The organism is Bacillus sp. KICET-1, from assembly GCF_027721405.1.
Lineage (GTDB): Bacteria > Bacillota > Bacilli > Bacillales > Bacillaceae > Bacillus > Bacillus velezensis.
Genome location: NZ_CP113515.1, coordinates 870,001 through 985,343, shown reverse-complemented (window position 1 = coordinate 985,343; position 115,343 = coordinate 870,001). Strand labels below are relative to the sequence as shown.

Annotated in this window: 116 protein-coding genes, 4 tRNA genes, 1 rRNA gene and 3 pseudogenes (1 of these 124 running past the window's edge); 37 read left to right on the top strand and 87 right to left on the bottom strand. The window is 44.1% G+C overall.

Annotated elements, in window-relative coordinates; genetic code table 11:
- Positions 1-890 precede the first annotated feature (890 nt).
- From OVA33_RS05080 to OVA33_RS05050, 7 genes are all read right to left on the bottom strand, one after another.
- Positions 891-1,067 (bottom strand): hypothetical protein, encoded by a 177-nt coding sequence (locus OVA33_RS05080; protein ID WP_017418515.1) that lies wholly within the window; start codon positions 1,065-1,067, stop codon positions 891-893.
- Positions 1,068-1,158: 91 nt separating this feature from the next.
- Positions 1,159-2,001, bottom strand: coding sequence for an HNH endonuclease (locus tag OVA33_RS05075; RefSeq protein WP_017418514.1), 843 nt, complete (start codon positions 1,999-2,001; stop codon positions 1,159-1,161).
- An 86-nt stretch (positions 2,002-2,087) separates the two neighbouring features.
- Positions 2,088-2,567, bottom strand: coding sequence for a 23S rRNA (pseudouridine(1915)-N(3))-methyltransferase RlmH (gene rlmH, locus OVA33_RS05070; protein WP_025650077.1), 480 nt, complete (start codon positions 2,565-2,567; stop codon positions 2,088-2,090).
- 80 nt (positions 2,568-2,647) lie between these two features.
- The gene (locus tag OVA33_RS05065; RefSeq protein ID WP_004393147.1) at positions 2,648-2,818 is read right to left on the bottom strand and encodes a CxxH/CxxC protein; all 171 of its coding nucleotides are present in this window, start codon (positions 2,816-2,818) and stop codon (positions 2,648-2,650) included.
- Positions 2,819-2,971: 153 nt separating this feature from the next.
- The gene (locus OVA33_RS05060) at positions 2,972-3,142 is read right to left on the bottom strand and encodes a hypothetical protein (protein WP_007407875.1); all 171 of its coding nucleotides are present in this window, start codon (positions 3,140-3,142) and stop codon (positions 2,972-2,974) included.
- A 289-nt stretch (positions 3,143-3,431) separates the two neighbouring features.
- Entirely contained in the window at positions 3,432-4,595 is a 1,164-nt protein-coding gene (locus tag OVA33_RS05055; RefSeq protein ID WP_128974157.1) for a hypothetical protein, read from the bottom strand.
- A 10-nt stretch (positions 4,596-4,605) separates the two neighbouring features.
- Positions 4,606-5,355, bottom strand: a complete 750-nt coding sequence (locus tag OVA33_RS05050; RefSeq protein WP_063636570.1) for a YiiX/YebB-like N1pC/P60 family cysteine hydrolase — start codon at positions 5,353-5,355, stop codon at positions 4,606-4,608.
- A 181-nt stretch (positions 5,356-5,536) separates the two neighbouring features.
- Between OVA33_RS05050 and OVA33_RS05045 the strand changes: the two genes are divergently transcribed.
- Positions 5,537-6,517, top strand: coding sequence for an aldo/keto reductase (locus tag OVA33_RS05045; protein WP_017418510.1), 981 nt, complete (start codon positions 5,537-5,539; stop codon positions 6,515-6,517).
- Positions 6,518-6,546: 29 nt separating this feature from the next.
- Here OVA33_RS05045 and OVA33_RS05040 read toward each other — a convergent pair whose 3' ends face one another.
- From OVA33_RS05040 to OVA33_RS05005, 8 genes are all read right to left on the bottom strand, one after another.
- Entirely contained in the window at positions 6,547-7,020 is a 474-nt protein-coding gene (locus OVA33_RS05040) for a GNAT family N-acetyltransferase (protein ID WP_063636571.1), read from the bottom strand.
- Between the two features lie 37 nt (positions 7,021-7,057).
- Positions 7,058-7,192: a hypothetical protein gene (locus tag OVA33_RS05035; RefSeq protein WP_017418508.1), complete on the bottom strand. Its 135-nt coding sequence runs from the start codon at positions 7,190-7,192 to the stop codon at positions 7,058-7,060.
- Positions 7,179-8,294, bottom strand: coding sequence for a response regulator aspartate phosphatase (locus OVA33_RS05030; protein WP_017418507.1), 1,116 nt, complete (start codon positions 8,292-8,294; stop codon positions 7,179-7,181). Before OVA33_RS05030 ends, OVA33_RS05035 begins: the two co-directional genes overlap by 14 nt.
- Before the next feature lie 131 nt (positions 8,295-8,425).
- Positions 8,426-9,316 carry an arginase gene (gene rocF, locus OVA33_RS05025; RefSeq protein ID WP_004393135.1) on the bottom strand — a complete coding sequence of 297 codons (891 nt, stop codon included), beginning with the start codon at positions 9,314-9,316 and terminating at the stop codon, positions 8,426-8,428.
- 73 nt (positions 9,317-9,389) lie between these two features.
- Positions 9,390-10,790, bottom strand: a complete 1,401-nt coding sequence (locus OVA33_RS05020) for an amino acid permease (RefSeq protein ID WP_025650080.1) — start codon at positions 10,788-10,790, stop codon at positions 9,390-9,392.
- A 223-nt stretch (positions 10,791-11,013) separates the two neighbouring features.
- Positions 11,014-12,219 (bottom strand): ornithine--oxo-acid transaminase, encoded by a 1,206-nt coding sequence (locus tag OVA33_RS05015; RefSeq protein WP_026092280.1) that lies wholly within the window; start codon positions 12,217-12,219, stop codon positions 11,014-11,016.
- A 229-nt stretch (positions 12,220-12,448) separates the two neighbouring features.
- Positions 12,449-13,084 carry an SdpI family protein gene (locus tag OVA33_RS05010; protein ID WP_025650082.1) on the bottom strand — a complete coding sequence of 212 codons (636 nt, stop codon included), beginning with the start codon at positions 13,082-13,084 and terminating at the stop codon, positions 12,449-12,451.
- Complete coding sequence (locus OVA33_RS05005) at positions 13,081-13,368, bottom strand: autorepressor SdpR family transcription factor (protein WP_015240946.1); 288 nt, start codon at positions 13,366-13,368, stop codon at positions 13,081-13,083. Before OVA33_RS05005 ends, OVA33_RS05010 begins: the two co-directional genes overlap by 4 nt.
- A 174-nt stretch (positions 13,369-13,542) precedes the next feature.
- Here OVA33_RS05005 and OVA33_RS05000 point away from each other — a divergent pair, with 174 nt between their 5' ends.
- Complete coding sequence (locus OVA33_RS05000; RefSeq protein WP_050556574.1) at positions 13,543-14,958, top strand: sigma-54 interaction domain-containing protein; 1,416 nt, start codon at positions 13,543-13,545, stop codon at positions 14,956-14,958.
- Between the two features lie 40 nt (positions 14,959-14,998).
- On the opposite strand, the gene OVA33_RS04995 is transcribed toward OVA33_RS05000, so the two are convergent.
- From OVA33_RS04995 to OVA33_RS04965, 7 genes are all read right to left on the bottom strand, one after another.
- Complete coding sequence (locus OVA33_RS04995) at positions 14,999-15,718, bottom strand: cupin-like domain-containing protein (protein ID WP_017418503.1); 720 nt, start codon at positions 15,716-15,718, stop codon at positions 14,999-15,001.
- 13 nt (positions 15,719-15,731) lie between these two features.
- Positions 15,732-17,357 (bottom strand): ABC-F family ATP-binding cassette domain-containing protein, encoded by a 1,626-nt coding sequence (locus OVA33_RS04990; RefSeq protein ID WP_128974158.1) that lies wholly within the window; start codon positions 17,355-17,357, stop codon positions 15,732-15,734.
- 27 nt (positions 17,358-17,384) lie between these two features.
- Positions 17,385-18,575 (bottom strand): MFS transporter, encoded by a 1,191-nt coding sequence (locus tag OVA33_RS04985; protein ID WP_012118887.1) that lies wholly within the window; start codon positions 18,573-18,575, stop codon positions 17,385-17,387.
- 18 nt (positions 18,576-18,593) lie between these two features.
- Positions 18,594-19,916: a periplasmic substrate-binding domain-containing protein gene (locus OVA33_RS04980; protein ID WP_017418502.1), complete on the bottom strand. Its 1,323-nt coding sequence runs from the start codon at positions 19,914-19,916 to the stop codon at positions 18,594-18,596.
- Positions 19,913-20,920 carry a ThiF family adenylyltransferase gene (locus tag OVA33_RS04975; protein WP_017418501.1) on the bottom strand — a complete coding sequence of 336 codons (1,008 nt, stop codon included), beginning with the start codon at positions 20,918-20,920 and terminating at the stop codon, positions 19,913-19,915. Before OVA33_RS04975 ends, OVA33_RS04980 begins: the two co-directional genes overlap by 4 nt.
- Positions 20,921-21,151: 231 nt before the next feature.
- Complete coding sequence (locus OVA33_RS04970) at positions 21,152-22,570, bottom strand: sensor histidine kinase (RefSeq protein ID WP_017418500.1); 1,419 nt, start codon at positions 22,568-22,570, stop codon at positions 21,152-21,154.
- On the bottom strand, positions 22,567-23,250 hold the full coding sequence (locus OVA33_RS04965; RefSeq protein ID WP_014419337.1) for a response regulator transcription factor: 684 nt from the start codon (positions 23,248-23,250) through the stop codon (positions 22,567-22,569). The genes OVA33_RS04970 and OVA33_RS04965 overlap by 4 nt, the downstream gene beginning before the upstream one ends.
- A 213-nt stretch (positions 23,251-23,463) precedes the next feature.
- Here OVA33_RS04965 and OVA33_RS04960 point away from each other — a divergent pair, with 213 nt between their 5' ends.
- Positions 23,464-24,375: a PepSY domain-containing protein gene (locus OVA33_RS04960; RefSeq protein WP_017418499.1), complete on the top strand. Its 912-nt coding sequence runs from the start codon at positions 23,464-23,466 to the stop codon at positions 24,373-24,375.
- Between the two features lie 387 nt (positions 24,376-24,762).
- Here OVA33_RS04960 and OVA33_RS04955 read toward each other — a convergent pair whose 3' ends face one another.
- The 13 genes from OVA33_RS04955 to dnaB form a co-directional block, all read right to left on the bottom strand.
- Positions 24,763-25,959, bottom strand: coding sequence for a S1C family serine protease (locus tag OVA33_RS04955; protein ID WP_014419339.1), 1,197 nt, complete (start codon positions 25,957-25,959; stop codon positions 24,763-24,765).
- Positions 25,960-26,045: 86 nt separating this feature from the next.
- Positions 26,046-26,840: an MBL fold metallo-hydrolase gene (locus OVA33_RS04950; RefSeq protein WP_007407895.1), complete on the bottom strand. Its 795-nt coding sequence runs from the start codon at positions 26,838-26,840 to the stop codon at positions 26,046-26,048.
- Between the two features lie 14 nt (positions 26,841-26,854).
- The gene (locus OVA33_RS04945; protein ID WP_017418497.1) at positions 26,855-27,694 is read right to left on the bottom strand and encodes a two-component system regulatory protein YycI; all 840 of its coding nucleotides are present in this window, start codon (positions 27,692-27,694) and stop codon (positions 26,855-26,857) included.
- The gene (gene yycH, locus OVA33_RS04940; protein ID WP_014419341.1) at positions 27,681-29,039 is read right to left on the bottom strand and encodes a two-component system activity regulator YycH; all 1,359 of its coding nucleotides are present in this window, start codon (positions 29,037-29,039) and stop codon (positions 27,681-27,683) included. Before yycH ends, OVA33_RS04945 begins: the two co-directional genes overlap by 14 nt.
- Complete coding sequence (walK, locus tag OVA33_RS04935) at positions 29,029-30,864, bottom strand: cell wall metabolism sensor histidine kinase WalK (protein WP_004393106.1); 1,836 nt, start codon at positions 30,862-30,864, stop codon at positions 29,029-29,031. The genes yycH and walK overlap by 11 nt, the downstream gene beginning before the upstream one ends.
- Positions 30,865-30,870: 6 nt before the next feature.
- Positions 30,871-31,578: a cell wall metabolism DNA-binding response regulator WalR gene (gene walR / locus OVA33_RS04930; RefSeq protein ID WP_004393104.1), complete on the bottom strand. Its 708-nt coding sequence runs from the start codon at positions 31,576-31,578 to the stop codon at positions 30,871-30,873.
- A gap of 335 nt (positions 31,579-31,913) precedes the next feature.
- Positions 31,914-31,986 (bottom strand) — tRNA-Phe (locus OVA33_RS04925).
- Between the two features lie 36 nt (positions 31,987-32,022).
- Positions 32,023-32,099: transfer RNA gene (locus OVA33_RS04920), tRNA-Asp, on the bottom strand.
- Between the two features lie 84 nt (positions 32,100-32,183).
- A tRNA-Glu gene (locus OVA33_RS04915) sits at positions 32,184-32,255 on the bottom strand.
- A gap of 8 nt (positions 32,256-32,263) precedes the next feature.
- Positions 32,264-32,339, bottom strand: a tRNA-Lys gene (locus OVA33_RS04910).
- A 201-nt stretch (positions 32,340-32,540) separates the two neighbouring features.
- Positions 32,541-33,833 carry an adenylosuccinate synthase gene (gene purA / locus OVA33_RS04905; RefSeq protein WP_004393102.1) on the bottom strand — a complete coding sequence of 431 codons (1,293 nt, stop codon included), beginning with the start codon at positions 33,831-33,833 and terminating at the stop codon, positions 32,541-32,543.
- 238 nt (positions 33,834-34,071) lie between these two features.
- Positions 34,072-34,485, bottom strand: coding sequence for a VOC family protein (locus OVA33_RS04900; RefSeq protein ID WP_017418495.1), 414 nt, complete (start codon positions 34,483-34,485; stop codon positions 34,072-34,074).
- A 117-nt stretch (positions 34,486-34,602) separates the two neighbouring features.
- The gene (gene dnaB / locus OVA33_RS04895) at positions 34,603-35,967 is read right to left on the bottom strand and encodes a replicative DNA helicase (RefSeq protein WP_004393100.1); all 1,365 of its coding nucleotides are present in this window, start codon (positions 35,965-35,967) and stop codon (positions 34,603-34,605) included.
- A gap of 169 nt (positions 35,968-36,136) precedes the next feature.
- On the opposite strand from dnaB, the gene OVA33_RS04890 reads away from it, so the two are divergent.
- On the top strand, positions 36,137-36,334 hold the full coding sequence (locus tag OVA33_RS04890) for a DUF2188 domain-containing protein (protein ID WP_007407900.1): 198 nt from the start codon (positions 36,137-36,139) through the stop codon (positions 36,332-36,334).
- A gap of 31 nt (positions 36,335-36,365) precedes the next feature.
- Here OVA33_RS04890 and OVA33_RS04885 read toward each other — a convergent pair whose 3' ends face one another.
- On the bottom strand, positions 36,366-36,575 hold the full coding sequence (locus tag OVA33_RS04885; protein ID WP_014306171.1) for a hypothetical protein: 210 nt from the start codon (positions 36,573-36,575) through the stop codon (positions 36,366-36,368).
- A gap of 118 nt (positions 36,576-36,693) precedes the next feature.
- On the opposite strand from OVA33_RS04885, the gene OVA33_RS04880 reads away from it, so the two are divergent.
- Positions 36,694-36,837, top strand: coding sequence for a YycC family protein (locus OVA33_RS04880; RefSeq protein WP_014306172.1), 144 nt, complete (start codon positions 36,694-36,696; stop codon positions 36,835-36,837).
- Between the two features lie 163 nt (positions 36,838-37,000).
- Positions 37,001-39,043 (top strand): ArnT family glycosyltransferase, encoded by a 2,043-nt coding sequence (locus tag OVA33_RS04875; RefSeq protein WP_025650088.1) that lies wholly within the window; start codon positions 37,001-37,003, stop codon positions 39,041-39,043.
- A 79-nt stretch (positions 39,044-39,122) separates the two neighbouring features.
- Here the strand turns inward: OVA33_RS04875 and OVA33_RS04870 are convergent, their stop codons facing one another.
- The 10 genes from OVA33_RS04870 to OVA33_RS04825 all read right to left on the bottom strand — a co-directional run bounded on the left by OVA33_RS04870 (position 39,123) and on the right by OVA33_RS04825 (position 49,229).
- On the bottom strand, positions 39,123-40,415 hold the full coding sequence (locus tag OVA33_RS04870; protein WP_104843012.1) for a glycosyltransferase family 4 protein: 1,293 nt from the start codon (positions 40,413-40,415) through the stop codon (positions 39,123-39,125).
- A gap of 22 nt (positions 40,416-40,437) precedes the next feature.
- Positions 40,438-41,493: a phosphotransferase gene (locus OVA33_RS04865; protein ID WP_025650090.1), complete on the bottom strand. Its 1,056-nt coding sequence runs from the start codon at positions 41,491-41,493 to the stop codon at positions 40,438-40,440.
- Positions 41,486-42,673 (bottom strand): carboxylate--amine ligase, encoded by a 1,188-nt coding sequence (locus OVA33_RS04860; RefSeq protein ID WP_128974160.1) that lies wholly within the window; start codon positions 42,671-42,673, stop codon positions 41,486-41,488. The genes OVA33_RS04865 and OVA33_RS04860 overlap by 8 nt, the downstream gene beginning before the upstream one ends.
- The gene (locus OVA33_RS04855) at positions 42,663-43,997 is read right to left on the bottom strand and encodes a glycosyltransferase family 4 protein (RefSeq protein WP_063636575.1); all 1,335 of its coding nucleotides are present in this window, start codon (positions 43,995-43,997) and stop codon (positions 42,663-42,665) included. The genes OVA33_RS04860 and OVA33_RS04855 overlap by 11 nt, the downstream gene beginning before the upstream one ends.
- Positions 43,994-44,650: a PIG-L deacetylase family protein gene (locus tag OVA33_RS04850; protein WP_017418490.1), complete on the bottom strand. Its 657-nt coding sequence runs from the start codon at positions 44,648-44,650 to the stop codon at positions 43,994-43,996. Before OVA33_RS04850 ends, OVA33_RS04855 begins: the two co-directional genes overlap by 4 nt.
- Positions 44,651-44,737: 87 nt before the next feature.
- Positions 44,738-45,436: a protein kinase family protein gene (locus OVA33_RS04845; protein ID WP_079891439.1), complete on the bottom strand. Its 699-nt coding sequence runs from the start codon at positions 45,434-45,436 to the stop codon at positions 44,738-44,740.
- A gap of 6 nt (positions 45,437-45,442) precedes the next feature.
- The gene (gene rplI / locus OVA33_RS04840; protein ID WP_004393063.1) at positions 45,443-45,892 is read right to left on the bottom strand and encodes a 50S ribosomal protein L9; all 450 of its coding nucleotides are present in this window, start codon (positions 45,890-45,892) and stop codon (positions 45,443-45,445) included.
- Positions 45,889-47,868: a DHH family phosphoesterase gene (locus OVA33_RS04835; protein ID WP_063636576.1), complete on the bottom strand. Its 1,980-nt coding sequence runs from the start codon at positions 47,866-47,868 to the stop codon at positions 45,889-45,891. Before OVA33_RS04835 ends, rplI begins: the two co-directional genes overlap by 4 nt.
- Before the next feature lie 30 nt (positions 47,869-47,898).
- Positions 47,899-48,834, bottom strand: a complete 936-nt coding sequence (locus OVA33_RS04830; protein WP_063636577.1) for a YybS family protein — start codon at positions 48,832-48,834, stop codon at positions 47,899-47,901.
- A 242-nt stretch (positions 48,835-49,076) separates the two neighbouring features.
- Complete coding sequence (locus tag OVA33_RS04825) at positions 49,077-49,229, bottom strand: hypothetical protein (RefSeq protein WP_004393059.1); 153 nt, start codon at positions 49,227-49,229, stop codon at positions 49,077-49,079.
- 133 nt (positions 49,230-49,362) lie between these two features.
- On the opposite strand from OVA33_RS04825, the gene OVA33_RS04820 reads away from it, so the two are divergent.
- Positions 49,363-49,848, top strand: coding sequence for a spore coat protein (locus OVA33_RS04820; protein WP_025650095.1), 486 nt, complete (start codon positions 49,363-49,365; stop codon positions 49,846-49,848).
- 36 nt (positions 49,849-49,884) lie between these two features.
- On the opposite strand, the gene OVA33_RS04815 is transcribed toward OVA33_RS04820, so the two are convergent.
- The gene (locus OVA33_RS04815; RefSeq protein ID WP_007615010.1) at positions 49,885-50,256 is read right to left on the bottom strand and encodes a winged helix-turn-helix transcriptional regulator; all 372 of its coding nucleotides are present in this window, start codon (positions 50,254-50,256) and stop codon (positions 49,885-49,887) included.
- A 206-nt stretch (positions 50,257-50,462) separates the two neighbouring features.
- On the opposite strand from OVA33_RS04815, the gene OVA33_RS04810 reads away from it, so the two are divergent.
- The 5 genes from OVA33_RS04810 (at position 50,463) to OVA33_RS04790 (ending at position 56,622) form a co-directional block, all read left to right on the top strand.
- Positions 50,463-51,392: a manganese-dependent inorganic pyrophosphatase gene (locus tag OVA33_RS04810; RefSeq protein WP_004393053.1), complete on the top strand. Its 930-nt coding sequence runs from the start codon at positions 50,463-50,465 to the stop codon at positions 51,390-51,392.
- A gap of 183 nt (positions 51,393-51,575) precedes the next feature.
- Complete coding sequence (locus OVA33_RS04805) at positions 51,576-52,493, top strand: EamA family transporter (protein WP_017418487.1); 918 nt, start codon at positions 51,576-51,578, stop codon at positions 52,491-52,493.
- 347 nt (positions 52,494-52,840) lie between these two features.
- The gene (locus OVA33_RS04800; protein ID WP_017418486.1) at positions 52,841-54,262 is read left to right on the top strand and encodes a glycoside hydrolase family 68 protein; all 1,422 of its coding nucleotides are present in this window, start codon (positions 52,841-52,843) and stop codon (positions 54,260-54,262) included.
- A gap of 73 nt (positions 54,263-54,335) precedes the next feature.
- Positions 54,336-55,880, top strand: coding sequence for a glycoside hydrolase family 32 protein (locus tag OVA33_RS04795; RefSeq protein ID WP_063636578.1), 1,545 nt, complete (start codon positions 54,336-54,338; stop codon positions 55,878-55,880).
- A 79-nt stretch (positions 55,881-55,959) separates the two neighbouring features.
- On the top strand, positions 55,960-56,622 hold the full coding sequence (locus OVA33_RS04790) for a GntR family transcriptional regulator (RefSeq protein WP_128974161.1): 663 nt from the start codon (positions 55,960-55,962) through the stop codon (positions 56,620-56,622).
- A gap of 77 nt (positions 56,623-56,699) precedes the next feature.
- Here OVA33_RS04790 and OVA33_RS04785 read toward each other — a convergent pair whose 3' ends face one another.
- From OVA33_RS04785 to OVA33_RS04750, 8 genes are all read right to left on the bottom strand, one after another.
- Complete coding sequence (locus OVA33_RS04785; protein ID WP_021494616.1) at positions 56,700-57,209, bottom strand: DinB family protein; 510 nt, start codon at positions 57,207-57,209, stop codon at positions 56,700-56,702.
- 50 nt (positions 57,210-57,259) lie between these two features.
- Complete coding sequence (locus tag OVA33_RS04780; RefSeq protein WP_128974162.1) at positions 57,260-58,477, bottom strand: MFS transporter; 1,218 nt, start codon at positions 58,475-58,477, stop codon at positions 57,260-57,262.
- A gap of 91 nt (positions 58,478-58,568) precedes the next feature.
- A complete protein-coding gene (locus tag OVA33_RS04775; protein ID WP_017418481.1) occupies positions 58,569-59,519 on the bottom strand; it encodes a DMT family transporter in 951 nt (316 codons plus the stop codon).
- A gap of 246 nt (positions 59,520-59,765) precedes the next feature.
- A complete protein-coding gene (locus OVA33_RS04770; RefSeq protein WP_017418480.1) occupies positions 59,766-60,134 on the bottom strand; it encodes a DUF1304 domain-containing protein in 369 nt (122 codons plus the stop codon).
- 30 nt (positions 60,135-60,164) lie between these two features.
- On the bottom strand, positions 60,165-60,803 hold the full coding sequence (locus tag OVA33_RS04765) for a nitroreductase family protein (protein WP_014419365.1): 639 nt from the start codon (positions 60,801-60,803) through the stop codon (positions 60,165-60,167).
- A gap of 13 nt (positions 60,804-60,816) precedes the next feature.
- A complete protein-coding gene (locus tag OVA33_RS04760) occupies positions 60,817-61,278 on the bottom strand; it encodes a MarR family winged helix-turn-helix transcriptional regulator (RefSeq protein WP_014722085.1) in 462 nt (153 codons plus the stop codon).
- Positions 61,279-61,389: 111 nt separating this feature from the next.
- Complete coding sequence (locus OVA33_RS04755; RefSeq protein WP_017418479.1) at positions 61,390-62,268, bottom strand: YitT family protein; 879 nt, start codon at positions 62,266-62,268, stop codon at positions 61,390-61,392.
- 167 nt (positions 62,269-62,435) lie between these two features.
- On the bottom strand, positions 62,436-62,888 hold the full coding sequence (locus tag OVA33_RS04750; protein ID WP_007615031.1) for a MarR family winged helix-turn-helix transcriptional regulator: 453 nt from the start codon (positions 62,886-62,888) through the stop codon (positions 62,436-62,438).
- Positions 62,889-63,009: 121 nt separating this feature from the next.
- Here OVA33_RS04750 and OVA33_RS04745 point away from each other — a divergent pair, with 121 nt between their 5' ends.
- Both OVA33_RS04745 and OVA33_RS04740 read left to right on the top strand, forming a co-directional pair.
- Positions 63,010-63,441, top strand: coding sequence for a GNAT family N-acetyltransferase (locus tag OVA33_RS04745; protein ID WP_025650102.1), 432 nt, complete (start codon positions 63,010-63,012; stop codon positions 63,439-63,441).
- Positions 63,442-63,776: 335 nt separating this feature from the next.
- A complete protein-coding gene (locus OVA33_RS04740; RefSeq protein WP_021494606.1) occupies positions 63,777-64,643 on the top strand; it encodes a DUF1259 domain-containing protein in 867 nt (288 codons plus the stop codon).
- Positions 64,644-64,889: 246 nt separating this feature from the next.
- Here the strand turns inward: OVA33_RS04740 and OVA33_RS04735 are convergent, their stop codons facing one another.
- From OVA33_RS04735 to OVA33_RS04725, 3 genes are read right to left on the bottom strand one after another with little or no spacing between them, the layout of a single operon-like run.
- Positions 64,890-65,537: an HAD family hydrolase gene (locus OVA33_RS04735; RefSeq protein WP_014419369.1), complete on the bottom strand. Its 648-nt coding sequence runs from the start codon at positions 65,535-65,537 to the stop codon at positions 64,890-64,892.
- A 2-nt stretch (positions 65,538-65,539) separates the two neighbouring features.
- The gene (locus OVA33_RS04730; protein ID WP_014419370.1) at positions 65,540-65,968 is read right to left on the bottom strand and encodes an NUDIX domain-containing protein; all 429 of its coding nucleotides are present in this window, start codon (positions 65,966-65,968) and stop codon (positions 65,540-65,542) included.
- Between the two features lie 14 nt (positions 65,969-65,982).
- Positions 65,983-66,435, bottom strand: a complete 453-nt coding sequence (locus tag OVA33_RS04725; RefSeq protein ID WP_014419371.1) for a hypothetical protein — start codon at positions 66,433-66,435, stop codon at positions 65,983-65,985.
- 304 nt (positions 66,436-66,739) lie between these two features.
- Between OVA33_RS04725 and OVA33_RS04720 the strand changes: the two genes are divergently transcribed.
- Complete coding sequence (locus OVA33_RS04720; RefSeq protein ID WP_025650103.1) at positions 66,740-67,285, top strand: hypothetical protein; 546 nt, start codon at positions 66,740-66,742, stop codon at positions 67,283-67,285.
- Between the two features lie 128 nt (positions 67,286-67,413).
- Here OVA33_RS04720 and OVA33_RS04715 read toward each other — a convergent pair whose 3' ends face one another.
- The 3 genes from OVA33_RS04715 to OVA33_RS04705 all read right to left on the bottom strand — a co-directional run bounded on the left by OVA33_RS04715 (position 67,414) and on the right by OVA33_RS04705 (position 69,724).
- Positions 67,414-67,872 carry a hypothetical protein gene (locus OVA33_RS04715; protein ID WP_014419373.1) on the bottom strand — a complete coding sequence of 153 codons (459 nt, stop codon included), beginning with the start codon at positions 67,870-67,872 and terminating at the stop codon, positions 67,414-67,416.
- Between the two features lie 62 nt (positions 67,873-67,934).
- Positions 67,935-68,720, bottom strand: a complete 786-nt coding sequence (locus OVA33_RS04710) for an SAR2788 family putative toxin (protein WP_014419374.1) — start codon at positions 68,718-68,720, stop codon at positions 67,935-67,937.
- 14 nt (positions 68,721-68,734) lie between these two features.
- Entirely contained in the window at positions 68,735-69,724 is a 990-nt protein-coding gene (locus tag OVA33_RS04705) for a S8 family peptidase (RefSeq protein ID WP_128974163.1), read from the bottom strand.
- A 395-nt stretch (positions 69,725-70,119) separates the two neighbouring features.
- Between OVA33_RS04705 and OVA33_RS04700 the strand changes: the two are divergent.
- Positions 70,120-70,261, top strand: a pseudogene (locus OVA33_RS04700) (DUF255 domain-containing protein); the annotation flags it as partial.
- A 42-nt stretch (positions 70,262-70,303) separates the two neighbouring features.
- Here OVA33_RS04700 and pdxR read toward each other — a convergent pair.
- The gene (pdxR, locus tag OVA33_RS04695) at positions 70,304-71,752 is read right to left on the bottom strand and encodes a MocR-like pyridoxine biosynthesis transcription factor PdxR (protein WP_014419376.1); all 1,449 of its coding nucleotides are present in this window, start codon (positions 71,750-71,752) and stop codon (positions 70,304-70,306) included.
- Positions 71,753-71,880: 128 nt separating this feature from the next.
- On the opposite strand from pdxR, the gene OVA33_RS04690 reads away from it, so the two are divergent.
- A complete protein-coding gene (locus OVA33_RS04690) occupies positions 71,881-72,762 on the top strand; it encodes a DMT family transporter (protein WP_025650105.1) in 882 nt (293 codons plus the stop codon).
- A gap of 114 nt (positions 72,763-72,876) precedes the next feature.
- Positions 72,877-73,464, top strand: a pseudogene (locus OVA33_RS04685) (HD domain-containing protein); the annotation flags it as partial.
- 4 nt (positions 73,465-73,468) lie between these two features.
- On the opposite strand, the pseudogene OVA33_RS04680 reads toward OVA33_RS04685, so the two are convergent.
- Positions 73,469-73,681 (bottom strand): annotated as a pseudogene (locus tag OVA33_RS04680) (PLP-dependent aminotransferase family protein); the annotation flags it as partial.
- Positions 73,682-74,088: 407 nt separating this feature from the next.
- Positions 74,089-74,922 (bottom strand): hypothetical protein, encoded by an 834-nt coding sequence (locus OVA33_RS04675; protein ID WP_025650107.1) that lies wholly within the window; start codon positions 74,920-74,922, stop codon positions 74,089-74,091.
- 144 nt (positions 74,923-75,066) lie between these two features.
- Between OVA33_RS04675 and OVA33_RS04670 the strand changes: the two genes are divergently transcribed.
- The 8 genes from OVA33_RS04670 (at position 75,067) to OVA33_RS04640 (ending at position 81,905) form a co-directional block, all read left to right on the top strand.
- Entirely contained in the window at positions 75,067-75,642 is a 576-nt protein-coding gene (locus OVA33_RS04670) for a hypothetical protein (protein WP_076983302.1), read from the top strand.
- Positions 75,643-75,652: 10 nt separating this feature from the next.
- Positions 75,653-76,090 (top strand): hypothetical protein, encoded by a 438-nt coding sequence (locus OVA33_RS04665; protein WP_025650109.1) that lies wholly within the window; start codon positions 75,653-75,655, stop codon positions 76,088-76,090.
- A 102-nt stretch (positions 76,091-76,192) separates the two neighbouring features.
- Positions 76,193-76,999 carry a hypothetical protein gene (locus OVA33_RS04660; RefSeq protein WP_025650110.1) on the top strand — a complete coding sequence of 269 codons (807 nt, stop codon included), beginning with the start codon at positions 76,193-76,195 and terminating at the stop codon, positions 76,997-76,999.
- A complete protein-coding gene (locus OVA33_RS04655; protein ID WP_025650111.1) occupies positions 76,986-77,798 on the top strand; it encodes a hypothetical protein in 813 nt (270 codons plus the stop codon). The genes OVA33_RS04660 and OVA33_RS04655 overlap by 14 nt, the downstream gene beginning before the upstream one ends.
- A 14-nt stretch (positions 77,799-77,812) precedes the next feature.
- On the top strand, positions 77,813-78,484 hold the full coding sequence (locus tag OVA33_RS04650; protein ID WP_025650112.1) for an ATP-binding cassette domain-containing protein: 672 nt from the start codon (positions 77,813-77,815) through the stop codon (positions 78,482-78,484).
- Positions 78,477-78,983, top strand: coding sequence for a hypothetical protein (locus tag OVA33_RS04645; protein ID WP_032865466.1), 507 nt, complete (start codon positions 78,477-78,479; stop codon positions 78,981-78,983). The genes OVA33_RS04650 and OVA33_RS04645 overlap by 8 nt, the downstream gene beginning before the upstream one ends.
- A gap of 480 nt (positions 78,984-79,463) precedes the next feature.
- The gene (locus tag OVA33_RS20660) at positions 79,464-79,667 is read left to right on the top strand and encodes a restriction endonuclease (protein ID WP_079891343.1); all 204 of its coding nucleotides are present in this window, start codon (positions 79,464-79,466) and stop codon (positions 79,665-79,667) included.
- A gap of 168 nt (positions 79,668-79,835) precedes the next feature.
- On the top strand, positions 79,836-81,905 hold the full coding sequence (locus tag OVA33_RS04640; protein WP_128974164.1) for a thioredoxin domain-containing protein: 2,070 nt from the start codon (positions 79,836-79,838) through the stop codon (positions 81,903-81,905).
- Here the strand turns inward: OVA33_RS04640 and OVA33_RS04635 are convergent.
- Positions 81,902-82,798, bottom strand: a complete 897-nt coding sequence (locus tag OVA33_RS04635) for a CPBP family intramembrane glutamic endopeptidase (protein ID WP_017418443.1) — start codon at positions 82,796-82,798, stop codon at positions 81,902-81,904. The two genes, OVA33_RS04640 and OVA33_RS04635, sit on opposite strands and share 4 nt — an antisense overlap.
- Positions 82,799-83,012: 214 nt before the next feature.
- On the opposite strand from OVA33_RS04635, the gene OVA33_RS04630 reads away from it, so the two are divergent.
- Positions 83,013-84,344, top strand: coding sequence for an MFS transporter (locus OVA33_RS04630; protein ID WP_014419380.1), 1,332 nt, complete (start codon positions 83,013-83,015; stop codon positions 84,342-84,344).
- Between the two features lie 33 nt (positions 84,345-84,377).
- Here the strand turns inward: OVA33_RS04630 and OVA33_RS04625 are convergent, their stop codons facing one another.
- The 12 genes from OVA33_RS04625 to OVA33_RS04570 all read right to left on the bottom strand — a co-directional run bounded on the left by OVA33_RS04625 (position 84,378) and on the right by OVA33_RS04570 (position 93,731).
- Positions 84,378-84,758 (bottom strand): VOC family protein, encoded by a 381-nt coding sequence (locus tag OVA33_RS04625; protein WP_017418442.1) that lies wholly within the window; start codon positions 84,756-84,758, stop codon positions 84,378-84,380.
- Positions 84,759-84,814: 56 nt separating this feature from the next.
- Positions 84,815-85,753: a LacI family DNA-binding transcriptional regulator gene (locus OVA33_RS04620; protein ID WP_025650114.1), complete on the bottom strand. Its 939-nt coding sequence runs from the start codon at positions 85,751-85,753 to the stop codon at positions 84,815-84,817.
- A gap of 62 nt (positions 85,754-85,815) precedes the next feature.
- Complete coding sequence (gene xth, locus OVA33_RS04615; protein ID WP_025650115.1) at positions 85,816-86,574, bottom strand: exodeoxyribonuclease III; 759 nt, start codon at positions 86,572-86,574, stop codon at positions 85,816-85,818.
- Positions 86,571-87,128 (bottom strand): methylated-DNA--[protein]-cysteine S-methyltransferase, encoded by a 558-nt coding sequence (locus OVA33_RS04610; protein ID WP_017418439.1) that lies wholly within the window; start codon positions 87,126-87,128, stop codon positions 86,571-86,573. The genes xth and OVA33_RS04610 overlap by 4 nt, the downstream gene beginning before the upstream one ends.
- Positions 87,125-87,706 carry a bifunctional transcriptional activator/DNA repair enzyme AdaA gene (locus OVA33_RS04605; RefSeq protein WP_017418438.1) on the bottom strand — a complete coding sequence of 194 codons (582 nt, stop codon included), beginning with the start codon at positions 87,704-87,706 and terminating at the stop codon, positions 87,125-87,127. Before OVA33_RS04605 ends, OVA33_RS04610 begins: the two co-directional genes overlap by 4 nt.
- Before the next feature lie 190 nt (positions 87,707-87,896).
- Positions 87,897-88,136 (bottom strand): 30S ribosomal protein S18, encoded by a 240-nt coding sequence (gene rpsR, locus OVA33_RS04600; RefSeq protein ID WP_004392983.1) that lies wholly within the window; start codon positions 88,134-88,136, stop codon positions 87,897-87,899.
- A 43-nt stretch (positions 88,137-88,179) separates the two neighbouring features.
- The gene (gene ssbA / locus OVA33_RS04595; RefSeq protein WP_004392979.1) at positions 88,180-88,698 is read right to left on the bottom strand and encodes a single-stranded DNA-binding protein SsbA; all 519 of its coding nucleotides are present in this window, start codon (positions 88,696-88,698) and stop codon (positions 88,180-88,182) included.
- Between the two features lie 39 nt (positions 88,699-88,737).
- The gene (gene rpsF, locus OVA33_RS04590; protein WP_004392977.1) at positions 88,738-89,025 is read right to left on the bottom strand and encodes a 30S ribosomal protein S6; all 288 of its coding nucleotides are present in this window, start codon (positions 89,023-89,025) and stop codon (positions 88,738-88,740) included.
- 111 nt (positions 89,026-89,136) lie between these two features.
- On the bottom strand, positions 89,137-90,237 hold the full coding sequence (gene ychF, locus OVA33_RS04585; protein ID WP_004392975.1) for a redox-regulated ATPase YchF: 1,101 nt from the start codon (positions 90,235-90,237) through the stop codon (positions 89,137-89,139).
- A gap of 126 nt (positions 90,238-90,363) precedes the next feature.
- A complete protein-coding gene (locus OVA33_RS04580; RefSeq protein ID WP_128974166.1) occupies positions 90,364-92,367 on the bottom strand; it encodes a molybdopterin-dependent oxidoreductase in 2,004 nt (667 codons plus the stop codon).
- A 46-nt stretch (positions 92,368-92,413) separates the two neighbouring features.
- Positions 92,414-92,620 (bottom strand): DUF951 domain-containing protein, encoded by a 207-nt coding sequence (locus OVA33_RS04575; RefSeq protein WP_004392973.1) that lies wholly within the window; start codon positions 92,618-92,620, stop codon positions 92,414-92,416.
- A gap of 85 nt (positions 92,621-92,705) precedes the next feature.
- On the bottom strand, positions 92,706-93,731 hold the full coding sequence (locus OVA33_RS04570) for a YkvI family membrane protein (protein ID WP_099721928.1): 1,026 nt from the start codon (positions 93,729-93,731) through the stop codon (positions 92,706-92,708).
- Between the two features lie 143 nt (positions 93,732-93,874).
- Here OVA33_RS04570 and OVA33_RS04565 point away from each other — a divergent pair, with 143 nt between their 5' ends.
- Together OVA33_RS04565 and yyaC are read left to right on the top strand one after the other, a co-directional pair.
- Positions 93,875-94,204, top strand: a complete 330-nt coding sequence (locus OVA33_RS04565) for a GNAT family N-acetyltransferase (RefSeq protein WP_223257575.1) — start codon at positions 93,875-93,877, stop codon at positions 94,202-94,204.
- 293 nt (positions 94,205-94,497) lie between these two features.
- Positions 94,498-95,112, top strand: a complete 615-nt coding sequence (gene yyaC / locus OVA33_RS04560) for a spore protease YyaC (RefSeq protein WP_004392969.1) — start codon at positions 94,498-94,500, stop codon at positions 95,110-95,112.
- Positions 95,113-95,141: 29 nt separating this feature from the next.
- Here yyaC and OVA33_RS04555 read toward each other — a convergent pair whose 3' ends face one another.
- The 10 genes from OVA33_RS04555 to rpmH all read right to left on the bottom strand — a co-directional run bounded on the left by OVA33_RS04555 (position 95,142) and on the right by rpmH (position 104,510).
- On the bottom strand, positions 95,142-95,993 hold the full coding sequence (locus OVA33_RS04555; RefSeq protein ID WP_004392966.1) for a ParB/RepB/Spo0J family partition protein: 852 nt from the start codon (positions 95,991-95,993) through the stop codon (positions 95,142-95,144).
- Positions 95,986-96,747 (bottom strand): sporulation initiation inhibitor protein Soj, encoded by a 762-nt coding sequence (gene soj / locus OVA33_RS04550; protein ID WP_007409899.1) that lies wholly within the window; start codon positions 96,745-96,747, stop codon positions 95,986-95,988. Before soj ends, OVA33_RS04555 begins: the two co-directional genes overlap by 8 nt.
- Positions 96,748-97,045: 298 nt before the next feature.
- Positions 97,046-97,897, bottom strand: a complete 852-nt coding sequence (gene noc / locus OVA33_RS04545; protein ID WP_007615083.1) for a nucleoid occlusion protein — start codon at positions 97,895-97,897, stop codon at positions 97,046-97,048.
- Positions 97,898-98,018: 121 nt separating this feature from the next.
- Positions 98,019-98,738, bottom strand: coding sequence for a 16S rRNA (guanine(527)-N(7))-methyltransferase RsmG (gene rsmG, locus OVA33_RS04540; protein ID WP_071182105.1), 720 nt, complete (start codon positions 98,736-98,738; stop codon positions 98,019-98,021).
- Positions 98,739-98,751: 13 nt separating this feature from the next.
- Positions 98,752-100,638: a tRNA uridine-5-carboxymethylaminomethyl(34) synthesis enzyme MnmG gene (mnmG, locus tag OVA33_RS04535; protein ID WP_029973051.1), complete on the bottom strand. Its 1,887-nt coding sequence runs from the start codon at positions 100,636-100,638 to the stop codon at positions 98,752-98,754.
- A 16-nt stretch (positions 100,639-100,654) separates the two neighbouring features.
- Entirely contained in the window at positions 100,655-102,034 is a 1,380-nt protein-coding gene (gene mnmE, locus OVA33_RS04530) for a tRNA uridine-5-carboxymethylaminomethyl(34) synthesis GTPase MnmE (RefSeq protein WP_004392954.1), read from the bottom strand.
- Between the two features lie 289 nt (positions 102,035-102,323).
- Positions 102,324-102,965, bottom strand: coding sequence for an RNA-binding cell elongation regulator Jag/EloR (gene jag, locus OVA33_RS04525; protein WP_017418434.1), 642 nt, complete (start codon positions 102,963-102,965; stop codon positions 102,324-102,326).
- Positions 102,962-103,711: a YidC family membrane integrase SpoIIIJ gene (spoIIIJ, locus tag OVA33_RS04520; protein WP_007409906.1), complete on the bottom strand. Its 750-nt coding sequence runs from the start codon at positions 103,709-103,711 to the stop codon at positions 102,962-102,964. The genes jag and spoIIIJ overlap by 4 nt, the downstream gene beginning before the upstream one ends.
- A 160-nt stretch (positions 103,712-103,871) precedes the next feature.
- Entirely contained in the window at positions 103,872-104,222 is a 351-nt protein-coding gene (gene rnpA, locus OVA33_RS04515) for a ribonuclease P protein component (protein ID WP_004392944.1), read from the bottom strand.
- Between the two features lie 153 nt (positions 104,223-104,375).
- Positions 104,376-104,510 (bottom strand): 50S ribosomal protein L34, encoded by a 135-nt coding sequence (gene rpmH / locus OVA33_RS04510; protein ID WP_003178075.1) that lies wholly within the window; start codon positions 104,508-104,510, stop codon positions 104,376-104,378.
- Positions 104,511-105,131: 621 nt separating this feature from the next.
- On the opposite strand from rpmH, the gene dnaA reads away from it, so the two are divergent.
- The 8 genes from dnaA to OVA33_RS04470 all read left to right on the top strand — a co-directional run.
- Positions 105,132-106,472 (top strand): chromosomal replication initiator protein DnaA, encoded by a 1,341-nt coding sequence (gene dnaA, locus OVA33_RS04505; RefSeq protein ID WP_004392913.1) that lies wholly within the window; start codon positions 105,132-105,134, stop codon positions 106,470-106,472.
- 183 nt (positions 106,473-106,655) lie between these two features.
- Complete coding sequence (dnaN, locus tag OVA33_RS04500; RefSeq protein ID WP_007409909.1) at positions 106,656-107,792, top strand: DNA polymerase III subunit beta; 1,137 nt, start codon at positions 106,656-106,658, stop codon at positions 107,790-107,792.
- A 134-nt stretch (positions 107,793-107,926) separates the two neighbouring features.
- Positions 107,927-108,142: a ribosome maturation protein RlbA gene (rlbA, locus tag OVA33_RS04495; RefSeq protein ID WP_004392910.1), complete on the top strand. Its 216-nt coding sequence runs from the start codon at positions 107,927-107,929 to the stop codon at positions 108,140-108,142.
- Between the two features lie 15 nt (positions 108,143-108,157).
- Entirely contained in the window at positions 108,158-109,270 is a 1,113-nt protein-coding gene (gene recF / locus OVA33_RS04490) for a DNA replication/repair protein RecF (protein WP_053285270.1), read from the top strand.
- A gap of 17 nt (positions 109,271-109,287) precedes the next feature.
- Positions 109,288-109,533 (top strand): extracellular matrix regulator RemB, encoded by a 246-nt coding sequence (gene remB / locus OVA33_RS04485; RefSeq protein ID WP_004392908.1) that lies wholly within the window; start codon positions 109,288-109,290, stop codon positions 109,531-109,533.
- Between the two features lie 56 nt (positions 109,534-109,589).
- Positions 109,590-111,506, top strand: coding sequence for a DNA topoisomerase (ATP-hydrolyzing) subunit B (gene gyrB / locus OVA33_RS04480; RefSeq protein WP_014720600.1), 1,917 nt, complete (start codon positions 109,590-109,592; stop codon positions 111,504-111,506).
- Positions 111,507-111,721: 215 nt separating this feature from the next.
- Positions 111,722-114,181, top strand: coding sequence for a DNA gyrase subunit A (gene gyrA / locus OVA33_RS04475; protein ID WP_025650119.1), 2,460 nt, complete (start codon positions 111,722-111,724; stop codon positions 114,179-114,181).
- 297 nt (positions 114,182-114,478) lie between these two features.
- Positions 114,479-115,343: ribosomal RNA gene (locus OVA33_RS04470) — 16S ribosomal RNA — on the top strand; it runs 685 nt beyond the window's last position.

Sequence of the window (115,343 nt, the reverse complement as noted above, 5' to 3'; positions counted from 1 at the left end):
CAATTTTATATAAAATCTAGTGCCTTATTTATGTGAACATCTGTCGTTTTAATTTTAAGATATTTTGCTACTGCTCTAATTCTAGAATCTTGTTAGATATATGTAAATACATAACAAATTAATTATCTTCAAAGAGATAAAGAAAGTCTACCACTCCCCTCACTGTAAATGATTTAACATTTATTATAATAGGGCTCTGCATTTTCATCGACACCTTCTGCGGCCCATACCATTACCTACAAGGCAAATTATAATAACTTTAACAAATAATTTTCTTGCGGCACTCGGGATCTCCCCTTTAGGTAATGAATCGCTGATAGATTTCGCATGTGGATACTCATTGTAAAAATTATTCCATTCGAAATGAACTGTCCTATTAATTTACAGTCGTCCTCAGGTATTGTGTTGATTCTGACATTCTCAAGCAAGGTTTTTATTTGTATGACAGAATGATCTGGTTTAGCTGTAATTGCATATTTCAAACAATGTTCTATAAGTGCTAACATCTCAATGCCTGTAATTTCGTTATCATTAGGGTGAGCAGAACTAGCATGATTCCGCAAATAATTGACATGCTCAAGCCTCTTGAAAGTAACATCATTGATTAATCCGATTCTTCTACAAATCTCAAGTAAATCGTGTCTGATATAGCCTCTAAATCTTCCTCTAGGTGTAAATGCTTATACCGTGATGAGAGAGCTTCCGCGCTATGTTAAAAAAATGTTGTAAATCAAACTTTGAAACAAGATATCTTACTGCTTTAATCGTTTCATCCCATAAAAAGTTTAAAGCGCCATCAAATAACCCAATCGTTACAGCGGACAGTAACTACTTAGATAAGTAAAATGCCTTCACATGCTCGTCGTAAGGTAAAACTTCTAACGTACTTTCTAGTGAGAATATGACTTTTCTTCTTTCTTCAATTGGTGAAAGAACATATTTTCAGTAGGCAGTCCCATCCTTACAAGCATATTAGCTAAGGGTTGGTTTAATGTAGCAATGGAATTATCAATTTTAGCAGGTGAATAATCAGCAGGAATAATTTCAAAAGCACTGCTCTTCTCCATAATATACCCCTATGTAAAATATTCCACAAAGAAATTTCACCTAATAACTAAGAATTAGAAAATGCAGAAATAGTTCAGATTAAACTTAATCTTAATTTAATCTACCTACTTCATAAACATTAGCATTTCCAGGGACGTCCTGAAATATAAAACCGAATTTTTGTTGCGACCATATCAAGAAATGTCCATTATTCTGCCCACATTCAGGACAATGAATTGTTGAACTATTATGCGTATCTTTATTCCATGTACAAATAATAAAGTGTAAACCACATTCGAAACATTTTACTTTCTTTTGGGTGTAGGTAGCAGTAGTTTGAATCAAATTACTAATTAGTTGTTTACCTTCCTCAGTTATTTCAATTAAACTTCCAGTCGTATTTATTAGACCATTTGCAAGTAACTCTATAACAAAATCAGGATACTGTGCTTTCCCATTAAATTTTTTAAATATATATTGTCCACCAATATCTATAAGAATCGAATCCTCTGTTGTTTTACTAAAAGTTGCTGGTTCTCCTTCACATAGAATGGTAGACAATAATTCTATTGCTTCAGTACTTAAAGCCTCATCTCCAACCTCTCTGTTAAGTTTATTTGTTTCAGCTAATATAGACGATATTAATTCAATTTCTTTTTTATCTATTGAACCACTTTTAGGGAGCTGACCTACTCTAACCAATTCATAAACATCATCCCTAATTTTTTTAAGTTCTTTCTCAGAAAAATTTTGTGTCATTTTTGTTTTTGTATGTATACTCGCATGACACTCTATACAGACAGGTATCAAATTATCAAAATCATCTGATCCTCCATCAGCCTTTTCACGTATATGGTGAACCTGAACATGTAATGGTTTAAATACTCTGCAGACACAACAAGTTCTAGCACTCTTAGCTAAGACTTCTGAGCATACTTCTAAAGTTAATGCCATATTTAGTCACTCCTAGTGTTTTATATTTAAAAAATAATCATTAAATTTGTTTATTTCGACAGATAATTCGATTTTCCCGTTTACCATCACTTATGATAAGGCTCCCCACGATTAATCCGAAACGCCCGATAAACCTGCTCCACTAAAATCAGCCGCATGAGCTGATGAGGAAACGTCATCTTTGAAAATGACAGTTTGTCGTCTGCCCGTTTCATGACGGCGTCGCTTAGGCCGAGTGAGCCGCCGATGACGAAGGTGATTTTGCTTTTTCCATAAGTCGCCAGCTTATCTATTGTATCGGCCAGTTCTTCGGATGTTTTCATTTTTCCTTCGATGGCGAGGGCGATGACGTGGGTGTCCGGGCTGATTTTGGCCAGGATGCGTTCGCCTTCTTTGTCTTTGACGATTTTCATGTCTTGGTCGCTCAGGTTTTCCGGGGCTTTTTCGTCCGGGAGTTCGATGATGTCGATTTTTGCGTAGGCTGAAAGTCGTTTTTTGTATTCTTCAATGCCTTGCTTGAGGTATTTTTCTTTTAGTTTTCCAATTGTCACGATATTGATATTCACAGGTCATCCCCACTTTAGAAACAAGTTATTCATATATATTGTCCACAATTGTGGATATCTTTTCTGTATTTTGTGTAGGATCATTCGTTCCCTACTAGATATGTTGCAGTGTCCCCACATAATTCACAGGCTGTGGATAAACTGTTAGTATGTTCGATTTTTCTGATTTCGGGCGGAAGCTCATGATCATCTATGTACATGTCCAGCACGGTTTCGATATGTTCTTCACAAGAATAATAAGCGGTTTTCATTGTTACGTCCTCCGGTTTTCTTTTGCACGCGGCAATTGTTCTCTTTTCAATATAACCTATTTATACACATGTTAGTAGTGCTTCGGGCTGAGTTTTATCCACAATTCGGCAAATCACGCGCAAAAAGAGCCGGTGTTTTCAGCATCCGGCTCTTTACGTGTTTTCTCTTTTTTCTAAGCGAAGGACGAACAGAATTCCTAATAGACACGCCAGCAGTGTAGAGCAAACATCAATCCAGTCCGGCTTTCCGCCGTTTAAAAAAGAGTTGGTTATTACGGAAACCAGGAGAATGGTTACGGTCACCGCGGCAAGCTTTTTCTTCATCGGCTCCCTCCTAAATTCCTCTATCTCTATGTTCGGTCGGCTTTTCTCTTGTTATATAGCCTTATCATAAGGGTCACAACGATATATACAATCATAATCAATGCCCCGTTGCTCATATCAGGGTATCCAATCAACATATTCATTATGACAAAAACAATGGTTATACAAATGACGGACAACAATAAGAAGATACTGAATGATTTCAAATGAACACCTTCTTTCTTGCAGTAACATTTCATTATAAAAAGCTTACCAAAAGCGGCAAGCTCTTCCGATATGTTTATACTCTTCAAAACCCACCCATCACCTGCACATCATACAGCTTGAGATGGCTTTTCGGCGTGATGATGTTTTTTAAGTTTGGGATGGTCAGGCCGTTCAGTTTTTTGCCCGTTTTCAGGTCGAAGGACTCGATTTTGGCGGGCTGTTTGTAGCTGTACGTGAACAGATACAGCTTTCCGTTTTGATGCGTCAGTTCTTTGAAGTCGGCTTTCATTCGTGATGCGGGGAGCTTGAAGGCTTTTTTGCTTTTTCCGGTCTCAGAGTTGATACGGTACACGTTTCCGAAGCCGTCAACGAAATAGAAGCTGCGCCGCTCCATGAAAAAGCTTTTTTTGAAGCTGAACGGCATGGAGTCATAGATCGTCTGTTCGTCATTATTATAAGCGGCGATGTCATACGTTTTGATGGCGCCGCTGTTTTTCATGACTTTCACCATTTGATAGATGTGATCTGCTTTTTCCCCTCTGGTGACAAAGCAGACGGCGCTGTCGTCCGCTGCGAGCTGGGATTCGACAGACGTGCCTTCTTTGTACGTCCATGTCGCGATTGATTTTGTATGGAGCTTTTCTTTATCGGCCTGAATGTCTTGGACGTGATAGCCTTTTTCGTCATCTGTCGGCGTGAGTGCGAAAAGATGATCTTTAAAAAAGCCTGAAGCGCGGATGTAATGCGGGATGACGTCTTGCTTCCAGCTGCCGTCAATCTGGCGGTACAGCTCTGAGCGATAGCTGCCGCCGCTCTTGTCGTAGCCCGAATTATACAGCGTGTAAAAGCCTTTCGCCCGTTCGATATATCCCGCGCTGTCTCCCGTATGCTGGTACGCTCTTTTATACGTGTGAAGGCCGCCCTGAACGGTGTAGATTCCTTTTTTGTCCTCCAGCAGCACGCTTTCGTCATGCACTTTGGCCGATCCGAGCTCAAGCCCCTTCATTTGATAAGAAGAAAGCCGCCCTTTTTCATCGGCGAAGAGGGCGTAGCTTTTTCCGCCGCCGAACGTGTCTTGGTCAGCCGCAGTGGAGAAATACAGCAGCGCCTCTTTATCTTTCAGAAAATCAGGGTCATTTAATGTGTCTCTCGCAACCTCCGCAGGATCTTCCGTGGGGAAATAGAAGAAGCATAAGACCGCTGCGGCGGCGATGATCACTAAGGGTATCGAGATGATTTTTTTCACGTTGTTCTCCTTAGTGAATGGTCAGGATCGTGGTTGTGTAGGACGAGCTTGTGATGTCGCGCGGGTATACGCCTAAGCCGCCGTTAGAGTCGATATCAATCCCCGCTTTTAAAAGGAATGCCGACCACAGCAGTTTTGAGCAGTTTTTGGCGCCTTCATGGCCCGTATTTCTGTTATTGACGAAGTTGAAGGAGTACTCATCACCCACTCTTGATACGGCCCAGTCAGCGGCGGCTTGTTTTTGGGCATCAGTGACTTTCACGGTCTGAACGATTGAATTGTCTTCGACTTCTCTGCCGTTATACGCAATCTGGCGGACGCCGTCTCCCGGCACGGATTCAACAATTTTATCAGCGGATGAATACATGCCGACATGCCCGTGATTGTAATAAGCCGTGTATGAGTTCGTGTAATAAATATTGCCTTTTGTGCTTTTCGGAAGTTTTTTGGTTCCTGACGATCCGCCCATTGCAGAGATTCCTTCTTTGGAAGTGATTACATTTCCTTGCACCTTGTCTGCCGTGATTTCTTGATGAAACTGCTTGAGAATTGCTTCTGTTGAAACGTGCTTCTGTTTGGCAAGCTCTTTGGCGGATTGGAGAACGTCTTGAGGAGTCGTGCCCTGCTGAAGGTCTGCGATTTCTTTTGCGTAGCGGGCTGTTTCTGTTTCTTTCGCTTTTACATTCAAACCGGAGAATGACAGAACCATGGTGAATGACAGGGCAAACGGGAGGACGGCTTTGAACAGCTTTTTACACATTGACTTCGCCTCTTTTCTTTAAGGTTAATTTTTCCACGTTTTCATTATATGACGAAATTGCGATAAAAAAATATACAACTTACAGATTTTTAAAAATTTTATAACAATATGTAAATCATATACATAAATCATTTTCAAATATCAGGAAATCCGGTTATCATACAAGAAAGGGGGAGGACATATGAAGGACAGAACAATCGGTTCGATGCGGGTTTCCGCAATGGGATTAGGGTGCATGGGCATGTCGGAATACTATGGCAGCCAGAGTGAGGAAGAGTCGATTTCCACACTGCATCATGCCGTTCATCTCGGCGTGAATTTGTTTGATACGGCTGATCAATATGGATTGGGTGCGAATGAAGAACTTGTCGGCAGAGCGCTTGCCCCATTCAGAAAGGAGCTGTGCCTCGCGACGAAATTCGGTTATGTCCGAAGCGAAAAGGGTGAGTTTATCGAAATTAACGGACGGCCCGATTATGTGAAAAAAGCGTGTGACGCCAGTCTGAAACGCCTTGGGACGGATTATATCGACCTTTATTATCTGCACCGGGTTGATCCGCGGGTGCCGATTGAAGAAACTGTCGGCGCCATGAAGGAGCTGATTGACGAAGGAAAAGTGAGGTATATCGGATTGTCAGAGGCTTCCGCAGAAACGATCAGGCGCGCCGTCCGCATTCACCCGATTGCCGCGCTTCAATCGGAATATTCTTTATGGAGCAGGGAAGCGGAGGAGCATGTGCTGCCCGCCTGCCGTGAGCTCGGCATCTCATTTGTGCCTTACAGTCCGCTCGGCAGAGGTTTTCTTTCCGGAAAGATGACGTCGACCGATCAGCTGGATGCCGATGATTACAGAAGAAGAACGCCGAGATTCCAGGGAGACAATTTGGCGGTGAATATAGGGCTAGTCCAAAAACTTACCGCCATTGCCCGGGAAATGAATATCACCGCGCCTCAGCTTGCGCTCGCATGGGTTCTCGCAAACGGCGATGACCTCATTCCGATTCCGGGTACAAAAAAGAAACACTACTTGGAAGAGAACCTCGCCGCTCTCGACATTGTGCTTCCGGAGGATGTGAAGGCGCGGTTGGATGAGATGTTTCCGATCGGAACGGCGGCCGGCGAGCGTTATCCGGAACAAATGATGACATTGTTAGATGAATAACAAAAGAGGCCCATCGTGCGGGCCTCTTTTCATGACAGCTTTTTGCTCATGATGACATCCGTCTCCAGAAATCCCGTCTTCTCATACAGCTTCCGCGCCGTTTCGTTATGAGCGAACACATGGAGAGAAATCTTGCGGACACCCAGGTCTTTGGCTTTGTCCTCCAGCCTTGCGAGCGTCTCTTTTGCATAGCCTTTGCCGCGGAAAGGCGGATGAAGGCCGAAATCATAAATAAATGCGTCCTGCTGCGGGTTGTCCGGATCGGCGTGCAGCCACAGCCAGCCGGCATTTTCCTTTCCGTCCAATGTCAGCGTCCATAAATAGTGATCGGCCGTCTCCAAGCCGTCAGGAAGCAGGTCTTCAAACGCCAGTTCCGCTAATTCCGGCGCTTCGTCAGGCAGCCACGTTCCCGCTTTTACCTTTTCTTCAGCGTAATGCTTGGTTGAATGAGCGAGATAGGACTGAAATTCTTGTCCTGTCATCGGCTGCAGCGTGATAGCCATTGAATCACTCCTTACACGAAAGCGGTATCATGCAGTATTATCCGAAGGCTCCGTTTTCCGCCGGTTTTATGATTTGTTCGACTTGTGCCGTTGAACCAGTTTGCGCAAATAATCCAATCGAAATGAGACTTGCCAAGGCTGCTGAGAGTACAATGAATTTACATGTTTTCATTACGAATCCCCTCCGTTAATCTCAAAATTTGGTCATTGGCATCAATTGATTCCTGAAAATACTTCGCCGCCGGTTTGTATTTCTCCTGTTTTTTAAAATGCGCCGCGGCCTGATACGACAAATCGGAAACGTCACTCCACAGCTCTTTCCTTCTTAACTCGGCGAAAGCTGATTCAAGCGCTTCTTCATTGCGGTCAATAAAGACATGCTGTAAAATGCGCAGCTTTTGGGTGTATACAGGCTCGTTTTTTTCTTCAGCAGCATTCAGCGCTTTATGCAGCCAAAACCGGCCCTCATCCGTCTTTTCCTGCTTCAATAACACTCTGGCCAGCATGTACAGACTCCGCACCGAATACGCTGATCGCAAATGCTCCTTTTGATCAAGAGCCGTTTCAAACTCGACCCGCGCCTCTTCCAGTTTTTCCTGTCTTTCATAGCAAATGCCTGCGTTAAAGTGGGCGAGCGCTTCAATATGCGGATCGCCCGCTTTGGCGGCTTGATGAACCGCCGTCTGCAGGAGCTCTTCGGCTTTCTGATAGTGGAACAAGTCCATTCTGTTACAGCCGATCACCATTAAACACTGTGCTTCTCTGACCGCGTACATTTCATTGGCTTTGTAGATCTCCAACGCTTTTTCCGCGTGGTTCATCGCAAAGTAGTTTTGGCGGATTTCATAGTAGGCAATCGCCACTTGATAATTAAACTCGGCTCTTTCAATCTCATTCGGTATGTGCCGGAGCCTGCTTTCAGCAATCCGGTAAAAATTAATGGCGTTCATAAACCGTTTACGGTAAAACTCGTGCATTCCGGAAAAGAAATAATAATAGTATTGAATCATCTGGTCTGTTTTTTCTTTATCGGCGTTCAGCTGGATCGTTTTTAAAATGTCGTCTGTTTTCTCATACTCTTCCATCAAAAGCTTATAGCGGGAATCAATTAAATTAAAATAAAGGAGCACTGTTTGATTTTGTGTCATATTTTGCAGATCCGTAAGCAGTTGTTCTCTTAACGCCTCAGCCGATTCAGTGTTGTGCTTTTTGATTTCCTCATACCAGTCACTGATTTTTTTCGCAACTGTTTCGTGGGCCATCACTTCAGCCATCTGTCAAGACACCTCCCTTTCCCATTTTGTGTAATAAATATATCATATTTACAGGTCCAAAAAGAGGGTGGAAGCCCGCTAGTTTCCTCGTGGCAACAAAAAAAACCTCCGCAGGTGCGGAGGCGCATATTTTATAATAGTTTTTTTCCTAACAAAGATTCTACCAGCTCGACCGCTGTTTTGCCGGTTTTGTTTTTGTGATCGAGGATCGGGTTGACTTCGACAAATTCAGCTGAAGTGATGATGTCGGCATCATACAGCATTTCCATTGCCAAGTGGCTTTCACGGTAGCTGATGCCGCCGACGACAGGCGTGCCTACGCCGGGTGCGTCGCTCGGATCAAGGCCGTCTAGATCAAGGCTGAGGTGAACGCCGTCACAGTCTGACAGGTAGTCAATGGTTTCTTCAATGACCTTTGTCATGCCGAGGCGGTCAATCTCATGCATCGTATAGACTTTCATGCCTGTTTCCTTAATGTATTCACGCTCGCCTTCATCAAGCGATCTCGCGCCGATGATGACGACGTTCTCCGGCTTGATTTTCGGGGCATACCCGCCCAAATTCACCAACGTGTCGTGCCCGACGCCGAGGCTGACGGCCAGCGGCATTCCGTGAATATTGCCTGACGGCGATGTTTCCAGGGTGTTTAAGTCGCCGTGCGCGTCGTACCAGATGACGCCGAGCTGTTTATAGTGCTTTGCCGTTCCTGTCAGCGTTCCGATCGCGATGCTGTGATCGCCGCCCAAGACGAGAGGGAACCGCTCATTCTCAATGACGCTGTCCACCTTTTGGGCGAGCTGCTCGTTCCCCGAGAGCACAGAGTTCAAATTTTTCAGATCTTCATCATTTTTGAGTTTTTCACGATTGACGGGGATGTCGCCTAAGTCTTCCACCGCATACCCCATGTCAGATAACCGTTCAATGAGATGCGCGTAGCGGATGGCGCTCGGGCCCATATCCACTCCGCGTCGTGCTTGTCCTAAATCCATCGGCATTCCAATAACTGAGATATTCTTGTTCATCCGTTTTTCCACCTCAACATGTTGTATGTTGTCCTGTGCGGGTTTCTCAAAGATGACTTGGACACGAAAAGATTTAAAGCTCTATCTGTTTTTCTGACTGCTTATGCTTTTTTACATACAGATGATAGACGATAACGCACACCGCCATGAACGGGATGCCGCAATAAAGGGCGAGCCGCTGTTCTGAATCAAATGCGAGACTGATCAGAACGACCGTATTTAACGTCAGCCCGATAATAGGCAGCACCGGGTACAGCGGTGCTTTAAACTTCAGGTCTTCCACTTTGCCGCCTTCGCGGATGTATTTCCGTCTGAACATCAGCTGTGACAGGGAAATCGTGATCCAGCCGACCTGCGCGCTTAGTCCGGCTAATGATAAGAGAAACATATAAACGGTTTCCGGCGCTGCCACTTTAGACAGCAGGGACAGGCAGGCGACGGCCAGCGTCACGATCAAAGCGTTCATCGGCACGCCGCGTTTAGTTGTTTTGCCGAGCGATTTAAAGGCTTGTCCTTCGTTCGCCATGGCATATAAGATACGCGTCGATGCAAACAGGCCTGAGTTGGCCACTGAGAGCAGCGCAATTAAGATAACAAAGTTCATAATATCGGCCGCATATGGAATACCGATTTGTTCAAACACCACGACAAACGGGCTTTCGACCACTCCCGCCTGCTTCCACGGAATCATGCCGGCAATGACGATGATGGAGAGAACGAAAAAGACAAGCGTTCTCCATACCGTCTGCCGGATAGAGCGCGGAATCGTTTTCTCGGGATTTTCACTTTCTCCCGCGGCAACCCCGATCAGCTCCGTTCCCTGGAACGCGAAGTTTACGGTAATCATCGTAATAAGCATAGCCTTAATGCCGTTCGGAAACAATCCATCCTCATAAAAATGAGAGAAGAAAGGAGCCTGCTCGCCGTGTTTCATGTCAATCAGGCCGAACATGGCGGCGCCGCCCAAAATAATAAACAGCAGAATGACTACAATTTTAATGCCGGAAAACCAAAATTCCGACTCAGCGAACGCTTTTGTGGTAATGGCGTTCAAAAGAAACATCAGTCCGACAAACACGAGGCACCACACCCATACGGGAACATGCGGAAACCAGCGGAGCATCAATTGTCCCGCAGATAAAAACTCAATGGCGCATGTCACCGCCCAGCCGAGCCAGTACAGCCAGCCGAATGCGAAACCGAAAGCGGGGCTGATGAATTTGGTTGCGTACGTCTGAAACGACCCTGATACGGGAAGGGCAACCGCAAGCTCGCCTAAGCAGAGCATGGTCAAAAACATAATAAAGCCGCCGACCAGATAAGACAGAACCGCGCCCAGCGGTCCCGCCTGGTTAATTGTAAATCCGGTACTCAGGAAAAACCCGGTGCCGATCACTCCGCCCAAAGAAATCATAAACAAATGGCGTGATTTCATTGTGCGCTGAAGCTGATTCTCTTTTTGATTTGTATTCACTATTCTGCACCCCTTCAGCAACTTGTATTGGAACCAAGCCGGTGCTTTGAAACCGATTTGCTGTCCAAAGAGCCTCTATTTGTATATGAATGTTATATGAAATTCATTTTCGTACATAAAGATACATTATACTAAAATACTGTCGCCGCGCAAATAGAGTGTGCTGAATTTTTTATTTGTAAATTCCATACAAGCCGAGGGAAAGCATTGCCGCATCAAGGTTTTACGCGTTTTGAAGCACGTTTGTGATCTTTTGGACCGCCCAGTCCAAGTCTTCCTTGGAAATCATTAACGGCGGTGCAAAACGGATCACGGTATCATGTGTTTCTTTGCATAAAAGCCCTTCGCCTTTCAGCTTTTCACAGTACGGACGGGCCGCTTCTGTCAGTTCAACACCGATAAACAGGCCGCGTCCGCGCACGTCTTTTATGATCGGGTTATCAATTTTCTCTAGCTCTTCTTTAAAATACCGGCCAAGCTGAAGGGAACGCTCTGCCAGCCCTTCTTCCTCAAGGACTTCAAGAGATGCGAGCGATACCGCGCAAGCGAGCGGGTTTCCGCCGAATGTCGAGCCGTGGGAACCCGGGTTAAACACGCCGAGAATGTCACGGTTCGCCGCAATGCACGAAATCGGGAAGACGCCCCCGCCGAGCGCTTTGCCTAAGATGAACATATCCGGTACGATATTTTCCCAGTCAACCGCGAATGTTTTCCCTGTGCGGCCGAGTCCCGTCTGAATTTCATCAGCGATCAGAAGTACATTTTCTTCCTTACAAATGGCTGCCGCTTCTTGTAAAAATCCTTCCGGCGGAATGACGATGCCCGCTTCTCCCTGAATCGGTTCGAATAAGAAAGCGGCTGTGTTCGGCGTGATCGCCCGGCGCAGCGCTTCCGCGTCTCCGTATGGAATTAATTTTATACCCGGAAGCATAGGTCCGAAACCGCGTTTATACTCATCTTCTGAAGAAAGGGATACCGCAAGCATCGTTCTGCCGTGGAAGTTGCCGATACACGCAATGATTTCCGCCTGGTTATCCGCTACTCCTTTGACCCCATATGCCCAGCGTCTCGCCGCTTTGACAGCGGATTCAACGGCTTCCGCCCCCGTATTCATCGGCAGAATCATATCTTTTCCGGTCAGCTTGGCTGTTTTCTCATAAAACGGACCGAGCTGATCATTATGGAACGCGCGTGACGTCAGAGTGATTTTATCCGCCTGATCCTTCAGCGCCTGAATGATCTTCGGATGTCTGTGCCCCTGGTTCACCGCAGAATAAGCACTCAGCATATCCATATATTGATTACCTTCAGGGTCTTTTACCCAAACACCCTGCGCCTCGGAAATAACAATCGGCAGAGGATGATAGTTGTTCGCGCCGTAATGTGAAGTTTGGCTGATAATTTCTTGAGATTTTGTGAAAGCTGACATAATCTGATTCCCCCTTGTTTTGTAATCATTCAACATTAGATCTTGCTTTCCCTTTTTATAAAGCAAGTTCCGTGCCAATCCGAAAAAACGGGATGTTTCGCCAACATTCTTTCTTTTCCCGCAAAATTTTCCGGCAGTTTGCGTGCAAACTTCAGCCAAGCGCAAAATTTTTTTGCGTTTCCCGCTGACAAAATAGGAGCAATCCAATTAGATTGCTCCTACTCAACAGTTATTTATTCAATTGTCTCTGATATACAATGTAAGAATATAGTAAAGATAATATGATACAGCCGATTGCCGCAATGAAAATGACTGACACTCTATACACCGGCGGCAAAAAAGCTGCAAGCATCATGAGTATGCCCGCTGAGACAAAAATTTTCGAACTAACCCTGTGTGTATCCTTCCAAACTCTTTCACTGCTCAGCGTCCAAGGCGTTCTTATCCCTAAAAAGTAATTAGGCTTAACTTTCTGAATAAAGTTTCCAAACACCATGAAAATGACTCCCACTATAAAGTTTCCTAAATAAGATATAGGGAGATCATATCCCAGGCCGGTCAAGATGGTCATCAGATTAATGACAAACAGAACCGCAAACAATGTATTAAATATAGCCATATATGGCCGGATAAATGTTTTGTAGTTATTTTTAGGATCAATCTTAGGGATGATAACCATTAAAATATATACAATAATCATGATGCCAATAAGCATCATCATCGCATCAGCTTTCGTTTGGTAATCATTTGCACTTCCGTTTAATCCCCAGTGTGTCGCCAAATTGTCCGGTAAAGATGAATATGTGAAAGCCCATGTGAAAACAGTTAAAACTATGATTCCTGCTGAAAAGAAATATTTTTTCATGATTCCCCGCCTTTCTTATTATCATGTTCTGAATCAGTCAGAGAAAAGAACCAGCCTATAAGATCCTGTAATACAGTGGTATTTAATGAATACATAATAAATTGGCCTTTCCTCTCATCGTGAACCAAATCAGTATTTTTCAATATGGTAAGGTGATGAGAAATACTGGGTTTTGACATGTCGAAGTGTTCCGCAATTTCACCAGCTGTCATGTCTTGTTTCTTTAATAAGTCCAAAATTCTTCTCCTTGTAGGATCGGCCAGTGCTTTAAAAGCTTTATTCAAAAACTTTCCCCCTCTCATACGTACATGATTTAGATATTTAAGTATATATCTAAATATCAACCATTTTCCTAAAAAAGTCAATGGTTTTATTAACTAAATTTCCATTTATTTTTAAATATCGTTCAAGCGCAAAATTTTTTTGCGTTTCCTGTTCGATTTATTTTAAAATAATGAATGTTAAGACGATTGAGAGGGGGAATTGACCTGCACACAACCAGCGAATTTTACACACTCGTGTTACAAAGCATTCTGGAAGAGATTGATGTCGGGCTGCATGTGGTGGACGAGAAGGGCAGCACCGTCATTTACAATAAGAAAATGATGCAGATTGAAGATATGGATGAACGGGACGTCCTGCATAAAAACCTGACTGATGTATTTATGTTTTCCAATCAGCAGGACAGCACGCTCGTTCAGGCCCTTCAAGAAGGCAAAACGATTAAAAACGTGAAGCAAAGCTATTTTAATAACAAAGGCCAGGAAATCACGACGATCAACCACACCTTCCCGATTGTGCAAAACGGCGAAATCAAGGGCGCCGTAGAAATCGCCAAGGACGTCACCAAGCTCGAACGGCTGATCAGGGAGAACATGCACAGGAAAGAACAGAACAGCTACACGTTTGACAGTATTCTCGGCAACAGCCCGGTTATTCGGGAAGTCATCGAAAACGCGAAACGGGCAACCCGTACGTCATCATCGGTGCTTTTGGCCGGCGAGACGGGAACGGGCAAGGAACTGTTCGCCCAAAGCATTCACAACGGCAGCCAGCGCTCAGGCGCCCCGTTCATCTCACAAAACTGCGCCGCCCTGCCGGACAGTCTGGTCGAAAGTATTTTATTCGGCACGAAAAAAGGCGCCTTTACCGGAGCCATCGACCAGCCCGGCTTATTTGAGCAGGCGCAGGGAGGCACCCTGCTCCTTGATGAGATCAACTCTCTCAATCTCAGCCTGCAGGCAAAACTGCTCCGCGCCCTTCAGGAAAAGAAAATCAGGCGCATCGGATCAGCTCAGGACAAACCGATTGACGTCCGCATCATCGCCACGATGAATGAAGACCCGATCACCGCCATTTCAGAAGAGCGGCTGCGCAAAGATTTATACTACCGCTTAAGCGTTGTCACGCTGATCATTCCCCCGCTCCGGGAGCGCAAGGAGGATATTCTGCCTCTGGCCGAAGTGTTTATCCAGAAAAACAACCACCTGTTCCAAATGCATGTCGATTCGATCAGTGACGATGTGCAGCGATTCTTCCTGGAATATGACTGGCCGGGCAACATTCGCGAGCTTGAACATATGATTGAAGGCGCCATGAACTTTATGACGGATGAAACGACGATTACGGCGGCCCACCTGCCTTACCAATACCGGATGAAAATCAAACCCGCTGACACGGAAACTAAAGCCGCCGCAAGCACCCAGCCCGGCACCGATTTAAAAGACAAAATGGAAAACTTCGAAAAATACATGATCGAAAAAACCCTGAGAAAACACGGCAATAACATATCCAAAACGGCAAACGAGCTCGGAATCAGCAGACAGAGCCTGCAATACCGCCTGAAAAAATTCGGGCTGGACCGGATGAAATGAATCCATACAAAAAAGGCTGAGATGCTCCTCAGCCTTTCGTTTATATCTGATTGGCAAGCCGCTCTCCGGTAAACCAAAAGTTCTCACTCACTGCCAATGTATGTTCCGTATTCTCGACTTGATGCCACCAATGGCGCGGCGCGTAAATGATTTCTCCCGCCTTTTGTCTGAAGCGGATCGGAGACGCCTTTTGAACCAGCGGTTTTTGCTCAATGTCTTTTTCATCAAAGACATTGATATTTCCTTCGTACAAATACGGAGAGTCGTCCGGATGATAGAAGATCCATTCCTTCTCCCCGAAGATGACGCCGTTCCACGCGTGCGTGCTGTTAAAATCCTGATGCAGCGGCGTGCCTGTCTGCTTAGAACCGAGAAAGAACCATTTCCAGTCCCGTCCCGTTTCTTCATCCGCTCTCAATGTGTCTTTTGTAAAATACTCGGGTGCGGAATAGACAAGGTCTAAGTCATTTTGGTTCAGCTGCGTAAAATTCCAGTCACAGTACCATTTGTCATCATTCTGATCAATGTACTCGATATAGTTGGAAAGCTTTACTTGTTTAAACGTTTTGACCCCTTCGATATCTGATTTCCGGATGGTGACCATTCTGTCTCCATAGTGTTCATCAATGTATTCAAGCGTCCACGGCCTGCATTCCCAGTGATCCATTGCCCCCGTCAAAATAAAAGGTTTCTTATCAGCATACTCGCTTACAAAAAGATCGTACGATAACTCATTGATTGTCAGTCTGTCAATGGTCATATCCATTCCCCTTTTATTCGGCAATCTGCCGTTTTTTTTGTTTGGCGTAACTGTATGGACCTGAAAAGATGGTGACATTTTGATTCTCAAGCCAGAAAATCTTGTTGAACTTCTCCAGCAGGTTTCTGTCGTGAGAAACGCAGATGATGGTGCCTTGAAACTGCATCAGGCTGTTTTCGAGAATTTCCTGAGATTCAATATCCAAGTGGTTGGTCGGCTCATCCAGGATCAGGACATTCAGCTTTTTTTCCATTAAGATGGACAGCTTCAGCCTGATTCTTTCACCGCCCGACAGGACGGAAAGTTTTTTAAAGACCGACGACCCGTAAAATCCGTACTTGGCCAGCATATTCCGGGCCATGCCCTCTTCAGTCAGCAGATTTTCTTTAAAGAATTGCAGAATCGTCTGACTCGAATCTCCGACGTGGCTCTTTTGATCAATGTAGCCTATCTTAAGATTTTCCCCCACTTTAATGGTGCCGTCCGACAGTTCTCTTTCCCCGATGATGCAGCGGATCAGCGTTGTTTTGCCGACGCCGTTTCTGCCGACGATGCCGATTCTGTCTTTATGCTTTATGCGCAGGTTCACATTTTGATATAAAAGGGAAGATCCGTGCGCCACCTTTCCGTTTTCAATGAACACAATATCTTTTGAACCGGCGCCCGCTTCCTGAAATGCGTTTTTTAATTTTTGCTCCGTCCGGACCGGCTTATTGATCAGCTCAATCCTTTTCAGCGCCTTTTCCATATTATTCGCGCGTCTGTGCAGGCCGACAGACGGCGGATTCGAGCGGTTGGCCCAATCTCTCAGCTGGGCGATGGATTCCTTCATCTTCTGTATTTTTCTCTGCTGTTCTTCATATTTCTCAAACTGGGCGATGATGAATTCTTCCCGCTTTTTCAAATATTCGCTGAATCCGTAAGGCCAAATCTTCACCTCGGTATCGTCAATCTCGAGCACCTTCATCGCCGTTTGGTCGGCAAACGTTTTATCGTGGGTCGTAAACAGAATGGTTTTGTTCGATTTTTTAATAAACCCTTCAAGCCACTCAATCGCATGGACGTCCAAATGGTTGGTCGGCTCGTCCAGCAGTATAACGTCGTCGTTGCGGATTAAAATTTCAGCAAGGCCGGCTTTTGTCTTTTCGCCGCCGCTCAGCTTTGAAAACGGCTGATCCTTTAATTCGCTGAGGCTGAGCCCGTTGCATACCTCGTCAATCATCGCATGCATCTGGTAGCCGTTGTTCCGCTCAAATGTTTCCGTGTATTGACTGTACTTTTCCAATAAAGCAGTCAGCTCGTCATCACTCATCGGTTCCGAAAGCTTCAGCTCAATGGCCTTCATTTCCTTCTGGATCGCCGCGAGAGCTTCAAACGATTTTTCCAGATATTGATACAACGTCAGATCCTCATGGGGATCAGCGATCTGCTTCAGCAAACCGACCTTCGCCCCTTTGTTGATCGCAATCGTTCCTTCATCTGCCTCAAGCTCTCCGGAAAGCACCCTGAACAGCGTGCTTTTGCCGGAACCGTTCGGCCCGGCCACGAGCACTTTTTCGCCTTCATTGATGAAAAAAGAAACTTGTTTGAAAATCGTATCTCCCGCTAAATTTACCGTAAGATTATGAATATTCAGCAACTCACATCATCCCTTTGTCATTCTGGTTCAAAGCTCGACTTTATTCTGGATGGCGACGCTCGCTTTCAGTTTATAAAAGCTGAGCATCATAAACAGCGACAACAAGATGGATAATACCCCGATTGCGGTCAGCAGCAAAGCTGAATCAAAATAGTCCGTTAAGAATCCGATAAACGGAAAGGCAATGAACATGAAGAGCGAGGTCATCAAACTGATAATGGACAGCAGCGTGGCTCTCGTTCTGGACGGAATCTCATTATTCACCACCTGACTGGATACGGGTTCTATCACATCATAGAGCGCGTTAATGACGACAAAAGCGGCTATCGTCACGTACAGGCTGCCCGAAGGTATAAACAGATAGGCTGCCCCGATGATGCAGAATGTCAGCAGAAGCACGCGCCTCGGCGTGAATTTTTCCGCCGGCTTGGAAGAAAAGATGGAGCACAGCGCCTGCAAGATGGACAGTCCCGCAAAAATAATGGATATATTGCGCACGGACAGCCCTTCCTGACTTAACAAATCTTGTCCGTACATATAAAAAACCGATGTAATCGCAAAGAAAACGGAGAGTGACAGCACCAGATATTTAAAGGCTTTGTTCAGTCTGAAGAAATCTTTGACTTCTTTTAAGATGTCCCCGACCGTCTGCGTTTCGTGTTCACTGTTTTCAAATTTGATTTCCGTCAGCTGTGTAATGACCGCCATCGCAATCAGCTGAGTCACAATCCCGGCGATAAACACATACGACCATGATATTTCCTGCAAGTAGCCGCCGATGCCCATGGCGATCGCAAGACCGAGTATGACAAGTCCGTTATAGTTTCCGATGGATTTGCCGTACCACTTTTCTTTCCCTTGTTCTTTCAGTGAATCAAACAAAAAGGCGTGATCCGTTCCTGATATAAACGTCAGCCCGATACCGTATATAATATGGGCGATGAAGAGGGCGATGAAGTTATGGAAGCTCAGGAACATCACCAAATAGATAATGACCATAAAATGGCCGAGCAAGAGCGATTTTTTTCTCCCGATTCTGTCCGAGATGACGCCGCTCGGCACTTCCGCCAGAAACATCGCCAAATTCAGGACCGATTGCAGGATGCCCACAAGAAACAATGAATAATTCATGCTTGTTAAATATAAAATCCAAATTCCCCGTTCGAAAAAGAAGTTTCCGAAAAAACCGGAGAAGTAAAGCAAATTTCGATTCCGCAAATGAATACCCCTTTCCAGCTATCTGCATTTAACATCATGAACAGAAAGGAGCCCGTCAGTCTTTACACTAAAACCCTCTATACATGGATCTTGCAGATACAGACTTTTCCCAAAACAAATTGGGCAATAATGAGTTGTATTCTCGAATAACCCAAAAAGTTCCTTCTTTTTTTCAGATCCTATGGCATCAATGATCGTTTTTTTCTTCTCCGGATCGCTGATGTCGCGGATGAAATATTTGATATAGCTCAGCTCATGCATGTAAGCCGGCAGGAACAAATGAAGCTCAATATCAAACCCGCTTTTATCCATATGGTAATAATCATTGAAATGACCGACCTGGGAGACGGATACGTCCGCTCCGGCCCGCCGAAACAGATCAGCCAGCCTTTCAATGATCTCTCCGTTCGGATAATAATCGGCATAAACGATTCGGACCGGTTCTTCTTTTGTCAAAAGGGGCGGATCTTTCTGCGGTGTCCTCCCGCTTTCCCATATACCGATCAGTGAATCAGTCGGTGTGATGATATGCCCCAAATCCCCGGCCAGCTTTTGTTTATCAAAATAATGCTGAATGAAAGTTCTCAGCATGTCGTCCTTCACCTTGAAGGTAAATAACATCGGCAAATGATTTTCTTTAAAATCAGCATACTGCCGATACCTCATGTTTGAATGATGAAACTGGGTGTGGCAGGTCACGTCCGTTTGATTCGCTTCGTACAGCCCGATGCTTTTTTCCAGATCATCATTCAAAATAAATTGGATGGTCTGAACCGTGCGGTGATCCGCGGGCGTCATTTTATATTGCGGATTCCGCTCAAATTCCAGCCCCTTTTCAAACGTTCGCTTGAATCGGTACGGGCCGTTTTCCGGCACATCGCCCCCGGCGGTCGCCGGAATCAGAAAGCTGCTCTGCAAAACGGATTCTATTTCATCAGACGGCTCGTCCAAGGTGACTTCAAAGCGTTTTTCGCCCGTTACGTTCACCCCGAGCTGATCGGATGAGACGAGGCCTTTTACATACGGAACGGCCTGTTTTATGTTCAGGAAACTGCCGAGATGGGGGCTTTGATTTTCTTTCGTCAGATGATAGATGATCGTTTGAACCACACCCTCGGCGTCACCTAAATAGTCCGGGTGAATGTCCACCTGACAGGTGCGGGGATCTTTGCGGATGATCCGGCAGTTATAGCCGTCCTGCAGGCTTTCATACATAATGCTGCAAATCATCTTGCTTGTGTAATCCTGCGTATCTAATGGGTTCAAGCGTATCGGGCTTGTGTCGATTTCTATTTTCAGAGGGTCGCCCGGTTTTCTCGCCGTACGATGCATCGTCTTCATAAAGCGCTTTCCTTTTGAGAAAGCTTCGTTTCTGTAATATGAAGGCCGTCAAAGTCCAGGCCGATGCGGGTATTCAGGGATTTCGGGCTTCCGCCTGCAAGGTATGTGATAATGTCATGAGACATAAACGAGGATATAATACCGTTTGTCGCTCCTAAGGAACCTTTGATCGGTTCATCGGGGTAACAGTTCAGAAGTCCGGCCGGCATGTTTTTTTCATAAGTGACGCCGGATTGATAGGATTCAGGCGTGAGCAGAGGCCCCCATTGGCCGCTGAAGCTGCCGACACCCCCGGTCATAAACGCGATATTCCGCTCCTTACAATACCGGTAAACCCATTCAGAAATGTTATGGGGTTTGTCAGCGGCATTTATGACGATATCAATTTCGTACGGATCTAACACACGAAGGTCCTGCGGCTGTGTAATTTCCTGATGGTAAAGTGCTGCGTCCGCATGGGGATTGATACCCGCAATATAATCTCTGCATTCTGAGATCTTTAATTTGCCTACAGAAGATTTATTATAGACGAATTGTCTGTTCAGGTTATGTACTGATACGGCATCGAAATCAATGAGAATAAAATGCTGCATGCCCGCCGCCAGAAGGTTTTGAAGAATGATCGTTCCGACGCCCCCCAGACCCACGATCGCTGCCCTGCTGCCGTCTAATCTCTTTTGGATCAGATTGGGGTTTTGGTTGTATTTCTCAAAATGGTACAGCTGCTTTTCAGTGATGCGGCCTTCACGGCCGTTTTGCCATGGCTCTATTAAAGCATCCAATTTCATTAACGCGTCGAAAAACTGGTTTCCCGCTTCCTCTCCCAGAAGATCAGAAAGCTCTTGTTTTTCACAGCCGGTGATCAGCCGTTCAACCGCCTCTTTGATCTCACTCGTATGCGCAAGCTTAATCGCCTTTCGATATTGAATGATAATATGCGCCGTGTAGGTCAGCACCTGCACGCTGTCTTTAAACTTCCAGCGCTTACAGTCAGTTGACATCATGACATACCCCCTGAAAGATAATAACTCCCCAATGAGGGGAGTCACGGCTTTACTAGCAGCGATGCACCAAGCTTGCTGTTTCTGTATCAAGATCAAGTTCTTCAATCTTCATCAGTACACACCCCCTTTACCAATAACTAGATATTATCATCAATTTTGGAAAAGGACAAGTTATTTTTTGAAAATTTGGAATTTATATATAAATTGTGATATTTCTTCCTGCTTCCCGGTTTATCCCGGCAGCCGGATGATGAACACGGAGCCTTTTCCCTGCTCACTTTTCACTTCAATTGTTCCGTTATGGCTGTCGATAATGGTTTTTGTAATGGCAAGACCCAGCCCCGCGCCGCCGGATTGACGGGATCGGGAGGTTTCCGCCCTGTAAAACCGGTCAAACAAATGAGGCACATGCTCCGGAGCGATTCCCGTTCCGTTATCCGCAATCATAAGCATGATTCCTCCGTCTTTCTGCAGGGAGACGGTGATGACACCCGTGTCTTCATCCGTATGCTGCACCGCATTGTAAAATAGATTGAGAATGACCTGCTTCATTTTGTCTTTGTCAAAAACGGCTTCTATCTTTTGATCGACAAAGAACTCGAGCTTCCGGTTTCTCGCGAGCAGCTTCAGTTGAGCCTCCATTTCCAAAATGACGTCTCCCAATGCGCCTTTTTTCATTTCAAAGCTCGGCACCTGGTCAATCTTCGCGAGAAACAGAAGATCCTCTATCAGCTTATTCGCCCTGGCGGATTCCGCGTACATGCTTTGAAGCGCTTTTTCTTTCTGCTCCGGCTTCTCCGCCGCTCCGCGCATTAAAATTTCGATAAAGCCGTGAATGGAGGTAAGCGGCGTTCTCAGCTCATGTGATGCGTCTGATACAAACTGCCGGATTCGTTCTTTCGCTTCTTTTTCCGCCTGAAAAGAGGTTTCAATCCGTTCCAGCATCTGATTGATGGAAATGCCCAATGACTCAATTTCGGCCTGCTTCCTATCGATCGGCAGCCGTTTATCGAGACTGCCGGCATGAATGTCACCCATCATACGCACAATGCGGGACAGCGGCTTGAGTGTGAGCCGGATCACCGGCAAGAAAACAAACAGTCCGATGACCAAAGCCGCAAAGGAAAGCACCGCGAAAATGCTGATCTGGCGGAAAAGCGAATCATTCAGAGGCTGGGTCAGCGTGCTCATCTGCACAACTCCCGCCTGCCTGCCGTCAACGGAAATCGCCTGAAACACGACGATGATTTCCTCACCCGCCTTATTGTGAGCCACCTGATAGTGAAGCGCCATTGTATCTGTCAGCGCATCCTGATACACTTTTTTCGGGAAAGAAGGAGCGGCCCCCGCGTGCGGGTCTTCTGATAAAACAGACATCTTGTATGATTGATTGATAAAAGCAACCGTCACCCCTGGGTAAATCAAATTCGGATGAGCCGATGTTTCGGAACGGGCAAGGGTTTTGATTGACCTCCATACGCTTTGATCCATTGAATTGATATAACTCTGAATGCTGATCGCCTGATTTTCATACATCGTCCGTGTCATAAACATGTACTGAGTGCCGCCGATGAAACATAACAGCAAGGCCAAAATCGCCAGTGACCTGAACAGGAGCTGGAATCGCAGGGTTCTGTACAGCCGTTTCATGCCAGATCCACCCTGTACCCGGCGCCCCGAACCGTGCGAATCACCTTGTGTTCTTTGTCCTTCAGCTTTTCGCGCAAAGAACGGATGTACACCTCGACGATATTGTCTTCCCCGTAAAAATCATAGCCCCATACCTGATCGAGAATCCTCGTTTTGCTGAGAACCGTTCCGTGGTGGAGCACTAAACATTTCAGCAGTTCATATTCGGTGGCGGACAGCTTCAAAGGCTGTTCATTGTAAAAAATCTCTCTGCTCCGGTCATCGATTCGGAAGGGGCCGAGCACCACCTCATCGAAAAGATGCGGAAACTGGTTGCGGATTCTTGCGTAAATTCTGGCAAGCAGCTCCTCAAAGCTGAACGGTTTGATCATGTAATCATCAGCGCCTTCAATCAGCGCCTTTACGCGAAACTCTACTTCATCCTTCGCGGTCAGCATGATGATGGCGGTATTGCTTGTTTTCTTAAGCATCCTTGACAGCTCAAGCCCATCCATTCCCGGCATCATCACGTCCAAAACGGCAATATGAGGCTGAAATGTTTTCACAAGATTCATCGCCGACATCCCGTCTGCCGCGGACATCACTTCAAACCCTTCATTGACAAGCCCCATCGTTAAAAAATCAATGATGGCGGGCTCGTCGTCTACAATCAGCACCTTGATGCCTTTCAACTTATCCATGATGCAGTCTCTCCTTAGATGTATCAGCCTGTGTTTATTTTTTTCATTTCCCCTTCTATTATTCGCTTTTATCTGAAACAAAACTGAATCTAAGCTGAAAATCCGCTGAATTCAGGAAGTTTTCAGCTTAGATTCATGTTGTTTTCAGTTTGGGTCTTTACAATAAGCCTTAGTTGGGAAGCCAACAATGAAATGTTTAAGGAGGAATATATGATGGGAATTACAAAAGTTTTATCAGGAGCTGCACTGGGGACCATACTTTCAATCAGTTCTTTAACTTCAGCGCATGCGGCTGTCATTCATAAGGATGACGCAGCGCAGACGAAAGTGGAAACGAAACAGCAGGCTTCCGTTTCTATCTCTAAAGCGAAAGAGACCGCATTGAAAAACTGCAGCTGCAAAGGCGCCGTTCAATCAGCGCAAATGAAAAAAGTCAACGGCGCTTACGTATATGTTGTCAACGTCCTTGACGTAAAAGGAAAGCAGCACACCGTCAATGTCAACAGCTCCAGCGGAAAAGTCGTGAAACATCAAATTGAAAAGAAACAGCAATTCATCTCAAAATCCGGCGCTGAAAAAATCGCCGTGAAGAATTGCAAAGGAACAGTGAAGTCTTCTGAGCTGAAGACCGAACATAACGCTATGGTTTACGTGGTTCAGGTGTCAGGACAAGACGGGAAGCTTCACACATTCCATATCAATTGTAAAAACAGCAAAATCGTCAAACATGATATAAAGAATAACCAGCAACACATGACCCGTGCAAAAGCGGAATCGTTCGCACTCAGCCATTGCAAAGGCGCTGTGAAATCCGCTCAAATGAAAAAAGAAAACGGCGTATCAGTCTATGTTGTCAGCATATTCGGCCAGGACGGCAAGCTTCATACGCTCCACATGGACGGCAAAAGCGGAAAAATCCTGAAAGAAGAAGTGCAGAAAAAACAAGTGATGATCGCTTCTAAAAAAGCGCATTCCATCGCGCTCAGCCATTGCAAAGGCGCTGTGAAATCGTCTGAAATGAAGAAAGAAAACGGCGTCTACAAGTACATCGTGAAAATCACTGCCCAAAACCATACGGAACAAACGGTGAAAGTAAACGCTCAAAACGGAGCCATCTGTAAATAACAAAAAATAAGCTGCCGGCAGTTTCATCTGCCGCTTCAATTCAGCAGCACCAGTCTGTTTCAATCACAAAGTTCTAAGTTCATGTCTACCTTTTTCTAAATATACCCATTTTTAACTGAACGTGTTGTGACCCACGTTCAGTTCTTTTTTATGGCTTCTGAAAAAAGGCATAAAAAAAGCGCCCTGAAAAAGGACGTTTGATATGACATGTTTCATTTTCTTAAATTCTGCATTCTAAAATAATTCTTCCTTCACATTCACCTTCAATTTCATTCAATACGATGATCACATCAGCCGTTTTCATGTGTTTCACCTCCCCGTTTTCATAATAGTATAATATTAACAAATAAATCAATAAAAAACAGCCCGGATGTCCGGGCTGTTTTTTTATTTCTGTAATCGATCCGCTTCTGTCAGTTTGACTTCCGCTGTTTTTTTCTTTCCCGAACGGTAGAACGTGATGTTCACACGGTCGCCGATCTTTTTGCGATACAGGCGCTCACGGAGATCCACAACGTCATTGACCTTATGTCCGTCGAACCCGGTGATCACGTCGAGCTTTTTCAAACCCGCTTTTCCGGCCGGTGAAAACGCATCGACACCCATAATGACCGCCCCGGTTTTAACGCCTTTCGGAAGTTTCAGCGTCTGGCTCCAATGGTAGCTCGCAATATCCGTTAAGGATTTCATCTCAATACCGAGGAAAGGCCGTCTGACTTCTCCGTATTTTTCTAAATCCTGAATAACGGGAATGACAAGCTTTGACGGGATGGACAGGCCGATTCCTTCAACGGCGGATTCAGCGATCTTCATTGAGTTGATGCCGACCACCTTGCCCGATATATCCATCAAAGCGCCTCCGCTGTTGCCGGGATTAATCGCGGCGTCGGTCTGCAGCACTTCCGCATTCCAATCCGGCTGTCCGTCGCCGTTTGAGTCAACGGGCACTGCCCTTTCCGTGCCTGAAATGATCCCCTGTGTCACTGATCCCGCAAATTCAAGCCCGAGCGGATTTCCGATCGCAATGACCGGTTCTCCGACTTTGACCTGATCAGAATTGCCGAACTGGGCGGCCGATTTGATTTTATCAGACTTCACCTTCAGCACGGCAAGATCCATCAGACGGTCGCTCCCGATCAGTTCAGCAGGCACGCGTGAGCCATCCTTCAGGCTGATCTCAATTTCAGTCGCACCTGCAATGACATGGTGATTGGTTACGATATAAGAAGTGTTTCCGTTCTTTTTGTAAATGACGCCCGATCCGCTTCCCGCTTCGCCGCCCTCTCCCCAAATATCGGTCTTTTGGATATTGAGAACACCGACTACCGAATCTGATACACGGCTGACCATATTCGTGACAGCATCGTTGACATTTACGTTGACTGTTTTCACCTGTTCGCTGCCGAGACGCTGGCTGGTGCTTTTGCTGCTTTCTCCATGGTCTCCGCCTGTCCAGTACGGCAGCAGGAAAGCCATGAGCGCGGCCCCGACGATGACGCCGATCAGACTTGATAGAAAGTACCCTCTCTTGCTGCGGCGGGGCTGTTCGGAGGCGTACTGTTCATCATCGCGATTATAATCCACCCTATCTCAAATCCTTTCAAGAGTACTCGATTTGCTTATAGTGTGGGTCAGATCGCGGATTAATAATCATGATTCATTTGGAAAAATTACACGGCGCACAGCGGCGTCGGGATTTTCGGATCGGTATCAAATAACTGAAACGTTTCCCCGGCGACAAATCCTTTCGCAGCCAATGTCTGCTGCACGGACATTCTCGCCAGTTCCTTCATATTGTTGTCCTGGCTCAGATGCGCCAAATAGATGCGCGATGTGCCGTCGCCGATGACATCAGTCATGGCGAGCGCCGCGTCTTCATTCGAGACGTGGCCGACATCGCTTAAAATCCGCCGCTTAATGCTCCAAGGGTATCTGCCCATTTGCAGCATGCCGACATCATGGTTGCTTTCAAACACAAACACATTGGCCGAACGGATAATGCCTTTCATTCTGTCGCTCACATACCCGGTGTCCGTCATCAGCGCGAGCTTTCTGCCTTGGTAGTGGAAAACATAAAACATCGGCTCAGCCGCGTCATGAGAGACGCCGAATGACTCAACATCAAGCCCGCCGAAGGATTTCACGCTTTCCATCGGGAACAAAAACTTTTGTCCGGTATCCAGCTTGCCGATCTGATTCTCCATCGCTTTCCACGTCTTTTCATTCGCGTAGACGGGAAGACCGTACTTTCTCGCAATGACGCCGAGCCCTTTAATATGGTCGCTGTGCTCATGAGTGACAAAGATGCCGTCGACGTCGTCTATCTTGCGGCCGATTTTCTCCATCAGCCCGTCCATCGCTTTACCGCTCAGGCCGGCATCCACCAGAAAAGAGTGCTCCTCTGTCTCCAGATAAAACGCGTTTCCGGTACTCCCGCTCGCAAGCACGCTAAATTGCAAGCCCATTGTGTCTCACTCCATTATTTATTTTGATTGTTATCAATGACTGTGCTTTCCAATGCGTTCACAGTGTACGTTTGCAGTGTCTTTTTCTTCGTCCCTTTTGACTTATCTTCAATTGTAATTCTCCATACCGGCGCCAGCACCTGCGTACTTGTCAGCGGATATTGGGCAATATAGCCGAACTTAACGCTTTTAACGGCGCAATTCGCTTTTAAGTAATTTTGAGAATACAATAATTCGACCGCATCCAGCTCAGGAATCAGGTTCTCCGTCTGGATTCGCTTGAATGACTCCAGCATGGTCTGCTCGTAAGATACGACCTCGTTTTTATCGTTCAGATGCAGAATCACCTGTCCGATCGCATCCGTGGACGAGTCAAAATCCTGATAAATAAACTGGCCGTCATACATCTGGTAAAAAATGATCTGTTTTTTATCCTTGTCGACTTTCCACAGTTTATATTTTTCACCGCCGGTTACTTTAGAGCTGACGAGCGATTCCGCATCCTCCTGCGTTTTTTGCTTCGATAAACCGACCGGATCGGTAAATTTCATTTTCAGCGTCGTAACCTTGTGATCATCCGCCGGCATCTCCATTAAAGGCTTTTGATCTTTCAAAGCATCAATATCTTCGGCGGTAAATACCTTTTGGCCCGCCGTCAGCCGGTAGCCCGTCGCGGAATCAGAAGACAGGTTGCCGAATGTGATATGATCCATTTCCATGTCTTTTTCCACGTTTGAATTTTTAATCACTTCGTATTCACTGCTCGAGCGTTTTTCAAAAAACTGATAGCCGAGAAAAATATCGAGGATGAGGAAGGCAATGATGAAGATCGTTTTTGTCTTATTCCACTCCATTATCGTCCTCCTCCTTCCCCAGCAGATCTTTCGTAATCGGGACGATCTTCCCGTTGATTTTCATACTCCAGACGGGTTCCAGTTCAACGAGATCATTCGTTGATGAAGAAACCATTTGATAGGACAGGAAGATCTGGTCGATTTTATTCACGTCGTATTTATCCTGCTGCTCCAGCAGAGACACAACCTCATTGCCGTTCATCATTTTTACGTCTTTTGTTTTAATCGGATTCGGTCCGAGAACATAGTTCGGCCGCTTGTAGCTGAGAACCTCGTCATTGGCCCATTGCAGGGTCAAAACAGGTCCGGAGCCGAAAGGCTTAGACGTGCTGTTGATCACGGGCATTTGATCTTTAAACATGTAGAAACTCAGCTGCTGGTTATCACTCACATTGAAAAATTGATAATGATCCGTCCAGCTTCCCGTATCCTCTAAATATTTATAACTTTTCTTAATCAGCTCGCCTGTTTGATAAGAAGCGCTTTGTGCCAGGTTCCGATGCTGGAATTGAATCTGCCGCTGTGTCGAATTGATTTCCAGACGGCTGATTCCGTCAGTCAGCACATTCCGATTGTAATTCGGGTCTTCTCTGACCGTGCTCGGATCATTAAAAAGCGTCTGCTTAAACAGGTTCGTCTTAATGGTTTCAGTGATAAATTCTTTTTCCTTCATATTAAACCGCGCATTCGGCATGAGAAATTCTTTGCTTTTTCCGACCGAATAGAGGTGGTATAACGGCATACTCGACTTTTTGCTGTACAGCTCATTCATCAGATTGCGGTAATTCGCCGATTCCACAGTCACTTCCAAAATCAGCTGCTTGCTGTATGAGACCATATAAATCTTCTTATTTGTCTTATTCTCATTAAACGGAATGACAATATGGTCAAATGAGCTGTATTCCATTGACGGATTCGACCATTTAAACATCGTTTGGAAGAAATCAATCGGAATGGTGTCATTGAATTGCAGATCGAGCTTTGCCGAATTGCCGTTTCTGCCGTAAAGCCAATTTTTAAAACCCAGCTTGTCGTATTGATCGGAAATATCCTTCATCCCTTTTACTTCCCATTGCGGCAAATCCGCCCACAGGTCATTAAAGAGCGTCTCATCATTCACTTTGTAATGAGAGCCGTTTGTATGAATAAACATATCCCGGGGTTTTACCGTTTGTGACACTTTTTGGCTCGTTTTATCAATTTTATGCTTTTCCCGGACAGTCGATTTGGTTGAGGCCGTGCCTTCTGAAAAATTGGGCTGGAATGTCCAAATTCCCCATGTTAAAACAAGACTAATGACGACCAGCACTGACAGTATGACTGTTTTTATATTTTCACGCCTCATCCCAATCATCCTCTTGCTCTTCTTTATATGGAAGAGTAAATGTAATCTTCGTTCCTTTGCCTTCTACACTGTCGGCCCAAATGTCTCCGCCGTGCGCCTGAACCATCTCTTTTGCAATCGCAAGGCCGAGCCCGGTGCCGCCGAGTTTTCTCGTGCGCGCTTTATCCACTCTGTAGAAACGGTCAAAGACTTTTTCCACATCTTTTTTCGGAATGCCGATACCTTCATCTTTTACGCTGATATAAAGCAGCTCTTCTTTCTCATTCACATCGACTGAGAAAGTGACATGTCCGCCTTCCGGTGAGTATTTCAGTGCGTTAGAAATGATATTATCGAGAACCTGCGTCACTTTATCCTGATCAATCTCCACGTACAGATTTCTGTCCGGAAGCTCGCGGATAAATTCAACATGCTGTTCTTTCGTCATTTCGAAACGATCGATAATCAGTGACATAAAGCGGATCATATGAATCCACTCCCGATTAAACTGATAATCTTTGCTGTCGAATTTAGAAAGCTGAAGCAGGTCGTTCACCAATCTGATCATGCGCTCAGTCTCATTTTGGGTCACCATTAAGAAACGCGGAGCGATATCTTTGTTTTCCCACGCGCCCTCTGCAAGCGCCTCTAAATAGCTTCGCATGGTCGTCAGCGGTGTCCGCAGCTCATGAGACACGTTGGCAACGAACTCTCTGCGTTCCCGATCGAGTTTTTCCTGTTCGGTGACATCATAAAGAACCGCGATTAAACCGTCGATTTTTCCGTGCTCTCTCTGAATAACGGAAAAATTCACCCGCAGTACAGTCGTTTCATCGTCACGTTCGATCTCCAGCAGCATTGAATCCTGCTGTTCTACTAAATCCTCAAATGTAAAGTTCTCTTTTATGCCCAATAAAGACGTAATCGGCATCTCTAAAGCCGTTTCACGTGAAACATTCAGCAGCTCAAGCGCAGGGCTGTTTAAAAGAATAATAGCTCCATTGCGATTCGTAGCGATGACACCGTCCGTCATATACGCGATAACGGAAGAAAGCTTTCTTCTCTCCCCTTCCGTCATGGCTTGGGCATCTTCAAGCTCTCTCGTCAGATGGTTGAACGTCGTTGCGAGCTGACCGATTTCATCATGCCCGTATTTCCGCACCTTTCTGGAGAAATTCCCTTTTGCCAGTTCCATCGCCTGCTTCCGCATATCCGACAGCGGATGGGTGATGGTGCGGGCGAGAAATATACCGAGAAGGGCCGTCAGAACAAGGGCTAAGCCTGTTCCTGAAGCAAGAATCGAGTTGACGGTTTTCATCTGGTTAAAGGTATCTTCCATACTGGCCACGACATAAATCGCGCCGACAACTTCCTGATTCTCTGTGACGACAGGTTTTGCTGAAATCAGCACTCTGTTTTTGCTTTTAGGATCATAATATTTTTTTGAATAGGCCTGTTTTGTTGAGAAAATCCGTTTAAAAATCGGGTCAGTCGTCTGTTTTCCCGCTATTTCCTCGCCATAAGGCCTCGAAGAACCGACGACCTCATAGCTTTTATCAACAAATGTAATCTCCCGTATTTCATTGTTTTTCGTAAAATCATTCAAAATCCGTTTGACATCATCTTTAATGACGGTGCTGTCATTATCTCCTTTATATTCCTGCTCAATATAATAGGATAGATTGTCAATCCGCTGATTTAACGATAATTCATAGGACTTGAGAAGAGAATTCTCCACCTGTTTCACAAAGTACACGCCGATAATCTGCATGGCGATGATAATGAGAAGCACATAGATCAGCGTGATCTTAAACTGAATCGACCGAAAAAAACCAACCTTATTCATCGCCGGTTAGTCCTGTTCAGGATTTCTCAAGTAATAACCGACACCCCGTCTTGTGACGATCCAGTTCGGATGGCTCGGATTATCCTCGATTTTCTCACGGAGACGGCGCACTGTTACATCCACCGTTCTCACATCACCGAAATAGTCATAGCCCCACACAGTCTGCAGCAGATGCTCACGCGTCATAACCTGTCCGATATGTTTGGCTAAGTAATGAAGCAATTCAAACTCACGATGAGTCAGCTCGATCGTTTCTTCTCTTTTTGATACGACATAAGCGTCAGGGAAGATGACGAGAGAACCGATATGAATGTCATTAGAAGCTGATTCTTCCTCAGCCGGCGCAACCGTAAGCTGGCGGCGCAGGTTCGCTTTGACGCGGGCCAGAAGCTCACGCGTGCTGAAAGGCTTCGTGACATAGTCATCCGCTCCGATTTCAAGCCCGATGACCTTGTCAATCTCCGAGTCTTTTGCCGTCAGCATAATAATCGGCATATCATATTTTTTCCGGACTTCCCGGCACACTTCAACTCCGTCTTTATTCGGAAGCATAATATCTAAAAGAATTAAATCAGGCTGAAGCTCCTCCACCATTTCCACGGCTTCGTTTCCGTCGTACGCACAATGCACGTCATAGCCTTCTTTTCTTAAATTAAACTCTAATATATCTGCAATCGGTTTTTCATCATCGACTACAAGGATTTTCTTATCCATCATCTTGATTTTCCTCCTGCCAGAATGACTTCATTTCATCTATTGATGTTTCATGATGATCACAATTCGGATCATGAAAAACGTTCCCCGTCTATTATAACGGTTTCAGGTCAAAAGATAAAAAAATTAAAGAGAACAGCGCAAAAACGTATTGAACTGCCATCCTTTTGTCATGTTTTTTATTTTCTTTTAAAAAATAATATTTTTTTGAAACCTCACGAAAATAAACGCCGTCTATTGTTTGACGTCTTCTTCTGGGCCGGCTGAAAAGCCGGCTCTCCCTTTTTTATAACAAAGAAAAAACGCACCTACTATTGCAGATGCGTTTGGGTAAGTGGCTCGGGACGGAATCGAACCGCCGACACACGGATTTTCAGTCCGTTGCTCTACCAACTGAGCTACCGAGCCAGATGTTTCTTTTCTATACTATAAAGTAAAGTAAAATGGCGGTCCGGACGGGACTCGAACCCGCGACCTCCTGCGTGACAGGCAGGCATTCTAACCAACTGAACTACCGGACCTTACAGTAATTTGTCCGGAAAGCCGTATCGTGGCGGCCCTCCGAGGACAAATAAGGAGTTAGCAATAACGCTAAAGTAAATCAATGACCCGTACGGGATTCGAACCCGTGTTACCGCCGTGAAAGGGCGGTGTCTTAACCGCTTGACCAACGGGCCATAAAAAGTGGTGAGCCATGAAGGACTCGAACCTTCGACCCTCTGATTAAAAGTCAGATGCTCTACCAACTGAGCTAATGGCTCTTGATGTGTCGGATTATGTATCATAGAGCATTGAGACAAAAGCTTTCTTGCAGTACTCTATTGAAGCTGTTCCGTAACAACGAGATTTATAATATCATAGAACATTCGAAAGTGGCAACTACTTTTTTGAAAAAAATCTATTATTTTTTTCCTACATAAAAAACAAGCCTCCATGACCGGAGGCTTGTTTGCTGCAAATTCTTAGTTAGCGCGGTATACGCTGCGGATGACGTTCGTTTGTGAACGGTCGGGACCGACAGAGAAAATAGAAAGCGGAATACCTGTCAGCTGAGATACGCGTTCCAAATAATGGCGCGCATTTTCAGGAAGATCGCTCAATGTTTTTGCGCCTGTGATATCTTCCGTCCAGCCAGGCATTTCTTCATATACCGGTTCACACTCAGCGAGGGCTTTCAGGCTTGCCGGGAATTCTTCAATCACTTCACCTTTGTAGCGGTAAGCGACACAGATTTTCAATGTTTCAATGCCAGTCAGCACATCGATTGAGTTCAGAGAAAGATCTGTGATTCCGCTGACGCGGCGGGCGTGGCGGACAACAACGCTGTCAAACCAGCCGACACGGCGCGGACGGCCTGTCGTTGTGCCGTATTCGCGTCCGACTTCACGGATTTGATCCCCGATTTCATCTTTCAGCTCAGTCGGGAAAGGACCGTCACCGACACGGGTTGTGTACGCTTTAGATACACCGACGACGTGCTGGATTTTTGTCGGGCCTACGCCTGAACCGATCGTCACCCCTCCGGCGACCGGGTTGGATGAAGTGACAAACGGGTATGTCCCTTGGTCGATATCAAGCATAACCCCTTGAGCGCCTTCAAATAAAACGCGGCGGCCTTCATCCAGCGCGTCATTTAAGACGACGGATGTATCGCATACATACTTTTTAATCTGCTGGCCGTATTCATAATACTCATCCAGAATATCTTCAATTTTGAAGCCTTCCGTTTCATACATTTTTTCAAGCAGACGGTTTTTCTCTTCAAGGTTCCGCTCAAGCTTTTCTGCAAACACGTCGCGATCTAACAGGTCTGCGATCCGAATGCCGATCCGCGCCGCTTTGTCCATATAAGCAGGTCCGATGCCTTTTTTCGTTGTGCCGATCTTGTTGGCCCCTTTGCGTTCTTCCTCTACTTCATCCAGTTTCAGATGGTATGGAAGAATGACGTGGGCTCTGTTGCTGATTCTCAAGTTATCCGTGCTCACATTGCGCTCATGAAGATACGCAAGCTCCGTTACGAGCGCTTTCGGATCAACAACCATTCCGTTCCCGATGACACACGCTTTTTCTTTATAAAAAATTCCTGATGGGATTAAATGAAGCTTGTACGTGACGCCATCAAACTTGATGGTATGTCCTGCATTGTTTCCGCCTTGATAACGTGCGATCACTTCTGCATTTTCTGATAGGAAATCTGTAATTTTGCCTTTTCCTTCATCGCCCCACTGCGTACCTACTACGACTACTGAAGACATATATCCGTGCACCTCCGTTAACCTTTCAAAACGATATCTCATTCAAACAAATTAAGTGTATCAGTGCCGAAACAGAAAGTCAATCGTAAATCCGAACGTTTAAATCTTATTATTCTATATTTGTTCGCCTTAAACCTGATTAAAAGCGTTTTCTCTTTCATTTGCTATCTATTACTCCCGAAACTTTCATACTTTAACATGAAAAAGAACCCGTATCCCAGGTTCTTCAGACAGTCATTTATATTCCGCTTGTATTCATCAGGACGATCCGCCAGCCGTCAGGATCTTCGATGGTCACGCCTTTTTCTTCCCAGTACGGATTTTCGGGTTCTTTCTCCTCATATCCCATCTGCTTTAATTTCGTGCTGATGCGAATGACCTCCTGCTGATCAGGAATGTAAAAGACAAGCAGGCTGTCGCCGTGCGGAACGGGCGCCGGATGAGACGAGCCGGTTTCTTCGGTGAATTCTAAATGATATTGCGTATGCGGCAGGCCGAACATGACGCCGCTGTAGCCCTCATGTCCGGAAAAACTGCCGATTCTCTTCAATCCGAGGCCTTCTTCATAAAACCTGATGATTTCCTTAAGCTGTCCGGTCGGCCGGGCAATCCGGATTTGGGCCGCTTGAAAATGCGGAAATTCAATTGTCATCATCATCCCTCCCTTAATGCCATTATATAAAAGCGCTTTCTTTTTTTCGTCTGCCGAACGGACGGCATTCTCTCATTCTTTCGGATGAAAAAAAGCCTCAAGACATTGCTTGAGGCTTTACGCACCTGCCGGAACACCGCCGTCATCAAAGCGCCTTTCCAGGTTTACGAACTTATTGTATTCTTTCACAAAAGCCAGTGAGACGGTGCCCACCGGGCCGTTACGCTGTTTGGCGATAATGATTTCGATGATGTTTTTGTTTTCGGATTCTTTATCATAGTAATCATCACGATACAGGAAGGCGACGATGTCGGCATCCTGCTCAATACTTCCCGACTCACGGATATCTGACATCATCGGACGTTTATCCTGCCGCTGCTCAACACCCCGGGAGAGCTGAGACAGGGCGATGACCGGGACTTCGAGCTCCCGCGCCAGCGCTTTTAGCGCCCGTGAAATTTCCGATACCTCTTGCTGACGGTTGTCGCTCGAACGGCCGCTTCCCTGAATGAGCTGCAGGTAGTCAATTAAAATCATGCCCAATCCGTTCTCCTGCTTCAGTCTGCGGCATTTTGAACGGATTTCGCTGACGCGGATGCCGGGGGTGTCATCTATAAAGATACCGCTGTTTGACAGGCTTCCCATCGCCATCGTCAGCTTGCCCCAATCTTCTTCCGTCAGATTACCCGTTCTGAGATTTTGGGCGTTAATATTCCCTTCGGCGCAGAGCATACGCATGACAAGCTGCTCGGCACCCATCTCAAGACTGAATATCGCGACGCTCTCATCCGTTTTGGTGGCCACGTTTTGCGCAATATTTAAGGCAAACGCCGTTTTTCCCACAGACGGACGGGCTGCGACAATGATCAGATCATTCCGCTGAAAACCCGCGGTCATCCGGTCAAGCTCGATAAAGCCGGTCGGAATCCCGGTAATATCGCCTTTCCGGTTGTGAAGCTGCTCAATGTTGTCGTATGTTTGCACAAGCACGTCTTTAATATTTTGGAAGGCGCCCGAATTTTTTCGCTGCGCGACCTCCATAATCGTTTTTTCCGCATCGCTTAATAAATCTTCAACTTCATCCTCGCGCGTATACCCGTCTTGGGCGATTGAGGTCGCCGTTCTGATTAAACGGCGGAGAATGGATTTTTCCTCAACGATTTTCGCGTAATATTCTATATTAGCCGCTGTCGGAACGGAATTCGCGATATCCGTCAGGTAAGAAACGCCGCCCACCTCTTCTAACAAATCGGTATTCGCAAGCTCTGACGTTACCGTGACCAAATCAACCGGTTCACCGCGGTCTCCGAGCACGAGCATGGCATTGTAAATTTTTTGATGTGACATTCTGTAGAAATCATCCGGAATCAACACTTCAGAAGCCAGTGTCAACGCAGACGGCTGTAAAAAAACAGCACCTAACACGGCCTGCTCAGCTTCTATGTTTTGCGGCGGCAGCCGATCATTCAGAAGGTCTGTCATGCTAAGCACCGTCCTCTCCTTAAAAAATATCCAAACTCCATTTTACCATTTCTCATGAAAAAGAATAGAAAAATATCACTTTCCCTGTATTTGGAGGAGAGGGTTATGTGTTTTGCCGTTCCGAATGCCGGGAAACAAATAAATAAATCGAAACCGGGAGGTAAGAAGGATGAAAACATATGCAGTAACACCCAGTGTTGATGCGGACGGATGGTTTGTGAAGGTGGAAAATGTGGCGCCGACGGCTCTTTATACATCGAAGGACGCGGCGATCGAGAAAGCGGAGCAGACGGCTAAAGAGAACAGCCCGTCTAAGCTTGTCATTTATGATCAGCATAAAAACATTGAAGAAGAACGGTCCTTTTAAGAAAAGCCTTCGCCCGAGCGAGGGCTTTTCCTTATTCGATGAAACGGATGTGCAGCACCGTCTGCGCCATGAGATCGGCCGTTTTTTGATACAGCTCCCATTCTTCAAAGGCGGCGAATACTTTCATCATGTCCTGCAATGTCTGTTTCAGTATGATAAATTCGTCAATTGTCCGCAGTTCTGCGGCTTTTTTCTGATAATCAGCCAGCTTCAGCTGTAATAACATCAATGGCGATTGCATAAAAAACCTCCCCCATTCTGTTATAAAGCCCCGCTTTTCAAACCTCCATTCCTTTGTCATATCCCCTTACGATAGATTTCTGATTTTAGTACAATAAAGAAACGGAAGGAGTGATCACATGAAACCGCTGCAAATTTCCGCCGAAACGGCGCAAAAGCTCGCAGAATCACTGAATATGCCGCTTGAGAGAATCATGCACATGCCTCAGCACATTCTGCTTGCCAAATTAGCTGAAATCCAAAAAGAGAACGATCACAAATAAAGGCCGCTCTCTCATATATATGTGCGGGAGGCGGAAGCGATGGCTTTCCGCCTCTTTTTTTCGTGAAGAAAATTTTGGTAAAACATTCTTTAAATCGTTATCGTTTATTCATAACTTTTTCATATTTATTTTTTACAATGGGGTCACAAAAGAGGTGAAACCATTGAAAACAAAACGACTGGACATCGTTCTTATCGGTATTTTATCAGCAGCGGCGGCTTTGAATATGTACGGCATTTGGCAGGATGATGCCGCCAACCAGTATTATTTGGCTGCCGTCAAAAGCATGACGCAAAGCTTTCACAACTTCTTCTACGCATCCTTTGACCCGTCCGGCTTTGTCACGGTAGACAAACCGCCTGTCGCTTTATGGATTCAAACGATTTTCGCTTTGGTCTTCGGCGTACATACATGGAGCGTGATTCTTCCTCAGGCTTTGGCGGGGCTCGGTTCCGTTCTGCTGCTGTATTTCATGATAAAGCCTTCGTTCGGCACGGGCGCGGCCAGAATCGCCGCTTTTGTCATGGCGCTGACGCCGATTGCGGCGGCCGTCAGCCGGACGAATAATCTCGACAGCATGCTCGTCTTTACACTGCTTCTCGGTTCCTGGTGTTTGATGCGCGCGGTGAAACGCGGCAAAATCATTTGGCTCTTATCCGCATTCGCACTTGTCGGTCTTGCCTTTAATATGAAAATGATGCAGGCCTACATCGTGCTTCCGGCTTTTCTGCTTTTTTATCTCATTGCATCACACACATCCATTAAGAAAAAACTGATCTCACTTCTCGCTTCTTCAGCCGTTCTCCTGGCGCTCTCCGTCTCATGGGCGGCAGCCGTTGATTCCATTTCCGCATCAAGCCGCCCCTATGTCGGCAGCAGCCAGACAAACTCCGTGCTGGAGCTGGCATTCGGATATAACGGGACGGAAAGGCTGCTCGGGCAGACGACGGGCCTTTCTCACGGCAGCATGACCGGCGGAAAAAGCGTGATGCAGGAAGGGATGGGCATGCAGCCTCCGGGAACGAACAGCCCGGCAATGGGCGGCAGCGCTCCTCAGGGAAAAAACGGGCAGGTTCAAATGCCCCGGCAGCCATCCGGACAGAACGCGGCCTTACCGCAAGGGAGCGGAACTCCTCCGGCACAAAACGGCGGCTCACAAGGCCCCGGCGGCGGAAAAAGCATGAGTATGAACATGTACGGCAACGGTACCCCGGGTGCGCTCAGGCTTTTCCAATCTGAATTATCGGGGCAAATCAGCTGGATGCTGCCTTTTGCGCTCACCGGTTTGTTCGGCGCCGTCATCAGCTGGTACAGAAACCGCCGGAAAAAAGCGGAGGAAATGAAAGAAACGATGTTTTGGACAGCATGGCTTGTGCCTGCCGCCGGTTTCTTCAGCATCGCAAGCTTTTTCCATCCGTACTACTTAATCATGCTGGCGCCTCCGATCGCAGCCCTTTCCGGAATCGGCTGGCGGGCCTTATATGATTTATACAAGCATAATAAAGGCTGGATGGGCTGGCTGCTGCCTGCGGGTGTCTTTCTCACCGCCGGTTTTCAGGTCTTCATCGTAAGCGGGTATACAAACCAGATCGGCAGCACTTGGATGTACATCCTCGGACTGTTGGGGCTCGGCACTGTCACTGCCCTCATTGTGATGAAACACAAGCCGTTCGGCAGACAACTGACCGTGATCACCATGTGTGTGTTGATGCTCACGCCGCTGTACTGGTCAGCCACGCCGATCCTTTACGGCGGAAACAGCGTCATACCCGAATCCGGCCCGCAGCTGAAAAGCTCAAACGGCGGCAATATGTTCACCTCTGAAGTGGATACAGGCCTGCTGTCTTATTTGAAAAAGCATCAGACAGGTGAGGAATATCTGTTTGCAACGCTCACCACGGTGACTGCGGCGCCTTATATCATCCATACGAATGAATCAGTCATGGCACTCGGAGGCTTTAACGGAACCGATCCGATTTTAACCGTCTCACAGCTGAAAAAACTTGTTGATGATGGAAAAGTGAAGTATTTCTTATTATCCGGAAACAGTTCAGGCAACACAAAGCTTGTCTCATGGATTAAAAAGAACGGCACAAAAATCTCAGCTGACCAATACAGCACCGGAAAAACAAGCTCAGCCCGGCAAGGAATGACAGGCGGCCCGGGCGAACAAAGTCAGCAGACTCTGTATGAGATGAAAAAATAGTTCGGAAAGAGGCTGGATAGTTAAACGCCGGCCTCTTTATTTTGCTCTTGAAGCACCTGCCATGCGGCGCCGGTATCATTCAGAAAAATGATTGATAAATACTTTCTATTTTTGAAACCATCAGTTCCTGACGCAGATGCCGGCCGGCATAGGAGCGCGCTTCTTTTCCAAGCCGTTCCCTGAGAGACTGATCCGTAATCAGCATTACGAGAGCATCAGCAAGTTCGCGGCTGTTGCCGGGCTGACAGATAAGCCCTGTGTCCTCATGCCGGATCATCTCAGGGATTCCTCCGCAGTCAGTTGCGACAATGGCTTGACCTGAGAACATCGCTTCGATGATCGCTATAGGGAAATTATCATTCAATGTCGGCAGGACAAATATAGATGATTCAGCCAAAAGCGCCGGCACATCACGTCGTTTTCCGAAGAAAAACACATTTGAGAGGCCCAGTTTCCGTTTCTTTTCTTCCAGAAACCCTCTCATGTTTCCGTCTCCGATGATCCATATATCAACTCCGGATAAATGGTGCCGGATGCGGGCGAGAGCGTCCAGCATCACATCATGTCCTTTTCGCTCGGTCAGACGGGAAACGCACGCAATCACGAGCTTTTCAGCACGTTTGGACTCAGGGGCATCCTGAATGTCAATGCCGGTATGAACAGTCGTCAGCTGAGCCTCCTTCGCTCCGTACTCCAGCAAGGGCTCGTGAAAGGAGTCGCTGATTGTAATGATTTTATCCGAAGCCCGAATACCCTGCCTTTCTATTTCACTGAAATATGCCTCTTCTATTGAACCCTTTTGGATTTTATGAAACTTCATCCGGCTTTTCGTAAAATGTCCGTGCGGCGTGAAAAAAAGAGGACGCTGATACGTTTGATTAAGGTATCCCAGCAAAAATACCGCAAATAAATCCTGCGCGTGAAACAGGTCATATTGTTCTAAGTCTTTCTCCTTCAAAAATCTTTGAAAGACATGTAAATAGCTGAGATTCTTCACAAACTTTTCGTTTGCGGCGCCGTATCTGCCAACAAGAAACGCTCTGATCTCGTCAGCGGCCCGCGGGATATCTTCCTGAAAAAAAGATGGCGGCATTTGGAGCGGCGAGATGACATCCGCTTGATGACCGATGCGCTCAAAACCCGTCTTAATTGATGTGATATAGCTCGCCAACCCTCCGACATTCGGGTAACGTAGAAAGGTTGCGTACAGAATACGCAATGGCTTTTTTCGTTTGGGGGAGCTTTTTCCTTCCGCACAGAACGAATACAGCATCTCTGGCTCACCTTGATATTCGATCCCGTAAAATTGATCCATGGCGCGCAATAAGGCTAGAGGCACCAGATCGTTCGGCTTGCCGATCTCTTCTTTCACATCCGCTCCCCCTCTCTCAAACTTATAATCCTAATTCCCGTCCCCATTTTGACACTTTGTCAACATGATACGGCAGCAGTTCTCCTCCCCGATTGTCGAAGATTCTCCGCAATTGGGTATGAAGCCCTTTCTCAAGTGTTCTCTGCAAATAAGCCATTTTATAAAGCGTCATAGGAGGGGTCTGAAAATGAATGCCCCGCTTTTTCATTTCTTTCGTATACACTTTTACGCAATACGTTCGAATATCTTCTGCGTGCCGGCTCCAATCTTTTCTGAAACCAAGCAGAATTTCAACCAGCACCGTCATATCAAACCAAACCGGCGCGTATTTTGCGGCTTCCCAATCGATGAATTGAATATCCCACGGTTCATGTCCGGACGCATCGTGGGTGCAGATATTCTGCATATGAAGATCACCGTGTGTGATGGCTGAGCCGTTTTGTATCAATTCAGGGAAAAAATCCGGCTCCTCCTGCTCAAGCAAGTTTGTGATTTGCCGATAATGAGGCTTCACGATATCTTTTGTGCGCTCATCTTTAAGCGCTCTATCCAAAAATTCCGCTGTCTTTTTGATCTGCTTTTTACGCCCTTTTCTCATGGTTTCCGATTCATATACCGGCAGCCACGACCGCCATTTACCATCAGAAATATTCTTGTTTTCAAAGGTGCGGCTGTGCAGTTCTGCGACAGACGGAATAATATACTTGAAATGCTTCGGGTGAAATGTAAGCTGTCCCCTGATCTGGCTGACAAACTCCATAAATATCCACGTTTCATGGTCACTTTCTTCTATAAGATAGATATCCGGCAGCAAATCCCCTAAAACAGAACGGGCTTTCCCGTATATATTAATCTCGATCTTGTTTTTTTCACGGGAAGATTTATATACCTTCAATATCAGCGGAACAGTGCCGGATTTTTTCTTTACAAACAGTTTATAAATGGAGCTTCTGTCTGTTGATTTCAGGCATGTGATGTCATCCGGATTCACCGCAGCCCTTTCACCGAACGAATACGACAGTTTTTCGTCAATTCTCAGTTTTTGAAATGCGCCATACAAAATCTCCTTTTCATACATGCCGATCTTCCTTCCGCTTCCGTTTCCAGCTGTTTTTGAGATGAGACCAAGTGTTTCTGATAAATGGCATCGGGTCATTCCAAGCAAAAAGAGCGTACTCTTTTTTTCCTTTACACCCTTTCCAAAAATCCCGGAACGTCATTTCTCCTCTTTTTCGTTTCTTCAAAAACGTTAAGAAATAACGCACCTCATAAATCCAATTGATTCCGTCTTTTTGTTCGAGCTGGGGCTTCACATGCTGCCCGGTCAAATACAGATAGTACATGTAAACGAAATGAATGCCTGCCGGTTCTGTCAGGCTATGGCTGAGCCAAAAGCGCGGATTAATTTCGATAAACTTGTAAACATTGTCCCGGGGATCCTTTTTAAATTCCGCCATGCCTACTCCCTTCAGCTGAATCGCTTCAAAAAACGGCAGGGTTTTCTCGATTAAATCAGGAAGCCGTTTGCTGACGACGTGGGCCCCCGCACCAAAATCAGCAGGGAATTGATGGTTCTTTTGCAGAGAGAATAGGCCCATTAATTTCATTTGGTCATCATAAAAAGTGGCGACTTTATAAAAACACTGGTTGTCTCCGGGGATGATCTCCTGCACGAGCAGTTCTCCATTTTCTCTGTAGGAGCTGAACTCCTTGCGCAATTGTGCGGCATCCTTCATTACAATTGCTTTTTTGTTTACTTTTTTTCTGTATTCATGGCCGGCCACCGGTTTTAAAATACACGGGAAGTCAATATTGGCGATGGCCTCTTCCAGCTCATCCCGGTTGTTCGGAAAAAAGGTTTTCGGGCAGGGGATGTGATGCTTGACCGCTAATTCATATGCTTTGCTTTTATCTAAAACCGTTTCTAACAGAGAGCGGCTCGGGAGCAAAAATAAAAAAAAACCGGCTAATGTCTCGCGGAATTTAGATATAAATCCCGCATAATCATCAGATCCTGCGTACAGAACCGGCTTTGCTTGGAATCGCTTCCCGAAATCAGTCAGAAATGTCAGCAGTTCTTCCTCTTCTGTTAAAGGGCTGGGACATATCCCGCAATCTGCCAATCTTGATTTTCCGATACGATAAGGTCCCTCCGTGTCAAACGCGTAAACATCGATTCCTCTTCGGGCAAGACTGCGAATGATCCCAATCCCGTTTGCACTGAAATCAAGTACAACGGCTGCATGTTCATGTTTCATGATCTCCCTCCGAGCTGTTGGTATTTTGATAAATCGATTCGATATTTTTTATCATCGTCTCACTGCTTAAATATTTCTCCGCGTAGGCCTTTGCGTTTGAAGCAGCCTTCTCCCGCGCAGATTTGTTAGAGATAAAAAATGCTAAAGCCCGGGCAAGAACCTTTGCATTTCCCGGTTCGACAATAAGTCCCGTTTTGTTATGGCGGATCAGATCCGGAATACCCCCGCAATCGGTCGCGATGATAGCCGAGCCGCTGAACATCGCTTCAATAATCGAAATCGGCAGACTATCATTAATGGTCGGCAGTACGAATATGTCCGTCATATTCAAAATAGCGGGAACATCATCTCTTTTTCCTAAAAAGGAGACCATAGATAGATTCAGTTTTCGAGCCTGTTCCTCTAAGGCGCTCCTCATCTCTCCGTCGCCCGCGATCAGCACTTCAACATGTTCAAGCAGATCAGACGGAATTCGTGAAAGTGCGTCAAGCAAATGATTATGTCCTTTTCTCGGGCCTAATCTTGCAATACACGAGATGATGATCTTATTTTTCGGCAGCGGGATTTTTCTTTTCCCGCCTGTTTTTGCATCGTAATCGATTCCTGTGATCACCGTTGTCATGTCTTCCTGTTCGGCTCCGAGCTTCATGAGCGGGCTGCGGAACGTATCGCTGATAATAATCAGGCGATCTGCGTATTCAATGGCTTTCATCTCTAGTTTTTTATAATAAAACTCTTCTATCGATCCTTTTTTAAAGATGTGAAATTTAAGTCTGTTGAAAGTAAACATGCCATGCGGTGTGAAAAATAAAGGTTTCTTATAGATTTGATTGAATCTGCCTAATATATTGGCTGTAAATAAATCTTGAGCATGAAACACATCATATCTTTCCAAATGAATCTTTTGAAGCATTTGCTCGTATATAAACATCAGCCTATTATTTTTCAAAATATGATTGTTATAATCCCCATATCTGTCCTTAAAGAAATCTTTTAACTTCGGAACAACAGCCGCCCGCAGTTCTTTTACCTGTGCGGACGGAAACAGATTAGGGGAGATGACATCGACCTTATGACCCCTCTTTTTCAGGCCTTCACTAAGCGTTTTAATATAGTTTGATAAACCGCCCGTGTGCGGGTAGTCCCAAAACGTGGCAATCAAAATGGATAACTTCTTTTTTTTCCTGTATAACCGCGGAATATGATGTTCATGTTTCAACTGTGTCTTTACTGCCGCCTTTTTTTGAGGGCGCGTTTTGACCCCGTAGTAGCGGTCAAGCGTCTGAACCATATACGGATACGGGACGGAAAATGTCTTGATCATTTCCAGATCCTCCGCACGACTTCAAAAGCTTCGGCGTATTCCACACCCGCCGTCATCCCTCTGACTCTTCCTAAATGTGTAACGCCTTCATATGAACGGGGATGAGGGTAATCCCTCATTTCTACGTCATAGTGGTGAAGCGCCGCGAGTTTGGCATCCATTGTGTCTGTGATGTTAACGAAGTAATTAGGTTTGAAGAGTTTATCAGCCGTATTCCTCTCCCACTCGCTTGAAGATAGCGTTTCGAACGTAAGCAGTTCGATAGGCTTTTGATTCGGAAGCGGTCTGGCGGCTGTTAAAACTGCTTGGAATGTTCTCTGGTGGTCCATATTGACATCGCCGTAATGATGTGTAAAGATTTTTTCAGGCTGATAGACGCGAATGAGCTGCTCTAATTCTTTGACAAGCTTATGAAGAGGGATACATTCCAGCTCTAAATTCGTATGCTCCAAAAAGATGACTTTCTCAATTCCAAGCTCTTGATTCGCGCGTTCGCCCAATTGTTTAATATGATGAGCTTCTTCTTTTCTTCCTAATGCTGTAATAATGGAAATCACTTTATATCCTTCATTGATCAGCCGTTTTATGGTGCCCGCTGATCCCAATAGTTCATCGTCGGGATGAGCGCCGATAACCATAATATATTCTCCCATTTTTTCCACACTCCACCAAACAAATGTTACAAATATCATATGACGACCCTAAAAAAAGGAAACTTACATATGCGGATTTTCAGAAACTTACAATTCCCTTCGCCATTCCCGGTAGCGTGACGGATTTAATTTTTTTATGGTGTTCAAAAACTCATCCGCCAAGCCGTATTTGTCCAGTCCTTTTAATAGTTTTACGGGAACTCGGGTAACGGTCGAAAAGGCTCTTTTATGGTCGATCACTTTAAGTTCACCTTGTTCGTTCATCAGAATATGCCTGATTTCGGCATCCCATCTGGCAAAACCGATATCTTTTAATTCATCCAGCATGTTTAAAATATCAGCTGTCAGTTTGACGGACAGGGATTTTTCTTTTTTGATATGGCGCGCAAGGGAGGTGCCTTTGACGTATTCCATCACAATATAATGATCTCCGTATTCATACAGTTTCGGGATCACCGGTGAACCATATCCGAGCTGTAAAGCTTCCAATTCCTTCTTACATGTCTCTTTTTTAAAAAAATATTTTACGCATTTGTTGTGTGTTAAGCGATAGACCTCCCCGTCTTTTCCGTCTCCGATCAGCGGATAGTGTTTCAGCGCTTTTTTATTCTCCGGATTATTAAAATATGTTTCAGAAAAAAATCGTTTCATACCGACACATCCTTCGTTATGATGTAATATAATATGCAATCTGGTAGCGATCGGAAATGAAACAATCTCATCATTTTCTTGCGCTGCGCCGTCTGCTGACATAAAAAAAACCCGCCGGATCGGCGGGTTTTTCATTGTGTGTTACGCTTCTTCTTTTACGTGAACCTTCAGCACAGCCTGAACTTCAGGGTGCAGCTTTACAGGAACGTTTGTATATCCCAGTGTGCGGATACCGTCTTGGAGCTCCAGTTTCCGTTTATCCACTTTAATCTTATGCGTTTTTTGCAGCGCTTCTGCAATTTGTTTGCTTGTGACAGATCCGAATAGACGGCCGCCTTCACCGGATTTGGCACTCAGCTCAACAGTCAGCTGTTCAAGCGTTTCTTTCAAATCTTTCGCTCTTTCAAGCTCGGCAATCGCTTCTTTTTTCTCTTTTTCTTTCTGTCCTTTCAATGCGCTGATGTTTGTCGCATTTGCTTCGACAGCGAGGCCTTTTTTAATGAGAAAGTTATGTGCATAACCGTCTGCTACGTTTTTCATTTCGCCTTTTTTTCCTTTACCTTTTACATCTTGTAAGAAAATAACCTTCATCTCTGAACGCCTCCCTCAAAATATTCATCAATGGCTTCCTTCAGCCGAACGAGCGCTTCTGAGACAGAAATGCCCGATAACTGGGTTGCCGCATTGGTTAAATGCCCTCCGCCATCCAGCGCCTCCATAATAATCTGCACATTGACCTCGCCCAGCGATCTCGCACTGATGCACACCGTATGCTCATCCCGTCTGGCTACCGCAAATGAAGCTTCCACTTCACTCATCGATAAGAGGGAATCAGCCGCCTGCGCAATCAGCACCTGGTCAAAGTACTCCTCTTCGTTCTCAGGCAGAGAAGCAATCGCGATATGTTCTTTATAAAGAGCCGTATGCTGGATCAGTTTCGCCCGCTTGATGTAAGAACCGACGGATTCTTTGAGAACTTTCTGCACCAGAACCGTATCTGCGCCTTTCGCTCTCAAATAAGAAGCGGCGTCGAACGTCCGCGAGCCCGTGCGAAGGGAAAAACTCTTCGTATCCACTATTATACCAGCTAACAGGGCCGTCGCTTCAATCATATTGATTTTGAGCCGCTTCGGCTGGTATTCAAGCAGCTCCGTCACGAGTTCTGCGGTGGATGAAGCGTATGGCTCCATATAAACGAGCAGCGGGTCTTTAATAAATTCCTCGCCTCTGCGGTGGTGGTCAATCACAACGATGTGCTCGATTTTGTTCACGAGACGCTCTTCCATCACAAGGGACGGTTTATGTGTATCAACGACGACAAGCAGCGTGTCGTCATTTGAAATTTCCATCGCCTCTTCCGGCGTGATGAACCGCGACCACAGCTCTTCATATTTTTTAATTTCTTCAATCAGGCGCTGAACGCTTGATCCGATCTGGTTCGGATCAATGACGATGTAGCCTTCTTTGCCGTTGGCCTGCGCCACCTTCAATATTCCGATTGCGGCTCCGACTGCGTCCATATCAGGAAACTTGTGCCCCATGATAATGACATTGCTGCTTTCTGAGACAATCTCCTTGAGCGCGTGAGAAATCACCCGGGCGCGCACCCTTGTGCGTTTCTCCATCGGATTTGTTTTGCCGCCGTAAAATTTCACCTTGCCGTTCGGCATTTTGATCGCCACTTGGTCGCCTCCGCGGCCGAGAGCCAAATCGAGGCTGGACTGCGCCAGATCTCCTAGCTCCTTCAAGGAAGAAACCGATGCGCCGATCCCGATGCTGAGGGTCAAAGATACAGTATGAACGGATGTTTTTTCTCGAATTTCATCCAAAATCGAAAATTTCGCGTTTTCAAGCTCCGTTAAAATGTGTTCATTTAACACCGCGATAAACCGCTCAGAGGACGTCCGTTTCAGGAAAATGCCGTACTCCTGCGCCCACGCATTTAATAATGAGGTGACCTGGCTGTTCATCGTGCTTCTCGTTTGGTCATCCAGCCCCTGTGTGACGTCATCATAGTTATCTAAAAAGATATATGCCAGCACGGTTCTCTCATTTTCGTACTGCTTTTCAATTTGAATCTGTTCTGTCACATCAAAGAAATAAAGCAGGCGCTCATCTCTTTTAATCACTACTTTAAACTTCCGCTCATTCAAGGTGATCGTTTCCGAATCGACCTCCTGCTTGATCAGCGGCACGACGGCCTCGCATGTGTCATACAGCGAGCGCCCGACGAGTGTGCTTTCATTAAAACAGGAAGACAAAAACGGATTCGCCCACTCAATGTAATATTGATCATTAAACAGCATAATCCCGATAGGCATTTCCATTAATGCCTCTTCGCCTACTTTTTTCAATCTATACGATAACGTGGAGATATAATCGTCAATTTCTTTTCTGATCAGAGAATCCGCACGCTTAATGAAAAACAGGATCACGGCGAGCAGCACAACGCCGATGGCTCCTATCAGCCAGTTAAAGTAAATGCTGATGAGGATTATGATGATTGACAATGCAATCAATGCATAGATGGGATACCGAAACAACGGTTTTTCATAAAAACTAGGCATTTCTATCAACTCCCCACCTGTAAGTCACACTCAATTTCGCGTCACCTTATTTCTTATGTTAAAGCCTATGTCAATGATGCCTAAGAGGAGATACACGGACAAGATGAGCGGAAAAAGCACACCCAGCACAATTGCTAAAACAGGAACGGCTTTCGGCATCTCCATTTCGCGGCAATAGAAAAAAATAAACGCTAATCCTTGAATACAAATCAGCAAGCTGAGAATAAATCCCCCATTCAATGAAACCGAATACAGCATATGCCCTTTTTCTAAAGGCAGAAACCCTAATATCGTCACAATAAAATACAGAATGACAACGCTTTGCGGGAGTTTGAGCTCTCTAAAAGGCTTCATCTTCGGAAGATCAGGGGAAAATCGCCGTAAAAGCGGCCTTGCCATAGCATAACTGAGGAAAGAAAAAACGATGCCGGTCAATACGAGCACTGTCGGAAAAAGATATTGAACCGTGCTCAGCTGACTTTCCATCAGCTTGATCTGCTTCCCGAACTGATCTCCGTAACCGAGCTGCTTTGACATGGTTTCTGCTAAAGACAGCGACTCCCGAAGCTGGGACATGGTGGTATCGATCACATTCATATTAAGAAACACGATGCTGACCACAAAAAAAACGACGCCGCACAGCACATACGCCATAGCGCCGGCAGCAACCGCATAGCCGGGCTGTTTCTTTTTAAAATAATATCCCATGGCGATTCCCGTACAGGCAGCCGTAAAAGCGCCTGTAAGCCCGGTAAACGAACTTACAATAAAGCTGACAGGAAGGCTGGCAAGCCCCATCCATACCCCGGGCTTCAGACCGTGCCGAATGGTGTAAAGAATGATCGGCAGCGGCAAAGCAAAGAGAAGAATTGCCCCCAGTAAAGGGAGGTACACGACCAAAAGGGAAATGATTGCAAAAATACTGATCAAAATGGCGCCTTCTATTAGAGCCCTTGTATTTTTCACTTACTCACCTCAAACCTTGTATCATTCGAACATACGAATAGAAAAGAGCACTTAGACGACTGCTCTTTTGACGCCGCAATGTCTCTTTCAAGACCTGAATTTTCCATAAACTCTCCAAAATACACGTATATATTTTAACATAAGTCGAAATCGCAAGTAAAATGAGCGCGGACACCCGCAATGTTCCATGTGAAACATGAAAACAGACAAACGGACATCCCAGTGAAAGAATGCCCGTTGTATCAGTGATCCTGATCATCCATGAAACCAGAAGTATCTCTGTTTTTCTTTTTGGTTTTTCGTACATATAACAAGACGATAACGATAAGTAAGAGAGTGGTCGCCTGCAAAACCCCGCTGCTGAAAAGGAAGAAGTTCTTTATCATGTCCCACATATAGTTTCACCTCTATTTCGTATTTCCTTTACATTGAGTTTCCCTTTCTGGAAACTTCAAAACATCAGGAACAACATCGGGACCGGGGCATATGCTGAAAGTGAAAATGAAGGATAAAGGAGATTCTTACACCATGACTGAGCGGAGAACATTAGCATGGCATGAAACGTTAGAACTGCATGAGTTAGTAGCTTTCCAGGCAAACGGACTTGTGAAATTAAAAAGAACAGAGCGGGACGTAAGCGATGCCAGATTAAAACAGCTTTACAGATTTTCCATCCATTCGCTGGAACAAAACCTGCGTGAACTGCTTCCTTTCTTCCCTGAAGCTCCCGCTTTTCGTGAGGATGAAACAGAAGAGCGCGCTGATTCCTCCTTTTACAGCGGCGGCCTGCTCATTCTGGCCAAAACGTCTGTCCGCAATTACGCCGGAGCCATTACAGAGACGGCCACACCTCAATTAAGACATGTTTTCGTCAAGCACTTAAACGCGTCCATCAAGTGGCACCAAATGGTCTTTGAGTATATGGAAGAACGCGGTCAATATCCGGCTTACAACCTGAGCGAATTGCTGAAGAATGACGTGCGCAACGCCAGAAAGGCCATCGCGATGAAATAAAAAAAAGCAGCAAGGAATTTAATCCTTTGCTGCTTCTTATTTTTGAGCGGACTGATCTTGAGGAGACGTTTTTTCCCGGTATGCCTCGAGAAACTCCCGGTTGGCATCTCCCCATTTCTTCATTTGCAAAACGATCGGTTCCAGCGACCTGCCGAATTCGGTAAGGGAATACTCCACCTTTGGAGGCACCTGCTGATATACCTCGCGATGCACGATGCCGTCCGCCTCAAGCTCGCGAAGCTGAAGCGTCAGCATACGCTGCGTAATGCTGGGGCAAATGCGCCGAAACTCATTAAACCGCTTTTTTCCGCCGATCATATGATAAAACAAAATACCCTTCCACTTTCCGCCGATAACGGAAAGCGTCAGTTCAACCGGACAACCTTCTTTATTCGGATATATGTTCATTTTTCATCCTCCATAGTACCTTTTTTGATACTATATGCTGATTAGCATCTGACTTACCCAGTATTTTACTCGCAATCCTCCTCACCGCTCAACAAAAATGCTTCTTTTTCACATCAATTTTTAAGGTTTTGAAGATTACACCCTCCGCAAGACGTGTTAAACTATAAAAAGATTGTTTACACTACAAAAAAGGACAAGGAGTTATTATGGAAAAAATTCTTATTTTCGGACATCAAAACCCAGACACAGATACCATTTGCTCTGCCATTGCCTACGCTGATCTAAAAAATAAACTCGGCTTCAATGCTGAGCCCGTCCGCCTTGGACAAGTCAACGGCGAAACACAATACGCGCTTGATTATTTCAAGCAGGAAAGCCCGCGTTTGGTGGAAACAGCCGCAAACGAAGTAAACGGCGTCATCCTTGTTGACCACAATGAACGCCAGCAAAGCATCAAGGATATCGAAGACGTTCAGGTTCTTGAAGTGATCGACCACCACCGTATCGCCAACTTCGAAACAGCGGAACCTCTTTACTACCGTGCTGAGCCGGTCGGCTGTACGGCTACGATCTTAAACAAAATGTACAAAGAAAATAACGTGAAAATCGAGAAAGAAATTGCGGGCCTCATGCTGTCAGCAATCATTTCCGACTCTCTGTTATTTAAATCTCCGACTTGCACGGAGCAAGATATCGCAGCGGCAAAAGAGCTTGCTGAAATTGCTGGCGTAGATGCGGAAGAGTACGGCTTAAACATGCTGAAAGCGGGCGCCGACTTAAGCAAAAAAACGGTGGAAGAACTGATTTCTCTTGATGCGAAAGAGTTCACGCTCGGCAGCAAAAAAGTCGAAATCGCCCAAGTCAACACAGTTGATATTGAAGATGTGAAAAAGCGGCAGCCGGAATTAGAAGCGGCCCTTTCAAAAGTAATTGCTGAGAAGAACCTTGACCTGTTCCTTCTCGTGATTACGGATATTCTGGAAAACGATTCCCTTGCGCTTGCCATCGGTGATCAAGCGTCAAAAGTGGAAAAAGCATTCAACGTGACTTTAGAAAACAACACGGCTCTTTTAAAAGGCGTCGTATCCAGAAAGAAACAAGTCGTTCCTGTTTTAACAGACGCGATTGCAGAATAACCAAAACACCCCGGAAACCCGCCGGGGTGTTTTTTTATTGCTCATTCATCAGACGGCCGTTTCGTAAGCGCTTTCTCCGAAAATCATTTTGACGGAATTTGATATACAATATATAATATATCACATGAAAGGCGTTCGTTTACCTAATTATTGTAAGTCAATATCACAACATCAGAATCGGGGGTGTCTATCCTGGAAAAACACGCTGCTCTTTCTTATTCACGAACAACAGGCATTTGGCTTGTGCTGACAGGAGCTATCTTATGGGGGGTCTCGGGAACGGTTGCCCAGTATCTGTTCCAGCACCGCCATTTTAATACAGAATGGCTGACTTCAGTGCGCCTTCTGGTGTCAGGGGCGCTTCTGCTCGGCATCGCGTACCGCAAAGAAAAAGGACGGATATGGGCTGTTTGGAAAGACAGACGGGACAGAATTCCCCTTCTTTTATTCGGGGTTTTCGGAATGTTAGGCGTTCAATACACCTACTTCGCGGCAATTGAGTACGGCAACGCGGCCGCTGCTACCGTTCTTCAGTATTTAGGGCCAGCGATCATTACATGCTTTTTAGCGATTCGCGCAAAGAGAATACCTTCGGGAAAAGAACTGCTCGCCGTCTTATTGGCGGTTGCCGGCACATTCATTTTGGTCACGCACGGGAATGCCGGAAGCCTGTCCATATCCGGTCTGGCCGTCTTTTGGGGAATCAGTTCGGCGTTTGCACTGGCGTTTTACACCCTTCAGCCGCATCGTCTGCTGAAGAAATGGGGATCCGCTATTGTTGTCGGATGGGGCATGCTGATCGGCGGAGCCGCCCTCAGCTTGATCCGCCCGCCCTGGACATTTGAAGGCGAGTGGTCCTTTCCTGCATATGCCGCGATTGTGTTTATCATCATTTTCGGAACGCTCATCGCTTTTTATTGCTACTTGGAAAGCCTGAAATATCTGAGTGCCTCTGAAACCAGCCTGCTTGCCTGTGCAGAGCCGCTGTCGGCAGCTTTTTTAGCTGTTATCTGGCTGCATGTTCCCTTCGGAATATCAGAATGGCTGGGTACTTTGCTGATTTTAGCTACCATCGCTTTATTATCTATCAAGAAAAAATAACCTCTCTTTTTTAGAGAGGTTTTTTCCTAGGCCCAGAGCACCCCTTAGTCTCAATTACCCATATATTAAAAGGCCTTTTTTCATTTTACTATCATCCAAAAGAGGAAAATAGACCAGTTGTCAATAGAATCAGAGTCTAATAGAATGATGTCGACAAGTAAATCATGCAGGATTGTTACTGATAAAGCAGGCAAGACCTAAAATGTGTTAAGGGCAAAGTGTATTCTTTGGCGTCACCCCATACATATTTTAGGTCTTTTTTTCTGTAACAAACCTGCCATCCATGAATGCAGGAGGATCGAATCGGCAGATCGCAAAAAAAGGTACATACAAAAGGAGACATGAACATGAACATCAAAAAATTTGCAAAACGAGCCACAGTTCTAACTTTTACGACTGCACTTCTGGCAGGGGGAGCGACTCAAGCCTTCGCGAAAGAAAATACCCAAAAACCTTACAAAGAAACGTACGGCGTCTCTCATATCACACGCCATGATATGCTGCAGATCCCTAAACAGCAGCAAAGTGAAAAATACCAAGTTCCTCAATTCGACCAATCAACAATTAAAAATATCGAGTCCGCGAAAGGACTGGATGTGTGGGACAGCTGGCCGCTCCAAAACGCTGACGGAACAGTAGCTGAATACAATGGCTATCACGTCGTGTTTGCTCTTGCGGGAAGCCCGAAAGACGCTGATGACACATCCATCTACATGTTTTACCAAAAAGTCGGCGACAACTCGATCGACAGCTGGAAAAACGCGGGGCGTGTCTTTAAAGACAGCGATAAGTTCGACGCCAACGATGAAATCCTGAAAGAACAGACACAAGAATGGTCCGGTTCTGCAACCTTTACATCTGACGGAAAAATCCGTTTATTCTACACTGACTTTTCCGGTAAACATTACAGCAAACAAAGCCTGACAACGGCGCAGGTAAATGTGTCAAAATCTGATGACACGCTCAAGATCAACGGAGTGGAAGATCATAAAACGATTTTTGACGGCGACGGAAAAACATATCAAAACGTTCAGCAGTTTATCGATGAAGGGAACTATACATCCGGCGACAACCATACGCTGAGAGACCCTCACTACGTTGAAGACAAAGGCCATAAATACCTTGTATTCGAAGCCAACACAGGAACAGAAAACGGATACCAAGGCGAAGAATCTTTATTTAACAAAGCGTACTACGGCGGCAGCACAAACTTCTTCCGTAAAGAAAGTCAGAAGCTTCAGCAAAGCGCTAAAAAACGCGATGCTGAATTAGCGAACGGCGCCCTCGGTATGGTAGAGTTAAACGATGATTACACATTGAAAAAAGTCATGAAGCCGCTGATCACTTCAAACACGGTAACTGATGAAATTGAGCGCGCGAATGTTTTCAAAATGAACGGCAAATGGTACCTGTTCACTGATTCACGCGGTTCAAAAATGACGATCGACGGCATTAACTCAAACGATATTTACATGCTTGGTTATGTATCAAACTCTTTAACAGGGCCTTACAAGCCGCTGAACAAAACTGGTCTTGTCCTGCAAATGGGTCTTGATCCTAACGATGTAACGTTCACTTACTCTCACTTCGCAGTGCCGCAAGCCAAAGGCAACAATGTCGTGATCACAAGCTACATGACAAACAGAGGCTTCTTTGAGGATAAAAAGGCAACATTTGCGCCAAGCTTCTTAATGAACATCAAAGGCAAGAAAACATCCGTTGTTAAAAACAGCATCCTTGAACAAGGACAGCTTACGGTTAACAACTAATAACAACAAAAAGAAAATGCCGATACTTCATTGGCATTTTCTTTTATTTCTCAACAAGATGGTGAATTCAATCATGGTACGAAAATGGCCCATTGTAATATTGATCTTTTTGGGTGCGTTCTTGTTTGTCGGCTTACTGCCGAACAAAACCCACAATTCCTCTGACACAAACACGGAGCATAAGAAGGATTACCGGGCGGCGTATCATTTTACGACCCCGGACAAATGGAAAAACGACCCTCAAAAGCCCATTTTTTTCGAGGGGAAATATCATTACTACTATCTTTATAATCGGGATTACCCGAACGGCAACGGCACAGAATGGCGGCACGCCGTATCAGAGGACTTGGTGCACTGGACGGACGAAGGCACGGCTATTCCGAAATACACCAACGAAAACGGCGATATATGGTCCGGTTCTGTCGTCATTGATAAACACAACACGGCGGGCTTCGGCAAAAACGCGCTGGTCGCCGTCACAACGCAGCCGACTGCCAAAACAAAAGCCCAGGAACAATATTTATGGTACAGCACGGATAAGGGAAAAACGTTTACTTCCTATAGTGATCAGCCCGTTATGAAAAACCCGGGAACTAAGGATTTCCGGGACCCGAAAGTAATCTGGGATGAACAGGATGACAAATGGGTGATGGCCATGGCCGAAGGAGAAAAAATCGGTTTTTATGAATCACCCGATTTAAAAAATTGGAAATACACGGGCGGCTTTATCACTCAGCAGATCGGCCTCGTCGAATGCCCCGACCTTTATATGATGCGTGCAGATGACGGAACAGCCAAATGGGTTCTGGGCGCAAGCGCAAACGGCAAACCCGCAGGCAAACCGAATACGTACGCGTATTGGACCGGAAACTTTGACGGGAAGGAATTTACCGCCGATCAAGAAGAACCGCAATGGCTCGATTACGGCTTTGACTGGTACGGCGGCGTCACATTTGAAGACGGTAATAGCGAAGATCCGCTGACAAAACGCTATGCGCTGGCATGGATGAACAATTGGGATTATCCGAATGAAACACCGACACTAAAAAACGGCTTTAACGGCACGGATTCTATCGTCCGTGAAATCCGCCTTCAGCAGCAGGACGGCGGCACATACAGCCTTGTGTCAGAGCCGGTTGAAGCATTGAACCAATTAACCTCTTCAACTGACAGCATAGAACACAAACAGGTGAACGGTTCAGAGACACTGCCGATCAAAGGTGATACATATCAGCTTGATATGGATATCGCTTGGTCAGATATCAAAAATGCAGGAGTCAGACTCAGAGAATCAGCAGACCAAAGCCGGCATATTGATGTCGGTATTTCAGCAGAAGACGGCTGTGCCTATGTGAACAGATCGTTTACAGACCAGCCTGATAAAACCGGCGCATACGTCGAAAGCAAAGCCCCATTTGACGGAAACAAAGGACGCGTCCATCTGAAAATTCTCGTAGATAAAACAAGTATTGAAGTATTTGCAGACGACGGAAAAACCGTTTTGACAAATGAAGTGTTCCCAAAACACGAAGATCAGGGAATCACGCTCTTTTCTGAAGGCGGCTCCGCTGACTTTCAGCATATTGAGATGAAGCATCTCGGTTCGATTCATCCTTAGACGTCCCTCTTCATTTCTAACCGGCGCCCGGACTGTGGTAAAATGCAAATATGTATACTACGATTCATGAGGTGTTCCATTGGATAATCAAAACAAAGAACCTGTGCTGAAAAGAACCATCATGCGGGACGAAGTGTATCGCACACTCAGAAACTGGATCATAACGGGCAAGCTCAAACCGGAAACAAAGTTAAAGGACAAGGATTTGTCGGAAACATTGGGAATCAGCCGCACCCCGATACGGGAAGCCTTATTGCGGCTGGAAGATGACGGCTTGGTGATAACAAAAGCGAACAGATGGACGCTTGTCGCTCCGATTGAGTTAAAAGAAGCGGAAAACTTGTATTCCATCGTCTGGACGCTTGAAAAACTCGCATTGCAGCAAGCTCTCCCGCATGTGGACGATGCCGTGATTCAGGAATTGAAACAGCTGAATGAAAATCTTCTTCAAATGATGAAAGACGGCGATAAACCGGCCATCCTGGAAGCGGACAATGCATTTCACCATCGCATCATTCTGCTTGCGGACAACGCCGAACTTCACAAATTGCTAGTAAGCCTGAAAGTCAAAATTCAGAGAATGGAAATCCGCTATTTCAGTGAAAACGACGCTTTAAACAGATCATATAATGAACACTCTGATATCATTCACGCATTAGAACAGCAAGATGCCGCCGCTGCTTTTACAGCGCTTGAAGCGAATTGGAAAAACAGTTTAGAACGGCTGCAGAACATGGCATAGCAAACGAAAAAGCCAAATCACTCATATGATTTGGCTTTTTTACTGATATCACAAGACAGCCGCGTTGGCTGTCTTGTTTACTTTTTGTTTATATATAAATAAATACCGTAATCCGTCGGCACAGAAGCATACCCCATCTGTCTGAGCATGGCTGTTATATTCCCGCGATGGTACGTTCCGTGGTTCACAACATGGAGGATCATATCGGCTGCTGCGGTTTTCATGATGTCACCTGACGGATGCTCTATTTCAAGGGGGAGACTGATATTTTCTTCCTTTTGCAAAAATAATTGATATCGATCTGATAATTCCGAGAACATATCTTCCAGCTCTTCTATCTCTTTAGACAAGATGTCCTCTTTTTGCTGTTCAGCTGATTTCAGCGTATCCTCCAGACGCTCTCCGGAGAACACATCAAACCACCCCTTATCCGACAGATACACATGAGTCAATACACCGGCTATCGACGGAAAGACACTTTGAATCTCCTTACGGTACACATCCTCCGGAAGCTCTTTAAGCCGGGTGAATATTTGCTGATTTGCCCAAAGATGATAATCATACAATTGCAGTGCCAGATGTCCCACATTACCCTCTCCTCTCTCGATATAGAACGTACGTTCCTAATTATACTACACTACATGCGGCTTTGTACCATCTTCTTCATTCGCAGCTGAGAAAATCCGATAAAAGCCGAAATTAATAAGAGGAGGCCTGCGCCAATATAAATAAACCGCACGCCGAATACATCCGAGATAACCCCCGTTCCGATAATGGAAAACATAAAAATGAACTGAACTAAAGCTGATCTCGCCGCTAATATATTGACCCGTGTCTTTTCGGTCGTGATGTTTTGAAGGAATGTTTCCTGCGTGAGATCTCGTAATACACAAGCCGGCCCCATGCACAGCACCAGAAAAAGGGCGGTAACGGCGCTTGTGATCAGCCCGTAAATAAACGTGAACATTCCATATGCCAAGGCTCCCGTCAGCATAAGCGGAATGAGATGATGCTGAAACTTGCCGGATAACTTATAGATGATCAGTCCGCCGATCATCGTCCCTGCATAATAGACTCCGTTGACATACCCCCACCAAGCCTCTCCTTTATGAAGGACGTCATGCACATAAGTCAAGGACACAGAACCGATCCATATCATGCCTGCCCACGATTCGATCACATCCATCACAATGAGAACCCTGAGCTGTTTTTGCTGAAATAAATACACCCAGCCGCTTGCCGCATCTGCAAAAAGGGAACGTTCCCTGACTGCTGCCGGCGCACACATGCGTACTTGAAGAAACAGAATGATGCCCAACACCGAAGAAACCAATAACATGACAGTGACGATCATTGTATCGCTCTCTCCCAGGAACGCTATGATGACGCCGCCCAGAGACCACCCCGCAAACTGAACGGTCTGATCCGCCGCCGATAATAAACCGTTCGCTTTCGCCCTTCGATCAGGAGGAATGATTTCCCCAATCAGCGCGCTTTTTATCGGAGCAAACCATCCGTTGCAAAAAGAAATGCCTCCGATCAGACAAAACATCAGAAAAAAGAATGCGGATGAACCGGTTTGGATGACAAAAAACAAACAGACTAACAGTGTGATCTGTATCAATTGAGAACCGATTAACAAAGACCGAAGCGTGAACCGGCCGGTGACCAGCGGCAAAATGGCGCTGCCCAATACGCGACATACAATGCTGACGAACGTCATAAGAGAGGCCATCGCCGTCGAACCGGTTTTTGTAAACAAAAACAAGATGACAGCCATCGTATAAAGTGAGAACCCCAAGTTGATAGCGGTCTGGCTGTATAAAATAGCATAATACGCTCTCTTCATATTCATCCTCAGCAACCTCACTCCCCAAAGCCGAAGCGCGCAGGCATCGGCTTATTTTTTCGTTTACTTTCTCTCCTTAGTGGGAGGCTTTCGTATGTCAGGCTCTCACCTTTAATTTGATCTTCCTGCCTTCCGAAAAAGTAATCATGCTTAGGACAATGAAACAGCCTATCCACTGTATCCATGTTAAGCGCTCGCCCAAGAAAAAAGCGCCAAAGATGATTGTGATGATCGGGCCCATCATTGAAATCAAAGACCCTCTTACTGCCCCAATCCGTTTGATACCTTCCAGCATAAATAAAAAAGGAACGACTGTTGTAAATACAGCAATGATTAAAAAAAGGAAATATACGGGTGGCTGAAACGACCATAGCTCTGTCTGATAGCCAAAACCCTTTCTTGCGATTAAAAAAAGCACCATGGCAATGCTTGCTAAGGACATCCCATATGCATTCATACGGATACTCCCTACTTTGCGAACAAGCTGACCGGATAAGACCAAATAAAGTCCGTAAACCGCGGACGACAGAAGAACGAGAAAAGCGCCAAATATATTAGCACTCAATTCGTGCAGATTCCAGCCGCCAATGGAAAAAAAGATTCCTATGCTGACCACAACGACAGAAATGATGTCTGCAGCGGTGATTTTCTCCATTTTTCCGAAAAACGAGATAATCATGACAAAAATCGGATAACTCATAACGAGCATCCTTTCTACAATAGCTGAAACATAATGCAGCCCGATAAAGTCCAACAGCGGAGATAGAAAAAAAACGAGCAGACCCGTGATTCCTGCTCTGACTATATCAGCCTTTGCCGGTTTTTCAGATAATTTTGCACGATACAAAAGAAAAATGATGCAAAAAAGAGGGGTTGCAATCAATTGTCTGAAAAATAGCGTTGACTCCGGGGTGGCTCCGAATGTGTAAGCCCACTTAATAAAGATCGACTTTGAGGCAAAACACAGCGTACCAACAATCATAAACAACATTCCGGCGAGAAACGGATGGTTTAGTTTTGGCGGAGTATTCACTTCGATTTTGCTCATAGATTTACACCTTTCCTTAGTGCGAATATTATTTATTTCGATTCTGTGAGCAGTTTCCCTTTTTGTTTTATATACTATAATGTATTTCTATCAGCCGAAAAAAAGCCGATGCGCGCAGGCATCGGCTTTCAAATTAATCTATCATCTTAAGAACAAGCGGCCGGAATCATCCATTTATCAGGAATGATTTTCAAAACAGAATAAAAAAAGAGGGCTCCCATTCCGGAAGCCCTCACTCCGTTCTGCCTACGCCAATAAAAGAAAAATAAGCGCTAAAACAGCCGGAAGTCCTTGTTTTACGATAATTGATTTGTTTGAAGTAAAGCCTCCGAAAATGGCCGCGATGACCACACAGATGACGAAAAACATTTGAATCATATGGCCAATCGGATCAGTTCCGAGGATCAGTCCCCAAATGAGGCCGGCAGCCAGAAATCCATTATACAGACCTTGATTTGCAAACATGACCGCCACATTCCGATCACCTTCTAAATGCTTCGGCAATTTGAAGGACCGCTTAGCTGCCTTCGAATTGATAAAAAACATTTCAAGTATCATGATAAATATATGTTCTAAAGCTACAATTCCGACGAAAACAGCCGCAATTATGTCCACTGTCCCTCTCCTCTCAGCTTCACTTCAACCTTATTTCCATTGTGCGATTGTTTCGATAGGAAGACGGTAGGAAGCATATCCTTCGTCTGCCGCTTTTCCGATTGATAACAGCATGACCGGTACATAACGCTCTTTATCCATTCCGAAAACCTCGGCAATCTTTTCTTTATCGTAGCCGCCGATCGGGTTTGTGTCATAGCCGTGCGCGCGTGCCGTAAGCATCAGCTGCATGGAAACGAGGCCTCCGTCGATCAGAATCGTTTCACGGTTCACTTGCTCCGGAAGTTTTTCAAAGTGCGCCGTCAACGCAGCGATTTGTCTGTCTTTTACTTCCTGCGGCATGTAGCCCAGTTCGACCGCTTTCGAATAGATTTCTTCTAAATAGTCATCATTGTTCATATCTGCGAAAACCGCGATCACCGCAGATGATGTGCTGACTTGTGTTTGGTTAAAGCTGGCAAGCGGCGCGAGTTTTTCTTTTCCTTCAGGGCTGTCAATGACGAGAAAACGCCACGGCTGCGCGTTGACTGAAGACGGTGCTGTCGTTGCTTCTTCCAGAATTTGAGTCATTTCTTCTTTGCTGATTTTAACAGCCGGATCGTAATTCCGAATGGAACGGCGGCCTTTCATAATGTCCATAAAGTCGTTTGTTTTCAGTTCTGTTTTCATGTGTAATACACTCCTATGCTTTCATATTTTCTATATTATTCTGCATCTGCGACAATACGTTTTTTAACATACTGCGTTCTTCCTCGCTGACACCGGCAAGCATTTCCTTTATGAAACGCTCCTTCTCCTTTTTGGAAGCCTCAATTCTCTCCCGCCCCTGATCAGTAAGCCGGACAAGTATAATTCGGTTGTCCTCGGGCTTCCGCCTTCTTGTGACCATTTCTTTGGCTTCAAGCTGTTTCAAGTGTCTTGTCACGGCTGCGCCATCAATATTCACCTTTTTCTGAAGATCGCTTTGGCTGATCTCGTCGACGTAAAAAAGCACGGCGAGAAGCTCAAGGCGGGATTGGCTGATTCCGGTGCACGCTTCAAACTTCGTGCCGATCACTTTGTGCAGTGATTGGAGCTGATATAAAATCTCGCCTTCCTCTGAACAACATGCTGTCAAAACCCATCCCCACTTTCTTTTGCGCAATTAATTGACTAGTCAATGTTTGATATATCAACAATATACAGCCGCCATTCTTTTTTTGCAAGTTTTTTCTCCTTTTTTAAAAAAAGCTGCCGGTTAACGGCAGCTCTCTACTTAATGATTATGGACTTTTCTGAAATTACTGCCTTTTACTTCTGCGACATCATATACCGTCACAAAGGCTTGTTTATCAATGTCATTAATAATTTCCTTCAGTTTGGTTTCTTCCAAACGGTTGATGACACATGTGATTTCTTGGAATTTTTCATGAGAAAAACCGCCGTATGCTTCTTTATAAGTAGCGCTCCGGCCCAATTCTTCACGAATGGTCTCTACCATTAATGCAGGCTCATTGGTGATAATCTGAAATGTTTTAGAACCGCTTAAGCCTTCCTCAACCACATGGATCACCTTGGATGCGATGTAGTAAGCAATGACGGAAAGCAATGCGCCTTGCAGCCCGAATACAAAAGAAACAAAAATAAACACAAAAATGTTTAAAAATAAAATGAGATCGCTCGTGCCAAACGGCAATTTCCGTGACAGAAGCACAGCCAGCATATCAATTCCATCTAAGGCGCCGCCGTTGCGCAATGCCAATCCCATTCCCAAGCCGAGAATAATCCCGCCGACAACGGTGATTAACAGGGTATCTCCCTCAATGATAGCCGGCGTGTGGTGGAAAAAACTCGTGCCCGCGGCAAGTGAGACAATACCGATAATTGATAGAAACGCAAAACCTTTCCCGATTTGCTTATATCCTAACCAGACAAACGGTATATTGATCACCGCAATCAAGATCCCAAGAGGCAAATGAAACAGCTGTGAACCGACAATGCTGAGCCCGGTTACACCGCCGTCAGATACACTATTCGGAATCAGTACGGTTTCCAGTCCATACGCGGCAATAATTCCGCCGATGATGACCATGATGACCCGTACGATTGATTTGGCTCTGAATTTCTTACGTCTTTGTTTTTCGATTGTACTCATATCATTCCCCGCTTCAATTATTTTGTCTTATTTAAATATACCATAATTGATACTTTTCGTTAAAAATAAGCCTATCGGCTAGTTGAAGCAGGAACCGAGGAAGGAGATTTCACAGATAACGTATCCATTTATGACTTTAATCATTCACCAAAAGGAATTAATAACCATCAATAATCTCTTTTATTCCCCTTCTTCACATATTCCCAATCATGTTCTATATTTTTTCTCACCCGCTGAAGAAGGCTGAAAATGGTTTCTTTTTCCTCAGATGTAAAGCCGGACAGGGCTACCTCCGCAGAATGCTCTCCTTCTCTTTGCAATAACGGATAAACCTTTCTCCCTTTTTCAGTCGGGAACAGTTTTTTTATTTTTTTATTTTGATCATCAGGACGCTTTTCAATAAACCCTTGTATTTCCAATTTTTTGATTGCTCTCGCCGCTGTTGTTCGGTCTACTTTAATCATTTCCGCCACTTTTTCCTGTATCACTCCCGGGTTTTCACATATACGCACAAGATAGAGATACTGCCCTTTTGTTAAGTCTAATTCCTTAAATTCAATATTGCTGATGGAATCCAATGCCCGTGCGATCATGCCGATTTCCCGCAAAATATCAGTCATATCTTTTTCAAACCCTTCATGTTTTTGTTGCATTTGCAATATAATTGTTTTATCGTTACTTCTATAAGAACACAAGCAAGCCGTGCAGTCCAGACTAACATGTGAAAAGGATTGGTTGATCATGCAGATAAAAAGGATAACAACGGAAATTGATTTACAAGCAGCGCTTGAGATTAGAAAAGCAGTATTCATTGAGGAACAGCAAGTACCTGAATCCGATGAATTTGACCAGTTCGATACGCTTCAGGAACAGTGCGGGCATGTCTTGGTTTATCATGAAAATCAGCCTGCCGGCACAGGACGCGTCCGCATCGTAAACCATACAGGCAAGCTCGAACGAATCTGCATCCTGAAGCCTTACCGCAAATACGGGTTGGGCAAAGTCATCATAAGCGAATTAGAAAACATGGTAAAAGAAAAAGGCATCACCCAATGTAAACTGCATGGACAAACACATGCGGAAGGCTTTTATCACAAACTAGGCTATCAGACAGATTCACCGGAATTTATGGAAGACGGCATCCCGCATGTCTTGATGACAAAAGAGCTGTGAGCTGTCACTGAATGAGCAGCCAAACGGCTGTATGAATTATTTACCGAAAGCCTTGTATAAAGGCTTTTTTTCTTAGCCTGAACGCCTTAAAAAAATCAAACCCAGGATAAAACTACCAATTTATAGTGTTTTCATTTCTTAAATAGTCCGATCAAAAGCTTTTAATCTATTAAAAATTAACAGTTAAAGAGATTATAAAAAGGGAATGAAATCCTGAATTATGCAAGAAAGGCTGATTCTCTCTAATATGGACTGCTGACGCGTTACATTCTTTCTATCTTCACATATCTTTAATACTAAGTACGTTATAAATAGATTCCAGGAGGAGATATGAAGTGGAAGAAACGAGTATGGAGCCATCACGGCTCTGCAAAGAATTTGCTAGAATTCTCAATTCAACGCCCAGTGTCGTAAATGGCGTATGTACGGCGACAAGATTTCGAAGCAACATTCATCCGGTGGTACTCGGAAGAAGAGCCGAGGCATTTCCTTTTATTCCTCAGGCCTTTTCATTTGAAAGCATGGATCGGGAAGGCAGAGCTTTATGTTTAGGTGAGACTGTTTTACTGCAAGAAGAAGTGAACCCGTTAATGAGTGAGCTGCGCAAATTCGGTATCATCGTAACTGCCGTTCATAACCATTGGCTGTTCGATAAACCGCGTCTGATGTTTATGCATTTTGAATCAATTGATAAACCTCTCAATTTTGCAAGAAAAGTGAGAGAGGCCCTGAGAGTTCTAACTACTAAAACTGTGCGTGCGGTACCAAAAACTGACGGGGAAATGATTGAACGGCATGGTCTTTGTGACGAATTCAACGATATTCTAGGCGGAACCATGCATACGTTTGAAAATGGAATTTGTACAGTAATGAGATCCCGAACGAATATAAAACCAGTAGTACTGGGACGGCCCGGAAGATCATTTTTGCTCATTCCGCAAATGTTTTCATTTGAATCAATGACAAAAGACGGCCGTGCTCTTTGCAGCGGAGAAACTGTAATTCTGCAAAAAGAAATCAATCCATTTATCAGCGTCCTTCGGAAACATGATCTGACTGTAACGTCACTTCACAATCACTGGCTGTTTGATAAACCGAGACTGATGTATATTCATTTCGAATCGATTGATAAACCTGTCAACTTCGCCTTAAAAGTGAGAGATGCTTTAAGAGTGCTTACTGATAAAGAGGTCAAAGCTTAGCATGTTTTGAAGTATCAAAAAGCGATTAAAATAATCGCTTTTACATATGATCAACCGAAAACAAAAAAGATTTACTCTTCAAAAACCAAGCCTATGTGCCTCTAGGAAAGACATAACCATACAGATTGAAGTTTGAATAAAACAAGGAGAGCAGAGGTTAGCCTTTTTTTTATATTTGGCATCTTAACTTAAGAAAAGCCGCTTTGTCGGCGGCTTTTTTATCCTGAATCCTTTAATGTGAGAATGTTAAAAAGCAGCGGAATAGTTTTTGTCTTGCAGAATCCGAAGAAGTTGATGGGGTTCTTTTACAAAGTATGTCGGTGAAGCTGCAGATAAGTGTGTAAGATTCCCCTCTCCCCATAATGCGCCCGCACTTTTCATATCAGCAGCATGAGCTGCCTCAATATCTGTCATTTGATCTCCAATATATAAACAATCGCTTATATCTGCATGTAAGTGATTTATCGCTGTTAGTAATGGCTTAGGACTCGGTTTGTACTCATCACAATCTTCAGCCGTGAGAACGACTTTAAAAAACCCATCTAATTTATTATTGATTAACTCGCCATAAGCAAATTTTTTCAATTGTGAGGTCACAATCCCCAAACCATATCCTCTTTCACTTAAACTTTCCAGCAAAGAGATAACACCCGGATACGGTCTGATTTGATGGATTTTATTTTCGAAATACTGCAATATCGAGGAACGTATTTGCTCTGCCTCGTTTGGAAATCTTCTCAAAAAAACCGCAATAGGCTTACCGACAAGAGACTCTCTCTCTTCATTCGTTAATTTTCTCTTTAATACTGTTTCAATTCCATGATTATAAGCCTCTTTTGCCAACCATTCACTATTTACCAAGGTTCCATCTAAATCGAATAAAATTGTATGCATTTTTATTTTCTCTGACTTTCAAATTTATTAAGATAACTCTCTAAAGCATTTTTAGTAGTTAACGTTAAGGGATCAGGCAAATTTTGAAGAGAAAACCAGCCAACATCAATTATTGCATTTAACTCGCAGTTTCTTACAGTCCCAGTTTGAATACTGCATTGATACGTCGGACATACCCAATGAGTCTCCTCATCATGTAAAATATGGTTTGTGACACAAAGTAAAGAATCAACCTGAATAGTGACCCCTACTTCCTCTTTTATTTCACGGATAACTGTATCTTCTGCCTTTTCCATCCACTCAACTTTACCGCCGGGTATACTCCAATGATTAGCTTCGGGGTCCTTCTTTCGTAAAACTAATAGTAATTCCTGTTCCTCATTCAGAATAAATGCTCCGACTCCCACTCTTGGGTGCTCTGTTTTTTCCACTGTTAGTCCTCCTTTTAGACAGTAGATGTCAGCTCCTTATCGCAAGGTTTTTTACCATTAAGAATATCTCTTGCAATAACGATTCCAGTAGTCGCTGCTTGAATAATTCCGCGTGCCCATCCAATGGCATCTCCGGCAACATAGAATCCAGGTACATTGGTACGAAGACCCTCTTCTGCTTGAACACGATCCCAGCATAGTTCCCATACCGGAGCGTGCAGTAAGGTATCACCATTAATAAGGTCTTCAGATAATAAAGACAAATGATTTAAAAATTCCTCCACTGCTTCTGTTACATATTGAGGAAGAACCCAATGCAGATTTGTTGGCGCTGCATCCGGCAGAGTAGATTTAATGCTATTCTGCTTCAATTTTTCTTCAATTGTTGGTATTCTGGCAACGAAATCTTCATAACGCTGGAATTGGTCAAACGGTATACTTAATTTTCCGGATACATATATAATCAACTTGAAAGAACGTTAGAAATAGTCGAAGAAAAAGCTGCAGCTGTAAACATACAATCTAAATGGACATTGATGGAGTATACGTCGACAATATAACAATTAAATTAATTCAATTCGGTTCCTCTTTCCCTAAAGAAAAACTTGTGCCTAAAAATCAGTCACATCATCCATCTTCAGCCTCCAAACATTATCAAGCCTTGATGAGGCAAGCAAACACGGAGTATCATAGTTAGACACAACAAAAAAGATCTCATTATCCAAAGTCAGATTGAGTATTTTAGTTGTATAAAATAAAGGAGGAAATAGATTGACTTTACATCATTTTATTGGGGCTGACAAAGAACTTCCTATTGGTGAGTATGGCAGGAATCCTACACTTAAGCCCATTTCCGAACTAGAAATAAAAGGAATTGATGTCAACAAACGCTATCAATTTAAAAAAAATCGAAAGAACAGCGAAAATTCACTTGTAAAGGTTTATGACACAGAAGAAGATGCATACGGAATTGATATTGTTCATTTAGATCCTGGATATGAAGCAGTCAGAAACAAATTCACACATCCTTATATATATGAATTACAAGGGTACTTACACGCCAACAATACACCTGGCCAACGTAAATCTATTAAATCACTTTTTCTTTTCATTGAAAAACACTTGTCAAAAGGTGAATCAGTTGAAATATATTCCTGCTTAGATGGATATGAAGATGAAGATAAAGATGACAGTATGGATGTAGTTATCAATTTAAATACTTTACAATTTGGAAAACATATAAAGTTTAAAGATATAAATCACCTTAGTCATATATTCTATTTGGAAGATAAACAATATGTATTAGTCAAGAAATAAACAAGAAAAATCCCAATTGAATAATGTTAGTTTAATAAGTAAGGAAACCATTCTATACGGTTTCCTTACTTATATATATTATTATTCACTAAAAACCATGCAACTCTTTTATAAAAAGTTGAATGGTTTTAATCCCATTTTTCAAAATGCACTTTTAATCCTGGTATACTCAATATTCTTTGTATTTCTTTATCATCTTCAGTATCGATATAACTTTCTTCTTCATGAGAGCATGTTACCAACCACTCCTTTCCATCTTTGAAAAAAGACAAGTCTTCTGGTAAATGTGGCTGCTCCCAAGCATATAAAGAATTTGCGGATTCTTTCAGAATGTTTTTTGCGTTTTCATCTGTATAATAGTAATAAACTTTTGCTTTTTGATTGTCTCCTAGAATAGTACTGGCCCATTCTGATTGCTCTTTCATTACTTTCAACGAACTTTCAAGTTTTTTTAACAGAGGATCGAATGATTTTAAAGATCCCATATCTTTTCTTAAAACTAAATGAAATTCGTCGCAAATTTCGAAAGCCAAATCAATTAACTCTGAATACAGCTGATCCTTTGGGTTGTGATCAATAATTAACATAGTTACCTCCTTCTCCTATCTTTTAATTACTTTAAAGTTAGATGTTTATAAATTAATCTATATTATCTTGCTGCACCATAGAAAGCATGAGCTTTCATACGGACACCTTTTCCATGTTTATACCTAGAGATCGAGTGATAATGATAATGTTTACCTTTACCCTTTTTATCTATCTCCGGACCAACTATTTTTTTAATCGGACTTGCGGCTTTAGCAATAGATTTGGCATTGTTCTTCGACGTAGACCAAGTGTCATCACCCCTTTTAAGGCGTGCAATTGCAGCAGGTCTTTTCAAACCATTACCGATAAATAATCCTTTAGACTTTCTTACTGCCATATAATGAGAATAGGTTCTTTTACGCTTCTTAAACTCAGAATAGGCAACATAAGTCACTCCTGAAATAGTCACAGCTAATCCAATTGAAATTAAATGCGCTAAAAGTGCCTCTCCAATAACTATTCCTATAGGTATAAACCAAACAAAAGAAGCTGTTACCTCATCTGAATTAATCTCATATTTTTTATTTGTTTCCGTATCAGTAAAAGTTGCTTCTATCTTCTCATTTGTAGCATTTTCAATATTAACTTTATATTCTTTACCTTTTTCACCAGTCTTCTGCGAAATTTCATCGGTTATTAATGAAAGTTTCATATTTTCTTTATCTAAAGTCATTAAACCTTTAACTCCGCCTTTTTCTGCTGTGATTACTAATTTCTCTTCATCGTTTGTTACAATTTGGTAATCCTTATTGTTTAAAGCCTCAGCTTTTGATTCATTATGTAAAATAAAAGTGAAAGTTAATACTAGGCTTAAAATAACTGCAATACTCTTTTTAAAACATTTCATTCAAATTAACCCCTTTACTTAAAAGATAAAAAACCTTTTCCATAAATTTCATCTCTTCCTTTCTTTCCAAGATCGATGGACAATTTGAACAATACATGGTTAACCTGATTATAAATATCCTCTTTTGAATTAATTCCAAATTTATCTCTATTTTGTAAAATTAATGATATTACACCGGTAACATGTGCAGCTGCTAAAGATGTACCACTTTCAGTTTTATATCCATTATTGAGGGATAGTATCGGTATATCTACACCAGGTGCAGAAAAGTCAATCTTTCCTTTAGGTGAAAAGTTAGCTATTTTATTATTTCTATCTACAGCATTAATAGAGAGAACTTTTTCATAAGCTGCTGGATAATCAACATCTCCGCCATAATTGTTACCTGCGGCCGCAACGATTATGATCCCACTGTTTACTGCTTTATCAATTGCACCTCTTAACAACGGTTTATCTTTGGATAATCCAAAACTCAAATTTATTACCTGAATATTATTATCAATACACCACTCTATAGCTTTAACAAGGTTATCTAATGAACCTTTTCCTTTTGAATTTAGTACTTTAACTGAATATATTTCAGTGTCTGGAGCAATTCCAACTAATCCAAAACTATTATCTTTTGCTGCTATAATGCCTGCAATAGCAGTTCCATGCCCCACATCATCATCTGAGGTTAAAGTCATGTTTATTGGATTAAATTCTCCTTTAACTTTCCCTTTTAAATCTTTATGCTCTTTATCAATACCACTGTCTAATATAGCAACTTTCACTTTCTGTTTCTCTCTTGAAGTCCATATTGAAGCAGCATTGATTTTTTTCACCCCCCACGGTACTTCTTGTACACGGTTATGATTAATTTTTTCTGTTCCATTTCTCTCTATATGCTTAAAAATGAATAAAAAGCACGCAAAAAAACCTAATGTAAAGATTAATATAAATAATAAAATATGAGGTTTTTTAATTGATAACACCACTTTTTGAAGATTTGTAAATATTCTCATCCTTGGCCAAGAATAACAAATATATTATATCAATCTACAATTAAAAATCAAAGTTATTTTAGGAAATATTTCATTAATAAATTGCAGTTATAAAGTAGTGTATTTCCTAGTCACTATAAAGAAAATTGACCTTCAAATACATACATATTTAAAACAAATCTCAATAAAGACTGGCATATTAACTTAAATAATTTTGAAGACTTCTGCTAGTGACGGTTTTAAAGATAATCTTTCTCTTACGGTTCTTTGAATATCAAGTTCTCCTCATTATTTTTAAACCAGTACCCCAACCGTAGTCAGCGAACAATTCGCCATTTAACTTAATCGAATTTGATCACCGGAGTTTTCTCTTTTTATCTCGAAAACTTCCCAGGATCATGAAAGCAGGTGAGCCCATGCCAATTAACAACAAACCCAATAGATTAATCGATGAGATGTCTCCATTTACTCCAACACGCCCACACCCCCGTAAACTGGCACCCGTGGGGAGAAGAAGCATTTGAAAAAGCGAAACGCGAAAACAAGCCGATTCTTGTCATTGATAGCATGTCTCTTTCTATTAAAGTAATCATTATATATTTATCTGCTTGCCAATTCCTTAATCATCAAACCCAATTCATAAATTCCCTTTTGAAGGTCTTCAAGAGATGCATAAGCATATGATAAGCGAATATAGTTCCCTTTTTCTTGAGCATAGATACTGCCGAGATTGAGAAGTATCCCTTTTGTCAAAGCTTTTGTATAAAGTAATTTCATAGATAGTGAAGGCAATATTTTTACCCAGACAAAGAATCCTCCCTTCGGCATATTCCATGTAGCGACATTCTTCAAATTGGTTTCTAAGAGACTCATGACCAATTGTCTTCTCACCTTTAATTGACTTCTCACCTGTTCTAGATGCTGCTGGTATTCACCGGATGTAAACCACTCTGCCGCTACTCTCTGGGATAACGAACTGGAGCCGTAATCTGTTTGCATTTTTATGTCGGATAAACGTTCAATCACTGGTTCCGGCCCGACGATCCATCCAATTCTTAAGCCGGGGCTTAATGTCTTAGATAAACTTCCTATGTAAAGCACATGTCCATTTTTATCTATTGTTTTAATAGGATCTGGAGGAATTTCATCTATCCATAACTCACGATAAATATCATCTTCAATAATGGGAAGCTGTGCATTCTCACTTGCCGCAAGGATTTCTTCTCGCCTCTTTTTTGACATTAAAATACCTGTCGGATTATGAAAACAAGGATTTGTATATAAAATAGCCCTTCCCCGTTCCCCCCTTGCCATGTGGATATGTTCCGGCAAAAGTCCATCATTATCCATAGGAACTCCAGTCAGCTTCATACCGGCTGATTGAAATACGTGTAATGAATAAAGATAGGAAGGCTGGTCAAGATAAACGGTCGATCCCCTTTGCAAAAGCCCCATTGATATCAGCTGCAAGGCTTGCAGCGCTCCAGAAACAATAAGAATGGAAGAAGATGAAGCTTGAATACCGATTGTTCTTAAATAGCCGCTTAATGCCTCTCTCAAAGGCAAATATCCTTTTGGTTCCTCATACCCGAATGCCTCTATGTTTTGAGATACCTTTCCCATCATCTTTTTCATAGCAGCTAAAGGAAAAATCTCATGTGAAAGTTCTCCTTTACTGAGCTGTATAAGATCGGAATTTGATTCTGATTTATTGATCTCTTGAACGATTTTTTGGCTTGGCTGCTGGATTCCGGAGGTTACATACTGATCCCAATCGGGGGCGGAATTCTTAGCCAAAAGTGTCCATGTATTGTTCGTAACAACTGTCCCTTTGCCCATTCTGCCTTCGATTAATCCATCCGCCGTCAATTCCTCTAAAGCTGTAATGACTGTGCTCCTGTTCACCTCAAAGTGTTTGGCAAGCGTGCGCTGGCTTGGAATCTTACTTCCAATCGGCCATTCTCCATTTCCTATTTTCTCTTTTATAAATTGAATGATTTGTATGTACTTAGGAAGCTTTTTCATCTTTTTTTCTTCTGGAGCGCTCATAAAAAGTATCCTCCTTAAAGTGGTTGGGTCAAAATCTATTTAACTGGTTGAAGTCATATCATCAAATCTTTATTAATATAGAAACACATTAAATAACTGGTTGGTTTTTGTAAAGAGGAGTGAGAAAGATGCGAAAGAAAACAGTTCGAATCGGTATATCTTACAGTCTGATGATTGGGTTGTGGGCATCAGCTTTCCCGGGAATTCGCGCGGGTTTGGAGAGTTACACGCCGGAACACCTCGCTTTGTTTCGCTTGTTGATTGGGTCAATGGTGCTGGTGGTTTTTGCTATTTTGACTCATATGCGTTTACCTGACATGAAGGATGTTCCTGCTATTTTATCGTTAGGATTTTTAGGTTTTGCACTATATCACATTTTGCTGAATATCGGAGAAAAAACAGTCAGCGCAGGGACAGCAAGCTTACTCGTGACCATGACACCTATTTTTTCTGCAATGTTATCCCGTCTGTTTTTTGGTGAACATTTTGGGCTTTATAAATGGATTGGCTCTATCATAAGTTTATTGGGTGTGTCGATCATTTCATTTGGGGCAGGAAACTATACAAATTCAGTGAACGGCATTTTGTTAATCCTGCTGGCAGCTTTTTCGGAGAGTATTTATTTCGTTTTTCAAGCTCGCTATATAAAAAAATATGGATTTATTCCATTCGTTACATTCACTATTTGGGGCGGGACAGTACCTATGCTTGTATTTCTGCCTGGCTTAGGGGAAGAGTTTTTGAACGCTTCAATGAACTCAACATTGTCTATCGTTTACTTAGGTTTATTACCAACGGTTGTGCCTTACTTTGCACTTGCTTATGTAACTTCACTCGTCGGTGCTTCAGAAGCAACCATTTCACTTTATTTAACACCCGCTATAGCCTTGGTCATTTCTTGGGTGTGGTTAGGTGAAGTACCTGCGTTTATTTCTCTTTTGGGCGGAGCAGTCACAGTCGTCGGGGTGTGTTTTATCTATTTGAAAGCAAATATAATCAGGCTCAACTGAATTTTTCAGAATTGTGATATGTTAAGTATATCAATATTAAAAGGAAGAAAATCCATGATGCGATAGGTTGCAGCTTCTTTGCCATGCTTAGCGCATAAAAGGGGGGTAAGGAAAATGAAGATAACAGATAGTATTTATGGCGATTATGTTGTAGATGGAATTCTTGAAGAGCTTATTTTCAGTCATCCAGTACAAAGACTAAAAGGTGTTTACCAAGGAGGAGCAAGTTATGTTGTGAATCAAAAGTGGAATGTCACGAGGTATGAACATTCCATAGGCGTAATGCTTCTCATAAAAAAATTGGGCGGCTCTTTAGAAGAACAGATCGCAGGTTTACTTCACGATGTATCTCATACTGCATTTTCACACGTTATTGATTTTGTATTTAACAATAAAAATGAGGATTATCACGAAAACATTTATCATCAAATCATAACTGATTCAGAAATCCCCCATATTCTCAGTACATATGGATTAAATTACAAAGACATTCTATTAGACACCTCTAATTGGAATTTGCTCGAACAGCCAGCTCCTGAGTTATGCGCTGACAGAATCGATTATACCTTAAGAGATATGTATCGGTACGAAAACATCACAATGGAGGAAGTTGATCATTTCTTAGATCATCTAATAATTAAAGAAGGAAAAATATACTTAAAAGATATAAAAACTGCTGAATGGTTTGTAGGAACTTATTATCATGTTCTAAGTGTTGCTGATATTGATCGGATATAAACCACTCCCGCTGCAACCTTTGGGATAATGAACCTGCATCCGTAATCTATCTGCATTTAATATCCTGGTTCGGCCCCACTATCCATCCAATCCTTAACCCCGGAGTTAAAATTTTCAATAAATTTCCCAAATATAAAACATGGCCATTCTTATCCATTGTTTTAATATGCATCGGCGGGAGGATATACTTCCCGTTGATATAGATGATGTGCCGGCAGCCTTTTTTGCAATTAACAGTTCCGTCGCTTTTTACCGACTATTTCAAAGTCATTGTCCCAAAAGATGAAGACGGCATGGGGGATACTTTTATCCGTGGTTTCTTATTCGAATTGACGTTGTAGGGTATAGCTTTTTTATTTCACACTTCATACAAGAGTATAATCATGGGTTGCTTGTCATTCGCCAATGTAAGTATTGTTCTGACGGATTCAGAAAAGGGGGATACAAAAGGCTCCAGATACACAGCATGTGCTGAATTTTTATTTCAGCAAGTCGAAGATCCAGTTTTAAACCAAGGAAAAAAGTTTGATAATAAATTCAAAAGCTACTTTAAATTTCTAGACCCCAGATTAGTGTGTTTAAGATATATTATTCCATTTTTGCATCAGATATCAATTCACACTTTGATAGATATAAACCTCCTCCAATTAAGAGGGTAATACAAACAGTAAGTATTGTGACTAATGAAATACTAATAGAAACAACAGGAGAGAAACCAAATAAAGGATGTCTAATCAACATGCTTTCATTTCCAAGTAATATCGGGCTATCTGAAAAAATTGAGAAAAACAAAATACAGCTACAAATTACGAAGCTATAAATTGTACTAAAGATTAACGAAAAAAATGCAAAAATAAAAGTAATGAGAAATGTTCCGCCTATATTTAAAACAATAGAATAAATAATTATTTGACTATAGGATAATTGAAATGATGAGTATCTCAAAATGCTTTCGCCGTAAACTGTCAACTCCCATGTTGTACCCCCACTCAATTTCCAAACAACCCAAGTTAAGGACAATAATGATATGTAAAACACAATGATTACAGTACAAGAAAAAAACAGCTTGCTTACCCATAATTTGAATATTGATTTTGCTCTGATCCTGACAAAAGCACTGTGAGCAAATAGATCATCCTTTATGTATGTGTTGATCAATATTGCCCCGCTTAACTGAAATAGTAACCACCCAAAAGGAAACTCAAATGTATGTTGTTGGACAAGTTCAAAAGGGACACCTAAAAAGGTTTTACCAATGAGATCCCAAAAGGCAATAGAACTGTCAGGTATGTTAGTACGAAGAAAATACAGAGGATAAAGAAAATTCAATAGCGCAATCATAAATAATATAATGAAAACCCTGGTGGTTTTATTAACTCCAAGGGCCAAGTCCCTTTTAAAAAGCAAGAATAAACTATTCATAAAATAAATTCCTTTCCTATAAATCAACTAGGTATTAGCATAACACAGCATTTGAAATAAATAAATTAAAAGGTATTATTTTCTTTTAATATATGTTATAATCATTTAGTACCGGTACAAATTAAGGGTTTTTTGGAGAAGAAAGTGAAAAAAATATTTTTGGTTTATTTTAGTCTAATTGCTATAACTATGCTTAGTGCATGTCAAACAAACAAATACAATAACGTAATAAAAGAAAAAACCCCAGATCCTTCTATAAGGATTGAAGATTTGGATAACAACAATAAAGAAAGACCGAATATTTTTTATTTTGATACCGAACAAGGTCGAAGTTTATTCGAGGTTGTATTTTGGAATAAGTTGGAGGGTAATCATTATTATCAAGGCCAAATAAAAAATAATGATGTGAGAATTGATAGGGTTTTTAAAGGCAAGAAAATAGAAGTCGGACCGCTTCCTAAGAATTATGAACTGGCGATGACCTTTAGTCAGAAAGAGCCGTTTCCGTCAACCATATTGGGAAAGGTTAAAGATGATAAAGGACATACATATAGTTGGAAACAGTCTTACGAAAGAGAAGATGCAGACCATGATTATTTAATCAATTTGCCTAAATTTAAAGGCAAAAAAGCAAAGATAGCGCTAAGAATGATTTGGTTAAATAAAAATGGTGATTGCATCGGCGTTGCAGATAAATTTTTTATTTTAGAAAAACAATAAGGAGAAACACATGATAAAGAAGCTAATAACTACACTAACTTTAGTACTGGGATTATCTCTTTCTACTATAGGAATTATGCATGCTTATGCAGGAGAACCAACCGCAAACTATAAGAATGCAGATTATAATTTTCGGTTTCTAAAAGGAAACCCTTATGACGAAACCAAATCCAGAACAAAATTTACTGATTCTTATTATTATATGTTTAATACAGAAAATAATACTTCTTATGAAGCTTGGGCAAGATCTCGCGGAAAAGATGTTTCAGGCGGGCACTATTATACAATAAAGAAAAACTACTATGGAAGAAAACTACTATGGAACTTGGCTGTTGAAAACACATGGTTTGGCTTGGGAACACCTTCTGTTACAATAGGTGCAAAGAAAAATGCAGCTGGTCATGCATATGGTAAGTGGAGTCCTGATTATGATCCAAAGAGTCCTTGATGAGATCAGAAGACTGAAATTATGAAAAAGTCATATGAAAGTCGGCGACTCAGGTTTTTCTGAGTCGCTTCTATATTTAATAAAAGCGAGAGAAGGAAATTTATGTTTTATTTACTGCTATTTCGATTACTAAAACGACCGTCTTTTTATGTCTCATTGGCAATTGGAGCAGTTTTGGCCACGGCCTATTTTTGGACAGAGGAAATGCCATTAACAGAACATTTGGAACTAACTGGAGGGGTTTCTTTTACCCCCTATACAAAATGGATGGGGATAGGTGGAATCTCCGATTATCCGGCTCTTTACATGTTCTTGCTCCCAATTCTGGCAACACTTCCATTATCGGATCTTTACGCAAGAGATCGTTCAACTGGGTTTATTCGTTTTTTAATGATCCGAGGCAAGCATACACAATACTTTTTCAGTTTATTTTTCATTAATTTCTTAGCTGGAGTCGTGACTGCCATTTTTCCTCTATTGTTAAATATCTATTTGTCTTTTATGAAACTTCCAAATATAAGGCCTGATAGAGCTATTAACAACGAGATGCCCTTGGCATCTGATAATACCTTCTTTCCAGAATTATATTATACACATCCCTTTGTTCATATGATGTTATATGTAATTATCATTGGCATTTTTTCCGGCATGTTTGCAAGTATAGCTTTGGGAGCGGGAATGTTTATCAAAAGATCATTTATAGTTTTACTTATACCCTTTGCAAGTTTATACATAATTAACATGCTGCTTTCAACGATTGGCCATCAAGAAATGATTTCAACCAGCTTTTTGCAGGAACAGGCTACAGATGGTGTTAGTTTGAAGAGTCTTATTTTACACTTGATCGTTGGGTTCATCTTAGGTCTTTTACTATATATTCTAGGAGCTAAGAAAAATGTTGTTCGTTAACGAGCTTCGTTTTGTTTTAATAGATATGTGTCGTCATAAAAGGCGTTTAAGCTTTTGGTTCTTGTGTTTTTTGCTTTGTATAGTATATCTGGTAAAAGAAGGTGTTCCGAAAGAAGGGATAATGGGACCGCCTCAGGCGCTTAATTTATTTTTCTCTTCCTATACATTTGCCTTTCCAGTGTTGCCCCTGTTTTTAATGTTCCTTTCTTTCGGGGTACTGCCTTTTTTTGATTCAGTCCGTTTTATTCGTTATCAAAAACGAGAGAGAGTATTTTTATCATTATTATCTCGTGTTTTTTGGATTTGTTTAATGTTTACCATTCTGTATCTCGTTGGCGGAGTCCTTCTCGGCGTTTTTCTGTCTGGAAGATGGGATAATGTATGGCTATCGCCAGAAGGGGCTCCTTATTTTTTATATGGCAATAAATTACCTTTGGATCAATACTATTCATCGAATGTGATGATGGTTAGATATATCATTACAAGCTTATTGTTGTTTCATATGATTGGACTATTTGCAGTCGTTTGTTATGTGTTTATTAAGAAGTACATATACAGCTTTATCATTGTCACATCTGTGGTCATTCTTGATAAGATGCTTCATACTTACTTTGAGTTTTCTTTAATTAATGACCCGATTTCATTAGAAATGACGTCTTGGTTGATACCCGGATTATTTTCAGAAATGATTTATTTAATTGGCGGTTTCGGGATAATATTTGCTGTAGTTCTATATATATGTTTAATCAACCAAGATTATTTTAATGAATACAGCATCGATAATGAAAAAGAACTTTGATTGAGGTGAAACTCGTGTCAGAAGAATATATTAAAGTTGAAAGTGTAAACAAAGTTATCAAAAAGAACATTGTTCTTAAAAATATAAATTTATCTTTGAAAAAGGGAATGATATATGGATTTCGTGGACCTAATGGGTCTGGAAAAACAATGTTGTTTCGTGTGTTATCGGGATTGGTGAAACCAAGTGAAGGCAAAGTAATTATTGATGGAAAGGTATTACACAAAAATATTTCTTTTCCTGAAAGTATCGGAATATTAATTGAGTACCCTGGGTTTATTCCGGAATATACTGGTTTTGCAAACTTGAAATTGCTATCTATGATTCAAAATAAAATCAATGATCATGAAGTTTCTGCTGTAATCTCTCGTGTGGGTCTTGATCCAAATGACAAGCGAAAGTTCAGAAAGTATTCACTCGGCATGAAACAGCGCTTGGGGATCGCTCAAGCGATCATGGAAAATCCGGAGTTGCTTATTTTGGACGAACCGACTAATGCTTTGGATGAAGAAGCGGTTAAAACAGTACACCAATTGCTATTATCATTAAAAAATGAAGGAAAAACAATTCTGGTTGCAAGCCATGATAGAGAAACGCTTCAAAAGATTTCTGATATTATTTATGATATTGAGTCTGGGAAAATTGTTAAAGAAACTATGATCGATAAGGAAAAGAAAAATGACTAGAAAAAAAATCATTTTAGTAACGGTCGTTTTTTTTATTTTTTTCATTTTGATCAGCTTATTTCGATACCAACAAGTGAATGGGGAGTACTCCAACTATAAAGTAACCGAAAAAAATGTTACCACGAATGAAACGTTTGAGTTTCTAAAAATATCTCATACGTTTAGAAAAGCAAAGAAAATTAATACAATTGATGAAATGAGAAATAAAGTAACAGAGTATCGTATCCCAATCGAATTAAAAAATACGACAAAAGATAAGCTTACACTTCACCCTGAATTTTACAGAATGATGAGAGGTGAGGAAGAAACTGAGACAATAGACTTTATTGATAATAAGACAGGGGAAAAAATTTCGGATTTAAAACCCTATCAATTATTAAATGGAACGGTAACTTTCACATTTTTAAACGATAGTGAGAATAAATATCAGACTGTTGATCTTCATATTATTGGAAGTAATGGAGTGTCAGTACAAAAGTTTATTGTAAAAGTTTATTAGTTTCGTTAGCAGTATGATGTTTTTAGGCTAAAGACAACGACAGCTCTATCTTTTGCTGTCGTTGTCTTTAGTATGCTATGCTCTTTTCTCAAACAACTTCGCACTTTCCACAACAACATTCACAGCTTTCACCATATTGTCGGCGGAAATATATTTTGTATTTGCCGTGAAGTTTGCCCGCAGGTATTAAGATATTTGTGGCAAGGCCCCCCATGTATACAGCTGGGAGCCGTCTGTTCCGCCGCGGATTAGTTTGAAGATAGACTCGATGTCCAAGTTTTTCATCGCCTGAAAGGTAATGTCGAAGATCAACTTTTACAGGTTCGATTTTTTTCTCTTGTTGTAATACGGTCATTTATCTCGACATAAATTCTGTCTTTGCCATATTGCGCCCTCAATTCATGCAACACATCCAAGTCAATAACCCCCTATCATCCTAATAGACAATATAATATCTTCTATACTTGTTCATAGCACAGAATAAGTATTGAATGTAAAAGACACAAAAAGAATGTAGATGTAAAAAGGGCAAGAGCATTAGGGGAGGCTCTAGCAAAAGCAACAAGTTTGATTGTTAATAAAGGTTTCACTAAGGGGGCTCTAGAATACGTAAGGGATAAGCCAACGTTGGAATTAATAGGAGGCCAAGAATTAATTCATTTCCTTGAGGAAAATTTGGAGTAACTGGTTTGACCTTTATACCTAGTTGTATAAAAGAATTAGCCCAGATAAAATAAAACACAAAAATAAGAAATGACTGAAAAAGCACAATCATAAAGCTAGGTACATGTTTCTCAACACACTGAGAAATATAATTATGATTAATTAATTTAAGAGAAAGCAGGTGATCCCATGCCAAACAATAACAAACCCAACAGCTTAATCACAGAGAAGTCACCGTACTTACTTCAACACGCCCACAACCCCGTAAACTGGCACCCTTGGGGAGAAGAAGCCTTCGAAAAAGCGAAACGCGAAAACAAGCCGGTTCTTGTCAGCATCGGCTATTCGACTTGCCATTGGTGCCATGTAATGGCCCACGAATCCTTTGAGGACGAAGAGATCGCCGGTATGTTAAACGATAAATTCATAGCCATCAAGGTTGATCGTGAGGAGCGGCCTGATGTGGATTCCGTGTATATGAGAATCTGCCAGCTGATGACGGGGCAGGGCGGGTGGCCGCTGAACGTGTTCGTCACACCAGATCAGAAGCCGTTTTATGCGGGGACGTATTTTCCGAAGACGAGCAAATTTAACCGTCCGGGTTTTATCGATGTGCTTGAACATCTGTCCGAAACGTTTGCGAATGACCGGCAGCATGTCGAGGATATCGCCGAAAACGCCGCCGCTCATCTTGAAGTCAAGATTCACCCGGCCGAGGGCATGCTTGGCGAACAGGCGGTTCATGACACGTATCGCCAGCTGGCCGGCGGGTTTGATACGGTGTACGGCGGGTTCGGCCAGGCTCCGAAATTTCCGATGCCGCATATGCTCATGTTTCTGCTTCGCTACTACAGCTATACGGGCAAGGAACAGGCTTTGGCCGGCGTAACCAAGACACTCGACGGCATGGCGAACGGCGGGATTTTTGACCACATCGGGTTCGGATTCGCCCGCTACTCGACTGATAATGAATGGCTCGTGCCGCATTTTGAGAAAATGCTGTATGACAACGCCCTTCTCCTGACCGCATATACAGAAGCCTACCAAGTCACGGGCAATGAGCGCTACAAACAGATTGCGATGCAGATCGTAACGTTTATTCAGCGGGAAATGATGCATGAAGACGGCAGCTTTTTCTCAGCTTTAGACGCCGATACTGAAGGCCGTGAGGGGAAATATTACATATGGTCCAAAAAAGAAATCATGAATCTTCTCGGTGATGAACTCGGCCCGCTTTACTGCAAGGTGTATAACATCACAGATCAAGGCAATTTTGAAGGCGAAAACATCCCGCACCTCATTTTCACGCGGCGTGAGGCCATCCTCGAAGAGACCGGCCTCACCGGAAATGAGCTGGCCGAACGCCTTGAAGAGGCAAGAACAAAATTGCTGGAGGCGCGTGAAAACAGAAGCTATCCGCATACAGATGACAAAGTGCTGACCTCATGGAACGCGCTCATGATTGCCGGGCTGGCAAAGGCCGCAAAGGTATTTCACGAGCCTGACTTTCTCAGCATGGCGGAAACAGCGATCCGCTTTCTCGAACGGCACCTCATGCCGGACGGGCGCGTCATGGTCCGCTATCGCGAGGGCGAAGTGAAAAACAAAGGGTTTATCGATGATTACGCTTTTCTCATCTGGGCTTACCTTGAACTGTATGAAGCGGGTTTTCATCCGTCTTATCTGCAGAAAGCGAAAACGTTATGTACAAGCATGCTGGAGCTGTTCTGGGATGAACGGCACGGAGGCTTCTTCTTTACGGGGAATGATGCCGAAACCCTTCTTGTCAGGGAAAAAGAGGTTTATGACGGGGCAGTGCCTTCCGGAAACAGCGCGGCTGCCGTACAGCTGCTTCGTCTCGGCCGCCTGACGGGTGACATATCACTGATTGAAAAAGCCGAAGCGATGTTTTCCGTGTTCAAACGGGAAATAGAGGCCTATCCGAGCAGCAACGCTTTCTTCATGCAAAGCGTACTGGCACACACAATGCCCCAAAAAGAAATCGTTGTTTTCGGAAGGAAAGATGACCCGGACAGAAAACGTTTCATTGAGGCGCTTCAGGAGCATTTCACTCCCGCCTATACGATTCTCGCCGCAGAACATCCGGAAGAGCTTGCCGGCATTTCTGACTTTGCCGCGGGTTATCAAATGATCGATGGGAAGACAACTGTCTACATTTGTGAAAATTTCGCCTGCCGGAGACCGACGACGGATATTGATGAAGCGATGAACACCTTACAAATCAGCAGCAGAGCCTAGGCGGCCTGCTGCTTTTCTTTTTTCACAAAACGGAACGCGAGCCATGCGAAGATAATATTGATCACCAGAGTCGATATGCAATCATATATTTCATAGCCGCCGGCTGCTGTTGTAAATATCGACGGAATGCCGCCGTACACCGAATGATCCTCTGTGAGAAAGATAAATAAAAACATATTATTGGCAGCGTGACCGCCAAGGGACATCTCCAGACTGCCGGTTTTAATCGTGATAAAGGTCCAGATCATGCCAATGGTGACATATCCGATTCCCGCCCAGAGAGCTCCATTTTCCATCTCCGGATTTCCGAAATGAAGTGCGCCGAATAATCCGCCGATAATGACCGTCAGAACCACCGCGTTTGCCGTCAATTTTCCGGCGAACTGAAGCAGAAAACCGCGAAAGAGAAATTCCTCCGCAGAGGTTTGAATCGGCACCAATAAGACGGCCGCCGCTAACAGCAGCAGAAAACGTGAAGCATGGAATTCCTGAAGCATGAAACGATCCGGATGAATTGTAAAATCAATCAGCCCCGCGACAAACATCAGCACAACATATGTGCCGAATCCAAAGAAAATCCTCTTCCAGTTCAGCGACTGATTCGGTGTGATGATGGATAAAAACCGCCGTTTCATAATGAAACGAACCGCTATCCAAATGCCCGGAATCGCAATGAAATAGACGATATGCTGTAAATAAATATCCGCCAGCGGGTCACTTAATGCCGCCTCATCCCAATTTATCGTCAGTGAAGGATTGAAAGCGGACGTGAGAAACATATAAAACACGGTCAGTATGCTTCCGAAAAAGAACAAACCCACAATGACCAACAGAGAAAGAAGATATCTCGATACACTATTTCTTCCCTCTGCGGGCCGTACAAACGTATTCATATTTATGCATCAACTTCCTTTCCTTCAACATTTTACAATATAAACAGAAACAGATATAGGAAATGTTATATATTTTAAGAAGAAAGCGCTATGCCGTTTCCTTTGGCTCTGGTTATTTACACTCTGTTTTTGCCAAAAAAAGACCTTTATAATGTATTCGTCAGATAAATTTACAGTATTTTCTGATTACAATTGCAAAGTCAGGGGGTTTTTTATGAAACATCAGACATTCTCAAATGTAGCGAACCGATTAGACCGTCTCCCCATTTCGCGTGTGCACTATCAAGTATTAACCGCTCTCGGAATCATCTATTTTTTCGATCTCGCTGATCTGTTTACGCTCAGCAACGTGGCTCCGGCGCTGATTGAGCATTGGGGCGTGAAGCTGTCCACCATTGCCGACATTACGGCCGCATCCTTCCTGGGCATGTTTTTAGGCGCGTCCATCGGCGGAAGGCTGTCCGATCGGATCGGCAGGAAAAAAGCGCTGAATTGTTTTGTCCTTGTCTTTTCGATCTCATCTTTTCTGAATGCGCTGGCATGGGACATTCCGTCCTTAATGATTTTCCGCTTCTTGACCGGGCTCGGCGTCGCGGCCGCCATGATTGTGACGAACAGCTATTTGGCGGAATTTTTTCCATCCTCCGTACGGGGAAAATACATCTCCCTTTGCGCCATGATCGGACTGATCGGCGTTCCCGTCACAAACGTTGTTTCCGCTTTTGTCATTCCTTTAGGCTCATGGGGGTGGCGGCTCGTATTCGTATGGGGGGCGGCCGGTCTCATTTATTTCTTTTTTATCCGCCGGCTTGAGGAATCGCCGCGCTGGCACGAAAATCGGGGCGCATATGATCAGGCAAACACCATTATGAACCGTCTTGAAGCACGTATAGAGAAAGAAAAAGGCCCGCTTCCCGCGCCAAAAGAGGCGGCTGAAGTACATACAGTGAAGCACGCAGGCTACTTAGGGCTGTTTCAGGGCAGGAATTTAAAGATCACCATCATCCTGTCAGCGGTATGGATTCTTGAAACCTTTGGCTTTTACGGCTTTGCTTCATGGGTGCCCAGCCTGCTGAAAAGCAACGGCATCACCATGGAAAAAACGCTGTGGTACAATGTGCTTCACTCTGTCGGCGCGCCGCTTGGCGCATTGCTCGGTTCCATGATATCCGAGACGTTCCAAAGGAAATGGATTCTGGCCGCAAGCGCTTTTCTGACTGCCATTGCCGGACTGTTATACGGCATGACGTTTATTCCCATCATGATTATTGTGTTTGGATTTGTCGTCAACGTCACGGAACGGATTTTCACCTCAAACTTATACGCATATACATCGGAGCCGTATCCTACGGAATATCGCTCGGCCGGGAGCGGGCTGGCGTACGGGCTCGGCCGTTTTTCCAATATATTCGGCTCCCTGCTCGTCGGATTTATTGCCGTTAAGCTCGGCTACATCAGCGTCTTTTTGTTCATCGGCGGCTGCTGGCTTCTATGTTCCGTTTTGTTAATCCTCTTCGGCCCGAAAACAAATGCTCAGCAAATTTAATCAAAAAAACAGTGCGGACTCACTCCGCACTGTTTACACTGTGATTTCTATCAAATTGCCTTCCCAATCCTCTATCACGCTCTCATAATATCCGTCACCCGTCACGCGCGGGCCGCTTACGACCTGAAATCCATCGTTTTTAAACGTCTCCGTCAATTCATTCACCCGCTCCTTGCTGCCTGTAGAAAATGCGAGATGCGCCCATCCGGTCATATTCTGTGCCGGAGCTTCATCAATGCCGCCTTTTTTCATAAGTTCCAGCCTGCATCCAGAGTCAAATGAAAGAAAATACGATTTGAAATCTTTTTTCTCATTATGATAAAGGTCATTGGCCTTGGCGCCGAAGTATGTCTCATAAAATTCTTTCATCCGTTCTAAATCTTTCACCCATATCGCTGCATGTTCAATTCGCATATGTCCGCCTCCCTTTTTTTCTCAATCTAGTTATAAAGCATGAAACCCATTTCAGCTCAAGACTTTTTCCGCTGAAATTGATGCATAATTTGTTTTTTAGCCGTTTCTTCGTGAAAAAACAGCAAAAATGCTTCCTTTCCGACCCGTTCCAAATGAAGTTCCAGGGATGGAATATTTAATGCCCGGCTGACGCTCAGATTTCCCTCGCCGATGATCTCCGCGTCCCATTTCTGTTCTTTCGCAAACTGGTACAAGCCGGCAGCCACATCATCACTGTGCGCATAAACGGCCGTCGGCGCCTTGTCGAAACCCCAGAAGTGCTCACCCGCCCGCTTTCCGTCGTCCATATCATGGCATCCGACCAGAATGCGGGTTTCATCAAGAGAGCCGAAAACCGCCTTATATGCGGTTACCTTGTCGGCCGTACTCGGGCTTTTTTCCGCTTCCCGCACACATGTAAAAGCAACGTCTTGATGCCCGCGGTTCTTCAAATACAAAAAGCTTTCTCTGTATGCTGCCTGCCTGTCATTATAAGCGCAGGGAATCTCTTGATGCTGTGTATATTCACAAGCGACAATGGGACCGTATTCCAGGTAAGGCACGGCGGTTTCCCATTCATTCGCACGGGACGTGACAATCAGTCCGTCAATCTTTTTCATTTTCAGCAGTTCGAAATAGGTCATCTCTATAGCGGGGTCATAGTTGGTGGGGAGAAGGGTTGTCACGTAATCATGGGCAAACGCTTCCTTCGTGATACCGTTTACAATTTTGTCAAAGCAGGGATGGTCGCTGTACGGCAAAATCACGCCGATTGTATTGGTCTTTCCGCGAATCAGATCAATGGCGGTTCGATTAGGGGTATAATCCAGCTCCTTCATCACTTGATTCACAAGACGCCTTTTCTCCTCAGATACGTACGGGTGTCGGTTTAATACGCGTGATACGGTGGCCACCGACACATTCGCCAGTTTCGCAATCTCTTTTATATTTGCCATGTGCTCCTCCATTTTCGGTGATAAAAAAGCAGCAAGAGTGGATTTCTCTTACTGCTATCTCATCATAAATCCACTGTCATTTCAACAGGGCAATGGTCAGAACCCATGATATCGGCACAAATGGCCGCTTCGCTGATCCGCTGCTTCAGTCTGTCTGAAACAATAACGTAATCAAGCCGCCAGCCGATGTTTTTCTCACGTGCGTTCGTCCTGTAAGACCACCAGGAATAGGCGCCTTCCCGATCAGGATATAAATAGCGGAATGAGTCGGTAAATCCGGCGTTCAGCAGGGCGCTGAACGCTTCCCGCTCCTGATCCGAGAAACCGGCGTTCTTCCGGTTGGCTTTCGGATTTTTTAAGTCTATCTCCCTGTGTGCGACATTCAGATCGCCGCATAATATCACGGGCTTCTTCCGGTCAAGCTTCTGCAGATAATCCTTAAAATCGGCTTCCCATTGAAGACGGTAATCAATTCGCTCTAATCCGCGTTTGGCATTAGGCGTATAACAGTTGACGACAAACACATGCTCAAATTCAAGCGTGATCACCCGTCCTTCTTGATCATGGTCGTCAATCCCCAGTCCATAGAACACGTGCAGCGGCTTTTCTTTCGAAAAAACAGCCGTGCCTGAGTAGCCTTTTTTCACCGCATAGTTCCAATAGGCGTGATATCCTTCAGGCTGTAATGATACTTGTCCGTCCTGTACTTTTGTTTCTTGCAGACATAGAATATCGGCTTCCGTTTCCTGAACGTAAGTATTGATATCTATCTTTTTCATCACGGCACGCAAGCCGTTTACATTCCAAGAAATCAGTTTCATGTGTTCCCTCCTGTCCGGCTCAGCCGGTATTCCAGTGTTTCAATGTTTCCGCCCTCTAATGCCAGCAGCTGCTTTTTCATTTCTAAACCGCCTCTGAATCCGGTCAGTTTCCCGTTTTTCCCGATGACGCGATGGCACGGAACCGTAATCAATACCGGATTTTTTCCAATCGCGGCGCCCACGGCTCTTACGGCCGCCGGTTTCTGAATCATTTCTGCTATATCCGAATAGGAGTATGTCTCGCCGTACGGTATGTCCATAAGCGCTTTCCATACAGCAAGCTGAAATTCTGTCCCGTAAAGATCCACCGGCACTGAAAAAGCTGATCTGCCATTTTCAATGTACTCGGACAGCTCTGCCGTGTAAGACGCCAGCTTTTCATCATTACGTGCCAATCGGTATTGCGGTATTGCTTTTTTTGCCCACTGCTCAAGCTCTTCAAAGCTTCCATGATTTGACCCTATAAAGCAAAGCCCCTTAGATGTGGCGGCTGTATACAGGCTCCAATCATTCCGTGTGAAGAGTGTCCAATAGATCATAGGCTCTTTACTCATATTGAACCTCCCTGTCCCATTTTGGCCGTTTTTCTGTATTCTGTGGGCGAACTCCCGGTTCCCTTTTTAAAAAGGGTCGCGAAATGCGCTGTGTTTGGAATTCCGACAGTCAGAGCGATCTCCATGACTGTCATATCAGTATGCTTTAAAAGGTGTTCCGCCTTCGACAATCTTATTTTCTGTATATACGCAATCGGGGACATTCCCCTGATTTTTTTAAATGTCCGCTGTAAATGATAGGGGCTGCCGTGACACATTTCGGCCAGTACACTCAGAGTCAGGGATTCGTGATAATGGCGTTCAATGTATTCAATGATTTGAGCAATCCATTCTTCATCAGGAAGACGAAGACCGTTCGGCCGGCACCTTTTACAGGGACGAAAATGTCTCTCGAGCGCTGCATCAGCCGTATCAAACACCAGCACGTTTTCTTTATTCGGAACTCTCGATTTACAAGAAGGCCGGCAGAAAATCCCCGTCGTTTTTACTGCATAATAAAATACTCCGTCATAAGAAGCATCATTGCGTATGATTGCGCTCCACTTTTCATCAGTCAGGATATTTCTGTCTGTCTCCATCTCAGCCACCCCCTGTTTTTCAGTATAAACAAATTCATTGCATAAGTACGCGTTTTTGAATAGAGGAGCAAGATAACAAAGATAGGTGTCAGGAGCACTTCCATGTTTCATGTGAAACATTTCGGCAGGATGGAGGGGGACTGATATAAAAAAAGAGCAGGAGCCCGCAGGCTCTTGCTCTTTTTTCGGCTTACTCGCCAGTTACGTATGGAAGTAAAGCCATTTGACGTGCGCGTTTGATCGCGATAGTCAATTTACGTTGGTATTTCGCGTTTGTTCCAGTTACACGGCGAGGTAAGATTTTACCACGCTCAGAAACAAACTTTCTAAGAAGATCTACATCTTTGTAATCGATGTGCGTAATGCCGTTAGAAGTGAAGTAACAAACCTTACGGCGTTTCGCACGACCGCCTCTGCGTCCTCCTGCCATTGTCATTTCCCACCTTTCTCGTTATGAATATAGCGATAATCTATTAGAACGGAAGATCATCATCCGAGATGTCAATCGGCTTGCCGTCGTTGGCAAATGGATCATCATTAAAGCTGTTCCCTTGATTTCGTCTCTGGTTGTTCTGATTTCCGCCGAACGGATTATCATTTTGGCCTCCGCCAAAGTATTGGCCTCCGCCGCTGTTTCCTTCGTTGTATCCGCCTGATCCAGAACCGCCGCTGTTTTTAGGCTCAAGAAATTGAACACTTTCAGCTTGGACTTCTGTCACGAAGACACGCTGTCCCTGCTGGTTTTCATAATTTCTTGTCTGGAGTCGGCCGTCTACGCCGGCAAGGCTTCCTTTTTTAAGAAAGTTTGCAACGTTTTCGGCTTGTCTTCTCCAAGTGACACAATTAATGAAATCGGCTTCACGTTCTCCGGACTGGTTCGTGAATGTACGATTCACAGCAAGAGTAAACGTGGCGACAGCCGCACCGCTTGGCGTATAACGAAGCTCTGGGTCTTTTGTCAGTCTTCCGACTAATACAACTCGGTTAAGCATATGAAAGACCACCTTTTAACATTATATATTTCAAATTGCTTATTCTTCTTCTTTAACAACGATGTGGCGAATGATATCGTCACTGATCTTAGCTAAACGGTCGAATTCAGCAACCGCTGCAGCTTCAGACTGAACGTTTAAGATTTGGTAGAAACCGTCACGGAAATCGTTGATTTCGTAAGCAAGACGACGTTTACCCCAATCTTTTGTTCCAGTGATCTCCGCTCCGTTAGAAGTCAATACGTTGTTGAAACGCTCGATAACTGCCTTCTTTGACTCTTCGTCAATGTTCGGACGGATAATGTACATAACTTCGTACTTTTTCATCTGTTTGCACCTCCTTTTGGTCTAAGCGGCCCTATAATGGGCAAGGAGCAATAATTCTATTACTCACAAGTTTATATTATACCAAAGCTCTTGTCCCTTTACAACTGTGTCCTATACATTAAATCGGAAATGAATGACATCTCCGTCTTGGACTACATATTCCTTACCTTCCAGACGCACTTTTCCGGCTTCTTTCGCTCCGGACATTCCGCCGCCTGCCAAAAGGTCTTCATAAGCAACCGTTTCAGCGCGGATAAAGCCGCGTTCAAAGTCAGTGTGGATGATACCCGCACACTCAGGAGCTTTCATGCCTTTTCTGAATGTCCATGCGCGCACTTCCTGTTCGCCCGCCGTAAAGTATGTCGCAAGACCGAGAAGAGAGTATGACGCTTTAATCAGCTGATCAAGACCTGACTCTTCGATGCCGAGCTCCTCAAGGAACATTTGCTTTTCTTCGCCTTCCAATTCAGCAATTTCAGATTCAATTTTCGCGCAGACGACGATAACCTCGGCGTTTTCACCCGCGGCGTACTCCCGGATTTTCGCAACATATTCATTATCTGAAGGATCAGCCACTTCATCCTCGCTTACATTTGCTACATAAAGCACGGGTTTTGACGTAAGCAAATGAAGCTGCTTCACAAGCTTTTGCTGTTCTTCCGTAAATTCAACGGAACGGGCAGGCTTTTCTTGTTCGAAAGCTTCTTTTAATTTAGACAGAATGTCAAATTCAAAAACCGCTTCTTTGTCTTTTTGCTTCGCAAGCTTGCTTACACGCGTGATGCGTTTTTCGACTGTCTCCATGTCGGCAAGAATCAATTCAAGGTTGATCGTTTCAATATCGTCAATCGGATCGACTTTCCCTGACACGTGCGTAATATTGTCATCAGCGAATGCGCGTACAACGTGGCAGATCGCATCTACCTGACGGATATGAGAAAGAAACTTATTTCCGAGTCCTTCACCTTTAGATGCGCCTTTTACGATCCCCGCGATATCAGTGAATTCAAACGCAGTCGGCACCGTTTTTTTCGGGTTCACCAATTCAGTCAGCTTTTGCAGACGTTCATCCGGCACTTCCACGATTCCCACGTTCGGATCAATTGTACAGAACGGGTAGTTGGCTGATTCGGCACCAGCCTGGGTAATTGCATTAAATAACGTCGATTTTCCGACATTCGGCAAACCGACAATTCCAGCAGTTAAAGCCATTCTTTCATCTCCTCTATATCAAACCATCATCGTATAAACGTATTGTAAACCTAGAGCAATTATAAGGAGGTTCATAGGAAAAGACAAGCTGAGAAAAAAGCATTTCCCGCCCTCTCACTCCTTAGATTATCCTTTTTTAACCGCTACCAGACAGTCAAAAAGCGTACTTCCCATTCCATTATCGGAATTTGAATCCTTTGTGAGCATGTTGACGGAGCCTCCGAATGCCGCCCACATGCCTTCATCTATATTCACCGTCTTCGGGTGAGCCTGCTTCATGATTTTCACCCTGCCGCGCAGACTGCCGCGGTCATTGTATACCTCTGCCGTATCTCCGTCTTGAAGTGAAAGCTCCTCGGCGATATCCGGCGACAGATCCACCTGAATCTGCTGAAGCTTTTCAATAAACGGCACGTGCTGTGAATGATTGGAGCGCTGCGGGTGAATGGACAGCAGCGTATACGGGTATTTCCCGGCAAGCCCGGCGTCATGATAAACAGACTCCTCCGGCACCTCCAATTGAGGGAGGCCGCTGTATCCTTTCTCTTCTGCCAGTGACGAGACGAATTCAAATTTTCCGCTCGGGGTTAAAAATTGAAAATCACTCCACGGAACCTGTTTGACCGGAAGCGGCATATGTCCTTTTTCCTTTAATTGCTCAAGGGTGATTCCTTCTTTCTCCAAAGAAGAGAGCCCCATTTTTAAGAAATCTTCCGTACTGTAATCAAACAGCTCCCCGAATCCGAGACGCTTTGCGAGTTCCGTCCAGATCCAGCGGTCTGATTTTGCCTCTCCCTGCGGTTCCGCAAGCTTCTTGCCATATTGAACATAGTGATGATACATGCTGGAATAATAAATATCTTCCTCTTCGAAAACAACGGCCGTCGGCAGCACATAGTCACAGAGCTTCGCCGTATCGGTCATGACCGAATCAATGGCCACTGTGACCGGTGTTTTTTCAAACGCTTCCTTCACTTTTTTTGTATTCGGCACCTGTGTCAGCGGATTGCCGCACGTCACGATGATCATCTCAATCGGCGGATCGGCTGCATTCAGCGCCTCTTCAGCTTGAGTCATCATCGAAAACGTTCTCGAACTTTTCTTCAGATCAGGACGGGTGAGCTCGGCCTTTGCAAAGCTTTCACCGACTTGCACATTTCCGAAGTTTGCGCCGCCGCCTTTAATACCGACATTTCCGCTCGCCGCAGCTAAAGCGTCAATCCACCGTATCGTCCCGCCCCCGTTTTTATATCTCTGCATCCCAAGACCCATAAAAGTGGAGGCGGGACCGTCAGCATATAAATCAGCAAGATATTCAAGCACTTCTAAAGACGTTTCTGTTTTCTCAATGATCTCCTCAAAAGAAATCGTCTTCAGAAGCTTTTCTATTTCTTCAAAACCGACCGAATGCCTTTGAATGAAATCGGAATCGGTTCTGCCGGTTTGGCATAATATTTTTAAAACACCCGCCGCAAGCCAGCCATCCATGCCGGGTTTGACGGATATATACCGATCGGCAAGCTTTGCAGTCGGGTTAAAAATAGGATCAATGACCGTCAGTGTCGCTTCTTTTTTCTTCACCTGCTGCAGATGGTGATAGAGGTGCATATTCGTCCGGGACACATTTCTGCCCCATACGATCACATGCTTGCTGTGATAAATATCAAGCGGTCCATGTCCGTAAGAACGCCCGAAATCCCAGCGCTGCGCTTCAATGCCGGAACCCCAGCAAATACTGCCCGCAATCTCCGTTACACCGCCGTATCCATTGAAAAAACGCTGGTCGAGCGCCTTCAAAAGACCGTTATTGGCGTAATCATGACTGTGCAGCACTGCGGCAGTGCCCAACGTCTCCTTAATCACCGCCATTTTTTCAGCGATTTCATCTAACGCCTGCTCCCAGGAAATGCGGACAAATTCACCGTCTTTCTTTTTCAAAGGAAAACGAAGCCGATCCGGCGCATTCGTTTTCGTCTCCAGCATTCTGCCCCGGCCGCAAATTTTTCCTTCCGTAATGGGATGATTCGGGTCTCCGTCTACTTTCGTCACCTTTCCATCCTCAACTGTCACCAAAAAGCCGCAGCTGTCCCAGCAATTCAGCGGGCACGCTGACTGATGCACTTTGCTCATCTGGCCTCTTCCTCTCCTCTATATGAAAAAGCATGAGCGCCAGCCCTTATGATGTAGGCTCCTCATGCTTGACGAGTACTTTTTTCAGCTTTCTCTCAAAATCTCTTCTCGGAATCATGACACTGTGGGAACAACCCGTGCATTTGATCCGAATATCCATTCCCATCCGAATGATTTTCCACCTGTTTTCACCGCAAGGATGCGGTTTCTTCATTTCAACAATATCATTCAGGCCAAAGTCTTTATCCGCCAAGACCCTTCACCTCTCTCCATAGACTGCTTTATTTATTGTACAAAAAAAGACAGGATAAGAGCAACGGCCGCACTCAAAATGAGCATTATACTTTTTTCCATCTCCCTAAAATAGGGTAAAGAAGAAGACATACCAGCAAATAAAGACTTAAAAGCCCGTAAATGGGATATAAAATCGCGATCAAATCTGAAAAACCGATTGTCGTAAAAGGCACCATCACAGCTAAAAGAAGAGCTACGAGCGTCCATCTCGGCAATTTCACAAATGCAAGCATGCGGCTGGAAAGCCCGAACAGACCGGTCACGGTTGTCGTATAGATGGCTAAAAAAAGCACGGCGGCCATACAAAGAAATAACGGATAAGGAGCGCCTTCAAGGACGGCGAAAAGAGGCATCTCATATTGTGTAAGACTGCCTGAAAGCTGCACAAGCGTTTCATTGTAAACAAATGAAATCACACCGAAAATCAGCCCGCTTGCAACGCTTGCGATTTTCGCTTCTCCCAGTCCCTTCATATCTTTCCCGATTGAAGAAAGAACAGCGACAACAGAAAGGATGTTTAAGGACGTGAAGGTAATGCTTGCCGGCCAATTATACTGGCGGGTCAAATCTATCGTCCACGTGTAATGATGGGTTGTCTGAAAAAAGACCAATGCATATAACAGCCCCGCTACAAGAATCGGTATCAAAATACTATTCAGAGATAATATTCCTTTTATATCCCAAAAGAATAAACCGACGGTCACAATGCAAAGAAGAAAAATACCGATCCAAAACGGCAGCTTGTACATTTGCAGCGTCACACCGCCGCCGGCAATCATAACCATCGTCATTGAAAACAAATAAAACATAATAAGCACATCATAGACTTTAGCAAGAGCCGGCCCCATCAGATGCTCAAGCACAGGTAAAAAGTGCGTTGATTGAACCCGATAGCTGATCTTCAACACAATATAAGCCGAAATCGTAAACATGACTGTAAACAATACAATAGCCAGTCCGCTTTCGACACCGAAAAACTGCCATATTTCCTGCCCGCTCGCATACCCGGCCCCAATCTGGCTGCTTAATATGAGCAGCATCCACTTCATCCCGGCTCTCCACACCCTCATCACCTCATAAAATTTCTGATCATCTCCGCATATTGCTACTATATTGAGTGACAGCGGCAATCATTCATACAAATGGGACAAATATGGTATGATAACGACGATTGACTATTCAGAAAATTTTATTTATATAAGGAGCTCAAATCATGTACATCAGGCGTTTAACCGCAAATGATACCAAGCCTTACACCGATATCAGGCTCAAAGCTTCAAAAGATCACCCGGACGCGAGGCTTGAATCCGGTAATGCCATCGTGCTTGGCGCCTTTGAAAAAGACAGACTGATAGGAATCCTCAAGATCTCCAAGCATTCGCTGTTTAAACTAAGACACATTGCGGTTATCGGTTCTATGTATATTTCCCCCAAACATCGAAGGTCAGGCGCAGGAAAAGCGTTACTGACGGAAGCCATCAGCCAGGCAGCAAAAAAGATGAAAGACACAGACAGCTCTATCTCTCTGTTACTCAACAAATGAACCCGCAAAAAAACTCTACGCTCAGTTAGGATTTACCCTCTTTTCTACAGAAAAAAGAGCGCTGAAATTAGATCATCAGCAATATGTAATGTAGATCAAATGGTCTTATTTCTTTCATGAACTTAAAGAATAACTGCTCTGAGTTCTTTTTTCTATCCCGCTCTTTTCAAACAACCGGCATGCTGATCATGACATAAGCATAAAAAAAGGCAGCGCTGGATATACTGTAAACAACCTACATCACCAAAAACAACAATGTAATACTCGTATGACATGACAAGGAAGTGAACCTTATGAATCGAAAAGGCGGGCTTTTTTCTCAAGAACGGGCAAAACAATATGTATCTCATACGGATTCTTCTGCTGCGAATCAAATACAAGCGATCCTTACTTCATCTTTACGTAAAGCAGCCGGCAGACCGTTAGTCACCGTGTGTATCGGTACAGATCGGTCGACCGGAGATTCATTAGGTCCGCTCGTAGGAACAAAGTTAGAAAAAATGAATTTAGGCAGATTGCACGTTTACGGCACGCTGTCAGATCCTGTTCACGCCGTCAATATGAAAGACAAGCTGAAAGATATTCAACATCTACATAAAAATCCGTTTATTATAGCGGTTGATGCTTGTTTAGGCCGCGTCAAAAGCGTAGGCTCATTTCAAATCGGCGATGGGCCGCTGAAGCCCGGAGCAGGTGTTCAAAAAGACCTTCCTGAAATTGGTGACGTCCATATCAATGGAATCGTCAATGTCAGCGGGTTTATGGAGTATTTTGTCCTGCAGAATACGAGGCTTCATCTTGTTATGAGCATGGCAAATGTTTTAGCAGAGGGGTTACAGCTGACAGATAAATCAGAAGGCCGGCAGGAACGGCTCAGTCCGTTTCATAAGCTGACAAGACGTATATAAAAAACCATCTTTTTAAAAAAAGATGGTTTTTACGCTTCTCTTTCAGACAATAGTTCCAGGATACGTTCAAGATCTTCATTTGAGAAAAACTCAATCTCAATCTTCCCTTTTTTCTTTTGTCTCTTAATATTTACTGTTGTTCCGAAGTAATTTTGCAAATACGATTCCCGCTCTTTTAACACAACATCTTGAACAGGTTCTTTTTTCTTTGTTTCACGTGGAACATTGTTGTTTAACTGCTGAATCAGCTGCTCAAGCTGACGGACGTTCAGCTGTTCTTCAACCACTTTCTTCACAAGCGGTTCAAGCTTGTTTTTATTTTTCAAACCAAGCAAGGTTCTGCCGTGTCCCATGGATAACGTACCTTCTGCAATGAGGTTCTGGATGCTTTCCGGCAGCGTCAGCAGTCTTAAATGGTTGGCAATATGAGGCCTGCTTTTCCCGAGCCGTTTAGCGAGCTGTTCCTGGGTTAAATCCAAATGCTTCAGCAGTGAGTCATATGCCAGAGCTTCTTCAAGCGGTGATAAGTCTTCACGCTGAAGGTTTTCCAAAAGAGCGATTTCCCGCATCAGCGATTCAGATAAATCCCGCACGATAGCCGGCACTGTCTCTTTACCGGCAAGTTTTGCGGCGCGGTAACGGCGTTCGCCGGCTACAATATCATAGCCCTTCAATGATTTTCTCACGATAATGGGCTGAAGAATGCCATGCTGAATGATGGATTCCTTCAGTTCAGCTAATGACTCATCGTCAAATTGTTTTCTTGGCTGATAAGGATTGGGGCGCAAATCACTGATTTTAATCTCTTCCACTGTCTCTTCAGACAAATCAACCTGATTAAACAACGCGTTAATCCCTTTTCCGAGCCCGCCTTTAGCCATTCGCTGCCACTTCCTTTGCTAAATCTAAATATACTTCCGCACCTCTCGAACGCGGATCGTATAATATGATCGGCTTGCCGTGACTCGGCGCCTCACTTAAACGGACATTGCGAGGGATAATGGTTTGATACACTTTATCTCTAAAGTATTTCTTTACCTCCTCTATCACTTGAATGCCGAGATTCGTTCTGGCATCAAGCATCGTCAGAAGCACTCCTTCTATCATTAAGTCGGTATTTAAATGTTTTTGCACAAGCCGAACTGTATTTAATAATTGACTCAATCCTTCAAGAGCGTAGTATTCGCACTGAACCGGGATAACGACTGAATCTGAAGCAGTAAGCGCATTAATCGTTAATAACCCGAGAGACGGAGGACAATCAATAATCATGTAATCGTAATTTTGTTTCACTGATTCTAATGCTCTTTTCAGCCTGACCTCCCGTGAGATCGTCGGAACCAATTCGATTTCCGCTCCCGCAAGCTGGATCGTGGCCGGAATGACATCTAAGTTCTCTACTGAAGTCGGTTTAATAATATCTGTAACATCTGCATCATCTACTAAAATGTCGTACACACAATGATCCACATCGGCTTTTTCAATCCCTAATCCGCTCGTTGCATTGCCCTGCGGATCAATATCAACAAGAAGAACCCTTTTACCTATGTAAGCCAAGCAAGCCCCCAGATTAACAGAAGTCGTCGTCTTCCCGACTCCGCCTTTTTGGTTCGTAATTGCTATGATTTTTCCCACGATGTCACCTACCTTCACATGAACATGTACTGTCTTGTTTCTATCTTATCAAAAAAAGAGTAAAGCGTTTTATTTTTTTCATAATTTGTTTATCAGCAAGTGAAAAAAATGTAAACGAAAAAGACACTTTCTAATATAAGTTCTCCGATAAAGTGACTTTTTTGACTGTAAAAAGACAATTCACGACACAAAAAGATAAAATTTTACATATATAATGTATAGTGCACAATAAATCTATCATTATCTCAAAATAGTTTTTTGATTAAAATAAAAACTCCCCTGCTGATCAGGAGAGTTTTTATTTAGGTATCCGAATGGTAAGCTGGATGTACTCTTCGAATTCTTCTTCTTCAGTATTCAGTCTGACGCCGCTGTCTTCTACCATGGACAGTGACTGACGAATCGTATTCATCGCAATTCTTGTATCCCTGCTGAACGCTTTGCGTCTCGGCTTTGGTTTCTGCTTATTCTGTTCAAGCATTTTCACCACTCTGTCTTCCGTCTGCTTGACGTTTAAGCTTTTCTCAATGATTTCCGCAAGCAATGTGACCTGAAGCTCCGGCTGTTTGAGCGGAATCAGTGCTCTTGCATGACGTTCCGTAATTTTTTTCTCCATAATCGCATCCTGGACCGGTTCCGGGAGCTTTAACAATCGGAGCTTGTTCGCAATCGTTGACTGGCCTTTTCCTAAGCGCTGCGCCAAGGCTTCCTGTGTTAAATCATGAAGTTCTAACAGCCTTGCGTACGCATGAGCTTCCTCAATGGAGGACAATTCTTCCCTTTGCAGGTTTTCAATCAAAGCGACAGATGCTGTTTCCGTATCAGAAAAATCTTTAATAATTGCGGGAATCTTCTCCCATTCAAGCGTCTGTACCGCTCTCCAGCGCCTTTCACCCGCAATGAGCTCATATTGTCCTTCATCTTCTGTATGTCTGACAACAATCGGCTGAATGATGCCGTGTGTATGGATAGTCATTGCTAACTCTTTGATTTTTTCATCTGAGAAAATGGTGCGTGGCTGAAAACGGTTGGGAACGATAGCATGTACCGGTATTTCGAGTATCTCTTCTTTGTTTGTATCATGCTCAGCTATCTCCGGTTCCTCTTCCTTCTCACCAAACCCGAAGAAACGAGAGAATGAATGCTTCATGTACCTACACCACCTTTAAAAACTGCCATTTTTATAATTCTATTTTCTCATGGTTTTTCCTGCTGTATCTTCATCAATTTTGCAGAAAATATGATGGAATTGTCACATCAGGCTGTCTAAATTACCCTTCAATTGGCGATTTATTTGGAGTACCCGGTTTTCTCGGATATTTTTTCGGAGTGCTTTTCGTCTTGCGAATGATCATAATGTTCCGTTCACTTTCTTCAACAGGAAGTGTAAAGGAATGAACTTGTTCAAGCTCTCCTCCCAATACTTTAATCGCCTTTTGCCCCGCTTTCAGCTCTTCATCAGCGGCTGCTGCTTTTAGTGCGGCAAATACGCCGTTTTTCTTGGCCAGCGGCAGACAAAGCTCACTCAGGACCGACAGACGCGCCACCGCACGGGCCGTCACGAGATCGAAGCTTTCCCGTACGTCTTTCCGCTGTCCGAATGTCTCCGCTCTGTCATGGACAAATGTCGTATGCTCCAATTGTAAAGCATCAGAGAGAGTTTCCAAAAACGTAATCCGCTTATTCAGTGAATCGACGATGGTGACATGCAGATGCGGGAAGCAGATTTTGACGGGCAGGCTTGGAAAACCGGCGCCGGCGCCGACATCACAAAGAGTGGTGACCTTTTCAAAATCAATATAAAATGCCGCCGTTATCGAATCATAAAAATGCTTGAGATAAACTTCCTTTTTCTCAGTGATGGATGTCAGATTCATTTTTTCGTTCCATTCCACGAGCATCCGGTAATACAACTCGAATTGCTCCAGCTGGCGGTCAGAAAGGGAAATCCCTTTCTCCGCTAAACTGGATGTAAATTCCTCTATATTCATGCCGTCATCCTTTCTATTCAGCTACCTTGGCAATACGGCCCTGCTCCAGGTATACCAGCAGGATTGAAATGTCTGCCGGATTGACACCGGAAATACGGGACGCTTGAGCAACTGATAAAGGACGCACTTCTTTCAGCTTTTGACGGGCTTCAGTAGCAATTCCTTTAATGGCGTCATAATCAATCCGATCAGGGATTTTTTTGTTTTCCATTTTCTTTAGCTTTTCCACTTGCTGCAAGGATTTTTCGATATATCCTTCATATTTCACCTGAATTTCCACTTGTTCCGCCACATCTTGCGGAACCGGAGAATCTGCAGGCGCAAGTTTTGTCACTGTTTCATAGTTCATTTCCGGACGTTTCATTAAATCTGTGCCGCGCACTCCGTCTTTCAGCTCGCTTCCGCCGAGTGAACGGATATATTCCTGATTCTCAGGAGACGGCTTAATAATAACAGACCAGAGACGTTTTTTCTCTGCCTCGATCGCCGCTTTTTTCTTCTCAAACGCTTCATAGCGCTCATCAGAAATTAAGCCGATATCGTGGCCGATTTCCGTCAGACGAAGATCCGCATTGTCGTGACGGAGCAGCAGTCTGTATTCCGCCCGTGAAGTCAGCAGACGGTACGGTTCATTGGTTCCTTTCGTTACCAAATCATCAATCAATACACCGATATAAGCATCGGAACGGCTGAGGATCACTTCTTCTTTTCCAAGCGCTTTGCGGCCTGCGTTGATCCCTGCCATAATTCCTTGCCCGGCTGCTTCCTCATAACCTGATGTACCGTTAATTTGACCGGCTGTGTACAGGTTAGGGATTTTTTTCGTCTCCAGTGTAGGCCAGAGCTGCGTCGGTACAATTGCGTCATACTCAATCGCGTATCCGGCTCTCATCATCTGCACCTTTTCCAGTCCCGGAATGGTCGCCAGCATCCGCTGCTGCACGTCCTCAGGAAGACTCGTGGATAAACCTTGAACGTATACTTCCTGCGTATTTCTGCCTTCCGGCTCAAGGAAAATCTGATGACGCGGTTTATCATTAAACCGAACGACTTTATCTTCAATCGAAGGGCAGTATCTCGGTCCCGTTCCTTTAATCATACCGGAATACATTGGCGAACGATGCAGGTTGCTGTCGATGATCTCATGAGTCTCAGGACTCGTGTAAGTCAGCCAGCAAGGCAGCTGATCGGTAATGTATTCAACCGTTTCATATGAGAAAGCGCGCGGAACCTGGTCCCCCGGCTGGATTTCTGTTTTGCTGTAATCAATGGAATCGCTTGAGACACGAGGAGGCGTGCCCGTTTTAAAACGGACGAGATCAAAACCGAGCTCCTCTAAGTGCTCAGAAAGTTTAATAGACGGCTGCTGGTTATTCGGGCCGCTTGAGTAAGACAGATCACCGAGAATGATCCGCCCTCTTAAATACGTTCCGGTTGTCAGCACGACAGTTTTTGCCTTATATTCAGCACCGGTTTGCGTAATGACACCGCGGCACTCTCCGTCTTCAATGATTAAACGCTCGGCAATCCCTTGAAGAAGTGTCAAATTCGGTGTTTTTTCCAGCGTATGCTTCATTTCGTGCTGATATTGGAATTTATCCGCCTGCGCACGCAGCGCCCGTACGGCCGGACCTTTTCCTGTATTCAGCATTCTCATTTGAATATGAGTTTTATCTATATTTCTAGCCATTTCTCCGCCGAGCGCGTCAATTTCGCGGACGACAATCCCTTTCGCGGGGCCGCCGACAGACGGATTACATGGCATAAACGCAACCATATCAAGATTAATCGTCAAAACAAGCGTTTTGGCTCCCTGGCGCGCGGATGCGAGGGCAGCCTCAACACCGGCATGCCCGGCGCCGATGACAATCACGTCGTATTGGCCTGCTTCATACCCCATGGTTTTTTCCTCCCTTTTATTTACCTAAACAAAATTGTGAAAAGAGCTGATCAATTAAGCTTTCGTGGACGGCATCACCGATGATTTCGCCCAGCAGCTCCCAGCACCTTGTCAAATCAATTTGCACCATATCAATCGGAACATCCTGTTCAATTCCGTTCAGCGCATCATCAATCGCTTGCTTGGCCTGATGCAGAATCGAGATATGACGGGTGTTGCTGACATAGGTGAGATCTCCGCTTTCGATCGCTCCTGTATAAAATAGCGACTGAATCGCTTCCTCTAAATCTTGAATGCCTTCTTCTTTCAGCAATGAGGTCGTGACGACAGGCCGGCCTTTCGCCAGTTCCTTGACGCGCTCAGCGTCAATCTTAGCCTCAAGGTCCGTCTTATTCATAATGACAATGACGTCCATTCCCTCAACCGCTTCAAACAATTTCACATCTTCTTCAGAAAGCGCTTCGCTGTGGTTAAGCACAAGCAAAATGAGATCCGCTTCCTTCAGAACCTGCCGTGACCGTTCCACACCGATTCTTTCGACGATATCTTCTGTCTCACGGATTCCGGCGGTATCGACAAGCCGAAGCGGCACGCCTCGCACGTTGACATATTCCTCAATCACATCACGCGTCGTTCCCGGAATATCGGTTACGATCGCCTTCGTTTCATGGACAAGGCTGTTAAGCAGAGAGGATTTTCCGACGTTCGGACGGCCGATGATCACGGTAGACAGTCCCTCACGCAAAATTTTCCCCTGCTCAGACGTACGGAGCAGCGCCTCGATTTCTTTCTTCACGCCGCTTGCCTTCTCCACTAAAAGCTGATGCGTCATTTCTTCGACGTCATCATATTCCGGATAATCTATATTAACCTCAACATGTGCAAGTGTTTCTAACAGCTCATCACGCAGACGGCGGACAAGCGCAGAAAGCCGTCCTTCCATCTGGTTCATGGCGACATTCATGGCACGGTCCGTTTTGGCCCTGATCAGATCCATCACCGCTTCCGCCTGTGATAGGTCAATCCGTCCGTTTAAAAATGCGCGCTTCGTAAACTCACCGGGTTCTGCCAGTCTCGCACCTTCTCTTAAAGCAAGCTGGAGCACCTGATTAACCGTCACAATACCCCCGTGACAGTTGATTTCAATGACATCTTCCCTTGTGAATGTTCTGGGCGCTCTTAAAACAGACACCATGACTTCCTCAATAATCCGTCCCGTCGTGCTGTCCGCGATATGCCCGTAATGAATGGTATGCGATTCTGCCGAACTGAGCGTTTTGCCTTTCGGACCCTTGTACATTTTGTCGGCAATTTTTACGGCTTCCGGGCCGCTCAGCCGAACGATCGCGATCGCGCCTTCACCCATCGGAGTTGAAATCGCTGCAATTGTATCCATGCTGTTCACCTCTCTTTATCTCTGTTTCCATCTATATAAAAAATTTTATTTACGCCAAAATTAAAAGATAACATAGTTTGGTTTGAAGTGGAAGATACGTTATCCACAAAGGCAGAAATTCATCCCTTATTACTTTAACTTATCCACATGTGAATAACAATTAATTTTATTTCCTAAAACCTTTTTTATCAACAGCATAGACCGAAAAAGAAAAAACTTAAACGCTAAAAATGCGATTCTGCTTAGGAATAGAGCCATTTTTACCAATAAAAAAACCGAAGTTCCGATTTTACCCGGACTTCGGTTTTCTGCTATCTTTATGGGAAATAACGAGATGGCGGTACCGGCCTTCACCGGTAGAAAACGTTTTGATATTTGGATGCTTTGACAGCGCGTCATGGATGATTTTTCTTTCACCTGACGGCATCGGTTCTAAATGCACATCTTTTTTCGTTTTCGAGACTTGCTTGGCCAGCCTGTTTGCCAGCTGATCCAGAATTTCTCTTCTTTTCCGCCGATAATTCTCAGCGTCGACAACGGCTTGGCGATACTGGCCGGAGCCGCGGTTCAAAACAAGCTGCGTCAATGTTTCCAGGGCATTGAGTGTTTGTCCTCTTTTGCCAATAAGCAGCGCCGCTTTTTCACCTTTAATGTGAAAACAGACTGTTTTCTTGTTTTCTTCCGTAACAATCTCAGAAGGTCCGGCAATGGAATGGATGATTTCTTCCAAATACGCTTTCGCTTCCTGAACAGGATTTCTTTTCTCTTCCAGTTCTACGATCGCATTCTTTTTTCCAAAAATACCCAAAAACCCTTTATATTCTTCTTGCACCACCGTTATTTCTACTTGATCTTTCGTCAGTTGAAGTTCCTGAAGGCCTGATTGAACTGCTTCTTCGACATTCCGTCCCGCAGCAGTCACCTTCTTCACTTTTTCTTTCCTCCCGCTTTCTGCGTTTCCGGATCGTGTTTAATGTCAGGTCCTTTAATAAGGAATGTCTGAGCAATCATAAACAGGTTTCCGACTACCCAATACAGAGAAAGTGCGCTCGGGAAGTTGATCGCAAATACGATGATCATGATCGGCATAATCCATACCATCATTGCCATTTGAGGATTCTGAGTCGGATTTCCGGCCATCATCAGCTTCTGCTGGACAAAAGTGGCCACACCGGCAACGATAGGAAGAATATAGTAAGGATCCTTCTCTCCTAGGTCAAACCATAAAAAGCTGTGCTGTGAAATGGCTTGCGTACGCATAATGGCGTGGTAGAATCCGATCAAAATCGGCATTTGAATCAGGATCGGGAAACATCCCGCCAGCGGGTTTACCCCGTGCTTTGAAAACAGGGCCATTGTTTCCTGCTGAAGCTTCTGCTGCGTTTTTTGATCTTTAGAGCTGTATTTTTCTCTGAGCTTCTGCATTTCAGGCTGCAGCGCCTGCATCGCTTTTGAGCTTCGAAGCTGCTTGATCATCAGCGGCAGAATCAGCAGACGAATTAAAATCGTAACGATGATGATCGATAAACCATAGTTATCGCCCGTCAGTTTCGCTACGTACGTAATGACTTCTGACAATGGATACACAACATATTTGTCCCAGAAATGCGGACTATTCGCCGTAATCGGCTCTTTCACACTCGAGCACCCGGCCAGCAGCACGAGCATACCGACCATACTCAGTAGTAACCATATTCTCCTTTTCAAGAACGTTTCCTCCTATACCAATCTTTATAAACCTTGTATGTATTTTAGCATCTTTCAGTTTCAAATGGCGTTCATTTTTCGCCAAATAAAAGGAAGCGCTTTTAAAAACGTGAAGAAAACAAAATATGAGCTATTTTGACGAAGATTTCTTATATAATGAGGTTTTTCTGAATAAGTGCTGCAGACTCTTTTTCGTTTCTTCAAAACTGAGGTCGCCGGCGGGTTTTCTTGCGATAATAATAAAATCTTTCGGCTTGAGCAGCTCTTTTTCCTCCTGAACAGCCTGTCTGATTAACCGCTTCACCCGATTGCGCACGACGGCATTGCCGATTTTTTTACTGACAGAAAGCCCTACCCGGAGCTCTTCCTGTTTCGGCTGATCAAGCGTATACAGCACGAACTGGCGGTTTGCCATAGACGTTCCGCGTTTAAACACTTTTTGAAAATCTTCATTTTTCTTTAACCGATTTCGCTTCTTCACTTTAATTCACTCCGATATTCACTCGCAGAAACTTTTATTTCTATCTAAAAAAAACGGGCCGCCGGAATACTGAAGAAATTTCTCCAGTACCGGGCGACGCATGACATCTCACTCTCTTAATGTGAAAAAAGACCACTGACATTATTCAGTGGCCTAAGCTGATAATACTTTTCTGCCTTTGCGGCGACGGCGTGCTAATACTAGACGACCGTTTTTTGAACTCATACGGCTTCTGAAGCCATGAACTTTACTGCGTTTACGGTTATTCGGTTGGAATGTTCTTTTCATTTATGACACCTCCCTCGAGGAATAGCTGTTAAAGACAGTCTTACTTATTATATTTGTGCTGCCTATTCATTGTCAACTTCAGCAGTGCTTTTATTTCTTACAACCATAATAGGATAACATACCTTAACCAGATTAGAAACCTTATTTTTCATATTCCTTTTTTTAACGCACAAAAAAAGCCGCGCTCCCCCGAAAAAACGTCATGTGGATAATTTTTCGGTTTTTTTTTAATATCCACAATCGTTATCGACAACATTTTCACATTGCTAACCCCTGTGGACAAAGATTTTTCAACAAGTTGTCAGGTTTGTGGATAAGATTACGAGAACCATTGCAAGTCCTCGCTTAATTTGATATTATATTTGTGTTTTAACTCTTAATTACTTATCCAGTCCATTCTCCTTATCCACAATTTGTGGATAAGTTGTGGATTGTTTTCACACAGCTTGTGTAGATTGTTGTCCACAACTTGTGGAATTTGTCGAAAAGCTATTTTTCTACTATACTATATGTTTTCAACATTTCGTGTGTACGAATGGTCAGAGCCATATGCTCTTTTTTTGTGTTCTATAACAGGGAAAGGGCGCTGATTTTTAAAGAAAAGGAGGGCTGTGCCGGATAATGGAGAATATATTGGATCTTTGGAATCAAGCTCTAGCTCAAATTGAGAAAAAGCTAAGCAAACCGAGTTTCGAAACTTGGATGAAGTCGACGAAAGCCCATTCGCTGCAAGGAGATACCTTAACCATCACCGCTCCTAATGAATTTGCCAGAGACTGGCTGGAGTCCAGGTACTTACATCTCATTGCAGATACCATATATGAATTAACCGGGGAAGAATTGAGCGTCAAATTTGTCATTCCTCAAAATCAGGACGAAGAAGACTTTTTACCGAAACCGCAAGTGAAAAAAGCGGCAAAAGAGGAACCGTCTGATTTTCCCCAAAGCATGCTCAACCCGAAATATACATTCGACACATTCGTCATCGGATCGGGAAACCGATTCGCCCATGCAGCATCACTGGCTGTGGCGGAAGCACCCGCTAAAGCGTACAACCCTTTATTTATATACGGGGGAGTCGGCTTAGGAAAAACCCACTTAATGCACGCGATCGGCCATTATGTCATTGATCATAATCCTTCAGCCAAAGTGGTGTACCTGTCTTCTGAAAAATTCACAAATGAATTCATCAACTCAATCCGCGATAATAAAGCCGTTGATTTCCGCAACCGCTACCGGAACGTTGATGTACTTTTGATAGATGATATTCAATTTTTAGCCGGAAAAGAACAAACACAGGAAGAGTTTTTCCATACATTCAACACGCTTCATGAAGAAAGCAAACAAATCGTGATTTCCAGTGACAGACCGCCGAAAGAGATCCCGACCCTTGAAGACCGCCTGCGTTCGCGGTTCGAATGGGGATTGATTACAGATATCACACCGCCGGATCTGGAAACGCGGATTGCCATCCTGAGAAAAAAAGCGAAGGCGGAAGGCCTTGATATTCCGAACGAGGTCATGCTTTACATCGCGAATCAGATTGACAGCAACATCCGCGAACTGGAAGGGGCATTAATCCGGGTTGTCGCCTATTCATCCTTAATCAATAAAGACATTAACGCAGACCTGGCAGCAGAAGCATTGAAAGATATTATTCCGTCTTCTAAGCCGAAGGTCATTACGATAAAAGAGATTCAGCGGATTGTCGGACAGCAGTTCAACATTAAGCTTGAAGATTTCAAAGCGAAAAAGCGTACGAAATCAGTGGCTTTCCCAAGACAAATTGCGATGTATCTTTCAAGAGAAATGACGGATTCTTCTTTGCCTAAAATCGGGGAAGAATTTGGCGGGAGAGACCATACAACCGTCATTCACGCCCACGAAAAGATTTCAAAACTGCTGATTGATGACGAGCAGCTTCAGCAGCAGGTGAAAGAAATAAAAGAACTGCTTAAATAATAGTGCCCTCGGATGAATCGGGGAAAGTGTGAATAACTTTTTCATAGCCATGCACAGTCTGTCCACATGTGGATAGGCTGTGTTTCCTGTCTTTTTCACAACTTATCCACAAATCCACAGGCCCTACTATTACTACTGCTATTTTAAAATATATTAATTATATTATCCGTTAGGAGGATAAACATGAAATTTACGATTCAAAAAGATCGGTTAGTCGAAAGTGTACAAGACGTTCTAAAAGCCGTTTCATCCAGAACCACAATTCCCATTCTCACCGGTATTAAGATCGTCGCCTCAGATGAAGGAGTATCTTTCACAGGAAGTGACTCTGATATTTCAATTGAGTCATTCATTCCGAAAGAAGATGATGATAAAGAAATCGTGACGATCGATCAGCCGGGAAGTATCGTGCTGCAAGCGCGTTTCTTCAGCGAAATCGTTAAAAAACTGCCGATGGCGACTGTTGAAATCGAAGTTCAAAATCAATATTTAACGATTATCCGTTCCGGAAAAGCCGAATTTAATTTAAACGGCCTTGATGCAGATGAATATCCGCATCTACCGCAAATCGAAGAGCATCACGCCATTCAGATTCCGACGGATCTTTTGAAAAACCTGATCCGCCAAACCGTGTTCGCTGTGTCCGCCTCAGAAACACGCCCTATCTTGACAGGTGTAAACTGGAAAGTCGAAAACGGTGAATTATTATGCACTGCCACGGATAGCCACCGACTCGCTTTAAGAAAGGCGAAGCTTGATATTCCGGAAGACAGCTCTTATAACGTGGTCATTCCCGGGAAAAGCTTAACCGAGCTGAGCAAAATTCTTGATGACAACCAAGAACTGGTTGATATCGTGATTACAGAAACCCAAGTGCTGTTCAAAGCGAAAAACGTATTGTTCTTCTCAAGATTGCTTGACGGAAACTATCCGGACACGACCAGCTTAATTCCGCAGGAAAGCAAAACGGAAATCGTCGTGAACACGAAGGAATTTTTACAGGCGATAGACCGTGCTTCTTTATTGGCGAGAGAAGGCCGCAACAACGTTGTAAAGCTTTCTGCCAAACCGGCGGATTCGCTTGAAATTTCATCAAATTCTCCGGAAATCGGAAAAGTGGTCGAAGCTGTGCTGGCTGACCAGATTGACGGCGAGGAATTAAATATTTCATTCAGTCCAAAATATATGATGGACGCACTGAAAGTACTTGAAGGAGCGGACATCCGTATCAGCTTTACGGGAGCGATGAGACCGTTTCTTATCCGTACGCCGAATGATGAAACCATCGTTCAGCTCATCCTTCCGGTCAGAACGTATTAATCAAACAGAATGTGCTGCCGGCTTAGTTCGGCAGCTTTTCTATTCATCAGCCGCTCCCTCAAGTTTTCCCTTTCCTTATTTCAGGATTTTTTAGTACAATTAGATATTAGTGATATTTGAAAGAGGTCGATATTATGGCAAATCCGATTTCGATTGATACAGAAATGATTACGCTTGGCCAGTTTTTAAAATTAGCCGATGTAATTCAGTCCGGCGGCATGGCGAAATGGTTTCTGAGCGAGCATGAGGTGACTGTCAACAATGAACCTGACAATCGCCGCGGCAGAAAGCTTTACGTTGGAGACGTGGTCGCGATTGAAGGATTTGGTTCATTTCAAGTCGTCAATTAAAGCGGGTGACAGCGGTTGTATATCCAAAATTTAGAATTAACATCCTACCGTAATTATGAGCGCGCTGAGCTTCAATTCGAAAACAAGGTGAATGTGATCATCGGGGAAAATGCCCAAGGCAAAACCAATCTGATGGAAGCCATCTATGTCCTTTCGATGGCAAAATCACACCGCACCTCAAATGACAAAGAACTTATACGGTGGGACGAAGACTATGCTAAAATAGAAGGAAGAGTGATGAAGCGCAACGGGGACATCCCGATGCAGCTTGTCATCTCCAAAAAAGGTAAAAAGGGCAAGGTCAATCATATAGAGCAGCAAAAACTCAGTCAGTATGTCGGAGCGCTGAACACCATTATGTTTGCCCCTGAGGATTTAAATCTCGTCAAAGGAAGCCCTCAGGTGAGGAGGAGATTTCTCGATATGGAGATCGGGCAGGTTTCTGCCGTTTATCTGTATGATTTATCTCTTTATCAAAAAATCCTTTCACAGCGGAATCATTTTCTGAAACAGCTGCAAAGCCGGAAACAGACTGACCGGACCATGCTTGACGTTCTCACTGATCAGCTGATTGAAGCAGCCGCAAAAGTTGTCGCCAAACGTCTGCAGTTTACGGCGCAGCTTGAAAAATGGGCGCAGCCGATCCATTCCGGCATTTCCCGGGGACTTGAAGAACTGACGCTTAAGTATCACACGGCGCTTGATGTATCAGATCCCAAAAATTTGTCGAAAATAGGTAACAGCTACCAGGAGTCTTTTTCGAAATTAAAAGAAAAAGAAATAGAACGAGGCGTCACATTATTCGGACCGCATCGGGATGATGTCCTTTTTTATGTGAACGGACGCGATGTGCAGACGTACGGTTCGCAGGGACAGCAGCGTACGACGGCTTTGTCTTTGAAGCTGGCCGAAATAGATTTGATTCATGAAGAAATCGGAGAATACCCCATTTTACTTTTGGATGATGTACTAAGCGAGCTGGATGATTACCGACAGTCCCATTTGCTTCATACGATCCAAGGCCGTGTGCAGACATTTGTCACCACGACAAGCGTGGATGGCATTGACCACGATACCTTACATCAAGCAGGAATGTTCCGTGTGGAAAACGGTACGTTAGTGAAGTGAAGAAATGAGGTGAGCGATTGTATATTCATTTAGGTGACGACTTTGTCGTTTCAACACGCGATATCGTCGGCATTTTTGACTGCAAGGTCAATGTATCGCCGATTGTTGAAGAATTTCTGGACAGACAGAAAGAAAAAGTAGTGCCGTCCGTAAACGGCACGCCAAAGTCTATCGTAGTCACGACTGAGAATATATATTACTCTCCCTTATCTTCCGGCACACTGAAGAAACGTGCGCAATTTATGTTAGAAATAGATTCTTAGCGGATCTTTACAATGAATATATCGTTTAAGAAAAGTGTAGGTGAATGTGCATGGCTATGGAACAGCAGCAAAATAGTTATGATGAGAATCAGATACAGGTATTAGAAGGTTTGGAAGCTGTTCGAAAGAGACCGGGGATGTACATCGGATCAACTAACAGCAAAGGCCTTCACCACTTGGTGTGGGAAATCGTCGACAACAGTATTGACGAGGCCCTGGCCGGTTATTGTACAGATATTAATATCGAGATTGAAAAAGATAACAGCATTACCGTTAAGGACAACGGGCGCGGAATTCCGGTCGGTATCCAGGAGAAGATGGGCCGCCCTGCGGTTGAAGTCATCATGACCGTTCTCCACGCCGGCGGTAAATTTGACGGAAGCGGATATAAAGTATCCGGCGGTCTTCACGGTGTAGGGGCGTCCGTCGTAAACGCCTTGTCGACCACTCTTGACGTTACGGTTCATCGTGACGGAAAAATCCACTATCAGGCGTACGAGCGCGGTGTGCCTGTGGCCGATCTTGAAGTGATCGGTGATACTGATAAGACCGGAACGATTACGCACTTCGTTCCGGATCCGGAAATCTTCAAAGAAACAACTGTATACGACTATGATCTGCTTTCAAACCGTGTCCGGGAATTGGCCTTCCTGACAAAAGGCGTAAACATCACGATTGAAGACAAACGTGAAGGACAAGAACGGAAAAACGAGTACCACTACGAAGGCGGAATCAAAAGCTATGTTGAGTACTTAAACCGTTCCAAAGAAGTCGTTCATGAAGAGCCGATTTATATCGAAGGCGAGAAAGACGGCATAACGGTTGAAGTTGCATTGCAATACAACGACAGCTATACAAGCAATATTTATTCTTTCACAAATAATATCAACACATACGAAGGCGGGACGCACGAGGCCGGATTTAAAACCGGTCTGACCCGTGTCATAAACGACTATGCAAGAAGAAAAGGGATTTTCAAAGAAAATGATCCGAATTTAAGCGGGGATGATGTGAGAGAAGGGCTGACTGCCATTATTTCAATTAAGCACCCTGATCCGCAATTCGAAGGGCAGACGAAAACCAAGCTCGGCAACTCTGAAGCGAGAACGATCACTGACACGCTGTTTTCTTCTGCGCTGGAAACATTCCTTCTTGAAAATCCGGACTCAGCCCGCAAAATCGTTGAAAAAGGTTTAATGGCCGCAAGAGCGCGGATGGCAGCGAAAAAAGCGCGGGAATTGACCCGGCGCAAAAGTGCGCTTGAGATTTCCAATCTGCCGGGCAAACTGGCGGACTGTTCTTCTAAAGATCCGAGCATTTCCGAGCTGTATATCGTAGAGGGTGACTCTGCGGGCGGATCAGCGAAACAGGGACGGGACCGTCATTTCCAAGCCATTCTGCCGCTGCGCGGTAAGATTCTGAACGTTGAGAAAGCCAGACTTGATAAGATTCTCTCAAACAATGAGGTCAGATCAATGATCACGGCCCTCGGAACAGGAATCGGCGAAGATTTTAATCTTGAAAAAGCGCGTTATCATAAAGTGGTCATCATGACGGATGCCGATGTTGACGGCGCCCACATCAGAACGCTTTTATTAACGTTCTTCTACAGATACATGCGGGAAATCATCGAAAACGGCTATGTCTACATTGCCCAGCCGCCGCTTTATAAAGTGCAGCAGGGAAAACGGGTGGAATACGCTTATAACGATAAGCAGCTTGATGAGCTGTTAAAAGAGCTTCCGCAATCGCCTAAGCCCGGCCTCCAGCGTTATAAAGGTCTTGGAGAAATGAACGCGACTCAGCTTTGGGAAACGACAATGGACCCTGCGACCAGAACGCTTCTGCAAGTCAATCTTGAAGATGCAATGGACGCTGACGAGACTTTTGAAATGCTGATGGGTGACAAAGTAGAACCGCGGAGAAACTTCATAGAAGCAAACGCCAGATACGTGAAAAATCTTGATATTTAACCAAGAAAGCCTTATTTTCGTTAAGAAATAAGGCTTTTTTCTCAAAGCGGCTTCTAAAGCCTCTGAAAACCCGCAAAACCCGTATATTCTACTAAATTAATGTGTATAAACACAAGTTTATTGATATAATGGAGAATAGTGAAATCGTATTGAAGATCATAATGGACAATCTACTCCCACATTATTTCATGTGATACTTCAGGGAGGTTTTTTTAATGAGTGAACAAAACACACCACAAGTACGTGAAGTCAATATCAGTCAGGAAATGCGGACATCCTTTCTGGACTATGCAATGAGCGTTATCGTATCCCGGGCGCTTCCGGATGTGCGTGACGGTCTGAAGCCGGTTCACAGGCGGATTTTGTACGCAATGAATGATTTAGGCATGACCAGTGACAAACCATATAAAAAATCTGCCCGTATCGTCGGTGAAGTTATCGGTAAGTACCACCCGCACGGTGACTCAGCGGTTTACGAATCAATGGTCAGAATGGCGCAGGATTTTAACTACCGCTACATGCTTGTTGACGGACACGGCAACTTCGGTTCGGTTGACGGCGACTCAGCGGCCGCGATGCGTTACACAGAAGCGAGAATGTCAAAAATCGCAATGGAAATTCTGCGTGACATTACGAAAGATACGATTGATTATCAAGATAACTATGACGGCGCAGAAAGAGAACCTGTCGTCATGCCTTCGAGATTTCCGAATCTGCTCGTAAACGGAGCTGCCGGTATTGCGGTCGGAATGGCGACAAATATTCCTCCGCATCAGCTTGGGGAAGTCATTGAAGGCGTGCTTGCCGTAAGTGAGAATCCTGAGATTACAAACCAGGAGCTGATGGAATACATTCCGGGCCCGGATTTTCCGACTGCTGGTCAGATTTTGGGCCGGAGCGGCATCCGCAAGGCATATGAATCCGGACGGGGATCAATCACAATCCGGGCTAAGGCTGAAATCGAAGAGACATCATCAGGAAAAGAAAGAATTATTGTTACGGAACTTCCTTATCAGGTGAACAAAGCGAGATTAATTGAAAAAATCGCAGATCTTGTCCGAGACAAAAAAATCGAAGGAATTACCGACCTGCGAGACGAATCCGACCGTAACGGAATGAGAATCGTCATTGAGATCCGCCGTGACGCCAATGCTCACGTCATTTTGAATAACCTGTACAAACAAACGGCCCTGCAGACGTCTTTCGGAATCAACCTGCTGGCGCTCGTTGACGGACAGCCGAAGGTGCTGAGCCTGAAACAATGTCTGGAGCATTATCTTGATCACCAAAAGGTTGTGATCCGGCGCAGAACGGCTTACGAACTCCGCAAAGCGGAAGCGAGAGCTCACATTCTGGAAGGTTTAAGAATTGCTCTCGATCATTTAGATGCCGTTATTTCTCTTATCCGCAGTTCCCAGACGGCTGAAATTGCGAGAACGGGTTTGATCGAACAATTCTCACTGACTGAAAAACAAGCGCAAGCCATTCTGGATATGCGCCTTCAGCGATTAACCGGTCTGGAGCGCGAAAAGATTGAAGAGGAATATCAATCACTTGTTGCGCTTATCGCCGAGCTGAAAGATATTTTAGCCAATGAAGAAAGAGTTCTTGAAATCATCCGTGAAGAGCTCAATGAAATCAAAGAGCGTTTCAATGATGAGAGACGCACTGAAATCGTGACGTCCGGTCTTGAAACAATTGAAGATGAAGATCTTATCGAGAGAGAAAACATCGTCATCACACTGACCCATAACGGCTATGTTAAACGTCTCCCGGCGTCCACATACCGCAGCCAAAAACGGGGCGGAAAAGGCGTACAGGGAATGGGAACGAATGAAGATGACTTTGTGGAACACTTAATTTCCACATCAACGCACGATACGATCCTGTTCTTCTCTAATAAAGGGAAAGTATACCGTTCTAAAGGATATGAAATCCCTGAATACGGCCGTACGGCAAAAGGCATTCCGATTATTAACCTTCTGGAGGTTGAAAAAGGCGAATGGATTAATGCTATTATTCCGGTCAGCACTTTTGATGAGGAGCAATACCTCTTCTTTACGACCAAACAAGGGGTGTCGAAACGTACGGCACTGTCCCAGTTTGCGAATATACGGAATAACGGGCTGATCGCCCTGGGTCTCCGGGAAGACGATGAACTGATGGCCGTCCGCCTGACTGACGGCAAGAAACAAATCATCATCGGAACGAAGAACGGTTTGCTGATCCGTTTCCCTGAAGAAGATGTAAGACAAATGGGACGCACAGCTGCGGGTGTTAAAGGCATCACGCTGACAGACGATGATGTCGTTGTAGGCATGGAGATTCTTGAAGAAGACTCCCACGTCCTCATAGTGACAGAAAACGGCTACGGCAAACGCACACCGGCTTCAGAATACAGAGTTCAAAGCCGGGGCGGAAAAGGCCTTAAAACATGTAAAATCACTGACAGCAACGGTCCGTTAGTAACCGTGAAAGCAACAAAAGGCGAAGAGGACTTAATGATTATTACGGCAAGCGGCGTGTTAATCAGAATGGATATTAATGATATTTCCACTACGGGACGCGTAACACAAGGCGTCCGTCTGATCCGCATGTCTGATCAAGAGCATGTAGCCACTGTGGCGCTTGTGGAAAAGAATGAAGAAGAGCCGGAAGAAACGGAAGAAGTATAAACGAAAAGCGCAGCTGTAACAGGCTGCGCTTTTACTATATAAAGAAATGAAAAAAAGCTTTGACACATAGCGATGATACTGATATAATTCTTTTTGTTGTCTTTTTAATAGAAAGGCAAGCCTATCGAAAATATTTTTTAAAAAAAGTATTGACCTAGCAAACTGAAAATGTTATGATTAAGAGGTCGCTTCGAGAGAAGCAACAAAGTTCTTTGAAAACTAAACAAGACAAAACGTACCTGTTAATTCAAAGTTTTAAATAAATCGCACAGCGATGTGCGTAGTCAGTCAAACACTTTATCGGAGAGTTTGATCCTGGCTCAGGACGAACGCTGGCGGCGTGCCTAATACATGCAAGTCGAGCGGACAGATGGGAGCTTGCTCCCTGATGTTAGCGGCGGACGGGTGAGTAACACGTGGGTAACCTGCCTGTAAGACTGGGATAACTCCGGGAAACCGGGGCTAATACCGGATGTTTGTTTGAACCGCATGGTTCAGACATAAAAGGTGGCTTCGGCTACCACTTACAGATGGACCCGCGGCGCATTAGCTAGTTGGTGAGGTAACGGCTCACCAAGGCAACGATGCGTAGCCGACCTGAGAGGGTGATCGGCCACACTGGGACTGAGACACGGCCCAGACTCCTACGGGAGGCAGCAGTAGGGAATCTTCCGCAATGGACGAAAGTCTGACGGAGCAACGCCGCGTGAGTGATGAAGGTTTTCGGATCGTAAAGCTCTGTTGTTAGGGAAGAACAAGTGCCGTTCAAATAGGGCGGCACCTTGACGGTACCTAACCAGAAAGCCACGGCTAACTACGTGCCAGCAGCCGCGGTAATACGTAGGTGGCAAGCGTTGTCCGGAATTATTGGGCGTAAAGGGCTCGCAGGCGGTTTCTTAAGTCTGATGTGAAAGCCCCCGGCTCAACCGGGGAGGGTCATTGGAAACTGGGGAACTTGAGTGCAGAAGAGGAGAGTGGAATTCCACGTGTAGCGGTGAAATGCGTAGAGATGTGGAGGAACACCAGTGGCGAAGGCGACTCTCTGGTCTGTAACTGACGCTGAGGAGCGAAAGCGTGGGGAGCGAACAGGATTAGATACCCTGGTAGTCCACGCCGTAAACGATGAGTGCTAAGTGTTAGGGGGTTTCCGCCCCTTAGTGCT

Coding starts and splice junctions, on each gene's coding strand:
- OVA33_RS05080 (WP_017418515.1), bottom strand. CDS start 1,067: ATGGAGAAGAGCAGTGCTTTTGAAATTATTCCTGCTGATTATTCACCT.
- OVA33_RS05075 (WP_017418514.1), bottom strand. CDS start 2,001: ATGGCATTAACTTTAGAAGTATGCTCAGAAGTCTTAGCTAAGAGTGCT.
- OVA33_RS05065 (WP_004393147.1), bottom strand. CDS start 2,818: ATGAAAACCGCTTATTATTCTTGTGAAGAACATATCGAAACCGTGCTG.
- OVA33_RS05060 (WP_007407875.1), bottom strand. CDS start 3,142: ATGAAGAAAAAGCTTGCCGCGGTGACCGTAACCATTCTCCTGGTTTCC.
- OVA33_RS05050 (WP_063636570.1), bottom strand. CDS start 5,355: ATGTGTAAAAAGCTGTTCAAAGCCGTCCTCCCGTTTGCCCTGTCATTC.
- OVA33_RS05045 (WP_017418510.1), top strand. CDS start 5,537: ATGAAGGACAGAACAATCGGTTCGATGCGGGTTTCCGCAATGGGATTA.
- OVA33_RS05040 (WP_063636571.1), bottom strand. CDS start 7,020: ATGGCTATCACGCTGCAGCCGATGACAGGACAAGAATTTCAGTCCTAT.
- OVA33_RS05035 (WP_017418508.1), bottom strand. CDS start 7,192: ATGAAAACATGTAAATTCATTGTACTCTCAGCAGCCTTGGCAAGTCTC.
- OVA33_RS05030 (WP_017418507.1), bottom strand. CDS start 8,294: ATGGCTGAAGTGATGGCCCACGAAACAGTTGCGAAAAAAATCAGTGAC.
- rocF (WP_004393135.1), bottom strand. CDS start 9,316: ATGAACAAGAATATCTCAGTTATTGGAATGCCGATGGATTTAGGACAA.
- OVA33_RS05015 (WP_026092280.1), bottom strand. CDS start 12,219: ATGTCAGCTTTCACAAAATCTCAAGAAATTATCAGCCAAACTTCACAT.
- OVA33_RS05010 (WP_025650082.1), bottom strand. CDS start 13,084: ATGAAAAAATATTTCTTTTCAGCAGGAATCATAGTTTTAACTGTTTTC.
- OVA33_RS05000 (WP_050556574.1), top strand. CDS start 13,543: ATGTTAAGACGATTGAGAGGGGGAATTGACCTGCACACAACCAGCGAA.
- OVA33_RS04995 (WP_017418503.1), bottom strand. CDS start 15,718: ATGACCATTGACAGACTGACAATCAATGAGTTATCGTACGATCTTTTT.
- OVA33_RS04980 (WP_017418502.1), bottom strand. CDS start 19,916: ATGAAGACGATGCATCGTACGGCGAGAAAACCGGGCGACCCTCTGAAA.
- OVA33_RS04975 (WP_017418501.1), bottom strand. CDS start 20,920: ATGATGTCAACTGACTGTAAGCGCTGGAAGTTTAAAGACAGCGTGCAG.
- OVA33_RS04970 (WP_017418500.1), bottom strand. CDS start 22,570: ATGAAACGGCTGTACAGAACCCTGCGATTCCAGCTCCTGTTCAGGTCA.
- OVA33_RS04965 (WP_014419337.1), bottom strand. CDS start 23,250: ATGGATAAGTTGAAAGGCATCAAGGTGCTGATTGTAGACGACGAGCCC.
- OVA33_RS04960 (WP_017418499.1), top strand. CDS start 23,464: ATGGGAATTACAAAAGTTTTATCAGGAGCTGCACTGGGGACCATACTT.
- OVA33_RS04950 (WP_007407895.1), bottom strand. CDS start 26,840: ATGGGCTTGCAATTTAGCGTGCTTGCGAGCGGGAGTACCGGAAACGCG.
- OVA33_RS04945 (WP_017418497.1), bottom strand. CDS start 27,694: ATGGAGTGGAATAAGACAAAAACGATCTTCATCATTGCCTTCCTCATC.
- yycH (WP_014419341.1), bottom strand. CDS start 29,039: ATGAGGCGTGAAAATATAAAAACAGTCATACTGTCAGTGCTGGTCGTC.
- walK (WP_004393106.1), bottom strand. CDS start 30,864: ATGAATAAGGTTGGTTTTTTTCGGTCGATTCAGTTTAAGATCACGCTG.
- walR (WP_004393104.1), bottom strand. CDS start 31,578: ATGGATAAGAAAATCCTTGTAGTCGATGATGAAAAACCGATTGCAGAT.
- purA (WP_004393102.1), bottom strand. CDS start 33,833: ATGTCTTCAGTAGTCGTAGTAGGTACGCAGTGGGGCGATGAAGGAAAA.
- OVA33_RS04900 (WP_017418495.1), bottom strand. CDS start 34,485: ATGACAATTGAATTTCCGCATTTTCAAGCGGCCCAAATCCGGATTGCC.
- dnaB (WP_004393100.1), bottom strand. CDS start 35,967: ATGACAGACCTTCTGAATGATCGGCTGCCGCCGCAAAACATAGAAGCT.
- OVA33_RS04890 (WP_007407900.1), top strand. CDS start 36,137: ATGAAAACATATGCAGTAACACCCAGTGTTGATGCGGACGGATGGTTT.
- OVA33_RS04885 (WP_014306171.1), bottom strand. CDS start 36,575: ATGCAATCGCCATTGATGTTATTACAGCTGAAGCTGGCTGATTATCAG.
- OVA33_RS04880 (WP_014306172.1), top strand. CDS start 36,694: ATGAAACCGCTGCAAATTTCCGCCGAAACGGCGCAAAAGCTCGCAGAA.
- OVA33_RS04865 (WP_025650090.1), bottom strand. CDS start 41,493: ATGTATGAAAAGGAGATTTTGTATGGCGCATTTCAAAAACTGAGAATT.
- OVA33_RS04860 (WP_128974160.1), bottom strand. CDS start 42,673: ATGAAACATGAACATGCAGCCGTTGTACTTGATTTCAGTGCAAACGGG.
- OVA33_RS04855 (WP_063636575.1), bottom strand. CDS start 43,997: ATGATCAAGACATTTTCCGTCCCGTATCCGTATATGGTTCAGACGCTT.
- OVA33_RS04850 (WP_017418490.1), bottom strand. CDS start 44,650: ATGGGAGAATATATTATGGTTATCGGCGCTCATCCCGACGATGAACTA.
- OVA33_RS04845 (WP_079891439.1), bottom strand. CDS start 45,436: ATGAAAAACCCGCCGATCCGGCGGGTTTTTTTTATGTCAGCAGACGGC.
- rplI (WP_004393063.1), bottom strand. CDS start 45,892: ATGAAGGTTATTTTCTTACAAGATGTAAAAGGTAAAGGAAAAAAAGGC.
- OVA33_RS04835 (WP_063636576.1), bottom strand. CDS start 47,868: ATGCCTAGTTTTTATGAAAAACCGTTGTTTCGGTATCCCATCTATGCA.
- OVA33_RS04825 (WP_004393059.1), bottom strand. CDS start 49,229: ATGTGGGACATGATAAAGAACTTCTTCCTTTTCAGCAGCGGGGTTTTG.
- OVA33_RS04820 (WP_025650095.1), top strand. CDS start 49,363: ATGACTGAGCGGAGAACATTAGCATGGCATGAAACGTTAGAACTGCAT.
- OVA33_RS04815 (WP_007615010.1), bottom strand. CDS start 50,256: ATGAACATATATCCGAATAAAGAAGGTTGTCCGGTTGAACTGACGCTT.
- OVA33_RS04810 (WP_004393053.1), top strand. CDS start 50,463: ATGGAAAAAATTCTTATTTTCGGACATCAAAACCCAGACACAGATACC.
- OVA33_RS04800 (WP_017418486.1), top strand. CDS start 52,841: ATGAACATCAAAAAATTTGCAAAACGAGCCACAGTTCTAACTTTTACG.
- OVA33_RS04795 (WP_063636578.1), top strand. CDS start 54,336: ATGGTACGAAAATGGCCCATTGTAATATTGATCTTTTTGGGTGCGTTC.
- OVA33_RS04780 (WP_128974162.1), bottom strand. CDS start 58,477: ATGAATATGAAGAGAGCGTATTATGCTATTTTATACAGCCAGACCGCT.
- OVA33_RS04775 (WP_017418481.1), bottom strand. CDS start 59,519: ATGAGCAAAATCGAAGTGAATACTCCGCCAAAACTAAACCATCCGTTT.
- OVA33_RS04765 (WP_014419365.1), bottom strand. CDS start 60,803: ATGAAAACAGAACTGAAAACAAACGACTTTATGGACATTATGAAAGGC.
- OVA33_RS04755 (WP_017418479.1), bottom strand. CDS start 62,268: ATGAGTACAATCGAAAAACAAAGACGTAAGAAATTCAGAGCCAAATCA.
- OVA33_RS04750 (WP_007615031.1), bottom strand. CDS start 62,888: ATGACTGATATTTTGCGGGAAATCGGCATGATCGCACGGGCATTGGAT.
- OVA33_RS04745 (WP_025650102.1), top strand. CDS start 63,010: ATGCAGATAAAAAGGATAACAACGGAAATTGATTTACAAGCAGCGCTT.
- OVA33_RS04735 (WP_014419369.1), bottom strand. CDS start 65,537: ATGCATACAATTTTATTCGATTTAGATGGAACCTTGGTAAATAGTGAA.
- OVA33_RS04715 (WP_014419373.1), bottom strand. CDS start 67,872: ATGTTAATTATTGATCACAACCCAAAGGATCAGCTGTATTCAGAGTTA.
- OVA33_RS04710 (WP_014419374.1), bottom strand. CDS start 68,720: ATGAAATGTTTTAAAAAGAGTATTGCAGTTATTTTAAGCCTAGTATTA.
- OVA33_RS04705 (WP_128974163.1), bottom strand. CDS start 69,724: ATGAGAATATTTACAAATCTTCAAAAAGTGGTGTTATCAATTAAAAAA.
- pdxR (WP_014419376.1), bottom strand. CDS start 71,752: ATGAGCGCTCCAGAAGAAAAAAAGATGAAAAAGCTTCCTAAGTACATA.
- OVA33_RS04690 (WP_025650105.1), top strand. CDS start 71,881: ATGCGAAAGAAAACAGTTCGAATCGGTATATCTTACAGTCTGATGATT.
- OVA33_RS04675 (WP_025650107.1), bottom strand. CDS start 74,922: ATGAATAGTTTATTCTTGCTTTTTAAAAGGGACTTGGCCCTTGGAGTT.
- OVA33_RS04665 (WP_025650109.1), top strand. CDS start 75,653: ATGATAAAGAAGCTAATAACTACACTAACTTTAGTACTGGGATTATCT.
- OVA33_RS04660 (WP_025650110.1), top strand. CDS start 76,193: ATGTTTTATTTACTGCTATTTCGATTACTAAAACGACCGTCTTTTTAT.
- OVA33_RS04655 (WP_025650111.1), top strand. CDS start 76,986: ATGTTGTTCGTTAACGAGCTTCGTTTTGTTTTAATAGATATGTGTCGT.
- OVA33_RS04645 (WP_032865466.1), top strand. CDS start 78,477: ATGACTAGAAAAAAAATCATTTTAGTAACGGTCGTTTTTTTTATTTTT.
- OVA33_RS04640 (WP_128974164.1), top strand. CDS start 79,836: ATGCCAAACAATAACAAACCCAACAGCTTAATCACAGAGAAGTCACCG.
- OVA33_RS04635 (WP_017418443.1), bottom strand. CDS start 82,798: ATGAATACGTTTGTACGGCCCGCAGAGGGAAGAAATAGTGTATCGAGA.
- OVA33_RS04630 (WP_014419380.1), top strand. CDS start 83,013: ATGAAACATCAGACATTCTCAAATGTAGCGAACCGATTAGACCGTCTC.
- OVA33_RS04625 (WP_017418442.1), bottom strand. CDS start 84,758: ATGCGAATTGAACATGCAGCGATATGGGTGAAAGATTTAGAACGGATG.
- OVA33_RS04620 (WP_025650114.1), bottom strand. CDS start 85,753: ATGGCAAATATAAAAGAGATTGCGAAACTGGCGAATGTGTCGGTGGCC.
- xth (WP_025650115.1), bottom strand. CDS start 86,574: ATGAAACTGATTTCTTGGAATGTAAACGGCTTGCGTGCCGTGATGAAA.
- OVA33_RS04610 (WP_017418439.1), bottom strand. CDS start 87,128: ATGAGTAAAGAGCCTATGATCTATTGGACACTCTTCACACGGAATGAT.
- OVA33_RS04605 (WP_017418438.1), bottom strand. CDS start 87,706: ATGGAGACAGACAGAAATATCCTGACTGATGAAAAGTGGAGCGCAATC.
- rpsR (WP_004392983.1), bottom strand. CDS start 88,136: ATGGCAGGAGGACGCAGAGGCGGTCGTGCGAAACGCCGTAAGGTTTGT.
- ssbA (WP_004392979.1), bottom strand. CDS start 88,698: ATGCTTAACCGAGTTGTATTAGTCGGAAGACTGACAAAAGACCCAGAG.
- rpsF (WP_004392977.1), bottom strand. CDS start 89,025: ATGAAAAAGTACGAAGTTATGTACATTATCCGTCCGAACATTGACGAA.
- ychF (WP_004392975.1), bottom strand. CDS start 90,237: ATGGCTTTAACTGCTGGAATTGTCGGTTTGCCGAATGTCGGAAAATCG.
- OVA33_RS04580 (WP_128974166.1), bottom strand. CDS start 92,367: ATGAGCAAAGTGCATCAGTCAGCGTGCCCGCTGAATTGCTGGGACAGC.
- OVA33_RS04570 (WP_099721928.1), bottom strand. CDS start 93,731: ATGAGGGTGTGGAGAGCCGGGATGAAGTGGATGCTGCTCATATTAAGC.
- OVA33_RS04565 (WP_223257575.1), top strand. CDS start 93,875: ATGTACATCAGGCGTTTAACCGCAAATGATACCAAGCCTTACACCGAT.
- yyaC (WP_004392969.1), top strand. CDS start 94,498: ATGAATCGAAAAGGCGGGCTTTTTTCTCAAGAACGGGCAAAACAATAT.
- OVA33_RS04555 (WP_004392966.1), bottom strand. CDS start 95,993: ATGGCTAAAGGCGGGCTCGGAAAAGGGATTAACGCGTTGTTTAATCAG.
- noc (WP_007615083.1), bottom strand. CDS start 97,897: ATGAAGCATTCATTCTCTCGTTTCTTCGGGTTTGGTGAGAAGGAAGAG.
- rsmG (WP_071182105.1), bottom strand. CDS start 98,738: ATGAATATAGAGGAATTTACATCCAGTTTAGCGGAGAAAGGGATTTCC.
- mnmG (WP_029973051.1), bottom strand. CDS start 100,638: ATGGGGTATGAAGCAGGCCAATACGACGTGATTGTCATCGGCGCCGGG.
- mnmE (WP_004392954.1), bottom strand. CDS start 102,034: ATGGATACAATTGCAGCGATTTCAACTCCGATGGGTGAAGGCGCGATC.
- spoIIIJ (WP_007409906.1), bottom strand. CDS start 103,711: ATGGTCGGTATGCTCGTGCTGCTGGCCGGGTGCTCGAGTGTGAAAGAG.
- rpmH (WP_003178075.1), bottom strand. CDS start 104,510: ATGAAAAGAACATTCCAACCGAATAACCGTAAACGCAGTAAAGTTCAT.
- dnaA (WP_004392913.1), top strand. CDS start 105,132: ATGGAGAATATATTGGATCTTTGGAATCAAGCTCTAGCTCAAATTGAG.
- dnaN (WP_007409909.1), top strand. CDS start 106,656: ATGAAATTTACGATTCAAAAAGATCGGTTAGTCGAAAGTGTACAAGAC.
- rlbA (WP_004392910.1), top strand. CDS start 107,927: ATGGCAAATCCGATTTCGATTGATACAGAAATGATTACGCTTGGCCAG.
- gyrB (WP_014720600.1), top strand. CDS start 109,590: ATGGAACAGCAGCAAAATAGTTATGATGAGAATCAGATACAGGTATTA.
- gyrA (WP_025650119.1), top strand. CDS start 111,722: ATGAGTGAACAAAACACACCACAAGTACGTGAAGTCAATATCAGTCAG.